This is a genomic window from Chromatiales bacterium 21-64-14 (assembly GCA_002255365.1).
Lineage (GTDB): Bacteria > Pseudomonadota > Gammaproteobacteria > 21-64-14 > 21-64-14 > 21-64-14.
In genome coordinates this window covers 56,475-171,817 of the sequence record NCBI01000001.1, presented here as the reverse complement: position 1 = coordinate 171,817, position 115,343 = coordinate 56,475, and the positions used below count along the sequence as shown (strand labels likewise).

The window sequence follows — 115,343 nt, the reverse complement described above, 5'->3', positions numbered from 1 at the left end:
CGGCATGTGCCGCAACACCGTCTTGCTGCCCTCGCGCACCGTGGAATAGAGCTTGCCGGACAGGATCCGGCCCAGATATTTTTGCAACCCCCCCACGTTGGGGGAGATGGACATGTCGTTGTCATTCAGTACTACCAGCAGGTCGGCGTGCAGGTCGCCGGCGTGGTTCAGCGCCTCGAAGGCAAGCCCGGCGGTCATGGCGCCGTCACCAATAATCGCCACTGCCTTGCGGCCGCTGCCGGTGCGCCGGGCGGCTAGGGCCATGCCCAGCGCGGCACTGATGGAGGTGCTGGAGTGACCGACGCCGAAGGTGTCGTACGGGCTTTCGGTGCGCTTGGGGAATCCCGACAGGCCACCCTCTTTGCGCAGCGTGCCCATAGCGTCACGGCGCCCGGTGAGGATCTTGTGCGGGTAACTCTGATGCCCAACGTCCCAGACTAAGCGGTCGTTGGGGGTGTCGAAGATATAGTGCAACGCGACGGCCAGTTCCACCGTGCCGAGCCCGGCGGCGAGATGCCCTCCGGTACGGGCCACGGAACGGATCAAGAAGTCGCGCAACTCACGGCCCACGGCCTCCAGCGCCTCTTCCGGTAGCGCGCGCAGGTCCACCGGGCTGTCTATCGCCATCAGGTGGGGATATTGGGGATCGTTGACCATTCAGTATGCACCGGTGAATTCACCATTATTCGCTACTGGGGCGCCCCGGGCAACCAAGTTTTGTCGGGGGCGGTCAGTGATTGCGTTCCACGGTATAGGAAGCGATCCAGCGCAAGGGGTCGGCGCGCCGGTCCAGCGGTGCGAGGGTATCCATGGTCTCGGTAAACAGCTCCTGGGCGCGCTGCTTGGCGGACTCCAGTCCGATTACCGCCGGGTAGGTGGGTTTGGAGCGGGCGGCGTCTGCGCCCTGGGTCTTGCCCAGGATGCCGGTTTCCCCCTCCACATCCAGGATGTCGTCACGAATCTGAAACGCCAGCCCGATACACTTTCCATAATGATCGATTCGTTCCAGCAGCTCGGGGTTGGCCACCGCGGCGCTATGGGCGCCCAGCAGCACGCTGGCACGGATCAGCGCACCGGTCTTGTGGATGTGCATGTCTTCCAGTTGCGCCAGATCGAGAACCCTCCCTTCCGCCGCGAGATCAATGGCTTGTCCTCCCGCCATGCCGCGGGAGCCGGAGGCGGTGGCGAGGGTATCCACCATCTTGAGCCGAGCGTCGCTGGACACCTGCAGCGCGGGGTCATGGCCCAGGACTTGGAAGGCGAGAGACTGGAGGGCATCGCCGGCCAGCAGCGCCGTGGCCTCCCCGAACGCCCGATGGCAGGTGGGTTTGCCGCGGCGCAGGTCGTCGTTGTCCATGGCCGGCAGGTCGTCATGGACCAGGGAATACGCATGGATCAATTCCACTGCACAGGCCGGTCCGTCCAAGACCGCGGCGGGGACATCCAGGGCCGCCCCTGCCGCATACACCAGGGCCGGGCGGATCCGTTTGCCGCTGCCCAGCACCGAATAACGCATGGCTTCGTGGAGATGCGTGGGGTGGGTGTCGGCGGAGGGCAACCAACGCTCCAGGGACCGCTCGACGCGGGCCTGATGGAAGCGCAGCCACTCCTGGAAGGGGTTAGGCTTACTCTTCACTGGAGAACGGGACCACCTCGGAATGGCCCTCTGCCTGGACCAGTTGCTCCACCTTTTGGTCGGCCTCTTTGAGGGCCCGCTGGCAGGCGCGGGTCAATTCGATGCCCCGCTCGAAGTACTTCAGGGACTGTTCCAGGGTAAGTTCACCCTGTTCCATCTGTAGTACCAGTGCCTCCAGTTCCTTGAGGGCATGTTCGAAGTCCAGGGGCACAGCGCTTTTTTTGACCACGGTTGAAACTCCGCGAAACCGGCCCTAAGTTACCCTAGCGTTCCCGCACCGGTCAAATCATGACCCGGGGTCCCGGCCGCCTCTGCCAAGGTTGACAAATATTCTTGATCAGTATACCGTTCTCACACGATTTAGAATCTGTCTAAATCTCATAGACTGCATGGCTTCCGATGCCATGCATCCGTAACGGAGGAAATCCCCGATGAACCTAAAAGGCAGCAAGACCCAAGACAACCTCAAGGCCGCGTTTTCGGGCGAGTCCCAGGCCAACCGCCGTTACCTGTACTTCGCCTCCAAGGCCGACGTGGAAGGCTACAATGACGTGGCGGCCGTGTTCCGCTCCACGGCGGAGGGCGAGACCGGCCACGCGCATGGCCACCTGGAGTATCTCGAACAAGTGGGTGATCCCGCCACCGGTCTGCCCATCGGCGCCACTTCGGCCAATCTGAAGGCGGCCATCGCCGGCGAGACCCATGAGTACACCGATATGTATCCGGGCATGGCCAAAGCCGCCCGGGACGAGGGATTCGACGAGATCGCCGATTGGTTCGAGACCCTGGCGAAGGCGGAGCGCTCCCACGCCAACCGCTTCCAGAAGGCCCTGGACGCCCTGGAGGATTGAGCCATCGTTGCTGCGCGGTGCGGGGTCGGGGAATCCGGCCCCGCACCCCCAGTTGTTGAAGTGATGGGCTGAGCACGCAACAGCGTAGCGCCGTTCCACCGGGCGGCGCGCACGGGAGTCCCTATGTCCAGTACCGAAGGCGTCCGCGAAGGCAGCCTGCAGATGCCACAGCGCCACCCGGTGCCGTGGCACGAACCCGATTTTTATGACGAGCAGTCGCTGCTGGCGGAGATGGAACGTCAGTTCCATATCTGTCACGGTTGCCGGCGTTGTGTGAATCTCTGCCACGCGTTCCCCACTTTGTTCGACCTGGTGGACAACTCCGATACCCTAGAAGTGGACGGCGTTGCCAAATCGGACTACTGGGGCGTGGTGGATCACTGCTATCTGTGCGATCTGTGCTTCATGACCAAGTGTCCCTATGTGCCGCCGCACGAATGGAACATGGACTTTCCGCACCTGATGCTGCGCGCCAAGGCGTTTCGCTTCCAGCGCGGGGAGACGCGGATCCGGGACCGGTTGCTGACCTCCACCGACATGGTGGGCCGTCTGGCCGGCATCCCGGTGGTGGCGCAGACGGTGAACGCGCTCAACCGCAACCGCCCGGCCCGCAAGCTGCTGGAGAAGACCTTGGGCGTGGATGCCGAGGCGCCGTTGCCCCGTTATCAGCCGCATCCGTTCCGCCGCGATGCCGTCCACCGGCCCGTGCTGGAGGCCGCGCCGGAGCCCGCGGGGCCCACCCGCGGACGGGTCGCGTTGTATGTGACCTGCTACGGCAACTACAACGAACCGGGTCTGGCCCAGGACCTGATGGCGGTGTTCGAGCACAACGAAATCCCGGTCCGGGTCGTCGAGCGCGAACGCTGCTGTGGCATGCCGAAACTGGAACTCGGGGACCTGGCGGCGGTGGAACGGCTCAAAGAGGCCAATATTCCGGTGCTCGCCCGGCTCGTCGACGAGGGCTGGGACCTGGTGGCGCCGATGCCCTCCTGTGTCCTGATGTACAAACAGGAACTGCCCCTGTTGTTCCCGGATGACCCTGAGGTCCACAAGGTCCGCGCGGCGATCTTCGATCCGTTCGAGTACCTGGTGTTGCGTCATCGGCATGGCAAGCTCAAAACCGATTTCCGCAACCCCCTGGGGAGCATCGTCTATCACGCCGCGTGCCACGTGCGGGTGCAGAACGTGGGGCTCAAGACCCGCGAAGTCCTGTCCCTGGTTCCGGACACCCGCATCGAAGTCGTTGAACGGTGCTCGGGCCACGATGGCACCTACGCGGTCAAGCGGGAGACCCGCGCGATGGCGGTGAAGATCGGCCTCCCGGTGGTCAAGCGCGTGCAGCAGGCCGCGCCGGACCACTATTCCAGCGACTGCGCCCTGGCCGGGCACCATATCGGGGATGGTCTCGGCAACGGCCGCGCCCCCGAGCACCCCTTGCGCCTGCTCCGGCTGGCGTACGGCATCTGAACCGATGGGCCGCGGCGCGCCGTGCGCAGCGGCGGCCGGTCTACGCAGCGCGCCGGGCCCCTTTGGGAGACTACTTATGCAAAAGCTGACCCGTGAAGATCTGTACGCGCTGGAACGTTATGCGGAATTACGTCCCGGATTCCGCGCCCAGGTGATCGAACACAAACGCCACCGTCAGGTCGCACTGGGACCCAGCTTGGCCCTGCTGTTCGAAGACCGTTTGACGATCCAGTATCAGATCCAGGAAATGCTCCGGGTGGAACGGATCTTCGAGGTGGCGGGGATCCAGGATGAGCTGGACGCGTATAACCCACTGATTCCGGACGGGGCCAACTGGAAGGCCACCATGATGGTGGAATTTCCCGACGAGGACGAGCGCAGACGCCAACTGGCGCGTCTAGTCGGCATCGAGGACCGGGTCTGGGTGCGCGTATCGGGGTTCGAACCGGTCTACGCCGTCGCCGACGAGGACATGGAGCGGGCTACCGAGGAGAAGACCTCCGCGGTACATTTCCTGCGCTTTGAACTGGATGCGCCCATGGTCGCCGCGATCAAGGGGGGGGCCGCCCTGGCGATCGGAGTGGCGCATGAACACTACGACCATACCGTGGACCCGGTCCCGGGGTCGGTTCACGCGGCGCTGGTGCGGGATCTCGCTTGACGCGCGGGCCGTGCCGCGCCGGCCTTGAGTTCCGGGCGCTGGTTCGCGGACAATGGCGCGCGTGAAGCACTACACTTGTCTCAAGATTACCCGCTGGACGACCCCGTGTCTGCTGGCCGTTGCCCTGCTGGGGACCGGCTGTTCCGGCGTGCAAGTGGGCGCACCATTCCTGGCGCCGGTGCCGTTCAAGGAACAACCGGTGGTTTTACCTCCGTATCCCGCCGCCGCGGCGTTCCTGCCGGTGCCGGTACGATCGGTTGGCACCGGCTTCGGCTATGCCCTGGACCCCGGGTCCGTCTCCCGCGGCACGGACGGGGTCATGCGTTACATCGTGGCGCTGACCTCCGCCAGCGGCGTGCGCAATGTGTTCTATGAGGGACTGCGTTGTGACACGGCGCAGTATCGGACCTACGCCTTCGGGAGCAGCACGGGCCGGTTCCGCCGTATCGGCCATTCCCGCTGGCGCTCGGTGACCCGGGATGGCACGGGGGCGTATCGCTGGGTCCTGTACCGGGAGTATCTGTGTGACTCTTATGGCCTGCCGCGGAATCCGGACGCGGTCCGTCAACGGCTGCGCTACCCGGGGTCCGCATCCGTCTCCGACGTGCCCTGACCCAGGTCCATACAAGGTTTTTCCCGCATGAGCAGTGTGTACGACGCGTCCGCCATCGAGGTGCTGAGCGGCCTGGATCCGGTCCGCCGGCGTCCGGGTATGTTCACCGAGACCAGCCGCCCGAACCATCTCGCCCAGGAGGTCATCGACAACAGTGTTGATGAGGCGATCGCGGGACACGCCCGTGAGATCGCGGTGATCCTGCACGAGGACGGCTCTCTGGAGGCGCGCGATGACGGGCGCGGCATGCCCGTGGACCTGCATCCGGTGGAAAAACTCCCGGGCGTTGAGGTTATCCTCACTAAGTTGCACGCCGGCGGAAAATTTTCCAACAAAAATTACCAGTTTTCCGGGGGCCTGCACGGCGTGGGCGTGTCCGTCGTTAACGCGCTCTCCAAGCGCCTGGAGGTCTGGGTGCGGCGCGGCGGCGCCGAATATCATATGGCGTTTGCCGGCGGCAACAAGACCTCCGAGCTGACCGAGATCGGCAAGGTTGGCCGCAACAGCACCGGAACCACCGTGCGTTTCTGGCCGGATCCGTCCTACTTCGACTCCGTCAAGTTCTCGATGCCGCGCCTCAAGCATGTGTTGCGGGCGAAGGCGGTGCTGTGTCCCGGCCTGCGGGTCCAGTTTCGCGACGCGACGAGTGGCGAGCAGATCGAATGGTGTTACGAGGACGGGTTGCGCCAATACTTGGCGGACGCCCTGGAGGGTGCCGAGCGGCTGCCGGAGGAACCGTTCACCGGCAGCTTGGCGGCGGAGCGGGAGGCGGCGGAGTGGGCCGTAGTCTGGTTGCCGGAAGACGGCGAGCCGGTGACGGAGAGTTACGTGAATCTGATTCCCACCGTCCAGGGGGGCACCCACGTCAACGGTCTGCGCACCGGTCTGACGGAGGCGATCCGCGAGTTCTGCGAGTTCCGCAACCTGCTGCCACGCGGGGTGCGGGTGACCCCGGAGGACGCCTGGGAGCGGGTCAGCTATATCCTTTCGGTGAAGCTTCAGGAGCCGCAATTCACCGGCCAGACCAAGGAGCGTCTCTCGTCCCGGGAATGCGCGGCGTTCGTCTCGGGGGTAGTAAAGGATGCCTTCAGCCTGTGGTTAAACCAGCATACCGACGCCGGCGAGCGTATCGCGCAACTGGTCATCCAGAATGCGCAGGCGCGTTTGCGCGCCGGAAAGAAGGTGCTGCGCAAGAAGATTACCAGCGGACCGGCGTTGCCCGGAAAGCTGGCGGACTGCACCGCCCAGGACCCGAACCGCACGGAACTGTTTCTGGTGGAAGGGGACTCAGCGGGCGGCTCCGCCAAGCAGGCGCGGGACAAGGAGTTCCAGGCGGTGATGCCGCTGCGGGGCAAGATTCTCAATACCTGGGAGGTGGCGTCGGATCAGGTGTTGGCGTCGCAGGAGGTGCACGATATCTCCCAGGCGATCGGCGTGGAGCCGGGCTCCGGGGACCTCAGTGGTTTGCGCTACGGGAAAATCTGTATCCTGGCGGACGCCGACTCCGACGGCAAACACATCGCCACGCTCCTATGCGCGCTCTACGTACGGCATTTCCGCACGCTGGTGGAGACGGGCCACGTGTTCGTGGCGATGCCGCCCTTATATCGCATCGACGTCGGCAAGGAAATCTTCTATGCCCTGGACGATGCCGAGCGCCAGGGAATCCTGGATCGCATTGCCGCCGAGAAGCTCAAGGGCAAGGTCAGTGTCACGCGCTTCAAGGGCCTGGGCGAGATGAACCCCATGCAGTTGCGGGAGACCACCATCGCGCCGGATACCCGTCGTCTGGTGCAGCTGACCCTGGAAGCAGGAGACGAGACCGATCCGCTCCTGGACATGTTGTTGGCCAAGCGCCGGGCCGCAGACCGCAGGGCTTGGCTGGAGCAGAAAGGGGATCTGGCGCAGGCCGAGTAAACCCGGCGCAGTCCGCGGCGGACTCCGGGGTCCATGGCGGCGCCCGCGGTCCGCGCTGGCCGGCCAGCGCCGCCGATCCGTGTACCATCGAGCACCCGTAGCCACAGGAACCCGCTGACTCATGCCGAATACTCATCAGCCCTACGCACCGGAGGGGGTGGAGCGCATCCCGCTGCGGCTCTTCACCGAGAGCGCTTACCTGGACTATTCCATGTACGTGGTGCTGGACCGTGCGCTGCCTTTCGTTGGCGACGGGCTCAAGCCCGTGCAACGACGCATCATTTATGCGATGTCGGAACTCGGCCTCGCCGCGGGGGCAAAGCACAAGAAGTCGGCCCGCACCGTCGGAGATGTGATCGGAAAATTCCATCCCCACGGGGATAGCGCGTGCTACGAGGCCATGGTACTCATGGCCCAACCGTTCACTTATCGTTATCCCTTGGTAGACGGTCAGGGAAACTGGGGCTCTCCGGACGATCCGAAGTCCTTCGCGGCCATGCGTTACACGGAGGCGCGGCTGACGCTGTTCTCCGAGTTGCTGCTCCAGGAACTTGGGCAGGGGACGGTGGATTGGACGCCCAATTTCGATGGGACCCTGGACGAGCCGGTCACCCTGCCGGCGCGTCTGCCCAATGTGCTTCTCAATGGCGCTACTGGCATCGCGGTGGGCATGGCCACCGATATTCCCCCCCACAACCTACGCGAGGTGGCGAGCGCCTGCGTGCGCCTGCTCGACGACGCCAAGGCGGACGTGGATCAATTGTGTGAGCACATCGCGGGGCCCGATTTCCCCACCGAGGCGGAGATCATCACCGGGTCCGAGGAGATCCGGCAGATGTACCGAACCGGCACCGGCAGCGTGCGGGCGCGCGCCCGCTACGAGGTCGAGGGCGGCGAGATCGTAGTCACGGCGTTGCCGTTCCAGGTATCCGGCAACCGTGTGCTGGAGCAGATCGCCGGGCAGATGCAGGCGCGTAAACTGCCCATGGTGGAGGACCTGCGCGACGAGTCCGATCACGAAAATCCGACCCGGCTGGTGATCGTGCCCCGCTCCAGCCGTGTGGACGTGGAGCCGTTGATGGCGCATTTGTTCGCCACCACCGACCTGGAACGCAGCTACCGGGTGCAGTTCAACGTGATCGGGTTGGACGGGCGACCCCACACCCGCGACCTGCGCGGCCTGCTGTTGGAGTGGCTCGAATTCCGTACCGCCACGGTGCGCCGACGTCTGGAGTACCGACTCGACAAGGTTCGGCAGCGCCTGCATCTGCTGGACGGACTGTTGATCGCCTATCTCAACATCGACGAGGTGATCGCCATCGTGCGCAACGAGGACCACCCCAAGGCGGCGCTGATGGCGCGCTTTGGGCTGTCGGATCTCCAGGCCGAGGCGATTCTGGACCTCAAACTACGCCATCTGGCGCGGCTCGAAGAGCAGAAGATCCGCGGCGAACAGGACGAGTTGGCGCGGGAGCGGGACGGTTTGGAGCAGATCCTGGGCTCGAAGCGGCGTCTGAAGACGTTGATCCGAGCAGAGCTCATCGAGGATGCGGAGCGTTTCGGGGACCCGCGCCGTTCCCCCGTGGTGATCCGCCGCTCTGCCCAGGCCTTTGACGAGACCGCTTTGATACCCAGCGAGCCGGTGACCGTGGTGCTTTCCAAGCGCGGCTGGGTGCGGGCCGCACGGGGCCACGACGTGGACCCGGCGACCCTGGGCTACAAGGCGGGCGACGGATTCTGCGCCGCCGCCCAGGGCCGTACCCATCAGCTCGCGGTGTTCCTGGGATCCACGGGGCGCAGTTTTGCCCTGCCCGTCCATGGCCTGCCCTCGGCGCGGGGGCAGGGCGAACCCTTGAGCGGGCGGCTGAACCCCCCGGATGGGAGCACCTTCGCGGGGCTCCTGTTGGGCGATGCTGACAGCCATTATGTGTTGTCCACCAGCGCCGGATACGGTTTCGTGGCGCGCTTCGCGGACCTGGTGACCCGCAACAAGTCCGGCAAGGTGGTGCTGTCAGTGCCCGAAGGGGCCGATGTCCTGGTGCCGTATCCGGTGACCGATCTGGCGGCGGATCTCATCGCCGCGGTTTCCAACAGCGGCCACCTGCTGGTGTTTCCCGCCGCCGACCTTCCGCAGATGGCGAAAGGCAAGGGCAATCGGATCCTGGACATTCCAGCGCAGAAACGACGAAGCGGGGAGGAGCGGATGGTGGCGGCGGCCAGCGTTCCTGTCGGCGGTAGTCTAGTGCTGGTCTGCGGCAAACGTCAGCTCACCCTCAAACCCGCCGATTTGAAACACTATCAGGGCGAGCGCGGCCGTCGGGGTCGCATGCTGCCCCGGGGGTTCCAGCGGGTGGACACGGTGGTGGTGGATGTCTAGGCACGATTCGCTGCAGCTCAAATTCTTCACCGGGCTCCCGTGGTTACTGCCGCCCGCGCTGGGTCGGCGCCGGTCAATGGACCGGCGGGGGTGCCGATGACGGGGTTGGCGGGGCTGGCTTCGCACTCTGTTCCTGGAGCTCGCGCAATTTGTTCAGTACCCGTTGTGCCCGCTGCACATTGGCGCGCGCCTGCTGCTGTTCGGGATCCAGCGCCAGCACCGCATCCCACACGTCCTTTGCCTTCTGGATCTTTCCCTCCCGGTACAGCATATTGCCCTGATCCAGCAGTTGTTGGATCCGGACCGCTACCGCCTCGTCCAGGGCACGCTTGAGCCGCGCGAGCTCCTGGTTACCCTTATCCAGCGCCATCAGTTTCGTGAGACTAACGCGTGCTTGTTGCCACTCCCCGTTGGCGATCGCGTCCTGGACCAGGTTTCTGAGGTCGGCTTGGCGTCGACGTAGAGCCTCTTCCAGACTGCGCTGCTTTTCCAGCGCCTCCTGGCGGGCGCGATCCGCGGATTTCTCCGCGAGTTGCCCCAACGCCTGGCGCACCGCGGGCGTATCCTGAAGTTGCTGGGCGAGAGTCAGGCAGCGGCTGGCCTCGCTCAGATGATCCGCGCGCAGGGCATCACGCCCGCATGCCGTGAGGCCTTCCGCGGCATTTTGGCGTTCGAACTCCAGCTGTTTAATCCGCAACTGGTCCAACAGGCTGAACGGCGCGATCCGTTTCAGTTCTTCGCGGGCGGGCAGGGCCGTGTTGAGCCACTGCCCCCAGGCGACGAGCAGATCGCGGTCGATCTCCTGGATGCGGCGCACACGGCGTTCGTGCAGGGTATCCAGGGCGCTGCGCAGCGGCGCACCCGGGTAACGGCCGAGGGCATCGCGAAGGGTCTTCTCGGCGTGGCGCCAGTTACCCGCCCGCTCCTCCCGGTGCGCTGCTTCGAGCTGTTGTTGTTCATAGCGCTCCGCCTGTGCCTGCGCCTGCAGGCGCATGACCCGCAACGTCGCGGCGTCAGGTGTTCCGGCTGGGATGTTCTGGAGCGCGGCGAGGGCCTGACCGTACTGCTGATGGGCGAGTAGGTGCGCGATGTGTTGCGGTGTCGGGCGCTGGGCGGTGAGGGTGCCGAACTGCGCGCAACCGGCGAGCAGGACCAGGATCAGCACGGAACCGGACCGGCATATCCAGCGGATCATGCCTGGGCCTCCGTCGCCTCCGCGTCAGCATTCTCCCGCAGCAGCGACTCGATACGCCGGCCCATGGCCTTGCGGTAGCGCGGGGTGACGTCCCGCACCAGGTAGGTGTTCACCGGCCGCGAGATGCCACGTAGGTGTATCGAGCGGTGTTCGCGTACCCGCACGCGATTTGCGACCTCCGGCTGCGCCAGCACCTCGCCGCTGATGGCGATCGTGCCGGGCTCTGCCACCGAGCACAGGCGTGAGGCCAGATTCACTGCATCGCCGACGACCGTGTACTGCATCCGTTCCCGGGTCCCGATATTGCCGGCCAGCATGTCGCCGGTGTTCACGCCTATGCGAAGTCGTACGGGCGGAATGCCGGCCGCGGAACGCCGCTGATTGAGCCGCTCCATCAGGCGCTGCAGGAGCACGGCGCAACACAGCGCACGAAACCCGTGACGGTCGTCCTGTTCCTGGACCCCGAAAATCAGCATCGCGCAATCGCCGATGTATTTATCCACCATGCCGCCGTAGATTTCCGCGATTCGGCTGGTATAGGAATAGAACTCGTTCAGCAGGTCTGCCACATGCGTGGGGTTCATTCGCTCCGACAGGGCGGTGAAGCCCACAATGTCGGCGAACACGACGCTTGCGTGCACGTGCTGACCGCCGAGTTTGACCTGTTCCAGGTCCGATAGCACCGCCTGTGCTACGGAGCGTGATACATAGCGGCGGAACACGCTCTCCACCTGAGCCTTTTGCAGCAGGCCTTCAGCCATCTTGCTGAAGGAGTTCATGAGATAACCGATTTCATCGTGTCGCCGCTCCAGAAAGCGAAAATCGTAGTGGCCCTGCCCGAAGGCGCGGCTCGCGTCCATCAGGTTGATGATGGGGCGGGAAAGCTTGCGCCCCATGACATAAGACATGGCCAGACCCAGCAGTATCATAAATACGGTGGCGGTAACGATGGCGCGCACGGACTCGCCGACGGCCTGGGTCATGGCCTCGCGGCTGAAGCTGATGAGCACGTAGCCCGCCACGACGTTCTTGAATCGCACCGGGCTCAGAAAGGATACCGCGTCCACCCGGGTGCCGGCCGGACGTGCCCAGCGCCAGTCGAGTTCGTGGGGTTTCCCGTCCAGGAAATTTACGACACGGCCCGCGAAGGGCGCGTCGGTCGTGAACGGGGTCACGCCGGCGTGGGCCATCACGGTTCCGCCGTTGGAGAAGATCGCGGTCCCGAGGACATTGGCTCCGTTGGACAGGTTGGTGGCCAGGACCTCCAGCCCCAGTGTATCGTTGGCCAGTAAGGGTTCCTTGGCGGATTCCGCCATCTGCTGTACCACGGTGCGGCCGAAGGTGTCGATCTGGGCCCGTAACAGGCGCGTCTGGTTGCTGATGATGATAGATCCGAGCAGGGCCATGCCAAGGGTGATCAGCAGGGCAATGACGAACGCCAGCTTGTAGGCAATCGGCGCGTGACTGGGCCGCAGTTTTCGGACCTGCGCCAGCAGCTTTGTGATCCAGGGGCGCCGTGCAGGTTCGCACGGCACCGGCGACGGCGGGTCGGTCCCGGCGTCGGGTGATCGTTCCAGCTTTGGTGGACCAAGCATACGGTTGCCCTACCCCCTGGGGCGGAAGGTGGATGGCCCCCGCTCGCGGGCTAGAGCATACCATGGGCATGGTGATCCACGGCGCAGACGACGCCCTTGAAGGGGCGCCGTGCGTCCCAATATCACAATGTGTTGGTGGTTGCGTCCGGGGAGACATAAGCCTGTGAAACGAATATGGTTATTTCTGGCTACCAACCTGGCCATCGTGATCCTGCTGGGTGTTACTCTGCAGGTGCTCGGGGTCGACGAACTGCTGGCGCGCCACGGCGTTGGGGGGCACTACAACGGACTGTTGGTGTTCGCCGCGCTGTTTGGGATCGGCGGCGCATTCGTGTCTCTGGCGCTGTCGAAATGGACCGCTATACGGACGACCGGCGCGCGGGTGATCGGGCCGCCTCAAAACCCGGCCGAGGCTTGGTTGGTCGACACGGTGCGCAGGCTGGCGCGGGAAGCGGGCATCGGCATGCCCGCGGTGGCGGTGTTCGACTCCGCGGAGATGAACGCGTTCGCCACCGGCATGCGCCGAGACCATGCGTTGGTCGCGGTGAGTGCGGGGCTGCTGATCGGTATGGAGCGGGACGAAATCGAGGGCGTACTCGGGCACGAGGTGAGTCATATCGCCAATGGGGACATGATCACGTTGGCGCTGATCCAAGGGGTGGTCAATACCTTCGTGATCTTCCTCTCTCGGGTGGTCGGTCAGGTAGTGGACCGGGTGGTGTTCCGGGTCGAGCGCGGCTACGGGCCGGCGTATCTGTTTACGGTGATTGCCGCCGAGCTGGTACTCGGGTTTCTGGCGAGTCTTATCGTATTCTGGTTTTCACGCCACCGTGAATTCCGTGCCGACGCCGGCGGCGCCCGGCTCGCGGGACGGGAGAAGATGATCGCGGCGCTGCTGCGTCTGCAGTCCGGCGCACATCATGGGCGCCTGCCTGATCGGATGGCCGCGTTCGGTATCTCCGGCCGGGTCGGTAGCGGATTCGCGCGGTTGTTCATGACCCATCCTCCCCTCGAAGAGCGGATCGCAGCTTTGCGGGCCGGGCGGACAACGGAGACCTGAGCAGGTACAATCTTGGACCCCGTTTCCCCAGGCAAGGAAGATCCTCTGTGTCTCTGATCCGACCGTTACGCGGACTGCGCCCGGCACCGGGCCGCGCGCCCGACGTGCTCGCGCCACCCTATGACGTGGTTAGTTCCACGGAGGCTCGCCGCATGGCCGATGGGCATCCGTGGAGCTTCCTGCATATCTCCAAGGCCGAGATCGACCTGCCGGAGAGCCAGGACCCGCATTCCCCCGAGGTCTACGCCAAGGCTGCGGAGAACTTCGACGCGTTGTTGAGCGCCGGCGTGCTGACTCGTGATCCGGAACCCGCCTACTATGTCTACCGCCTGCGGATGGGCGACCATGAACAGACCGGCGTGGTCGTGGCGGCGGCGGTGGCGGCGTATCGGGAAAACCGCATCCGGCGCCACGAGTTCACACGCCCGGACAAGGAAGACGACCGGGTCCGGCAGATCGAGGCCCTGAACGCCCAGACCGGCCCGGTCCTGTTGGCCTACCCCCGGGCGCCGGAAGTGGATGACCTGCTGCAACAGGTGACCTTAGGTGCCCCTGAGGTCGATCTGGAAGCCGCGGATGGGGTGCGCCACATCCTGTGGCCCATGGCAGAGGCGGGTTGGTGCGCGCAGATTACCCGCTGCTTTGAGGCGATGCGAGTCCTCTACATCGCCGATGGTCACCATCGATCGGCGGCCGCGGAGCGCGTCGCGCGGACGCGGGCCGCCGCCGATCCCGGTCACTGCGGGCAAGCGAGCTACGACGCCTTTCTGGCAGTGGCGTTTCCCGCCCACCGCATGCGGATTCTCGACTACAACCGGGTCGTCAAGGATCTCAATGGACTGGCGCCGGACGACTTTCTGGCGCGGCTCTCAGAGCGTTTCTCGGTGGCGCCGGCGCCGGACGCGGTTGCGCCGCGCCGGTCCGCGGTCTCCAGGAACTGGAACGGCGCGTGAATAGCGGGGGCATGGCCGCCGCCTTTGCGCTGCGCCCCACCCCCATGGAGGCACTGATGGCGGTGGCGGACGCCGGGGAAGTCATGCCGCCCAAGTCCACCTGGTTCGAGCCCAAGCTGGCCGATGGGCTGGTCTCCCACGTTTTGGATTGACGCGCATGCTCGAGCACCGGCACAACCACGCGACGTAGCGTTAGTCCGCACCACGCGCGGGGCGGCGGCGGGTCGCCTCGCAGCAAGCCCCTGCACATCCAGGCGGTGCTGGACTGAACGACGGGCGGTGCTGGATGTGGCCCGCGGATCCAGTTCGCCTGGGAGAGCGCCCGGCCCGCGGGGGTGCGACCCTTAACCGCGCCGGGGGTCCTGCGAGTAGCGCGGGTAGACCGGAGGCTGAAAACCGCCCGCTAGAGCACGCCTTCGCTGAAGTCATAGCCCAGGGTGGTATCGGGCTCCTGCAGGAAGTAGCCTTGGATATAGTTCACCCCGCATTGCCACAGTACCGCCAGCGTGCCGGCGTCCTCCACCCACTCGGCTATCGTCAGCTTGCCCATGGAATGCGCCATGTCGGTAATGGACTTCACCGTGTCCTGGGTTTCTGTATTTTCCGCCAGGTCGCGCATGAAAGTGCCGTCGATCTTGAGATAGTCCGCCGGCAGGTGTTTTACCAGGTTGAACGAATTCAGCCCGCTGCCGAAGTGTTCCAGGGCCAGACCGCAATGCAGCTCCCGGGTGCGTTTGACCAGCGTTTTGGCAGCCTTGAGATGGGTGAAGGCCACCGACTCGGATAGCTCCAGGACCAGGCCGTCGCCGGGCAACCGGTGCTCTTTCAGGAGATCGCTGAGCCACGGAACGAGGGTCTCGTCTGTGATGGATGCCGCCGCGAGCTTGACAAAGAACCGGGTGTGGATGCCGGCCTGCAAACGTTGGGCGAGTACCTCGACAGCATGGCTGAAAACCCAGCGATCGACGGTGGTCATCAGCCCGGCCTGTTCGGTCGGTGCCAGGAAATCGTTGGGCGGAATTTCCTGCCCGTTCTCGTCCACCATGCGCAGCAAGACTTCGTACATCTCGTTCGCGTCCCCGTGCAGACTGACGATCGGCTGATAGACGAGTCGGAACCGGCCGTTGTCCAGGGCGGCCTGGATGCGTTCGGTCCACTGCTGCTGCTTTTCCTTGCCGGAGCGTTGTTCGGCCGCTGCGTTGAATATTTCGATGCAGTTGCCGTTTGCGGCCTGGGCCTTCGCGCAGGCCAAGTCGGCTTGTCCGAGGACCTCCTGAGTGCCGCCAGTCTCATCGTTAATCCGGCTGATGCCGATGCTGCAAGTGGTGGTCACCGAACTGGTGCCCACCTCGGAGATATGATCGGAGACCGCGCTGCGGATCGATTCCGCCAGCGCATGGATTCCATCGGGGTCGGCCTGGCCGGTGAGCAGCGCGAAGGTGTTGTCGCCGAAGCGCGCGAGGACGTCGCCCTCGGGAACCCGCGATTGGAGTAGTTTGGCCAAATCGCCCACCACCAGGTCGCTTGCGGCAATGCCCACCTGCTCCTTAATGGCCCTGAAGTCATCCAGCACGATCTGCAGCAGTGCACTGGCGGTGCCCTTGGTCCCAGCGCGGGATACCGCTTCGTCCAAGGTATCCATGAAGAACTGCCGGTTGTACAGTCCGGTCACCAGATCCTTCATGCTCAGTTGTTTGATTTTCTGTTCCAGTTCCTTCTGATCCAACTGGCTGCGGATGATGATCTGCGTGCAGGCCTCGCCTTCGACGCTCGCCGCTGCCAGCTCCAACAGCGCATCGAAGGTGTTTCCGTCCGGCAGCAGGCCGTGCAATTCGATCTGGCCAGCGACGTCGCCCGTTCCGTGATTGCGCAGAAACTCCTTGAAGCGGCTGTGATCGTCGGGGGCCACCATGTCCATGATCGGCGTACCTTCCAGCTCCTCGAAGGCGTTGTAGCCGAACAGCTCCAGGTACGCACGGTTGGCGTAGACGTGCATGCCTTCATGGACATAGGCGATAGCATCCCGGGAACTCTCGAGCAACGCGTGGCAGCGCTTCTCGCTCTCACGCAGGGAAGCATCGTTGCGGCGTAGCGCGCGCTGCGCATGTATGAATTCCAATTCCCGGTTTACCACGAGCTGAAGATGTTCGGGCTGCTCCTTGGAGACCAGATCCCGGGCGCCGGCACGCAGGGCTTCCACGACGGCGCCCTCGTCGCCCCATCGGGCGGCACTTGCGATTACGGGTATGGTCTTACCGGTCTCAGCCAGGAATTCCATGACTTCGTTGAGTCCGAAGTCCGGGAGTTCCGTGGAGCAGATCACCAAGTCGGGGATCTGGTCTTTGAGGGCTGCCTGCAGGTCCTCGGCGTCCTCAACGCTGCTGGCGCGCACCGCATGCCCTGCGTTGCGCAAGACGCTGGTGATGATCTCGGCATCGTTGAGGGAGGTTTCGACGATCAGCAGGCGAAGTACGTTTTCCTTATCCACCATAGGCTCCTGACGACCCTGCCGCACGCGCCGCCGGCCGTGATCGCCGCCCCCCACAGGGGCAGGCGGGCCGCGGTCTCCCATCGTGGCGCCGCTCATCTATATTCGGCCGCCTGGGAGCTTACTTGAACCATGAGACGGGGCGACGGCCGGCATCGGCGCGTGGCCCGGGCGGTTCCCCGCACCGCCCATTCCTGCTAGGATGGAATTGGCTTTTCCCAAAGGATTTTCTGTAGGGGATTGCCGGGAATTGTTGGACCGGGTTCGTGGTATTTCCGCAGGCCCTGAAGGGGGCGCCGCAGGTGATGTGAGCGCAGCCGTGAAGACCCAGGACATTATCGTCAGGCCGGAGACCGGGGGCGACGTCAAGGCGATCGACGTGGTCAATTTGAGCGCGTTTGAAGGGGAAAAGGAAGCCCAACTCGTTACCCTCATGCGCCAATTGCCGGGCTTTGTCCCGGCGCTGTCGCTGGTGGCGGAGTTGCATGGCCGCATCGTGGGCCACGTACTCCTCACCAAGGTTCCGCTGCAAAAGGACGGGGGCCGCGCATCGAAGGCACTCGCCCTGGGCCCCATGTCGGTGGTGCCGTCCCAGTCCCACCGCGGCATTGGTTCCGTGCTGATCAAGGCCGCGGTGGAACAAGCCCGCGGGCTCGGTTTCGACGCCATCGTGGTCGTCGGCCATCCCGAATACTACCGGCGTCTGGGATTCGAGCCGGCGCAGAAATGGGGCCTGTCCTGCAATCTGCGTGTTCCGGAGGATGCGGTCATGGCCCTGGAACTGCAGGCGGGCACCCTTCAGGACGGTGGCCGCGCCGTCTACCCGGATCCCTTCTCGAAGATCTTCTGATCGACAGCCTTGCTGTGCCCATTCACAGAATCGGCCAAAGGGACTCGAAGTCCGTGTCGGAACCGGTGCGATCCCGGGGTACTCCGGTCTCTTCCGGGTCGAATAGAAATTGGGCGAACAGGCCGGTATCTTCCAGCAGTCCGGTGAGCCGGATGCGCGCCTCTCCGGTGGCGGTGACCAGGGTAAGGGTGTCTTCGATGGCGTGGACACCGGGCGCAGTGATCAGGCTGGGCGGTTGCCGGACCGGCTGGATCCCCGGCAGGTACAGGGCCCGATGATGAGGCTGGGCCGTGCGCGGGTGGGCCGTGACACGCAGGGCCCCGGCTTGGGCCCCGGGGGACAGCAACTGGATCCCGATCTCCAGGCCATCGGGTCCTTGGGCCAGCATCCAACGGATTACCCCTACGTTCCAGCGCAGGGCACACCCGGGGCTTTGATGTCCCACCGCGACCAATTCCCCCACCAGCACCTGGGAGGGGCCGTGGCCCCATAGCAGGCAGCAGCCGCCGGCGCTGAGGTTTTTCATGCGCCATACCGGGGTCGTGCGTTCCAGCTCATCGGGACTCGGGGTCAGCATGACGGTGACCGCGGCCGAACCGCGCTTGGGATCCACCCGTTCGTACACCATGTCCCACACGTCCGGGGTCTCACCGACCCGGTCCGGCAGGACCTTGCTGGTGAACCGGGCGCGGGTATCGACGATCGCCCCTGGTGCCAGACCGCAGCGCGGTACCGCTCCTGTCACATCGTGCCCGCCGGTCTTGCATAGACCGTGATGAACCGCGTGCAGACCGATAATGACCGGGGCATCACTGGCCTGGGTCGTGCGGGTGAAGCTGCGCTTGGAGATCAGGCCCCATACCGGTGCCAACCGGCGCAGCATCCCGAGGTCGAGAGGATCCCGGCGCGCGGGTTGCGCCGGCTGTTCCTGGAGGCGTTCCATTTCGTGCTGCAGCTGTGTCACCAACGCGCGGGTGTCCAGTGCCCGGCAGGTATCCAGGTCGCCAGCGGGGACCGCCCGGAGATAAGTGGGCGGCTGGTCCGCATCGGGGTCCACCACGAACCCGCTGCCCCCCGCCGCGCGGGCGCTGCCCACAGCCCCGAGCCGCGCACTGCCGGCCCAGCCTTCGAGGAGCGTATCGAGGCGCGCGTGTTCCCCCTGGCGCAGGCGGTAGGGACAGGCAGCCGCCAGTAGCAGAACCCGCTGGTAGGCATCCCGCGGAGTCCCCGTGGACACTGCGTGGTACTCCGAATCGGGCACGGAAGTCCCCTGAACCCCATGGACTTCCGCCAGTTCATGCAATGCGTGGATCTCGCGCCATACGCCTATAGGGGCCGGTGTATAGGCCCGGTAGGATCGGAGCAGCACCCCCGTCAGGTAGCGCAGCGCGCGTTGAACGGCGGTGGCCAGTAGTTGGGGATCGGGGTTCGGAGTCCCGGCGCTGTCCAGGGTCACGATCTTGTAGCCGGTGGCCATCTCCAATTGCAGGGCCCGGCAAAGCTCGGCGATCTTCCGCTGTTTGGGGGACAGGGGGTGACTCTGGTGGGCATAGTGTCTGGACAGTGCGTCGTCCGCAAAGCGTAGAGGTTCACGAAACTGTTCCAGGGCGCCGAACCGCTCTGTGGGCCGCGCCTCCAAACGGTTGATGTCCTGCAGTGCATGGAACACGCGCCGTGCGGTCTCGCCGACGCTAGCCAGGGGCAGCGCCTGGATCCATTCGGCAACTTGGCGCGGGCGCAGATCGAAGGCGCCGGAGGCCGGTGGTGTGCGATCGGGTACGCGCAGTACCGTCAGAGGTGGTACATGGGCCATGCGGGCGCCTTTCTCTCGGTGGCTTGGTGACAGCGGCGGGGCCAACGGGGTTATCGGACCCGCGGCGGTAGGCTTAAGGGTGCGGGAGGGTGGGGCGTCTAACGGCTTGTAGGATTTGAGTTTGCTCGACTGCGGCAGATGCACACCGGTGAGCAATGCGGGTTAGAGGGGGATGGGCAGTTTGGCGGGGGCGCCGGGGAGTTCTCGGACCAGACGGGGGACCAGATAACCGGGCAGGCGGGCAGTTATTTCCCGGTGGATGCCCTGGGCGACGGGGTCCGGTACGGCGAAGTGGGCGGCACCGGCCACCGGATCCAGGGCGTGCAGGTAATAGGGGAGGGTGCCGGCATCGAACAGGGCTTCGCTGAGGGAGATCAGGGTGGTGGCGTCATCGTTGACGCCCCGCAGCAGGACCGATTGGTTTAGGAGGGTGACCCCAAAATCGGTCATCCGTCGCAGGGAGTCGCGCACCGCGGCGTCGATTTCGTTGGGGTGATTGACGTGTACCACCACCACGGTGCGCAGTGGGCTGTGCGCCAACCATCCCCCCAGGGCGTCGTTGACCCGTTCCGGTACCACGATGGGCAGTCGTGTATGGATCCGCAGGCGCCGCAGATGGGGGATGGCGGCGAGCGCGGCGGCCAGTTCCGCCAGGGGCTCGTCCCCAAGGCTGAGGGGGTCGCCGCCGCTTAGGATGACCTCCCGTAGACTGTCGTCGGCACGGACCTGCGCCAGTGCTGCTTCCCAGTGCCGTCCGGAATGATGCTCCCCATAGGGGAAGTGGCGCCGGAAACAGTAGCGGCAGTGCACCGCGCAGGCGCCGGTGGCGATCAACAGGGCGCGACCCTGATATTTTTGCAGCAAGCCCGGTGCGATGGCCGCCGCTGCCTCCTGGAGGGGGTCCGCCTGGTAACCCGGGGTGGGCACGGTCTCGTCGTCCAGGGGCAATACCTGACGCAACAGCGGGTCGCGGGGATCCCCGTGCCGGATCCGGCGCAGGTACGGGTGCGGAACGCGCAGGGGGAAGAGGCGCGCCGCGGCCTGCGCGCCGGGCAACCAAGCCGGATCCAGGCCGAGCAGTTGCAGCAGTTCGCCGGGATCGCGCACAGCGCGCGCCAACTCCCGTTGCCACGGGGGTGTCTGCCCGGGGACCCTGGTTCGCGTTATGATGTGCACCCGCATACTCCAATGACAATCGATACTACGGCTTGGAACGGAGACGTAATGGCCACCTATATCACCAATGAGTTCAAGTCCGGGCTCAAGGTCATTCTTGACGGCGATCCTTTCGCGATCATTGAAAACGAGTTTGTCAAACCCGGCAAGGGGCAGGCATTCAGCCGGGTGAAGCTGCGCAACCTGAAGACCGGGCGCGTGGTGGACCGGACCTTCAAATCCGGGGATACGGTCGAGGCCGCCGATGTCGTGGAAGTAGGCATGCAGTACCTCTATAACGACGGCGAATTCTGGCATTTCATGAAGTCGGACACCTTCGAGCAGTACGCGGCGGATGCGACCGCGATCGGCGATGGGGCCAAGTGGTTCAAGGAACAAGACCTCTGCACCCTGACGCTGTGGAACGATACGCCCTTGACGGTCACGCCGCCCAATTTCGTAGCGCTCCAGGTGACCGACACCGACCCCGGAGTGCGCGGGGATACCTCCGGGGGCGGCGGAAAACCCGCGACCCTGGAGACCGGCGCGGTGGTCCGTGTGCCCCTGTTCATCGACGTGGGCGAGACCATCCGGGTGGACACCCGCACCGGCGAGTACGTGGCCCGGGTCAAGGGATGAGGGACGGCGGTGTGCCGCGCCGCGATCACACCCCGGGCCGCCAGAGGCTGCGGGGGTGAGCGAGACCGGCGCGGCCGATTGGCGGCCGAGTGCCTCCTTGGAGGTGTTGCGGCTGCGTGCCGACTTGCTGGCCCGTATCCGGGATTGGTTCGCCGAGCGGGGCGTTTGGGAGGTGGAAACCCCGGCCCTGTCCGCCGCCGCAACCACGGACCCCCAGATTCACAGCTTCGCGACCCGCTATGCCGGACCCGGGGCGGGGCGGGCCGGTCGCACTCTATATCTGCACACCTCCCCCGAGTTTGCCATGAAACGCCTGCTGGCTGCGGGTAGCGGTTCCATTTATCAGGTCTGCAAGGTGTTTCGTGCCGCGGAGGCGGGATCCCGCCATAACCCCGAGTTCACGCTGGTGGAATGGTATCGGGTGGGATGGGACCACCTGCGCCTCATGGAGGAGGTGGCGGCGCTGGTGGCGGCGCTGGTGGGGCCGCGGTGTCTCCTGGGTCCCAGCGAGCGCCTCACTTACCGGGAGGCGTTCCAGCGTCACGCCGGGATCGATCCCGACCAGGCCACAGTGCCCGAGTGGCGGGCCTGCGCGGCGCGCCACGGTATCCAGTTCAGCGCCGCGGAACCGGCGCGCGAGGCGGAGTCCTGGGCGGATCTGCTGCTCAGCCAAGTCGTGACACCCGGCCTGGGCCAGGGCCGGATCAGCTTCGTCCACGACTTCCCCGCCGCGCAGGCGAGTCTCGCCCGGGTGCGTCCGGACACCCCACCGGTAGCCGAGCGTTTTGAGGCCTTTTTGGACGGCATGGAACTGGCCAACGGGTTCCACGAACTCACCGACCCCGTGGAGCAGCGTCGGCGTTTCGTCCGCGACCAGCAGCATCGGGCCGCCGCTGGAGACTTGGCGATTCCAACGGACGAACGCCTGTTGGCGGCCCTGGAGGCGGGATTGCCGGCTTGCGCCGGGGTGGCACTGGGGTTCGACCGCTTGGTCATGGTGGCGGCCGGGGTCCGGCGGATCGCCGCGGTGTTGGCGTTTCCGGTGGACCGCGCCTGACGCGGGTGCCGGTTGGTGTAGGCGTGTGCGAGCGCGGCGTTCCCGGTTTCAGGCCGCGGACCCCTGGGCGCCGCCCACGCGCCGTCCGACGGGCTCGCCGACCCGCACCGGTGCCCCGGTCTCCAGGGCCGGGGCCCATTCTACCCGGCCCCGGGGAAACAGCAGGATTACCGTGGAACCCATGCCGAAGTGGCCCATCTGCGCCCCGCGCGCCAGGGTGGGTGCCTGGGCGTTCGTGTCCGGGTAGCGCCGAACCCGGGGCTGCCGGCCGTAGGGATAGCTGGCGGGTCCGCCCCACACGGTGTCGATGAATCCCACCAGCATGGCCCCCACTAGCACGATGGCCATGGGGCCGGCGGGAGTGTCGAACAGACTGGCCACGCGCTCGTTGCGGGCAAACAGCCGGGGGATGCTGCGGGAGCTGGCGTCCGAGACACTGAACAAGCGCCCGGGGAGGTACACGCTTTCCCGCAGGGTGCCGAGCTGCGGCATATGGACCCGGTGGTAGTCGCACGGCGCCAAGTAGATGGTCAGGAATGCGCCGCCCCGGAACGGTGCCGCACGTTGTTCCGACCCACCCAGGAGATCCACTGCCGAATAGGCGCGGCCCTTGGCCTGGAGCAGCCGCTCCCCGTCCAGAGTGCCGAATTCGCTGACGCGCCCGTCCGCGGGGCTCACCAGGGTCTCGGGGTCCGCCGCCAGGGGCCGCACGCCGGGGCGCAGCGCCCGGGTGAAGAAGCTGTTGAAGTCCAGGTAGGCCGCGGGGTCCCGATCCCGCGCTTCCCCCAGATCCACCCGGTAGTGACGCACGAACCAGCGGATCAGGCGGTCCTTCACGAACCGGTTGCGGCTGCGGGTGATGCGGTACACCAGCCGGCTCAGGGTGTGTTGCGGCAGCAGGAATTGATGCGCCACCCGCAGCGTGGAGACGGCTGGAATCCCGCTCACCGGGGACCAGACCCGCGGCGGGCGTGCGGTGGATGCCCCAGTGGGGAACCTCCCGGAGAGGAGGTGATCGGGGTCCGCCGGCGGCCGGAATCCCGGGTATAGTAGTTCTGGCCCGGGATCGAAGGGCACCGGACCCTGGTGGTGGCGGTCGAGGATGCATGCCGGCGCGGGCGGGTGCTGGGTCGGAGGACCATGGACATGTCAGGATTATGCCACAGGGCTGGGGGTTGGGCGGGGAACCTGGTGTGGCACGGCCGCGCGCCGCGGCGTGGGATGCTCATGAGGTGTGCATGACGGACGAAGATATCATCGGTTTGCGTACCCTGCGCGATTTTATCCGCTGGGGTGCGAGCCGTTTCAACGCTGCGGGGTTGGTGTTCGGGCACGGCACCGACAATGCCCTGGATGAGGCGGCGCTATTGGTGTTGCATGCCCTGCACCTGCCACCGGATCTGCCGTCCGATTACCGGGACACCGCGCTTACCGACACCGAGCGCCGCGCAGTGGCGGTGGTTCTCGAACGCCGGATCCGCGAGCGCGCGCCCGCCGCCTACTTGACCGGCGAGGCGTGGTTCGCCGGGTTGTGCTTCGAAGTGGACGAACGGGTGCTGGTTCCGCGCTCGCCCATTGCCGAGCTGATCGAGCAGGGATTCGAGCCCTGGTTGGCGCAGATCCACGTGCGCCGCATCCTGGACCTGGGTACCGGCAGCGGCTGTATCGGCATTGCGTGCGCCCTGGCTTTCCCAGAGGCGGAGGTGGATCTGGCGGACGTTTCGCAAGATGCCCTCACTGTGGCTCAACACAACGTACTCCGCCACGGCCTGGAGGGTCGGGTGCGCACCGTGCACTCCGATCTGTTTTCCGCGTTGCGCGGGCGCTATGACCTGATCGTGAGCAATCCCCCGTACGTGAGCGCGGCGGAAATGGACACCTTGCCGGAGGAGTACCGTCGCGAGCCCGCCCTGGGGTTGGCCGCGGGCCCCGCGGGGCTCGATTTCGCCCTGCGCATCATGAGGGAGGCGCCCCGCCACCTGGAGGAGCCGGGGCTGCTGGTGGTGGAGGTGGGCGGTGCCGCTGCGGCATTGGAAGCGCAGCTGCCCGAGCTTCCGTTCCTGTGGCCGGAATTCCAACGCGGTGGCGATGGGGTGTTTGTGCTGGGCTCCGCCCAGTTGCGAGAATATTCCAGCCGGGTCCAGCCCGGGGCCGGCGACGCCGCGTGAGCCCCGGGGCCCGAGTGCAACAACGGTAGCGGAGGGGTTATGCAGCGGCCGAGGACAGCCAAGGAATACTTTGAACTGGTGGACCAGACCCTGTTCGAGATCGAGGAGTTGCGCTGGTCCGCGGAGTACGACGCGGAAGATCTGGGAGGCGCGCTGAAGTTCCTGGACCCGCTGGAGGCGGAGGTGCGCAAGCTGCGCGCCCAGATGCTGGACGGCACCTATCATTTTGGAAACGCCGATCTGCAGTTCATGGAGATCGTCGCGCAACAGAATACCGCGCTGCTCCCGTTCAAGTCCCTGCTGCAGAGCATCAATCAGACGCACAAGCATGGGCTGCTGGTGGACGAGGAATAGTCGGTCCCGTTGACCTCCATCAAGGCCCCGGGGTACGCCACCGGCTAGGATTCCAGGCCATGGAAGGCCTATCCCAGCGGGTGGTTTTCGATCCGGAGCGCATCCGTCGCTATGACTTGGCGGGTCCTCGCTACACGTCTTATCCCACTGCGCCCCAGTTCGATCCAGAGTATGGCGAGGCCCAGTATCGGGAGTGGGCGCGGCGCAGCAACCTATCCGCCCCGCAGCGGCCCCTTTCGCTCTATGTCCACATCCCGTTTTGCGACACGGTCTGTTTCTATTGCGCCTGCAACAAGGTGGTGACCGGGAACCACTCCCGCGCCGGCCCGTATATGGAGCGGTTGTTGCGGGAGGTGGAACTGCAAGGCGCGCTGTTCGACCGGGAACGGAGCGTAGATCAGTTGGCGTGGGGCGGAGGCACCCCGACCTTTCTGAGCGATGCCCAGATCCAGGAGCTGATGGCGGCCATAGGCCGGCATTTCCGCCTGCGCGACGATGACTGGGGCGAGTACTCCATCGAGGTGGATCCGCGGCGGATCCGGGGGCAGACCCTCACTGTGCTGCGCGCGTTGGGGTTCAACCGCATCAGTCTCGGCATCCAGGATTTCGACCCCCAGGTCCAGCGCGCCGTCAACCGGATCCAGGGTGAGGCGCAGACCTTCGCGGTCCTGGAGTCCGCGCGCCGCGCGGGGTTTCACTCGGTCAGTGTGGACTTGATGTACGGCTTGCCGTTCCAGAATGTGGAGCGTTTCGCGCGCACCCTGGACAAGGTGATCGACGCTGCGCCCGATCGCCTGTCGGTGTTCAACTATGCCCATCTGCCCGAGCGGTTCAAACCCCAGCGGCGCATCCGCCTTGATGACCTGCCGCCACCTGCGGAGAAGCTGGCGATCCTGCGCCACACTGTTGAACGGCTCGAAGCGGCGGGCTATGTCTATATCGGCATGGACCACTTCGCCCGCCCGGGGGACGAGCTGGCGCGGGCGCAGCGCGCGGGCACTCTGTACCGGAATTTTCAGGGTTATTCCACCCACGCGGATTGCGACTTGGTGGGGCTCGGTGTCAGCGCGATCAGCCAAGTGGCCGAGAGCTACAGCCAGAACGCGCGCGATCTGCCCGCGTACTACGAACGTTTGGACGCCGGCCGCCTGGCGGTGGTGCGCGGTGTTGGGCTGAGCCCGGACGACCGGCTGCGGCGCGCGGTAATCATGGGCCTGTTATGCCATGCCCAAGTGTCCTACGCCGCGATCGAGGCGCGCTACGGAATCGTATTTCCGGAATACTTCCGCGCTGAACTGGAACGGCTCGCGGTAATGGAGGCGGATGGTTTGGTCGAGGTAACGCAGGAGCGGATCCGGGTGACACCAGTGGGACGGCTGCTGGCCCGCAACGTGGCCATGATCTTCGACGGCTATTTGCGCTCGCCGCCGTCCCGGGACCGGGACCCGGTGCGCTATTCGCGCGTGATCTGAGGACTGCCGGTGTCTCGAGGATCCGCGCCATCGCGGGGCCTGTTCCCGGTGTCCGTTTTGACTTAGCGCTGGCTACGCGGCCGACCCTTACGGTGCTCGCACGGCGAATATTGGCGGGACATCCGGTTAGAGCTGTTTGTAGATCAGTCCGGGAGGTAAGAGCATCTCGCCCTTATCCAGTTGATCCAACGGGCAGCCTTCCACGTCGCATTGGGCGATCCGGTCGAATATGTAGGTTTCGTCCTGGTCCTGGAACTTCTCGAAGATGGGTTGCCCGAGATAGGAACCGATTCTCGGACCGTATTGTCGTTGACTCCGTTCCATTTCAGCCTCGCCGTCAACTAGATCCGTTGCCGCAACCGGGGCCCAGGTGGCGCCGGCTCAGGTGCCTCGACGGTGGTGGCCGGGCTGGTAGCTCCGGCGCATCACCTTCAGTGGATGGAATCGACCCGGAACGCGGAAACTTTAGGCGAGACGTCCGGGAGGCGAGCCGCTACAATGCCTACTCATGTCCGGGAACACCATAGGCAGGCTGTTCAGCGTCACCACCTTCGGCGAAAGTCACGGCGCGGCCATTGGTTGCGTGGTGGACGGCTGCCCGCCGGGCCTGGCGCTTTCGGAGGCAGACCTGCAGCCGGATCTGGACCGTCGCAAACCCGGCAAGAGCCGCCATACCTCCCAGCGCCGCGAGGCGGACGCGGTGGCGATCCTGTCCGGGGTGTTCGAGGGGCGTACCACCGGCACGCCTATCGGGCTGCTGATCCACAACACCGACGCGCGTTCCCGGGACTACACGGAGATCCAGGACCGATTCCGGCCCGGCCACGCGGACTACACCTACGTACAGAAGTACGGATTTCGGGACTACCGCGGCGGCGGGCGTTCCTCGGCCCGCGAGACCACGATGCGGGTGGCGGCGGGTGCGATTGCGAAGAAGTATCTGGCAGAGCGCTACGGCGTCGTGATCCGGGGTTATCTGGCGCAGCTCGGGCCGATCCGCGCAGAGGCGTTCGTCTGGGACGAGGTGGAACGCAACCCGTTCTTTTGTCCAGATGCGGCCAAGGTGCCGGAGCTCGAGGCGTACATGGACGCGTTGCGCAAGGAGGGCGATTCCATCGGTGCGCGGATCAACGTGGTGGCCCAGGGGGTGCCCCCGGGGCTTGGGGAGCCGGTGTTCGACCGCCTGGACGCCGATCTCGCCCATGCGCTCATGAGTATCAATGCCGTGAAGGGGGTGGAGATCGGCGCCGGGTTCGCCAGTGTTACCCAGAAGGGGACCGAGCACCGGGATGAGCTGACCCCGGATGGGTTTCTGAGCAACCGCTCGGGCGGGATCCTGGGCGGGATCTCCACCGGCCAGGATCTGCTGGCCTCTATCGCCCTTAAGCCCACCTCCAGCATCCGGCTACCAGGTCGCAGCGTGAATCTTGAGGGGGCGCCGGTGGAAGTGGTCACCAAGGGGCGTCACGATCCGTGCGTGGGGATCCGCGCCACCCCCATTGCCGAGGCCATGGTGGCGATTGTGTTGATGGACCATGTACTACGCCATCGTGCCCAGAATCTCGACGTGATACCCCCCCTGCCGCCAGTTCCCCCGGCTCCTGGTCCCTGACAGCCGCCCGCCGCCGGTGGGGCTTGAGTCTTCCGCGCGGTTCTGACAGGGTGGCCGCGCGTCTCCCCCGGACCGGGTGGGGACGGGCCCACGGCCCTCCAGGTCCCGCTATGATCTACTGGCGACTCTCCGGTTTTTATTGGTTCTATTTCGCGGCCCTCGGGGCTTTGGTTCCCTATTGGAGCCTGTACCTGAAGTCCGTCGGATTCGGACCGGTGGCCATCGGAGAACTGATGGCCATCATGATGGCCACCCGAATCGTCGCGCCCAATCTGGCCGGCTGGCTGGCGGATCACACCGGCCGGCGCATGGCGGTGGTGCGTTGCGCGTCGTTTCTGGCACCCGTGGCGTTCGCTGGCGTGCTGTTGGGACATGGGTTCGGATGGTTGGCCCTGGTGGTCGCCCTGTTCAGCTTCTTCTGGAACGCGGCCCTGCCCCAGTTCGAGGCCATCACCCTCAACCATCTGGGCCCGCGGGTACACCGCTACAGCCGGGTACGCCTCTGGGGTTCCATCGGTTTCATCCTGAGCGTCTCCGGACTCGGGTTCCTGTTCCAGCGCTACGCCGCCGGTTTGCTTCCACTGGTGGTGCTGGCGCTGCTGTTCGGTATCGGCGTTACCAGTCTCCTGGTGCCGGACGGGGCTGCGCCGCCCCGGAAGGGCGCGCCGCGTCCGCTGCTCGAAGTACTGGGCCGGCGGGAGGTGGCGGCGCTGCTGGTGGTGTGTTTTCTCATGCAGGTCAGCCATGGCCCCTACTATGCGTTCTTCACCCTCTATCTGGAGGACCATGGATACCGCGCGGGGCTCATTGGCCTGTTGTGGGCGCTGGGTGTGCTGGCGGAGATCGGCGTGTTCCTGGTCATGCACCGTCTGTTGCCCCGGTTCGGTGCCCGGTCTTTGCTGCTGGCGAGCCTGGCCCTGGCGGCCCTGCGCTGGCTGCTGATCGGGGCATTCCCGCGCCATCTGTTGTTGATCGTATTTGCGCAGACCCTGCATGCCGCGAGTTTCGGTGTCTACCATGCGGTGGCGATCCATCTGGTGCATGGTTTGTTCACTGGCCGTCATCAGGGGCGCGGCCAAGCCCTCTACAGCAGCGTAAGCTTCGGTGCTGGAGCGGCCTTGGGGAGTCTGGCCAGCGGCTACCTGTGGGCCGGGCTGGGTCCCAGTGCCGCTTTCTACGGCGCCGCCCTGGTGGCGGGCGTCGCGTGGCTCGTGGCCTGGCGCTGGATACCTGCCGGCGGTGTGCCGGGGGCCTAATGCAGCCCGGTATCGCACGGGCTGCACCTGCTTTCCGCCCTCGCATCCGATATAATGAACGGCTTATCCTGACCTGCTGGCAGGCCGGTAACAGCGATGGAATCGTGCGGGATGGTTGGTCAAACCCTCTACGACAAGCTATGGGACGCCCATGTGGTGCACGTGGACCCCGACGGGGTCACGCTGCTCTACATCGACCGGCACTTGGTGCATGAGGTGACGTCGCCCCAGGCCTTCGAGGGCCTGCGCGTCGCCGGGCGGCGCCCGTGGCGCGCCGGTTCTGTAGTGGCGGTGCCGGATCACAATGTGCCCACCACCGCACGCGGGGACGGGATCACTGATCCCGTCTCGCGCATCCAGGTACGGACCCTGGACGCCAACTGCGTGGAGTTCGGTATCACCGAATTCGGCATGGACGATCCGCGTCAGGGGGTGGTCCACGTCATCGGACCCGAGCAGGGCCTCACCCTGCCCGGAATGACGGTGGTGTGCGGCGATTCCCACACCTCCACCCACGGCGCGTTCGCAGCGCTCGCCTTCGGTATCGGGACCTCCGAGGTTGAGCATGCGCTGGCCACCCAGTGCCTGATATTGCAGAAGTCCCGTAACCTGCTGGTGCAGGTGGACGGGGTGCTGGGACGCGGCGTTACCGCCAAGGACATTGCCCTGGCGGTGATCGGCGAAATCGGCACCGCGGGCGGTACCGGTTACACCATCGAGTTCGCCGGGGAGGCAATCCGCGCCTTGTCCATGGAAGCCCGCATGACGCTGTGCAACATGGCAATTGAGGCGGGCGCCCGCGCCGGCCTCGTGGCCGTGGACGCGCGCACCATCGAGTATCTCCGGGGCCGCCCCTACGCGCCCGCGGGCGACCTTTGGGATCTAGCGGTGCAGGCGTGGTCCGCGTTGCACAGCGATCCCGGCGCGGTGTTCGACCGGGTGGTGCGCGTGGACGCGGCCGCCATCCGGCCCCAGGTGACCTGGGGTACCTCGCCAGAGATGGTGGTGCCGGTGGACGGGCGCGTGCCCAAACCGCAGGATGAACCCGATCCCGTGAAGCGGGAGGGGATGGAGCACGCCTTGCAGTACATGGGACTGGTGCCTGGAACCCCGGTCACCGAGATCCGTCCCGACAAGGTCTTCATCGGCTCCTGCACCAACTCCCGGATCGAGGATCTGCGCGCCGCCGCCGCGGTGCTGCGGGGCCGCAAGGTGGCCGCCAGCATCAAGCAGGCCTTGGTGGTGCCGGGGTCCGGACTGGTGAAGCAGCAGGCGGAGGCCGAGGGGCTCGATCGGGTGTTCATCGCCGCGGGCTTTGAGTGGCGCACGCCCGGCTGTTCCATGTGCCTGGGGATGAATCCGGACCGGCTCGCCCCCGGCGAGCGCTGCGCCTCCACCTCGAACCGCAACTTCGAGGGCCGCCAGGGGCCCGGTGGGCGTACCCATCTGGTGAGCCCGGCCATGGCGGCGGCGGCGGCGGTCCATGGTCATTTCGTGGACGTAAGAGAACTGGATTGATGGCCTACCCAAGGGGCTACCGTCGGGTGCTTCGCTCCAGCGGGTGGACGCGGTGCCCGCGGCAGTCACACGTGGGCGCGGGTGAGTAGTCCGCGGCTACCCGGCGTACGGACGGAACATAACACCCATGAAAAAATTCGAGACCCACACGGGACTGGTGGCCGTTCTGGATCGTGCCAACGTGGATACCGATGCCATCATCCCGAAGCAGTTTCTGAAATCGATCCACCGTACCGGTTTTGGGCGGTATTTGTTCGACGAATGGCGCTATCTCGACCATGGCGAGCCGGGGATGGACTGTACCCATCGGCCGCGCAATCCCGATTTCGTGTTGAACCTGCCCCGCTATCAAGGTGCGGAGGTGCTGCTGGCGCGGACCAATTTCGGTTGTGGCTCGTCGCGCGAGCACGCGGTGTGGGCGCTTTCGGATTATGGCTTCCGGGCCGTCATCGCGCCGAGCTTCGCGGATATATTTTTCAACAACTGCTTTAAGAATGGGGTGCTGCCCTTGGTGCTGGACGACGCCACCGTGGATCGCCTGTTCCGCGAAACCGGCGCCCGGGAGGGTTACCGGCTCACCATCGACCTCCCAGGCCAGTCGGTGACCACGCCGGACGGCGCGTCGTTCGGCTTCGACGTGGATCCGTTTCGCAAGCACTGCCTGTTGGAGGGCCTGGACGAGATCGGTCTCAGCCTGCAGCGTGCGGAGGCGATCCGGGACTACGAACGGCGCCGTCGTACCGATGCCCCCTGGCTGTTTCCGGAGGCCAGCGCTGAACGCTGAGCGCGGCTCCCACGCATCGGGCCGCCGGCCCTTCTTGGCCTATCCCCGACTACGCCCGGATACAGGATCCCTATGACACACAAGATTCTCGTGTTGCCCGGTGACGGCATTGGTCCCGAGATCGTTCATGAAGCGCGCAAGGTCATTGAGGTCCTGACCGCGGACTTCGGGCTTGGTGTGGAGTTGGAGGAGGCCCTGGTGGGCGGCGCGGCCTATGAGGTTACCGGCAGTCCGCTTCCGGATTCCACCTTGCGTCTGGCGCGGGATGCGGACGCGGTGTTGCTGGGCGCGGTGGGCGGGCCGCGCTGGGATGGACTGGATCGGGATCTGCGCCCGGAGCGGGGTCTGCTGGGATTGCGGGCCGGACTGGGCCTGTTTGCAAACCTGCGTCCGGCGCTGCTCTATCCGCAATTGGCCGACGCCTCCACGCTCAAGCCGGAGGTGGTGGCCGGTCTGGACCTGATGATCGTGCGTGAGCTGACCGGGGGAATTTATTTCGGCGCGCCGCGCGGGATACGGGATGCGGATGGTGGTGGGCGGCAGGCCTACAACACCATGGTGTACGGCGAGGCGGAGATCGAGCGCATCGGACGGGTCGCCTTCGAGGTGGCGCGCAAGCGCGCCCGGCGGGTGTGCTCCGTGGACAAGGCCAATGTGTTGGAGGTCTCCGAGCTGTGGCGTGAAGTCATCACCCGCGTGGCTGCCGACTATCCGGATGTCACCCTGTCCCACCTGTACGTGGACAACGCGGCCATGCAGCTGGTCCGAGCTCCGAAACAGTTCGACGTGATCGTGACCGGGAATCTGTTCGGGGATATCCTGTCGGATCAGGCGGCGATGCTTACCGGGTCCATCGGCATGCTGCCGTCCGCGTCCCTGGATCAGGGTGCCAAGGGCATGTACGAGCCCATCCACGGTTCTGCCCCGGATATCGCGGGGCGTGGCGTCGCCAATCCGTTGGCCACCATCCTGTCCGTGGCCATGCTGTTGCGCTATTCCCTGGGGGAAGCGGCGTATGCGGAGCGGGTGGAGCGCGCCGTGACACGGGTTTTGGATCAGGGCCTGCGCACGCCGGATATCCAGGCCGCGGGGACGCGCACAGTGGGTACCCGCGAGATCGGTGACGCGGTGGCGGTGGCACTGCGTGCTCCATAACGGGGTGATGCGCCGACGTGGCAGGACCTGTGTAGATCGGGAAGTGCAGCGGATTCACTAACGAGGTCGTGGCGCGGATATGAGCAGATGTTTCGATGTGGCGGTAGTGGGTGCGACAGGCGCGGTCGGCGAGGCGATGCTCTCGATCCTTGAACAGCGCAAGTTCCCGGTAGGCACGGTCTACGCGCTGGCGAGCAGCCGCTCGGCGGGCAGCCGCGTGGGGTTCAAGCACCAGCAGTTGAAGGTGCAGGATTTGGCGGAATTCGATTTCTCCCAGGTACAGATCGGCTTGTTCTCGGCGGGGGCGTCGGTTTCCGAGGTGTATGCGCCCAAGGCCGCGGCCGCGGGGTGTGTGGTGGTGGACAATACCTCCCAGTTCCGTTACGACGCGGATATCCCACTGGTGGTGACGGAGGTCAACCCCCATGCCATAGCCGCTTATCCCGGGCACGGTATCATCGCCAACCCGAACTGTTCGACCATCCAGATGCTGGTGGCCCTCAAACCGATCTACGATGCGGTGGGCATCGAGCGCATCAACGTGGCCACCTATCAGGCGGTGTCCGGGACCGGCAAGGAGGCCATCGAGGAGTTGGCGACGCAGACCGCGCAGTTGCTCAACGGCAAGTCGATCAAGGCACAGGTCTATCCCAAGCAGATCGCGTTCAACGTGTTACCGCAGATCGACGTCTTCATGGAGAACGGCTATACCAAGGAAGAGATGAAGATGGTTTGGGAGACCCGCAAGATTCTGGAGGACGATGCCATCCAGGTGAACCCGACCGCGGTGCGTGTGCCGGTCTTCTACGGACATTCAGAGGCGGTGCATATTGAGACCCGGGACAAGATCAGCGCCGAACAGGCGCGTGCGCTGTTAGCCAAGGCCCCAGGGGTGACCGTGATGGATGAGCGTCGTGCGGGGGGGTATCCCACTGCGGTGACCGAGGCGGCGCGGCACGATGCGGTGTTCGTGGGTCGTATCCGCGAGGACATCTCCCACCCCCGGGGGCTGGACCTGTGGGTGGTCTCGGATAACGTGCGCAAGGGGGCGGCCTTGAACAGTGTTCAGATCGCGGAGGTTTTGATCGCTAAGTACTTGTAAGCTATATTGACGCGGGATGCCAGCGGGGTGGATGGTGTCTCCCGGGGGGCCCAGTTAAGTAATCCGAGCGGACTTCCGATATAGCGACACATATGGAGGTCCGGCAGGGCCTCGCCCGTGGGATGAGCCAAAAGTAAGGGAGCGTCGTCAATGAATCGGAAGCTGGCCGTGGCGGTGGCCTCGGTGTGCATGCTGGCGCCTATGCCGCTGTATGCCCTGGGGTTGGGCGATATCACCCTGCATTCCCACCTGGATGAGAAGCTGACCGCTGACATCCAGCTCTACTCCGACAATCCGGCGGAGTTGGAAGGGGCCCTGGTGAGTCTCGCCAGCCCGGGTGTCTTTTCCCGTGCCGGGATCGACCGGCCCTTTGTCCTGAGTGAGCTGCATTTCAAGGTGCTGCGGGACGCCAAGGGTCAGCCCTACATCCAAGTTACCAGTGACCAGCCGATCCGGGAGCCGTTCCTGGACTTCATCGTGGAGGTGGATTGGCGCAAGGGTCGGATTCTGCGCCAATACACGGTGTTGCTGAATCCCCCGACCTTGACCAGCGCCCGCCCCACCGGCGTGCAGCCTGCTGCCGCGGTGCCAGCTGGTCCGGTTACGGCGCCGGTCCCGAAGCCTGCCGCGCCAGCGGCGGGCGCCATGACCATGGCCCCACCGCCGGGGCGCCAGCGGGCCGTCGAACGCGGACATACCGCCGCGCCGACGTCCGCCGCCGCGCCAGGGACGCTGCGTACGGTGCGCAATGACACCCTTTGGGCCATTGCACAGCGGATCCGCGCGGGAGACGATTCGGTAACCGTCGAGCAGATGATGTTGGCCTTGCTCAACGCCAATCCCGATGCGTTCTACGACCACAATATCAACCGCCTGAAGGCCGGCTACGTGCTGCGGATCCCGGATGTGTCCGCGGCTCTGGGCATCGACCGGCACGGGGCCCTGGCGCAGGTTCGCCGCCAGACCCAGCTCTGGGAGGCCTACCGACGCCGGCTTGCTGAGAGCGCGTCTGGCGCCGCCCCGGTGGCTACGCGCGCGGCTCCCGCTCCGACCCCCGCGGCGGTGCCGAAGGAACAGGACCGGTTGCGGTTACTGGCACCCAGTTCCGCCGCGGGAGGTGCGTCCGCCGCGGGTGTGCCCGGGACCGCTGGGACGCCGACCCGCGCCGCGCTCAAACACCTTCAGAACCAGCTCGCCCTGGCCACCGAGTCCGCGGCGGTCGGGAATCAGCAGAGCAAGGAACTCCAGGGTCGGGTTACCGCCCTGCAGGGGCAGGTCGACCAGCTGAAGCGGCTCCTGAGCCTCAAAGACCAACAACTTGCGGATTTGCAGAATCGGATTCAGCCGGCGCAGGGTCCGCAGGCCGCCGTCCCGGCGGCGCCCGTGGTCGAGACGCCCAACAAGGCGCAGGCCACTGGTGGCACGGAGCCGTCGGTGAAACCGGGCGCGGCGGCGGTGGAAAAACCGGCAGCGCCTGCCGTCACATCTCCGGCAAGGCGGTCCACACCGTTACCCCCCAAGATGCGGCCGGTTTCCCCCGCTCCGGTTCCGGCGAAGGCCCCTCCGACCGGTGGGCTGCGGGCCCTGCTGAACGACCGGGGACTGCTGGCCATGGTGGGGGGCGTGGCGCTCGCCTTGTTGGCCTTGGTGTGGCTGGTGCTCCGGCGCCGCAACCGGCCCGCGTCGTTCCCCCTGGATGAGCCTGGGTTTCCTGCGCCGGCCGATGACATGGACGATAGCGTCGCGGGCCGCGTTCCGGAAGCGCCGGGCCCGGAAGCGGAATCCGCGGTGGCGGAGGCAGGCGGGGATCCGATGGCGGAGGCCGAGATCTATATCGCCTACGGGCGCTACGCTCAGGCGGCGGAACAGCTTTCCCGCGCCCTGGAAGCGGATCCCGATCGTTCGGATCTGAAGGCCAAGCTACTGGAGGTGTACCACGCCAGTGGCGATCGGGAGGCCTTCGAGTCCGGGGCAGAATCCCTGTATGCCGACCTGGGGGGCAGCCATCATCCGCTGTGGGAGAAGGTCGCGGCCCTCGGTGCCGAGTTGTGCCCGGACCATCCCCTGTTCCGGGGTGATGAGCCGGACGATGGGTCTTTATCCACAGGACCGGAAACCGGCGCGTCCGGTGCTGAGTTGGGTGAGCGGCGCGCTCCGACCGAGGGGGAGGAACTGGACCGACTGTTGGATGAAATGGATTCTACCGAGTCTGCCGCCGATGGTGCGGCGGGCCATCCGGCCGCCCGTGCCCCCGCGTTCCAGGAAGAATCCGACACCCATTTTGTGGTGCCGGAAATCCGCACGGACGAACCCGGCTTGGCGGCAGAACCTGCCAAGCACGACACGGCACCGTCGCAGGAGACCGCGGCGGAGGCGGATGATCCGGGTTTCGTGTTCCCCGCGGGATTCCCGGAGACCACGGAGGATGCCCCGTCCAACGTGATCGAATGGGACGGGGATCTGGCGGATTCCGGTGCGCAGTCGGCTGAAGACGCGGACTCGGGGGCCGAAGACGCCGCCCTTGGCGAGCCCGACGAGGTGGGTACCAAGCTCGACTTGGCCCGCGCCTATCTCGATATGGGAGACCAGGAGGGCGCACGGGAGTTGTTGGAGGAAGTACTGGAGGAAGGCAGCGATCCGCAACGTGAAGAGGCCCACGGACTCATGGCCCAGTTGAGCGCCTGAGGTCCCCCTGGTATGAGGGGCGGCACGGATCACCCGCCGCCAGGTACCTGGCTGCAGGCGCGTCCCACCGCGGTCCGTGCGGTGCCCGTGCCTGGGGGCCGGCGCAGCCGGAACCAATCGAAACCCGATGATGCGCATCGCCCTGGGTCTGGAGTATGACGGAGCCCGCTACGCCGGCTGGCAGATCCAGACCGGCGCTCTGACGGTCCAGGGCCACCTGGAACAATCGCTCTCCCGGGTTGCGGACCGCCCCGTCGGGGTGGTGTGCGCGGGCCGCACCGATGCCGGCGTACATGCCACTGGCCAGGTGGTCCACTTCGACACCGAAGCGGTACGTGCTCCGCGCGCATGGGTTCTGGGCACCAACGCCCATCTTCCTGCGGACATCAGCGTGTGTTGGGCGCGGGAGGTGGACCCTGGCTTCCATGCGCGCTTCGCCGCCACCGAGCGCCGCTATCGCTATGTCATCCTCAACCGCGAGAGTCGTCCGGCGCTGCTGCGTAACCGGGTCTGGTGGGTCCACCGTTCGCTGGACGCGGGGCGCGCCGCCGAGGCCACCCGCTACCTAATCGGGGAGCACGATTTCTCCTCGTTTCGCGCGGTGGCTTGTCAGGCCAAACATCCGGTGCGCATCGTCCATCGCCTGGAGGTGACGCGGCATGGGGAGTTCCTGTATATCGACGTGGTGGCGAATGGCTTCCTGCACCACATGGTGCGCAACCTTGCCGGCGTGCTGATGGACATTGCCCGCGGCGTCCATGCGCCGGAGTGGGCCCGCGCGGTGCTGGCGGCCCGCGACCGGGCCCTGGGCGGCGTGACAGCACCTCCCGACGGGCTCTATCTTGTCGGCGTACGCTATCCGGAGCGTTACGCCCTGCCGGATAGCGTGCGGTTGCCGCAATTCCACTGATCTGTTGTGGCACCCGATGGGGTGGGGACCGGAATTCTGGTAACCTTCCAACCGGGAAACAGCGCTGTGGTGGTGGGGATATGCGTACCCGGGTCAAGATCTGTGGAATCACCCGCCCCGAAGACGCGGTGTGCGCCGCGCAGCTCGGGGCGGACGCCATCGGGCTGGTGTTCTTTCCCCGCAGCCCCCGTGCGGTGGACATCCACCGGGCGGTTGAGATTGCGGGTTGCCTTCCGCCGTTCGTGACGGTGGTGGGCTTGTTTGTGGATGCGCCGGACTCGCGAGTGGAGGCGGTGCTGGAGGCGGTGCCGGTGTCCCTCCTGCAGTTTCACGGTCGCGAGAGTGCCGCGTACTGTCGCCGTTTTGGACAGCCCTACGTGAAGGCATTCGCGATGGATGGGGAGACGGACGTGCAGCAGCGGGCCGTTGCCTACCCGGACGCCTCCGGGTTTTTGCTGGACGCCTACGCCAAGGGACTCGCGGGCGGCACGGGTACCACCTTCGATTGGTCGCGGACCCCCACCGGCCTGGGCGTGCCCATCATCCTGGCCGGTGGCCTTACGCCCGAAAATATCGGGGGCGCCATTCAGGCGGTCCATCCCTATGGGGTGGACGTGAGCAGCGGGGTGGAGTCCGCCAAGGGGATCAAGGACGCGCGGCGCATGGCCGCGTTCCTGCAAGAGGTACATCGTGTTGACGCAGATCAGAGCCGTGGATCTTGACCAGCCCCCCCTGCCGGACGCGGAGGGCCACTTCGGCCCCTACGGGGGGCGGTTCGTGTCCGAGACCCTCATGGAGCCCCTGGAGGCGTTGCGCAGCGCCTATGAGCGGTTGCGGGGCGATCCGGATTTTCTGGCGGAACTGGATCGGGATCTGGCCCAGTATGTAGGACGTCCATCGCCGTTGTATCTCGCACGCCGGTGGAGCGACGCCCTCGGGGGGGCGCGCATATTTCTCAAGCGCGAGGACCTCAATCACACCGGCGCCCACAAGATCAACAACACGGTGGGCCAAGCGCTACTTGCACGTCACATGGGCAAGACCCGGGTGATTGCGGAGACCGGCGCCGGCCAGCACGGCGTAGCTACCGCCACGGTGGCCGCGCGTTTCGGTCTTGAATGCGTGGTGTACATGGGCGCCGAGGACATTCGCCGCCAGACCGTTAACGTCTACCGCATGCGCCTGTTGGGGGCGCAGGTGGTGGCGGTGAACTCGGGCTCACGCACCCTCAAGGACGCCATGAACGAGGCGATGCGTGACTGGGTCACCCACGTGGACGACACCTTCTACATCATCGGGACCGTGGCCGGGCCGCATCCGTATCCGGCGATGGTGCGTGACTTCCAAACCGTGATTGGCCGCGAGGCCCGCGCGCAGGTCCTGAACCAGGCGGGGCGATTGCCCGACGCGCTGGTCGCATGCGTGGGGGGTGGGTCCAACGCCATAGGCTTGTTTGCCCCGTTTCTGGCCGACTCCGGGGTCGCACTCTACGGCGTCGAGGCGGCTGGCGCGGGCCTGGATACCGGGCGCCACGCGGCGCCCCTCAACCGCGGGCGTGTGGGCGTGCTGCACGGCAACCGCACCTATCTCATGGAAGACGCCGACGGACAGATCCTCGCCACCCATTCTATCTCTGCGGGCCTGGACTATCCCGGTGTGGGTCCTGAGCATGCCTGGCTCAAGGACAGCGGGCGCGCGCGCTACGTGGCGGTCACCGACGACGAGGCCGTGTCCGCATTCCACACCCTCACGCGCACCGAAGGCATCATGCCAGCGCTGGAGTCTAGTCACGCCCTGGCCTATGCCGCGCGCCTCGCGATGCAACTGGGGCCCGAGGGAATCCTGATCGTCAACCTGTCCGGGCGTGGCGACAAGGACATCCACACCGTGGCAACCCTGGAGGGGATCCAGGTATGAGTCGCATCGACGCGATGTTTGCGACGCTGCGCAGTGCGGGGCGCAGCGCCCTGATTCCCTATATCACGGCAGGCGATCCGGATCCCTCCGCGACCGTACCGCTGTTGCACGCCATGGTGGCGGCTGGCGCAGACTTGGTCGAACTGGGGGTGCCGTTCTCCGATCCCATGGCCGACGGGCCGGTGATCCAGGCGGCCTGCGAGCGTGCCTTGGGCCACCATGTGACCTTGTCCGGGGTGTTGGAAATGGTGGCGGAGTTCCGGCGCGACGATGCGCGCACGCCGGTGGTTCTCATGGGTTACCTTAATCCGGTGGAGGCCATGGGCTATGAACGTTTTGTCCGCGCCGCGGTGCAGGCCGGCGTGGACGGTGTACTGACCGTGGATCTGCCACCGGAAGAGGCGGGCGGTCTGGTACGTGCGTGTACCGAGGGTGGCCTGGATCCGATTTTTCTGGTGGCGCCCACCACGTCGCGGGAACGGATCGCCCGCATCTGCGCGGTGGCGCGGGGCTTCGTATACTACGTCTCGTTGAAGGGCGTGACCGGCGCCGCCCACCTGGATGTGCAGTCGGTGACCGACAAGGTTCGGGAGATTCGGACGATTACGAGCCTGCCGGTGGGCGTCGGGTTCGGGATCCAAGACGCCGCGTCTGCCGCCCGCGTCGCGGCGGTGGCGGACGCGGTGGTAGTGGGCAGCGCCCTGGTGCAGCGCATAGCCAAGTCGGCCCACCATCCAGACCACGCGGCACGGGAGGTGGCGCTGCTGCTCGGCACCATGCGCGCCGCCATGGACGCGGAACGGCTGCCGGTTGCTGCCGGTAAGTCATGAAGGGCCCGGCGGGGTGCGGGACCGGTATCGGATGCGGCGCCATGTGTCGGCGGACCGCTGCCGGTTGATTCATACGCGGCACGTTGAGGATCTATGAGCTGGTTCAAGAAATTGGTATCCACCCGGATACGGACAGAAGGGGGCTCTAAGCGGACCGTGCCAGAGGGCCTATGGACCAAGTGCGAGGCGTGTAACGCCATCCTGTACCGGGCGGAACTGGAGCGGGAGCTGGATGTGTGTCCCAAGTGTCACCACCACCTGCGGATCGGCGCCCGGCGGCGTTTGGACAGCTTTCTCGATCCGGACCCACGGCGCGAGGTAGGCGCCGAACTGGAGCCGGTTGATGTGCTCAGGTTCAGGGACAGCCGCAAATATCGGGACCGGATCGCGCAGGCCCAAAAGGATACCGGCGAAACCGATGCGCTGGTGGTGATGGAGGGGCACCTCAAGGGTGCGCCGGTGGTGGCTGCCGCGTTCGAGTTCAGTTTTATGGGGGGCTCCATGGGTTCCGTGGTCGGGGAGCGGTTTGTGCGCGGGGCCGACATCTGCGTAGAACGGGGTGTCCCCATGGTGTGTTTCTCCGCGAGTGGCGGCGCGCGCATGCAGGAGGCCCTTTTCTCGCTCATGCAGATGTCCAAGACGGCGGCGGCGTTGACCCGTTTGGCACGCCGCGGTATCCCCTATATCTCGGTGCTTACGGATCCGACCATGGGCGGTGTATCCGCCAGCCTCGCCACCCTCGGCGACGTGTTGATCGCGGAGCCCCAGGCCCTGATCGGTTTCGCCGGCCCCCGGGTCATCGAGCAGACGGTTCGGGAGACCCTCCCCGAGGGGTTCCAGCGCAGCGAGTTCTTGTTGGAACACGGTGCCGTCGACATGATCGTAGGACGCCACGAGTTGCGGGATACGGTGGCGTCCCTGCTTGCCCAGATGACCCATCACCCCGAACGTTAGTGTAGTGGTTAACGCTTGGAGGCCAGGTCAGCGTTCGCCCAAAGCGTCCGGCCAAGGCGCGGGCCGCAGGCCATGGCCGTGGTCCTTGGCGAGCGCCGCACCGTGGGGCGCGGTGTCCCCTGCGGGTGTGTCACAGACCGGCCATCTAGCGAATTTGATGGCGGTGGTCATGGTGTGAGTGTTGGGCACGTGAGCCCGCCAGCGTGGGGATAGTCTGACGGCGTGTTGCGTCGCTACCGCAAAGCGCGCCGGGCGGATTCCACCGCGTGATCCCCCGTCCGCCACTGGAGCAGTCAGCCGCCTTCATGAATAATGTCGGCTCCAGCCGACGATCTCCGGTCACGGAGCACGGAATGACGATGGGTTTCCAGACGCTCGACGAGTGGCTCGCATGGCAGGAGGGCCTCCATGCGCGCAGGGTTGATCTGGGGCTGGAGCGGGTCGGCTGGGTGGCAGAGGCCATGGGCCTGGACCATCCGTCCTACCGGGTGGTGACGGTGGCAGGTACCAACGGCAAGGGGTCTTGCGTCGCCCTGCTGCATTCCACGTTGAGCGCCGCCGGCTACCGGGTGGGGGCCTACACCTCTCCTCACCTGTTGCGCTACAACGAGCGGGTGCGCGTTGGCGGGGCGGTGGCAAGCGACGCTCAGTTGTGTCGCGCGTTTGCCCGCATCGACGACGCGCGTCGCGACGTGGCGTTGACCTACTTCGAATACGGTACCCTTGCTGCCCTCGACGTGTTCCGGGAGGCACAGGTGGACATCGCCCTCCTGGAGGTGGGGATGGGCGGGCGGTTGGACGCCACCAACGTCGTGGACGCGGATGTGGCGGTGGTGGCGGCGCTGGCCGTGGACCATGTGGATTGGCTCGGCCCGGACCGGGAGACCATCGCGCGGGAGAAGGCGGGTATCTTCCGACCGCGGCGCCCGGCAGTGTGTGGCGACCCGGATCCACCCCGTTCCCTGCTCGCCCACGCCGCGGGCCTGTCCACGCCGTTATACCGCGTGGGCGTGGATTTCGACTACCGCAGCGCGCCGGAGTCCTGGGAGTGGCATTGCGGGAGCCGGCGCCGCGGCGCCCTGCCGTTTCCCGCGTTGACGGGCGAGTTCCAGCTACGCAACGCCGCCGCGGTCCTGATGGCATTGGAGCTGCTAGCGGATCACTTCCCAGTGAGTCAGGACGACGTCCGCCGTGGCCTGCAGGAGGTCCAACTCGCTGGGCGCTTCCAGGTGATCCCGGGTCCGGTGGAGCGGATCCTGGACGTAGCTCACAACCCCCAGGCGGCCGAGGCCCTGGCGGCCAATCTCGCGCGGCGGCCCTGCGGCGGGCGTACCTTGGCGGTGGTGGCCCTGCTGGGGGACAAGGACATCGAAGGTGTGGTGGTGGCACTGGACCTCATGGTCCACCGCTGGTTGGTGGCGGACCTGCCGGGACCGCGCGCGGTCCCGGTGGCAGAACTCGCTAGCCGCATCCGGCGCGCCGGGGTTCGGGGCGGGGTATCCACGCATCCGGGAGTCGAGGACGCCCTGGAGCGGGCGCAGGTGGAGGCCCAGCCTGGGGATCGGATCGTGATCTTCGGGTCATTTCGCACCGTGGAGGAGGCGTTGCGGGTGGATGAGCGCGCGGCCCGTGCGCGAGACGGGTAGGCCGGTGCCTTGGTGACGCGGGGTTTTCAGTGTAATGTGGAGGCCCGCGTGGGCGTGGGCGCCCGCGGTCCTAGTCGAGCCGGCACACCGATCACAGAAGCCGAATCCTCTTAGTCCATGGAACGAGTCCTCAAGCAGCGCTTGGTGGGGGCCGCCGTCGTGGTGGCCCTGGTGGTCATCTTTGTCCCCATGCTGTTGCATAATCCGCACGGCCGGGGCCGATGGTTTGGGTCCCCGCGCGTTCCCCCCAGGCCGGCGTGGGATCTCAAGGCACCCGCGGATCTGGCTCAGGCCCCGCAGATGGCCCCGTCAGTCTCCACGCCTCCCGCGCGGTTGATTGTCAGCGGCACGGCTGGTGGTGTGCCACCGGCCTCATCTGCCACCGCAGCGCCGGCGCACCCGGCGCCGAGCCCCGCCGCGGCTCCCGTTCCTGCCCAGGTCCCGTCCCCGCCGCCAGCGTCGGCCACAGGTGGAGCCCAGCCAACCGTGCTTCCTACCCCTGCCACCGCGGCTCCTACCGGGTTGCATTCCTGGGTCGTGCAGTTGGCGAGTCTCACCAGCGAGGCGAACGCCCTTGCCCTGCGTGACCGCCTGCGTAAGCGCGGCTACACCACGTTTGTGGAACGGGTGCGGATCGGGCGCCAATCGGTTTATCGTGTGCGCGTTGGCCCGGAATTGGATCGTGCCCGGGCCGAGGCCTTGCGGCAGCGGCTGCAGACGCAACAGAAGCTGTCGGGGATAGTCCTGAGCTACCCGTAGGATGCGGGCACAAACTTCTTCCCCGGGGCCTGCTCTGGTATGATGCGCCCATGACACCGCGTGTCGCCGACCCCGACGCCAGTACCAGACCGGGCCTGGAAGCGCGCTGCGGGTGGCGCGGTCCGTGACGTGGGCCGATTACGCGATCATCGCGGTAATCGCGGTGTCGGTGGCGCTCAGCGTGGTACGCGGTTTCATGCGCGAGGCACTTGCGCTCGCGGCCTGGATCGCCGCGTTCTGGGTCGCCCTGGTTTTTTCCGACAAGCTGGCCGGGCTCTTCGCCCGCTTTATCTCCACCCCGTCCGTTCGAGTCGCCGTGGCGTTTGCGGTCTTGTTCGTGCTGACGCTGCTGGTGGGCGCGCTCCTGAACTACGCGGCGGTACAGGTGGTGAAGAAGAGCGGACTGACCGGAACGGACCGGCTGGTAGGCGCCCTGTTCGGCTTGGCCCGCGGAGTCGCCCTGGTGGCCTTGCTGGTGTTGCTCGCCGGGCTGACGCCGGCACCGAAGGACCCATGGTGGCGGGAATCACTGCTTTTGGGCCACTTTCAGTCCTTGGCTGTGTGGTTGCGGGGTTGGCTCCCGCCGGGGATCGCGGCCAATTTCGTGTTCAAATGAACTCCCGGGGGTACGGGCGCAGCGCGCCCCCGCATGATGTGTTTCTCGTGAGGTGACGGTTTCATGTGTGGCATCGTTGGAATTGTAGCCCGGGGGCCGGTGAATCAGGCCCTGTTCGACGCGCTGACGGTACTGCAGCATCGGGGCCAGGATGCGGCGGGAATCATGACCTGTGACCAGGGTCGGCTGTTTTTGCGCAAAGACAACGGGCTGGTCCGGGACATCTTCCACACACGGCACATGATCCGGCTACCCGGCAAGATGGGAATCGGCCATGTGCGCTATCCGACGGCGGGCTGCGAGAGCTCTGCCGAGGCACAGCCGTTCTACGTCAACTCTCCCTACGGCATTACGCTCGCCCACAACGGTAACCTGACCAACGCGGAGGAGCTCAAGCGCGATCTATTCCGCGAGGACCTGCGCCACATCAACACGGATTCCGATTCTGAGATTCTCCTGAATGTATTTGCCCACGAGTTACAGCGCCAGGGCAAACTGCGTATCGACGAAGAGGACATCTTCCAGGCTGTCGCCGGGCTGCATCGCCGCTGCCGCGGCGCCTACGCCGCGGTGGCGATGATCCCGGACTACGGGATCATCGGGTTCCGCGATCCGTTCGGGATCCGGCCGATCGTGTTCGGCAAGCGTCAGAGCGCGCACGGGATCGAGTACATGATCGCTTCCGAGAGCGTCGCGCTGGATATGCTTGGCTTCGAACTGGTTCGTGACCTGGAACCCGGCGAGGCGGTGTATATCACGCCTGACGGACGGTTCTTCAGCCGCCAGTGCGCCGAGAATCCGGTCTATTCCCCGTGCATCTTCGAATATGTCTATCTGGCGCGTCCCGACTCGATCATCGACGATGTCTCGGTCTATAAGGCACGCCTGCGGATGGGGGAGAAGCTGGCGGAAAAGATCCTGCGTGAACGCCCGGATCACGACATCGATGTGGTGATCCCGATCCCCGATACCAGCCGCACGGCGGCATTGCCACTCGCTTACCACCTCGGTGTGAAGTACCGGGAAGGGATGGTCAAGAACCGCTACATCCCGCGTACCTTTATCATGCCGGGCCAGCAGCAGCGCAAGCGGTCGGTGCGCCAGAAGCTGAACGCGATCGGACTCGAGTTTGAGGGCAAGAATGTCCTGCTGGTGGACGACTCCATCGTGCGTGGCACCACTTCCCGGCAGATCATCCAGATGGCCCGGGAAGCCGGTGCCCGCAAGGTCTATTTCGCGTCCGCGGCACCACCAGTCCGGTATCCAAATGTCTACGGCATCGATATGCCGGCGGCGGGAGAACTGGTCGCCCATGGTCGCAACGAGGCGGAACTCGCTGCGGAGATCGGCGCCGACTGGCTGATTTACCAGGATTTGCCAGACCTCATTGACGCCGTGCGGCGTGGCAACCGGCGCCTGGAGAGTTTCGACACCTCGATTTTTACGGGGGAGTACGTGACCGGTGACGTGAGCAAGAGCTACCTGAGCCGACTAGAACGGCTGCGCAGCGATTCGGCCAAGGAGCGCTCCCGGGGTTCGGTAGCGCCGGAGCAGGATTCCGGCGACAACCCGGTGATCGAACTGCACAATGCCTCTTGACCAAGGGGGTGACTGCGCCGCATCCGTGGGCACGCGTGCCGCCTCTCGGCGCAATGGGTGGAATAGCCGTTGGTTGCCTGGCGCCGTGCTGTTGACAAACTTGCCGGGGCGGGACTAATCTGCGGGTGGATCGCGCCGATTTGACTACAGCTTGCGGGCGCGTAATAAATGCAGCTAAAGCGGGCCGACCTGCTTTCGCTGCCGTGGAAAGCGGGTTTTTTTGCGTCCTTCTGGCCGCGTACCCGCCGTTTCGCGAGATGGGTGGTGTCGCCCGGTACGACGAGGAGCGATGGGATGGACGCAGAGCAGCCGGACGACTACCGGTTTGAGACCCTGGCGGTGCGCGCCGGACAAGTGCGCACGAGCGAGGCCGAGCACTCCGAACCAATCTTTCCCACCTCCAGCTTCGTATTCCGCAGCGCAGCCGAGGCCGCAGCGCGCTTTTCGGGGGCGGAGCCGGGCAACATCTATTCCCGCTTCACGAATCCGACGGTGCGGACCTTCGAACGCCGATTGGCGGCACTGGAGGGCGGGGCATGCTGCGTGGCGACCGCGTCGGGTATGGCGGCGATCCTCTCGACCTGCATGGCCCTGCTCAAGGCCGGGGATCACATCGTTTCTTCGCGCAGCATCTTCGGCAGTACCACGAGTCTCTTCAACACCTATCTGGCCCGGTTCGGTGTGGGGGCGGGCTATGTGCCCCTGTCCGACCTCGACGCTTGGGCACGGGCCATCCAGCCGCAGACCCGGTTGCTGTTCCTGGAAACGCCCTCCAATCCGCTGACGGAGGTGGCGGACATCGCGTCCCTGGCGGATATTGCCCATGGACGCGGGTGTTTGCTGGTTGTTGATAACTGCTTCTGCACCCCGGCGCTGCAGAAACCCCTGCGCCTCGGCGCTGATATCGTGATCCACTCCGCCACCAAGTATCTGGATGGACAGGGCCGCTGTATCGGCGGTGCGGTCATCGGCAGCGAGGAACTGGTAGGCAAGGAGGTGTTCGGGTTTTTGCGCACCGCCGGTCCGAGCATGAGCCCCTTCAATGCGTGGGTATTCCTGAAGGGGCTGGAGACACTGGCCCTGCGGATGCGAGCCCACAGCGCCGCTGCCCTCGAACTCGCGCGTTGGCTGGAGGCTCAGCCGCAGGTGCTGCGGGTGCACTACCCGGGCCTGCCGTCCCACCCTCAGCACCGCCTCGCGGCGCGCCAGCAATCGGCCTTCGGTGGCATCGTTGCCTTCGAGGTAGATGGCGGACAACCCGGGGCGTGGACGGTGGTGGACCACACCCGGTTGCTATCCATCACTGCCAATCTAGGCGATACCAAGACCACGATTACCCACCCCGCTACCACCACCCACGCCCGGATAACGCCGGAGGCACGGGGCGCGGCCGGGATCGCTGATGGGTTGCTGAGGGTGGCCGTGGGTCTCGAGGACGTCGAGGACCTGAAGGTCGATCTGGCACGGGGTCTGGCGGCCCTGCAGGGTTAGCCCAGGTTTCGCGCCGGCGATCGTGACCGGGGTGCTGAGATGTCGCCGGTTGATTGCCGTATGCCGGCAGTAGTGGGGCCAATACACCGTGGCGGCGGGCGCAAGCAACGCACCCGGTCCTTGCGCATGCGGCGGCCACCGCAACGGAGCGGTGTGAATGCGGGAGGGGGGCTGGCGGTGTTCCCCGATCGCTCCCGGCCTGCGGAGGGGATGGGTGTCCATAGATGAGCATCGGCACCGGCTGCTCGTAGTGCTGCAGGCGGCCCTGGGGGCGGTGGACGGCGCCACCTGTGTGGGCCGCGCGTTGCAAGGCGAGTTGCCGGGCGGCACGCTGCACTTGGTGGCGGTGGGCAAGGCGGCCTGCGCCATGACCCGCGGCGCTCTGGGAGCGGTCGCCGGGCGCGTGTGCCGTGGGCTGGTGATCACCAAATCCGGCCATGTTGATTCGGGCCTCTGCGCTCAACAGGGGATCCATTGCCGGGAGGCGGGGCATCCAGTCCCCGACCGGGCGAGCCTCGCGGCGGGCGCGGCGCTGCTGCAGTTTATTCAGCAGACCCCGATGAACGATCCCCTATGGTTTCTGATCTCAGGGGGCGCCTCCAGTCTGGTGGAGGTGCTGCCGGACGGGCTGTCCCTGGAAGACTTGGCGGGGGTCAACCGATGGCTGCTGGCCAGTGGGCTGGACATCCGGCAGATGAACCGGATACGGAGCTCCCTGTCCGCCATCAAGGCCGGCCGCTTGCTACGGTGGTTGCAGGGGCGACGCGTGCTGGCCCTCCTGGTCTCCGATGTGCGTGGCGACGATCCCGCCGTCATTGGCTCCGGGCTGCTGGTCCCCGGTAGTGCCGGATCCCGCGATATGCCGGAGGTGCCCCCGTGGCTGCGGACGCTGACGGAACGGCAACCCCCGGTTCCGGCGCCTGGGGCTCCCGGCTTGGGGGTGGCCGAGATCCGGGTGGTGGCGCGTCTCGAAGATGCCAAGCAAACGGCTGCGGATTGCGCCCGGCGTCTGGGTGGACCGGTGACTCTGTATTCCGACTTCGTGGACGGTGCAGCGGCAGTGGCCGGTCGCTGGCTAGCGCGGCGGATCATGGAGGGGCCACCGGGGTTTTCCATCTGGGGCGGGGAGACCACGGTGTGTTTGCCCGCCGCGCCTGGGTGCGGCGGGCGTTGCCAGTCTCTGGCCCTGGCGGCGGCCCTGGAGTTTCGAAATCAGCCCGGTGTGGCGCTGCTGGCGGTGGGCACCGACGGCGGCGATGGGTCTACCGAGGACGCGGGTGCCCTGGTGGACGGTGCCAGTGTGGGTCGTGGAGAGTCCCATGGACTGGACGGCGCCGACTGCCTTGCCCGGGCCGATGCCGGTACCTTCCTCGCGGCCAGCGGCGATTTGATTCAGACCGGTCCGACCGGCACCAACGTCATGGATCTCATGATCGGCTGGAGGTCGCCGTCAGCAATCGCGGTCTTATAGCTGGGACTGCAGGTGGCTGGGTAGCCCGAGCCGGTCTACCAGGTCGATCTGGGTTTCGAGCCAGCCGATATGCGCTTCCTCCCGTGCCAGGATTTCCTGGAACAGGGCCTTGCTCCCCCCGTCGCCTGTTCCCAGCAATCGGCGGCGGCTTTGTGCAGCACCGTAGTGGTGTGCAGTTCCCGTTCGAGGTCCGCGCGCGGCTGTTCCGGCACCGATTCGCTCACTTGGATCTTGCCCAAGGTCTGCTGAGAATGATTTGCAATAATGACAATCTCATTACCTGGAGGACCTAGTGGGCGATCTCTTTGAAGCGGCGTGGGGGTGCCTACGGGCCGACCGCGTGGAGGAGAAGATCGCTTTGGGTCGTGCGGCGGCCCATGGCTGGCGTATTGGACACCTGAACGTGCAGTCCGCTGCCGCGCCGGAGCCGCTGGACGCGCCGGGCCGTCCCCCCAGACCACCATTGGTGGTGCCCCGGGAACTGGCGCCGCGCCATTTGTCCTCCCCCGAGGGACGGGCCGCCTTGCTCCATGCCTTAGCGCATATCGAGTTTAATGCCATCAACTTGGCCTGGGACGCGGTATATCGCTTCCGCGGGCTGCCGGTGGCTTACTACGCAGACTGGGTGCGGGTCGCGGAAGAAGAGGCTACCCACTTCCGGCTCCTGCAACGCCGGCTTCGGGAACTGGGCCACGCCTATGGGGATTTTCCAGGTCACGATGGCCTGTGGGACATGGCGCGCCAGACCGCCCACGATCCCTTGGTGCGCATGGCGCTGGTGCCGCGGGTATTGGAAGCCCGCGGACTTGACGTGACTCCTGGCATCTTGGCACGGCTGGAGGCGGTGGGGGATAGGGCGAGCGCGGCGATCCTCAGGGTGATCCAGCGCGACGAGATCGGCCATGTGGCGGTAGGCACGCGTTGGTTCCGTTACCTCTGCAGTCAGCGCGGGTTGGATACGGAGGTGGTCTACGGTGAACTACTGTTGCGGTTCGCTGCCGGCCGGATCCGCGGCCCGTTTCAGCGCGGGGCACGTCATCGCGCCGGCTTCACCGATGGGGAAATGGACCTGCTGGAGCGACTATGGGCCACCCGAGCGGAGCGGCGTTGAGCGCCGGTCACGTGCATCCCAATGACAATCGGACGGATGCCACGCCCGCTTCTTCATGACGGCTGCTAACCACTACAGTGGCGGACTGGGACCGTGCGGTGGAATCCGCCCGGTTGCGGATCACACCATCTTCCGCGGTCCTTCGGCATCATGCGGGTTACCGGCGCATGGTGCTTACTTGAGTTGCCATTCGGCCTAGCCGGGCAATGGCAGCATTTCGGCCGAACCGCCCGCGTCGGTCCATGCGAGCAGGCTTCCCTCCCGGTACCAGTCGCCCAGAACGATGCGGGTGGCCGGTTGTCCGTGCAGATCGAAATGGTGGAAAGCGGGTCGATGGGTATGGCCGTGGATCAACCAATGGACCCGGTGGGCATCCATCACTTGTACTACCGCACCCTGATTGACATCCATGATCTCCTCGGGTTTATTGCGGGTCGCGGTGCGGCTGCGTTCACGCGCCATGCGTACCAGGGAGCGGCGCTCGTCCAAGGGGCGGGTCAGGAATTCGCGGATCCAACGGTCGTTGCGCACGGTGGCGCGCCACGCCATGTAGTCCTCGTCATCGATGCACAAGGTGTCGCCGTGCATCAACAGCACCCGCTTGTCCTGGAGCTCCACCACCGTCGGATCCGGGATGATCCGGCATCCGGTGAGGGCCTCGAAGTCGGCCCCGATCAGAAAGTCCCGGTTGCCGTGCATCAGAAACACCGGGGTTCCACCCACCGTGAGTTGCTGGAGTCCATCCAGGACGTCACGGATTTGCGGGGTCAGGTCGTCGTCGCCGGCCCACGCCTCGAACAGGTCACCGAGGATGTAGAGGCCCGCGCAGCGCGCCGCCCGGCCGCCCAGCAATTCCAGGAACAGCTCCGTGATCGCCGGGCGCTCCGGGTCCAAGTGCAGGTCCGAAATGAACAGCGTCTCCGTCATGTATCACCGGTCACGGGGCCGCGCCGGTTTCCGGTTCGTCGATCACTTCCACCCGTTCGATGATCACGTCCTCGGTGGGCACGTCCTGATGCCCGGACCGGGAGCCGGTGCCTCCCGTTTCCACTTCGCGCACCACGTCCATGCCGTCCGCCACCCGGCCGAAGACGCAGTAGCCCCAGCCGGCGGGGGTGGCGGCCGTATGATCCAGGAAGGCGTTGTCGGCTACGTTGATGAAGAACTGGGCCGTGGCGGAATGGGGATCCTGAGTGCGTGCCATTGCCACCGTCCCGGTGCGGTTGTGCAGACCGTTGTCCGCCTCGTTTTGAATCGGGGGCTGGGTCTGTTTGGTGCGCATATCGGGGTCCAGTCCTCCGCCCTGAATCATGAACCCGCGGATCACCCGATGGAACAACGTGCCCTCGTAGAAGCCGTCTCGTGCGTAGCGTAGGAAATTTGCGGCGGTCTGCGGGGCGTGCTCGTGATCCAGCTCGATCCCGATGGTCCCGCGGTTGGTGTGCAGCTTGATCATAGACGCTTCTCCTGAGGGCGGTCAGCGGCCATGATAAAGGCTCCCGGCGCGTTGCAAAAGCCGCATTTGGCCGCGTTCCGGGTTTCGGCTACCATGTGGGCCCTGTGTGCCATGGCCCCGGAAGGCGCGTCAGGCGTGCAGGAGGCCGCGCCCCGGGTTGCCCGCGTTCCGGGTGCCCGGTGTCGCGGGAACCCCGGAGCCACGATCAATTCGGATGACCCCGCCCCTGTGAAGACCCGCTTCGCGCCGAGTCCCTCCGGTTTCCTGCACCTGGGCAACGCCCGCACCGCCCTGTTCAATGCGCTGTGGGCGCGTCGGGCCGGCGGGGTGTTTCTGCTGCGGATCGAGGATAGCGACCCCGAACGCAGTGGCGAGGAATACGACCAGGCCCTGCGGGAGGACCTCGAATGGCTGGGCCTCGGGTGGCAAGAGGGCCCCGGGCGCAGCGCGTCGCGCGGACCCTATCGCCAGTCCGAGCGTGGCGAGGTGTACCGGCATTATTATCATCGACTGGAGGAGCTGGGCCACGCCTACCCGTGTTTCTGCACGCCGGATGTGCTGGAACAGGCGCGCGCCGCCCAACTGCGTGCCGGGCGCCCGCCGCGCTATCCGGGCACCTGTGCCCGGCTCAGCGCGGATCAGGTGCGGGAACGACATGCCAGCGGTCTGGGCGCCAGCCTCCGGTTCCGGGTGCCACCGGATCGGAACGTGGAATTCGAAGACCTGATGCGGGGTCCGCAGCGCTTCGTTACTTCGGATCTGGGGGATTTCATCATACGGCGCGCGGATGGGACACCGGCATTCTTCTTCTGCAACGCGCTGGACGATGCACTGATGGAGGTGAGCGACGTGTTGCGCGGCGAGGATCACTTGACCAATACGCCGCGTCAGCTGTTGCTCCTGCAAGCGCTGGGTCTGCCGGCGCCACGCTATGGCCATCTCTCCCTGATCACCGGGGATGACGGCACGCCCTTGTCCAAGCGCCATGGGGCGCGCAGCGTTCGGGAGCTGCGCGAGTCCGGATATCGGCCAGAGGCCCTGGTGAATTATCTGGCGCGGGTCGGCCACACTTATGCCGAGGACCGCCTCGTGGACCTGGAGGAACTGGCCCGGGGTTTCGATGTGGCGCGACTGGGCCATGCCCCGGCCCGCTACGACGCAGCTCAGCTGCGGCACTGGCAGAGGCTGGCGCTGGACCGTCTCGCGGACGCCGATCTGTGGGACTGGATCTGCGCCCGCGGGCCCGCGGAACCGGCATCCCTGCGGGGTCTCGTGCCCGCCGACAAGTACGTTGCATTCACCGCCACGGTGCGCGCGAATATCGAGTTTCCGGAGGACGCGCTGCGGTGGGCCCGGTGCCTGTTTGGTGAACCGCCAAGCTATGGCGAAGAGGCGTGTGCTGAGTTGTGCGTCGCGGGGATACCGTTCTTCCAGGCCGCGCTCGCGGCACTCGCCCAAGGGCCGATATCGTTCGAGGCGTTGCGCGCCGCACTGACGCGGGAGCTGGGGGTGAAGGGCCGGGCACTGTTTATGCCGTTGCGCGTGGCGCTCACCACCGAGACCCACGGTCCGGAGCTGGCACGGGTGTGGGACCTGATGGGTGCGGAGCGGGTACGCCGGCGTTTGGCGGCCGCGCTCGCGCAGAGCGGTGGCTGAGGAGCATGGAGACGATGCTGCAGATCTACAACAGCCTGACTCGGAAGAAGGAACCGTTCCGGCCGATTGAGCCCGGGCGGGTGCGGATGTACGTCTGCGGCATGACGGTCTATGACTATAGCCATATCGGGCATGCCCGGGTTTTGGTGGTGTTCGATGTGGTGGTGCGCTATCTGCGTGCCAGCGGGTATCAGGTCACTTATGTGCGCAACATCACTGATATCGACGACAAGATCCTCAGCCGTGCCCGGGAGGCCGGGGTTGAGTATACGGAACTCACGCGCCGCTATATCGAGGCGATGCGCGAGGATGCCGCTGCGCTCGGCGTACTGCGCCCGGATCATGAACCCTGCGCCACTGAGCATATCGATGGCATCGAATCCATGATTGGCGTCCTGTTGGAGAAGGGGCATGCCTACCGTGCGGAAAACCACGACGTCTATTTCGATGTCAGCCGTTTTCCCGCCTACGGCCGACTGTCCGGTGAGCGTCTCGAGGGCCTGCGCGCTGGAGCGAGGGTGGAGATCGGCGAGGCCAAGGACGACCCTCTGGACTTCGTGCTGTGGAAGGCAGCCAAGCCCGGCGAACCCAATTGGAATACGCCTTGGGGGTGCGGTCGGCCCGGTTGGCATATCGAATGCTCGGCCATGTCTACGGCGCATCTGGGGCCCCACTTCGATATCCATGGCGGCGGGCAGGACCTGCGCTTTCCTCACCACGAGAACGAAATTGCCCAGTCGGAGGCCGCGACCGGGCAGCCCTTCGTTAACTACTGGATGCATGCCGGGTTCGTGCGGGTAAACGACGAGAAGATGTCCAAGTCCCTTGGGAATTTCTTCACTATCCGTGAAGTCCTCGCCAGGTTTCCGGCCGAGGTTATCCGGTTTTTCCTGCTGTCGAGCCACTACCGCAGCCCGGTCCACTACGGTGAGGACCAGCTGCAGACCGCCCGGCTGGCCTTGGGCCGGCTGTATACCGCGCTGCGTGGTCTGCCCTCTGCCTACAGCGCCGGTTGTGACGAGTTCGAGGCGCGCTTCCGCGCCGCCATGGACGACGACTTCAACACCCCGGAGGCCATTGCGGTGCTTTTTGAGTTGGCCCGCGAGATCAACCGGGTGCGGGACGCATCCCCGCAGCAGGCAGCAGGGCTGAGCGCCGGCCTGCGTGCCCTGGGTGCCGGGCTTGGCCTGTTGCACCAGGACCCCGACCGGTTCCTTCAGGGGGTGGCGCCTGCCGCCGACACAGCGCTGAGTGAGACGGAGATCGAAAGCTTGATCGAGGAACGCGCCCAGGCGCGCGGCCGGCACGATTGGGCCGCCGCCGACCGGGTGCGGGATCGTCTCGCTGCTGCGGCGATCCTGCTGGAAGACGGCCCCCAGGGTACCACCTGGCGTCGGGGCTGACCTGGGCGCGCGCCCGCGCGCCGGTTCAAGTTTATTCAGTCCGTGCCGATAAAGGGCTTACGACCGGTTTCTCGGCCGCGATTTCCGCGTGCCCACCAGGACCGGCCAAGGTGCATGCGCGATGACTGATCGCAACTTCCGGTCCCTGTTTGGATTCCTGCTGCTGGTGGCGTTGTATCTGGAGTCCCAAGCCGGGTTGCTGGGCTTGGTTACACTGCTGTTCCTGGAGGGGGTTACCGGCCGGCGTCTGTCCTGGCTGGCGATCCATCCGCGCAGTGGTGGACGTGCGCCACCGGGTGCGGGGTGCGGGGCCTTGGTTTCCGCCATCGGACCCCCGATCTCCTTCGACGCGGAACGCGCGTGGCGGATCGTGGCCAGCATCATGCTGGTGCTGACCGTCCAGGTGTTCCCGACCCAGCTCTGGTTCTTTCCCTGGTTCATGGGCTTTACCATCCTAGGCGCCGGTGTCAGTGGGGTGTGTCCGGTGCTGATACTGCTCCAGTTGATCGGGTTCAGGTAGAGGCCCTCGGGATGAAGTTCGAGACGCGCGATCGCGGTGGCCGCGGCGTGACCTGGGCGGCCAGCCTGACCTTGAAGATCTCGGGCATCGTGTTCTGGGGCAACCTGCTGGTCGGTTTGCTCATCGCCCTGGTGTTGCTGCACGGCCTGGAAGCCCAGATCATCGAGCAGTACCAGACTGAGGCGGACAGCTTCGCCTACCGGATGGACACCTATGTGCATGGGCATCCAGAGGCATCCTTCGATCAGGTGGCCGCCGAGGCCCGACGGTTGCGCCACCGGTTCCGCGTTCCGGCGGTGGAACTCCAGGCCGGCACCCGGCAGGTCCACGTCGGTGCCGGAGCCGCGGGGCTTACGGCCTACCTGCGCGTGGTGCCTTACCGGTTTGCAACCGGGTCTGGGGTGCCGCCGTTTATGACACTGCGGATCTATCGGACCGATCTGCGCGACGCGATCGCCGCACAGCGCAAGCGGGTCTTGATCTCGGTCGCACTCGCATTCCTGCTGCTGGGATTCGTCCTGCAATGGATTCTCCAACGCGTGTTGACCCGCCCGTTTCTGCGCATGGTCGGGACCGCGCAGGGTTTCTCGCGCGGGGATACAGACCTGCGCTTCGATGAACAACGGGATGACGAATTCGGATACCTGGCGCGTTTTATCAACAAGGCGCTGGACTTCCTGATCCTGCAGCAGGAAGACCTGCGTGACGCCCTCAAGCGGGTACGCCAGTCCGAGGCCGCGTTGTTCCGTGAGAAGGAGCGGGCCGAAGTGACGCTGCATTCCATCGGAGACGCGGTGGTCACCACGGATGCCCATGGGTCCATCGACTATCTGAACCCGGTGGCGCAGAAGCTTACGGGTTGGTCGGTGGGCGAGGTGCGCGGGCAGCCGATCAGCGAGCTCATGCGGGTGGTCAACGAGCACTCCGGCGTGGAATTGCGCAACCCGGTGGAGCACTGTCTTGCGGAAGGGCGGATCGTTGAACTGCCGCCCCATTGCGTATTGCTGTGTGCGAACGGGCGGTCCATGCCCATCGCCGATTCCGCCGCGCCGATCCATGACCGCCAGGGGCACACATTGGGTGCAGTTATGGTATTCCATGACGTGAGCCATGCGCGCCAGCTGGAGCGCGAATTGTCCTATCATGCAAGCTATGATTCGCTTACCGGGCTGTGCAACCGACGCCAGTTCGAGGTGGAGCTCCATCGCGCCTTGGAGACTGCCGCAGCGGACGGATCCGCTCACGCCCTGTGTTATCTAGACCTGGACCAGTTCAAGGTAGTCAACGATACTTGCGGGCATGTCGCCGGCGATGAACTACTGCGCCAGCTGGCCGCGCAGCTCGCCCGCAAGGTGCGTGATACCGACATCCTGTCACGGCTCGGCGGTGACGAGTTCGGATTGCTCCTCTACGGGTGCAATATGGAGAGGGCCCATGCCATCGCCGATGGTCTCCGGGCGGTCGTCCAGGACTTCCGATTCAGTTGGGAGGACCACAGTTTCCAGGTGGGGGCGAGCATCGGCGTGGCCACGATCAGTTCCGAAAGCCACGGCGTGGCAGAGATCATGAGCGCGGCGGATGTCGCCTGCTATGCCGCCAAGGAGCACGGCCGCAACCGGGTGCATCTCTACCAGCCGGGGGACCTGGAGCTCCAACAACGCCGTGGCGAGATGCGGCTGGTCGCGCGGATCAACCAGGCGTTGGACGACGACCGCCTGCGTTTGTACTGCCAGGAGATCGTACCGGTGGGGTCGCGCAGAACCGTGGTACACCGCGAACTGCTGGTCCGTATGGTGGACAAGGATGGCACGATCCTGCCGCCCATGTCATTCATCCCCGCGGCCGAACGCTACAATCTCATGCAACCCTTGGACCGGTGGGTGGTGAAGGCGGCGTGCCGTCGGATTGCGCAGGAGCCTAATGGGGGCAATGGCGGGATCTGGGCGATCAACCTCTCCGGTCAATCGATCTGCGATGAAGCATTCCTTGAGTTCATCATGGGCACGGTAGACGACTATGGCATTGCGCCTGAACAGCTGTGCTTCGAGATTACCGAGACCGCTGCCATTGCAAACCTCAGCCGCGCCACGCGATTTATGAACGTCCTGCACGGCATGGGCTGCCGCTTCGCCCTCGACGATTTCGGCAGTGGCCTGAGTTCCTTCGCGTATCTCAAACAGCTTCCGGTGGACTACCTGAAGATCGACGGCGGTTTCGTGCGTGACATGACGGAAGACCCCATCGATCACGCTATGGTAGAGGCCATTAACCACATCGGCCATGTGATGGGCATTCAGACCATTGCGGAATTCGTGGAGGATGCGGCGATCCTGGAGGCGCTGCGCGCCCTTCAGGTGGACTTTGCCCAAGGGTACTGGATCGCCAAGCCGCTGCCCCTGGAAGATGCGGACCTTGGCCCCGTGCCCGGTACGGTACTGTTGCCGGGGGCTGGTTAGGCGCGTGCGGGCGCGCCGCCGTGGAGGGCCTCCGCGGCGTGTAGGGTATTTTGGAGCAGTACCGCCACCGTCATGGGCCCAACGCCTCCGGGGACCGGCGTGATCCAGCCAGCGCGCTGCCGGGCGGCCTCGAATTCCACGTCGCCCACCAAGTGCCCGTCGGGCCGGCGGTTCATTCCCACATCAATTACCGTGGCGCCGGGCTTTACCCACTCTCCCGGCACCAGTCCGGGCTTCCCGGCGGCTACCACCAGGATGTCGGCGCCAGCCACGTGGGCGGCGAGGTCTCGGGTGAAGCGATGGCAAGTCGTCACCGTGGCCCCGGCCAGCAGCAACTCCAGGGTCATCGGGCGGCCGACGATGTTAGAGGCCCCTACCACCACGGCGTGGCGGCCCTTGAATACCTCGCCGGTGTTTTCCAGCAGCACCATGATGCCGCGCGGGGTGCAGGGTCGCAGGAGTGGTAGCCGCAGGGCCAGGCGCCCGATGTTGTAGGGATGAAAGCCGTCCACGTCCTTGTCGGGCCGGATGCGCTCGATAATGGTCTCGGTCTCGATGTGGGGGGGTAGGGGTAGTTGGACCAGGATGCCGTCGATGCGTGGATTCGCGTTGAGTTGGTCCACCAAGTCCCGGAGTTGGCTCTCGGGTACGTCCGCCGGCAGGACGTGGGCGTCGGACGTGATGCCGGCTTCATGGCAGGCGCGCCGTTTATTGCGCACATATATCTGGGAGGCCGGATCGGTTCCCACCAGGACCACCGCCAGCCCCGGCGCCGGGCGCCCCGCGTCCAGGTGGGCCCGGACCCGACCCTGTACCACGCGCCGGATCCCGGCTGCGATGGTCTTCCCGTCGAGGATATCTGCCGTCATGGGCTGGTTGTTGGGTCGCGCGGGCGGGTGAGAGGCGCGGATTCTCGCATGGCGGCCGGGGTGGGGACAAGGGACTGCGCTCGCGCGCCTATCCCCGTCGCGGTGCGCGGGCGGGTCTGGTACGATTCAGTGGGCGGTTTGACGTCCCATAGGGGGGCGCGTATGATCCGGCCGCGATCCCTGGGCCGTCCCCGCCTGTGGGCGGGGGACCGTCCAACGGGGTATAGCGCAGTCTGGTAGCGCGCCTGCTTTGGGAGCAGGAAGTCGGGGGTTCGAATCCCTCTACCCCGACCAGTTGTTGGCCACCGCCGGGGGCCGCGCGTGTCGATCTCCGCGGGCGTCAGAGTGGGCCCTGAGCGGCGGGTCCGCGCCACGGTGCCGGATGCCGTCCCTGCGCCCGTAGCTCAACCGGATAGAGCATCGGCCTTCTAAGCCGACGGTTGCAGGTTCGAGTCCTGCCGGGCGCGCCACACAATGGGGATCAGGGGCGCGCCGCACGCTGGTGCGAATGTCAAGATCAATGGTGGGCGTAGCTCAGCAGGTTAGAGCACCTGGTTGTGGCCCAGGAGGTCGTGGGTTCGATTCCCATCGCTCACCCCAGGTTGGTCCCCTTGCCCCGTGCAGGTCCCTATGGTTGACTAGTGCGTTTCCGGGCCGTTAGCTCAATTGGTAGAGCAGCTGACTCTTAATCAGTAGGTTGTAGGTTCGATTCCTACACGGCCCACCATACGCTTCCCCCCTAGATCTGTGCCGGTTCCGAGTCCGTCTTGAACCCAGGGGTACGCCGGGCGCGGGCGAGCCGGTATACTTTCATCCGGCCGGGGCGGGTGCGCCCAGGGCCCCGATCGCGAAGGAACTTTATATATACTATAAATACAAGCAGTTATCATCCGGAGTCCCTACATGCAAGTGTCTCTTGAAACTACTGGCGAATTACAACGCCGGCTGAAGGTGGAAGTCCCGGCGGATCGAGTGGAACAAGAAGTGGCCACGCGTTTGCGTTCTCTAGCGCAACGGGTACGTCTAGACGGCTTTCGCCCCGGGAAGGTGCCGCTCAAGGTTGTGGAGCGCAAGTACGGGGCCCGGGTACTGGATGAAGTGGTGGATGAGGTGGTGCAGAAGACCCTGGACGACGCCTTGCGCCAGGAAAACTTACGCCCCGCCGGAGGGCCGCGAATCGAGTCCCGGCAGCTGACCCCGGGGGCCTCTCTGCAGTTCACCGCCACCTTCGAAATCTTCCCCGAGGTGGTGCTGGCGTCCCTGGACGACCTGGAGTTGGAGCGGCCGGTTGCGGAGGTTACCGATCAGGACGTGGACCACCTGATCGAGGTGTTGCAACGCCAGCGGCAGGCCTGGGAGCCGGTCGAGCGGGCCGCCCGGGCCGGGGACCGCTTGGTCATCGATTACATTGGTACAATCGATGGGGACGATTTCCCCGGGGGCTCGGCCCAGCATGTCGCGGTGGAGCTTGGGGAGGGTCGGCTGCACGATGCCTTCGAGGAGCACCTGTCCGGGTTGCAGCCGGGGGGCACCGCGAGCTTCGACGTCACCTATCAGGAGGATTATCCCAAGCCGGATGTCGCCGGGAAACACGTGCATTACGAGGTCAGCGTGCGGACCGTCTCAGAGCCGCGTGCGCCGGAACTCGACGCGGCCTTCGCGCAGTCCTTTGGGGTCCAGGACGGGGGCATGGATGCGTTGCGCGTCGAGGTTCGCGCCAACATGGGCCGGGAGCTGCGCCGCGCCATCCGCAGTCGCGTCAAGGGCCAAGTGATGGATGCCCTGCTGACGCGGCATCCGGTGAAGGCCCCCGAGGGCCTGGTGGAAGAAGAGGTGGCCCGTCTCCAAAAACAGTTGGCAGAAACCTCCAGCTCGGATCGACCCGGGCCGCTGGATGCGTTGCGATCGACAGCGGAACGCCGCGTCACCCTTGGGCTGATCCTCACGGAACTGGTACGGGTCCATGGGATCCCCGTCGACCCGGTTCAGGTCCGGGCCGCCGTCGAGGAGATCGCCGCCAGCTATGAGAATCCGGACGAGGTGGTGAAATGGTACTATGGAAACCACGATCTCCTGAGCGGTGTGGAGTCCATGGTCCTGGAGGACTGCGTGGTGGATTGGATCTCCGAGCGGGTCCGGGTCAAGGATGTTCCCAGCACTTTTGATGCACTTACCAACCCAACCGGTCGCTGAACCCTCCTCTGGGCCTCCACCTTTCCCCGTTGGGCGCGGGGTGAGATGAGACTGAGGTATACGTCCGAACGTGCCGATATAGTGGTGGCACGCCTCGGTCGCGCTGGGTTCGCGCTTGAAGACCTTGTAAAATAGGCAATTTCGTTATTTTAAAGGAACCAACGCCATGACCGATATGAAGGCGATGAGCGGAGCGGAACCGATCACGGCCCTGAACTTGGTGCCGATCGTGGTGGAGCAGACGGCGCGCGGTGAGCGGGCCTACGACATCTACTCCCGTCTCCTGAAGGAGCGGCTGATCTTTTTGGTGGGCCCGGTGGAGGATTACGCCGCGAACGTGGTGGTGGCCCAGTTGCTCTTCCTGGAGTCCGAGAACCCGGACAAGGATATCCACCTCTACATCAATTCTCCGGGAGGTTCGGTGAGTGCCGGACTTGCGATCTACGACACCATGCAATTTATCAAGCCGGACGTTAGCACCATGTGTATCGGTCAGGCGGCAAGCATGGGCGCGGTGTTGTTGGCGGCCGGGGCGGCCGGCAAGCGCTACTGTCTTCCCAATTCACGGATCATGATCCACCAACCGTCCGGTGGCATGCAGGGCCAGGCCGCGGATATCGACATCCATGCCAAGGAGATCCTTCGGGTGCGGGAGCGGCTCAACGAGATCCTCTCCCACCATACCGGCCAATCTCTGGAACGAATCGAGCAGGATACCGACCGTGACCGGTTCCTCGGTGGCGAGGAGGCGCGGGAGTATGGGCTGATCGACATGGTGATGTCCCAGCGTCTCGCGTCGGTGGCAGACAAAAAACCCACCTGAGCGTGCCCGGTGGGCGGGAGTAACCATATGAAATACACGGCGTTAGCGGGGTATCACAACGTCGCTGTGCTGCGGAGCGATACTTGCGCGACGATCCGGGAAGTAGTTGAATAGGAAGTTGGGGGCAGGCTTTGCGGACCGGTTGGAGCGGCGCCTGGGATGGCTTTTCCGAACGAGGCTGGGACATGAGTAACGAACGAAACGGCAGGGGAAACGACGGCGGCAAGCTGCTCTACTGCTCGTTCTGCGGCAAGAGCCAGCACGAGGTGCGCAAACTGATCGCAGGACCCTCGGTCTTCGTGTGCGATGAGTGCGTGGAGCTGTGCAACGATATCATCCGCGAAGAGATCCAGGAAAAGTCTGCGGTCAGCGGTTCGAAGCTCCCCAAGCCCCACGAGATCAACCGGGTCCTGGACGATTATGTGATTGGTCAGGAGCGCGCCAAGAAGGTCCTGGCAGTCGCCGTCTATAACCATTACAAGCGGTTGGAATCCAGGCGGAGGAAGGACGAGGTCGAGCTCTCGAAGAGCAATATTCTGTTGATTGGGCCTACCGGCTCGGGTAAGACCCTGCTTGCGGAGACCCTGGCCAAGCTTCTGAACGTCCCCTTCACCATTGCCGACGCCACCACCTTGACCGAGGCGGGCTACGTGGGTGAGGACGTGGAGAACATCATCCAGAAATTGCTTCAGAAGTGCGACTACGATGTCGAGAAGGCCCAGACCGGCATCGTTTATATCGACGAGATCGATAAGATTTCCCGCAAGTCGGAGAACCCGTCCATCACTCGGGATGTCTCCGGTGAAGGTGTGCAGCAGGCGCTCCTGAAGTTGATCGAGGGCACGATCGCATCGGTCCCCCCGCAGGGCGGGCGCAAGCACCCCCAGCAGGAATTCCTGCAGGTCGATACCACCAACATCCTGTTTATCTGTGGTGGGGCGTTTGCGGGGTTGGAGAAGATCATCCAGAGCCGATCCCAGAAGAGTGGCATCGGTTTCTCCGCGGAGGTGAAAGGCAAGGATGAGACCAAATCGGTGGGCGAACTGCTCCATGACGTGGAGCCGGAAGACCTGATCCGCTTCGGGCTGATCCCGGAATTCGTGGGTCGTATGCCGGTGGTGGCGACCCTGGAGGAACTGGATGAAGAAGCCCTGGTTCAGATCCTGACTGAACCCAAGAACGCGGTCACTAAGCAGTACGCCAAGCTGTTTGATATGGAAGGCGCCGAACTGGAGTTCCGGGATGACGCGCTGCGCTCGGTGGCCCGGCGGGCCATGGAACGAAAGACCGGCGCCCGGGGTCTGCGCACTATTTTAGAACACGTTTTGCTGGATACGATGTACGAACTCCCATCCCTGGAAGGGGTTACCAAGGTGGTCATCGACGAATCGGTCGTTTCCGGTGAATCAAAGCCTTACCTGATCTTCGAGTCTGCGGACCAACAGCGGGCCGCGTCTGATTGACCCACTGCCGGTCGTTGGCCGGCGGTGGTGGATGTCCTCCCTGAGTGGCACGGATATTGCTGGTATTCTTCCTGACCAGGGTATCAAGCCCCATCCACCAATTGAATCCGGGCCCCGGCGCCCACATATATCAGGCGCATGCCCATCCATCCGGCCCGCCGGGGGCCCCAAGGGGCCCGTCCCCGCGCCGACGGTAATTCGACGGCCTAACCGACCTTGAGCGCATTGCGAGGAGCCCATGGCGAAAGACAAGCCTTCAGAAGTGATCGAAGACCCGATCCTCACGACGCCAGTGCTACCGCTGCGAGACGTGGTGGTCTATCCGCACATGGTCATACCGCTGTTCGTGGGCCGTGAGAAGTCCATCCACGCGTTGGACGCTGCCATGCAGGCCGACAAGCAGATTCTGCTGGTGGCCCAGAAAAGCGCGGAGGTGGACGACCCGCAGGTGGACGAGTTCCATCATTTTGGGACCTTGTCGACGATCCTTCAGCTGCTGAAGCTTCCCGATGGGACCGTGAAGGTTCTGGTGGAAGGCGCGCGGCGCGCGAGCGTAGTGCATTTTCTAAACACCGAGGACTACTTTTCCGCACAGGTCGCGGTCAAGGAGCCGTCCGCACCCGCCGACGAGCGTGAGATCGAGGTGCTGGTGCGCTCGGTAATGGGCCAGTTTGATCATTACGTCAAGTTGAACAAGAAGATCCCGCCGGAGATCCTCACCTCACTGGCGGGCATCGACGACCCCGGCCGCTTGGCAGATACGATCGCCGCACACATGGCGCTGAAGCTGGAGGAAAAGCAGCGGATCCTCGAGATCAATGGTGTGCGTGAGCGTCTGGAGCACCTGATGGGTTTGGTCGAGGCGGAGATCGACATCCTGCAGGTGGAGAAGCGTATCCGAACGCGCGTGAAGCAGCAGATGGAAAAGAGCCAGCGCGAGTATTACCTGAACGAGCAGATGAAAGCGATCCAAAAGGAGCTCGGCGAACTCGAGGACGCACCCAACGAGCTGGAAGACCTCGCCCAGAAGATCGAGAAGGCGGGGATGCCCAAGGACGTCAAGGCCAAGGCTACGGGCGAACTTAACAAGCTGCGGCTGATGTCGCCGATGTCGGCGGAAGCTACGGTGGTACGTAACTATATCGAATGGCTGGTTAATGTTCCCTGGAAGAAACGCACGAAGATCCGCAATGATCTCGGCGAGGCCGAAGAGGTTCTGGAGGAGGACCACTTCGGTCTGGAGAAAGTGAAAGAACGGATCGTGGAATACTTGGCCGTTCAGCAGCGGGTGCGCAAGCTCAAGGGACCGATCCTGTGCCTGGTAGGTCCTCCGGGGGTAGGTAAGACATCCCTGGGCCGTTCCATCGCGCGCGCGACCAACCGGGAGTTCGTCCGCATGTCTTTAGGTGGGGTGCGTGACGAGGCAGAGATCCGCGGGCATCGGCGGACCTATATCGGTTCGCTGCCTGGGAAGATCGTACAGAATCTGGCGAAGGCCGGGGTGCGGAACCCACTGTTTCTCCTCGACGAGATAGATAAGATGGCGATGGATTTCCGCGGCGATCCTTCGTCCGCGCTCCTTGAGGTGTTGGATCCGGAGCAGAACCATACCTTCAATGATCATTACCTGGAGGTGGATTTTGATCTATCTGATGTGATGTTCGTGGCGACCGCGAATACGCTCAATATTCCGCCTGCCCTGCTCGATCGCATGGAAGTTATCCGCCTTCCTGGATATACGGAAGACGAGAAGATCAACATCGCGGAACGTTATCTAGTTCCCAAGCAGATGAAGGCGAACGGCCTCAAGGGCAACGAGCTCGGGATTTCCAAGACTGCGATCCGTGACATCGTTCGCTTCTACACGCGCGAGGCCGGCGTGCGAAATCTGGAGCGGGAGATTGCCAAGGTCTGTCGCAAGGTGGTTAAGAACGTACAGATGAATCCCCGCAGCCGCCAGATCACCGTTACGCCGCGGGCCCTCGAACCCTATCTGGGGGTGCGCCGGTTTCGGTACGGGCGCGCGGAAGAGCATGACCAGGTCGGGCAGGTTACCGGCTTGGCTTGGACCGAGGTGGGCGGTGAGTTGTTGACTATCGAGGCGGCGGTGGTTCCCGGCAAAGGCAAGCTGATTCATACCGGCCAGCTCGGCGACGTGATGCAGGAGTCGATCCAGGCTGCCGTGACGGTAGTGCGGAGCCGGGCGGCACTTTTGGGGGTGGATCCGGAATTCCACCAGAAATTTGATCTGCATATCCATGTTCCTGAGGGAGCCACACCGAAGGATGGGCCGAGCGCTGGCGTAGGGATGTGCACTGCCATGGTTTCGGCGCTGACTAAGATTCCGGTCCGTTCCAATGTGGCCATGACTGGCGAGATTACGCTGCGAGGCGAGGTGTTACCCATCGGCGGGCTCAAGGAGAAGTTGCTCGCAGCTCACCGCGGCGGTGTAGAGATTGTGTTGATTCCGGAAGAGAACCGGAAAGATCTCACGGAGATACCTCAGAACATTAAGAACCGGCTCGACATTCGGCCAGTGCGTTGGATCGACGACGTGTTGGGCGTGGCGCTTCAACACATGCCATTGCCCTTGCAGGGTGGGGGCGAAGGGGACGAAAAGCCCAAACACGTTGCGAAAACGGAAGAGGGAAAGGCCAAGAAGGGAAGTCGGATCAGACCCCATTGATGTAGCCTGCACAGCGGCGCCGTTACGCGGCGCCGCTGTGGTTGACAGTTCTCCGAGGCGCTTGGTATAAAGGCCTGCGCCGCAAGGTCTTCGCTGTAATTCACCGCCTGGCGGTGGTCCCCGAGTCGCGGGTTTTCCCCGATACCTGGAGGAGAATAATTACATGAATAAGGCAGATCTGATTGAGGTGGTTGCTAAATCGGCTGACCTTCCGAAGACTTCCGCTGCGCGCGCAGTGGGGGCACTTTTGGGTGCTGTGACCAAGGCACTCAAGAAAGGGGATTCCGTAACGCTGGTCGGTTTTGGGAGTTTCCAGTTGCGCAAACGCAAGGCACGTAATGGCCGTAACCCGCAGACTGGAGAGGCGATCAAGATCAAGGCCGCGAAGATCCCGAGTTTCAAGGCTGGCAAGGCCTTAAAGGATGCCGTAAACTAAGGGATTACGGGTGCTTAGCTCAGCTGGGAGAGCGTCGCCCTTACAAGGCGAAGGGCGGGGGTTCGAACCCCTCAGCACCCACCAGGTCGTATGTCGGAGTGGTAGTTCAGCTGGTTAGAATACCGGCCTGTCACGCCGGGGGTCGCGGGTTCGAGTCCCGTCCACTCCGCCAACCCGCAAAAGAAAAGGGCGCCTTTGGGCGCCCTTTTCTTTTGCGGCAGATCACCAAGGGGGTATCGCCCCTCCCAAGGCTGCGCCGCTCGGCGTCGTCTGGAGGTGCGGGAGGTGGGTAACCCCGGCAGAGCCGGAAACTTGGCTTTTCATGGCCACGGCCCTGGGTTAACGTAAACAGTCGATCCCTGTAATCTCGATTCCATACGGAGCCAGACGGTATGTTGCAGACCATTCGTGATCGCGCCACGGGCTGGATCGCCTGGATCGTGGTGATCCTGATATCGGTCCCCTTCGCACTGTGGGGTATCAACCAGTATTTCAGTGGTCATGTCGAAGCGGACGTGGCGAAGGTCAACGGCACCGAGATCACCCTGCGGGCGTTCCAGGAACGCTATCAGCAGGAGCGCAACCGTCTGGAGGAACAACTCGGTCCCCGCTATACGGAATTGGTGAATGAATCCCGTTTGCGGAAGCGGGTCCTGCAGCAGATGGTGAATGAGGAGGTACTTGCGCAGTCGGCCGATGCCGCTGGATTTCGCATCAGCAACAGCCTGCTGGCCGCAGAGATCCACGGCATTCCGGCATTCCAGGAAAAGGGACAGTTTTCCGACCAGCGCTATGCGCAGGTGTTGAGCGCGCAGGGGATGACCCCGTTGCGTTTCGAGCCGATGTTCCGCCGGGAACTGCTTATCGGGCAGTTGCAGGATGGAGTGATTCGCACTGGGCTGGCGACTCCCTGGGAGGTGGATCAATTTATCCGATTGCGCGACCAGACCCGCGATTTCTTTTACCTATCCATACCGATTTCGCGTTACGAGCGCGATGCGAAGGTTTCTGAGGGTCAGATACAACAGTACTACGATGCCCACAAGGATAAGTTCATGAGACCCGAGGAGGTCAGTATCGACTATCTGGATCTCGATGTGAGCAAGCTCGCCAGCAGCATTCCGGTTAGTGACGAGGACTTGCGCGCCCTTTATAAGCAGCAAGCGGGGAATTTCGTCACGCCGGAGCAGCGTCGTGTGCGTCACATCCTGATCCGGGTTCCGAAAGATGCCGACCAGCAGACGGTGGCTGCGGCGCGCAGCCGTGCCGAGGCGCTGTTGAAGCGCCTGCACGATGGCGCTTCGTTCGCGAAGCTCGCGAAGGAGTATTCCCAGGATCCCGGGAGCGCCGCGCAGGGGGGCGATCTCGGTTTCTTTGCCAAGGGCACGATGACACCCGCCTTCGACAAGGCGGTGTTCGCTATCCAGAAGAAGGGTGAGATCGTGGGGCCCATCCGGACGGCGTTTGGTTTCCATATTATCCAGTTGGAAGACGTCAAACCGTCCCGAGAGATGTCCTTCGACGAGGTGAAGACGCAACTCGCAGCCGATTACCGCAAACGCAAGGCCGAAGATCGCTATTATGCTTTGGCGGACCGCCTTACCAATCTGACCTACGAGCATCCAGCCACCCTGCAGATCGCGGCGCAGAAGCTCGGGCTCCAGGTGCAGCGCACCGGCTTGTTCTCCCGCCAGGGGGGTACGGGACTCGCGTCCAACACGAAAGTGGTTGCTGCTGCGTTCAGCTCCGACGTACTCAATGGGAACAACAGCGACCCCATCGAGATCAGCCCAACTCAGACGATAGTCATTCGGGTGCACGATCACAAGCCCGCTGCGCTGAGACCTCTCGCAGAGGTGCATCAGCAGGTGGAGGACGATCTTCGGGATCAGTACGGCCGGGCGCAGGCAAAGAAGCTCGCGGAGCAACTACTCGCGGAATTGCGTGCCGGACGTGATCCGCAGCGCCTCGCGAAGGCCGATGACCTGGGATTCAAGCAGCTGAAGGCGGTTGGGCGCGGGGACACGGCTGTGGATGCCAAGATCCTACGATTGGTCTTTGGCTCTGGGAGACCACAAAAGGGCCATGCCGACTACGGAGACGTTGAGCTTGACTCGGGCGCATACGCGATCGTTGGGGTGACGCAGGTTTCCGACGGCGACCCCAGCGGGATACCGAAAGACAAACGTCTGGTAGATGAACAGGCGCTGGCACAGGTGGCCGGCACGCAGGAATTTACCGGGCTTCTTGCCGATCTGAAACAGCATGCCAAGGTCGAAATGGAAGAACAATCACTTACACAGCCATGATGGTTGCCCGTGCCCGTGCCCGTGCCCGTGCCCGGGGTGAGGGTACGGCGTCGTGGATGTGTCCGCGGATTCCGGTCGGCCGGCTTTGCGGATGCGCCTGAAACTCCATTGGCAGATTCTTGGGGCCATGGCGCTCGCCGTAGCGGTCGGAAGCTGGAGCGGGACCCAGAGAGGCGTCTTCGGTGTCCCGCTCTATCCGGCCTACGACTTCCTCGGAACCTTATTTCTCAACTCCCTGAAGATGTTGGTTGTTCCGTTGATCGTCTCCTCCATCGTGGTGGGGATCGCCGGCATTGGCTCCGGTAGCGCGCTCGGGCGGCTCGGCGGAAAAACACTCTTGTACTACGCGACCACCAGTCTCCTCGCGATACTCGTTGGTCTGGCGATGGTCAATCTGATCTCGCCCGGGCTGGTGGACGGCAACCCCGCGCAGACATCCATCGGCCTGCACGCCATCCCGGCAGAAGTGGTCCGGCAGGTGGAAGGAAAAGGGTCTGCGGATGTGGCGACGGTGTTTCTACGGCTGGTACCCGCGAATGTATTTCGTGCGGCAGCCAATGGCCAGATGCTGGGCCTGATATTTTTCAGCCTGCTGTTCGGCTACTTCATGACGAAGATCGACCATCGTCATGCGGATACGTTGCTTAGTTTCTGGCAGGGCGTGCTCGATGTCATGATGGGGATCACCAACCTCGTAATGAGGTTCGCCCCCTTGGGTGTGTTCGCTCTGGTGGCCAAGGTCGTTTCGGGAACTGATCTTAACGCGTTGGGGGATCTTCTTTCGGTGCTGCTGCGCTTCACGTTCACGGTGCTCGCGGCACTGGCCATCCATGCCTTCGTCGTTCTGCCACTGCTGCTGCGCTTGGTGGCGGGTGTCAACCCGTTGCGTCACTACCGGGCCATGGCCCCGGCGCTGTTAACGGCGTTCTCCACCGCATCCTCTTCGGCCACTTTGCCGCTCACCATGGAGTGCGTCGAGAAGAATGCCGGCGTATCGAACCGGGTAACCAGCTTCGTGCTTCCGCTCGGCGCGACCATGAATATGGACGGGACCGCCTTGTACGAGTGTGTGGCCGCGCTGTTTATCGCCCAGGCCTACGGGGTGGATTTGGGCTTTGGGGCTCAGTTTACTGTGGTTGTGACCGCACTGCTTACGTCGGTAGGCGTCGCCGGGATTCCGGCGGCTAGTCTGGTCGCGATTACCATCATACTGGCGGCGGTGGGGTTGCCGGTCGAGGGGATCGGCTTGATCCTGGCCGTCGATCGCATATTAGACATGTTCCGCACCAGTGTGAACGTATTTAGCGACTCATGCGGGGCGGTGATCATCGGACGCTTGGAGGGTGAGCGTGGCTTGCTGGCGGGTGGTTCCCCAGAGGCTCGTGGTCGGGCGTGATCGACGCCATGCGCCCCGATCTCAGTCGGTTTCCAGACCTGCACCGACGCCGATCATGTGATATCCGGCATCCACGTAGAGTACGTCGCCGGTGATTCCGGCCGCCATATCGGAGCAGAGGAACGCTGCGGCGTTACCGACGTCCTCGATGGTGACATTGCGTCTCAGCGGAGAGCTGCGCTCGGCGTAATCCAGCAGGCGCCGGAAGTCCCCGATTCCCGCCGCTGCCAGGGTCTTGATGGGGCCCGCGGACACGGCGTTGACGCGAATGCCCTCGGGGCCCAGGCAGTTGGCCATGTAGCGGACGTTGGCCTCCAGGCTCGCCTTGGCCAGCCCCATGACGTTGTAATTGGGCATGGCGCGTTGGGAGCCCAGGTAGCTCATGGTCAGCAGTGCGCCGTTGCGTCCCTGCATCATGTTGCGTCCGGCCTTCGCAAAGGCCGCGAAACTATAGGAACTGATGTCGTGTGCGATGCGGAAACCGTCCCGCGTGACACCATCGAGATAGTCCCCCTGCAGTTGTTCACGGGGGGCAAAGGCGACCGAGTGAACAATGATGTCTAGATGTTCCCAGTAGTCATCGAGCCGTTCGAAGACTGCCTCGATCTCCGCATCGCTACCCACGTCGCAGGGCAACACGATCTCAGAGCCACACTCCCCGGCCAGCTTTTCAGCGCGGCCCTGGAGTTTCTCCCCCTGATAGGTGAAAGCCAGTTCCGCGCCTTCCCGTTGCATCGCCTGCGCAATACCCCACGCGATCGACCGGTTGCTTGCGAGACCCGCGATCAGTGCACGTTTTCCAGACAGTAATCCCATTTTACGCTCCGGTGCGCGTATGCAGGTCGGCGTAGGTTAGGTGACCGGACTCGGTATTGGATGTCGAACCCATGGTGGGGTAAGGTACCGGAAATTCCCATGATGGGGAAGAGGTGACGCGATGCGCTACCCGATAGGTCCGTGGACGGCCATGGCGAACGGGCACCCCGCTGTTACAGTGCCGCTACTGGGGCTCGACGGCGTGGGTCCCGAGGTGCGGCGGTGTCTGCGCGGATTGCCCCGCAGACGGTCATGAACCCGACACTGTCCGGTACCCGCTGGCACTGGCCGATGGCAGTTCGTGGCATGGCTCTGGCCATGGTGGTCCTTGGATCAGTGTGTTTGGGGGGGTGTAGCAAGGCCCCCTGGAACGATCCGTATCCCGCGGCGGATGCACGGGCCAACGTGCTCTACAGTGCGTTCTCGGAGCGCCCGAAACACCTGGATCCGGCGCGGGCATACAACGCCAACGAATATGAGTTCATTTCGCAGATTTACGAACCACCGTTGCAATATCAATATCTGAAACGTCCTTATCAGCTTGTCCCCCTAACCGCCACACGGATGCCACGGGCGGTATATCTGGATCACGCGGGCCGGCCATTGCCCGCGGATACGCCGCCTGACCAGATTGCCTATACGGTATATGAGATCCATATCAAGCCCGGGATACTCTACCAGCCGCATCCCGCCTTCGCCCGGGACGCCAGCGGCCGGTGGGTCTACCGGCACCTGACGCCGGGCGAAGTGAGTGAGATCGACACCCTTTCGGATTTTCACGCGACCGGCACCCGGGAGCTGGTGGCGGCGGACTACGTATACGAGATCAAGCGGCTGGCGGATCCCGAACTGCATTCGCCGATCTATGGCCTGATGAGTGGATACATCGTCGGCTTGCGGCGCCTCGCGGCCGCACTCCAGAAAGCCCGGAACAGTCAGCCGAAGGGCTACCTGGATCTGAATCGCTACCCCCTGGAGGGTGCACAGGTGGTGAATCGCTACACCTATCGCATCAAGATCCGCGGCAAGTACCCCCAGTTTCTCTACTGGCTGGCGATGCCCTTCTTTGCACCGGTACCGCCGGAGGTGGTGCGGTTCTACGCGCAGCCGGGACTGGCCGAACGCAATATTTCGCTGGACTGGTATCCGGTAGGTACCGGCCCGTACATGCTGACTGAAAACAATCCCAACCGGCGTATGGTGCTCAGCCGGAACCCGAATTTTCACCATGAGACCTACCCGCGGGAAGGCGCCCCGGGGGATCGGGAACAAGGGCTGCTCGCGGATGCCGGGCGACCGCTTCCGTTTGTGAATCGCGTGGTGTTCAGTCTGGAGAAGGAGAGTATCCCATACTGGACCAAGTTTCTGCAGGGATACTATGACGTGTCCGGGATCTCCTCGGACAGTTTCGATCAGGCGGTGCAGATCGGGGGCCAGGGGCAGGTGAGCCTGACGCCGGCCATGAAGGCCAAAGGCATTGCGCTACGCACCAGCGTGGCGCCGGCGATCTACTACATGGGCTTCAATATGCTGGATCCCACCGTGGGCGGTTACTCCGAGGCGGCACGTAAGCTGCGCCAGGCAATCTCCATTGCCGTCAATTACGAGGAATACGTGGCGATATTCCGCAACGGACGCGGGATCGCCGCCCAGGGTCCGTTGCCCCCCGGCATTTTCGGTTACCGCCAGGGGCCGCAGGGGATTGATCGCTACGTCTATGATTGGAAGGACGGTCGGCCCCAGCGCAAGACCGTGGCCGATGCACGCAACCTCCTTGCTCAAGCCGGTTACCCCGGCGGCGTGGACCGCAAGACCGGTGTTCCGCTGATCCTGTACCTGGATATCGCCTCCAACTCCGGGCCGGACGAAAAGGCGCTGCTGGATTGGTATCGGAAGCAGTTCGCGAAACTTGGCATACAACTCGTGGTCCGGAGCACTTTCTACAATCGTTTCCAGGACAAGATGCAGAAGGGGACGGAGCAGATATTCCTGTGGGGTTGGACTGCCGACTATCCGGACCCGGAGAACTTCCTGTTTCTGCTCTATGGGCCTAACGGCAAGGTCGAGCACGGCGGGGAGAATGCGGCCAATTACCAAAATCCCGCATTCGACCGTTTGTTCGACCAGATGAAGAATATGGATAATGGTCCGGGACGCCAGGCCGTTATCGACCGGATGGTGCGTATCGCGGACCGCGACGCGCCGTGGGTCTGGGGTTTTCATCCCAAGGAGTTTCGCCTTTATCATGCCTGGGACCACAACGTGAAGCCGAACCTGATGGCAAACAACACATTAAAATACATACGGATCGACCCAGACTTGCGTGCCAAGCTGCGGCGTCGCTGGAACCGGCCGGTACTGTGGCCGTTGCTGGCCTTGGTGGCGCTGTTCACGCTCCCGGCACTCGCGACCTATTTGTACCGGGAACACCGCCGCCCCGGTGGCTCCGCGGCCGACTGACGAGAATGGAACAACGACTCCGTAGAGCCGATCCGAGGTAGAGAGGTTCCCGCGATGTTGGCCTATGTGATACGGCGCGTACTGTATGCAATTCCGATTCTGATCGGTGTAAACCTAATTACTTTCGTGTTGTTTTTTTCCGTGAATTCCCCGGACGATATTGCCCGTATGCAGCTCGGTGTCAAGCGCGTGACACCCGAGGCGATCCAGATATGGAAGCACGAGCGTGGCTACGATCTCCCCATGCTCTACAATTCCACCCAGTCCGGGTTGGAGAGGTTTACGGATACTATATTTTTCCAGAAATCGATTCGCCTCTTTCTGTTTCACTTCGGACGTTCGGACAGCGGACGGGATATCGGCTACGATATCCGCCAGCGCATGTGGCCAAGCTTGGCGATTGCCGTCCCGGTATTCATCGTCGGCCTGTTGACCAACATCACGTTTGCCCTGCTGATTGTGTTCTTCCGTTCCACTTACGTAGAACTGTCGGCGGTGGTTCTGACAGTGGTGTTGATGTCTATTTCGAGCCTGTTTTACATCATCGCCGGGCAGTATCTTGTCGGGAAACTAATGCACTTGGTCCCGATTTCCGGCTATGCGGGCGGTTTTAGCGCCTTCAAGTTCTTGGTGCTGCCGGTGGCGGTGGGCGTGGCATCCGGGATCGGATCAGGAACACGCTGGTACCGCACCTTGTTCCTGGAAGAATACGGAAAGGATTACGTGCGCACGGCGCGTGCCAAGGGTTTGTCCGAGATCCAGGTGCTGTTTCGCCATGTGCTCAAAAATGGCATGGTCCCGATTCTCACTGGTGCGGTAGTTATTCTGCCCCTGCTGTTCACCGGAAATCTGATTCTGGAATCCTTCTTTGGCATACCCGGACTGGGGAGCTATACCATCGACGCGATACAGAGCCAGGACTTTGCGATCGTTCGCACGATGGTGTTCTTGGGCTCGGTGCTCTACATCCTGGGGCTGTTGCTGACCGATATCTCCTATACCCTGGTAGATCCGCGGATCCGGCTGACATGAAGCGGATCGGCCAAGTTGTAGGGACCAAACCGCGGGGAGCGCGCGGGTCATGGTAAAGCCGGTATTCCTGTGGACGGATCTGCTGCTCTATGTGCTGGTCGCGGCCGTAGTGGCCCTGGCTCTGTATGCACGCCAGCGCGAGCACCTGCGGGCGCCGTGGCGCCGGGTCCTGCAGGATCGGCTAGGGGTGGCGGCGCTGGTGATTTTGAGCGCCTACCTCGCGGTGGGGATGCTGGACTCGGTGCACTTCCGCCTTGCGGTGGAGCCCGCATCATCGGGGTCCGCCGGTCGCTACTCCGGTCAGGTACTGAGTCTGCTTGACGTGATGCTCACGGACCTGCGCACCCACGACGAGCGTACCTATTCTGCGCCACTGGCGACGCACCTGTTCAGCCGGGAGACCGTGGAGCGTCCGGATGGGCGCGAGGTCCGGATCTACCCGCGGTTGCGTTACGGCGGGGCACAACTTGCGGATCCGGCCCGCGATAAGTGGCCGGACATCGAGTGGACCGCGCTACGTGGTGCGGCAGCCGCGGCCTTGTGGTGGATGGGTGTGACCGGCCTGCTCGTGGTGGTCATGGCGTTCCGCAGGGGTCGCGCTTTCATTTCCATGCTGAAGGCAGTGCTGGGCGGTGATACAGAATTGCCTTGGAACGTGGCACTCTACACCCTCGGCATACTGATGCTCTTCGCTTCCGTTACCGGTCATCTGGCGGTGCACTATCACGTGTTTGGTACCGACAAGGTCGGCGAGGACGTGCTTTATCAGACCATCAAGAGCATTCGGACCGGGTTGATGATCGGCACATTGACCACCCTGGTGATGTTGCCCTTCGCGCTTGTGCTGGGGATTGCAGCAGGCTATTTTCGCGGTTGGGTTGATGACGTGATTCAGTATCTCTATACGACCCTCAATTCGATACCCGGCGTACTGTTGATTGCGGCCGCGATTCTTATGCTGGAGGTCTACATGGCGAATCATCCAACCATGTTTGAGACAGTGATCGCGCGCGCCGATCTGCGCCTGCTGTTCCTGTGCATTATCCTGGGAGTTACGAGCTGGACGGGACTGTGCCGGCTGCTGCGCGGCGAGGCCCTCAAACTGCGTGAGCTGGACTACGTGCAGGCGGCGCAGGCATTTGGCGTGAGTCATCCGCGGGTGCTGGTGCGCCACATCCTGCCCAATGTGATGCACATCGTGCTGATCTCGGTGGTCCTGGATTTCAGTGGTTTGGTGCTTGCGGAGGCGGTACTGTCCTATGTCGGCGTCGGGGTGGATCCCAGCACTTACAGTTGGGGCAATATGATCAACCGCGCACGGCTGGAGCTGGCGCGGGAGCCGGTTGTGTGGTGGTCCTTGTTGGCGGCTTTCCTGTTCATGTTTGTTCTGGTACTGTCGGCAAACTTGTTCGCCGACGCGGTGCGCGACGCCTTTGACCCCCGGCTGCGTAAAGGTTGATGGTTCCCGTTAGTGCATCAGCGTGATGACCGGTGCGTGGCGTTGGGAGTTGGATACCGAGATGACGGAAGTCCTGCTGAGTATCGAGGGCCTGGAGACCCGGATCGGCGACGGTGCAACGGCCGTACGTGCGGTGGATGGGCTGAATCTCGCGATCCGTCGTGGCGAAACCTTCGCGCTGCTCGGCGAATCCGGTTGCGGCAAGTCCATGACCGCGCTGTCGATCCTGCGGTTGGTGCCGCAGCCCGCGGGGCGGATTGTCGCCGGGCGCGTGATGCTCAGGGACCGGAATCTGCTGGAGTTGTCGGAAGCGGAAATGCGCCGCGTACGTGGCGGACAGATCGGTATGATTTTTCAGGAGCCGATGACGTCGCTTAATCCGGTGCTTACCGTGGGGCGGCAGATCGGCGAGGCGGTGCAGGTTCATCAGGGCTTGCGCGGTGCGATTTTACGCCGTCGCACCCTGGAATTGTTGGACGCGGTCGGGCTTCCGGATCCGCCGCGGCGTATCGGCGAATATCCGCACCAGCTATCGGGCGGTATGAAACAGCGGGTGATGATTGCGATCGCGCTGGCGGGAGAGCCGCAGCTGTTGATTGCCGACGAGCCTACCACCGCCTTGGACGTGACGATTCAGGCGCAGGTGCTGGAACTCCTGCGTGGCCTGCAGCGCGACACCGGCATGGCCTTGCTGCTGATTACTCATGATCTGGGGGTGGTGGCGCAGACGGCGGACCGGGTGGGCGTGATGTACGCGGGCCATGTGGTAGAGGAGGCCCCGCGGGCGCAGTTCTTCGCGGCTCCGCGCCATCCCTACAGTCGCAAGCTGTTCGAGTCGTTGCCCGGCATGGAGAAGCGCGAGCACGCATTGGCAGTGATTCCCGGGTCGGTGCCGTCCTTGGCCCAGATATTCCCGGGTTGCCGGTTTGCCGAGCGCTGTGGCTTCGCGTGGGACACCTGCCGTGCAACGGTCCCGGTGTGGTCGATCCTTCCGGACGGGCACGGTGTGCGCTGCCACCGTTACGATCCGCGTTTCGCGGCGGAGGGGCCCCGGGAGGGGTCGGAGCCTGCGGCGCCGGTTACCGGGGTGACGCGCGCCGCCGCGCAGCGGGACGGTGAACTGCTGCAGGTGGACGGCCTCAAGGTGTACTTCCCGATCCACACGGGGTTGTTCCAGCGTGCGAGCGGATGGGTGCATGCAGTTGACGGGGTATCTCTGGAGGTGCGTGGTGGGCGAACGCTTGCGCTGGTAGGTGAATCCGGCTGCGGCAAGACCACAGTGGCCAAGGGTATTCTGCAGCTGATCCGTCCCACTGCGGGCCATGTGCGGTTCGCGGGGGCGGAGCTGACGGAGCTGCGCGGTGCGGCGCTGCGCCGGCGGCGAGCGGACCTGCAGATCATCTTTCAGGACCCCTATTCCTCCATGAACCCGCGCATGATGGTAGGGGACATCGTGGAGGAGGGGATGACGGCCCTCGGAGTGGGAGCGGACCGCGCCGCGCGCCGCGCCCGGGTGGCGCAGTTGTTGGAGCAAGTAGGTTTGACAGCTGCGGCGCGGGAACGCTATCCGCACGAGTTTTCCGGGGGGCAGCGCCAGCGCATCTGTATCGCACGTGCCCTGGCGGTCAGTCCGAAACTCATCGTCTGCGACGAGCCCACCAGCGCGTTGGATGTGTCGGTCCAGGCCCAGATCCTGAACCTACTCAATCGTCTGCAGGCCGAACTCGGCCTGTCCTTTCTGTTCATTACCCATAATCTCGCGGTGGTGTCCTATCTCGCCCATGAGGTGGCGGTGATGTACCTGGGCCGGATCGTGGAACGAGGCACCGTGGAGGAGGTCCTGCGCGGTCCCCTGCATCCTTACACCCAGGCCTTGCTGTCGGCGGTACCGGTCATCGAACCGGAGTCCCGCCGGGAGGTGATCCGACTGGAGGGGGATCCGCCGTCGCCGGTGCATCCGCCCCTGGGTTGCCACTTCCACGCACGCTGTCCCCAGACAATGCCGATATGCCGCGAGCGCTATCCCGAAGAGACCCGAGTCAGCGCCACGCACCGTGTTCTTTGCCACCTGCATGGGCCCTAGCCTGAATGGCGTTTACTTAAGCTCCGCTGTTGGAGCCGGACTAGCCGGTGGGGTGCGCCGCGGAAACCACGGAACGTTCGCAAGAGTTACGTCTTTGCCCGCGGGTTCCGACGTTTTCGTTCAATCCGGCGGCGGTTCGTTTCCCGCGACCAAAACGGCGTCTTCTATCCCTCGAGCATCTAAGTCCGAACAGCGCCTCGGGGACCGATCCGAGTCTTCATGTCGGTATTGCGGAGGCGCTTGCCCGGGTGGGATGCACTCCGCGCGCGCATTGTTAAGGAGTGTCGGCTATGCCCCCGGCACTCTGCGGCTGGTGCGCCACGTCGGCGGGCTGATGGCCCGGAGGTGTGCACCGGCAAAAGGTTCGAGCCTAGCGCGTCCCGGTACCCATTGTGTTCCGGCCCGTCTACCGATTCCGGTATACTCTCGCCCTACAGGTGGATGTAAACCGTTCGTTTTATAATGGAAAATCCTGCTGCGGAGATCCCAGTCATGACCGTGTCGTCTTTTCATCCTCCCCAACGGACCCTGATGGGTCCCGGCCCCTCGGATGTGCCTCCGCGTATCCTGGAGGCCATGGCGCGTCCCACGATCGGGCATCTGGACCCGGCATTCGTGGAGATGATGGACGAGGTCAAGGAGCTACTGCGCTATGCGTTCCAGACCCGCAACGCCCTGACGATGCCGGTCTCTGCACCCGGGTCCGCGGGTATGGAGACCTGCTTCGTGAACCTAGTGGAGCCCGGCGACGAGGTGGTGGTGTGCCGCAACGGGGTATTCGGCGGACGCATGAAGGAGAACGTGGAACGGGCGGGGGGTGTGCCGGTGCTGGTGGATGATCCTTGGGCAAGTCCGGTGGACCCGGACAAGCTCGAAGATGCCCTGAAGACCCACCCCAAGGCCCGCGTGGTGGCCTTTGTCCATGCGGAGACTTCCACGGGAGCCCAGTCCGATGCCAAGACCCTGGTGGACATCGCCCACCGTCATGATTGCCTGGCGATCGTGGATGCGGTGACCTCTCTCGGGGGTACGCCGGTACGGGTGGACGAATGGGGTGTGGATGCCATCTATTCGGGGACCCAGAAGTGCCTGTCCTGTACCCCGGGACTGTCCCCCATCAGCTTCAGTGAGCGGGCCATGGAGGTGGTGAAACACCGCAAGACCCGGGCCCAGAGTTGGTTCCTGGATCTGGGCCTGGTGTTGGGCTACTGGGGTGCGGGGGCGCGGCGCACCTATCACCATACCGCCCCCGTCAACGCCCTGTACGGGCTCCACGAGGCCCTGGTGCTGCTCCAGGAAGAAGGGCTTGAGGCGGCATGGGCACGCCACGCCCGCAACCACCAGGCCCTGCGGGCCGGTCTGGAGGCCATGGGGATGCGCTTCGTGGTGCGGGAGGACGCCCGCCTCCCCCAGTTGAACGCCGTCACTATCCCCCCGGGGGTGGACGACGGGCTGGTACGTCAACGCCTGTTGCGGGATTACAGTCTGGAAATCGGGGCTGGGCTGGGGGATCTCGCGGGGAAGGTCTGGCGTATCGGTCTGATGGGCCACAGCAGCCGGCCGCGTAACGTCTTGCTACTGCTGGGTGCCCTGGATGGGGTGCTGGGAGACTTGGGGGCGCCCATCCAGCGGGGCGTTGCGGTGGATGCCGCCCTCGGCAGCTACCGCGCGGGCTAGCCCGCGCGGCCCGGGTTTAGATACTGTCCGCCTGCCGCATCACGTTTACATGCAGGGTGAGGCGTTGGCCGGGGTGCAGGATCCCGCGGGCGGACAGCTCGTTCCAGTGGCAGAGCTGCGCCACACTCACCTTGAAGCGCTGGGAGATCCGTGCCAGGGAGTCCCCGCGACGCACGGTGTAACGGATGGTCTGCACCACGCCCAAGCGGGCGGGTGGGCCGGCGGGGGCCCGATAGGCCACCGTGGTGGTGAGGCCGCGTTTCCAGATGACCAGCTTGCGGCCGGGTTTCAGGACATCCCCCGGTGCGATCCCGTTCCAGCGGGCCAGGGTGTGGACCGGGACCCCGAAGCTACGGGCGATATTCCACAGGGTGTCCCCGGGGCGCACGGTGTGCACCATCTTCTCGCCGACCCGTGGCGTGTGCAAGAGCGCGAGCCGGCGCTGGTCCGCACTCAAACGGTAGTGGGCCAGGGATTCCTGGGCCACCGGGATGACGAGGTGACTACCGGCCCGGATCTCGATTCCCCGCAGATGATTGACTTGCTGCAGCAGGGCCACGGTAGTGTGGTAGTGGCGCGCGATCTGCGAGAGGGTTTCTCCGGGACGGATCTGATGGCGCGTCCAACTGACGTGTTCGTCTTCGGGAAGCACGGCGAGTTTTCTCAGAAACGTCACCGCGTCCGCTTTTGGGAGCAGCAGGCGATGGGGACCATGCGGATCCGTGGCCCAGCGGTTGAAGCCCGGGTTCAGTTTGTACACCTGATCCAGGGGTAGGCCTGATAGCTCCGCCACGCGCGCCAAGTCGATTTGGGAGCGGATCTGGACCACCGCAAAATACGGCTTATCGGGGACCGTGGGCAACGTAAGGTCATACCGCTTCGGGTTGGCGACCAACTCGCCCAGTGCCAGCAATTTGGGCACGTAGGCCTGGGTTTCACTGGGCAGATCCAGGTGCCAGAAATCCGTCGGGCGGCCGAGACGCTGGTTGCGTTGTATAGCGGCCTGTACGGTGCCCGCTCCGGAGTTGTAGGCCGCCAAGGCGAGCAGCCAGTCGCCGTTGAACTGATCCTTGAGTTGTTCCAGATAGTCCAGGGCCGCACGCGTGGACGCGTAGATATCCCGGCGCCCGTCGTACCACCAGTTTTGCTTCAGGCCGAAACGACGCCCGGTGGAGGGAATGAACTGCCAGAGTCCGGCGGCGCGGCCGTGCGAGTAGGCGAAGGGCTGGAATGCGCTCTCCACCACCGGCAGCAGCGCGATCTCGCTGGGCATATGGCGTACTTCAACCTGCTGCTGGATGAAATACAGAAACGGCTCGCTGCGTATGAAGGCGCGGTCAAGGTACTTAGGATGGCGTGCGTACCAGTCCCGTTCCGCGATGACACGGGCGTTGTCCGGATGCGGCAAGCCGAAGCCTGCCCGGAGCCGACTCCATAGGTTGGGTGGTTCCGCGTTGGCTTGGTCCATCTGGTCCGCGGGAGCGGTTTGGGTGGGTACCGCGACGGTTGCCTGTGGCGCCGCGGCCGTGGCGGACGCTGGCGCGATGGCGTTCGTGCCTTCCCCGATGGGCGGGCGCAATCCACTGCAGCCGCTCACCCCCAACAGGGCCAGCAACCCGACGAATAACGTACATTCCTTGAGGCGGGCGCAGGTCATCATCACATCCCTCTTGGCGGCCGCTAGTTCCCTGAACTTTATAGGCATCTGTTTGATAGGCCCGGAAGGGGGCGGGGGTTCCGGCCGGGGCCCGTGGGAGAGCGTAGCGGGTCAGGGGGGGGGATTTCTGTGCCCTCAGTCACATCCATTAAAGAGGCATTGGGCTGCGGGCGCGGCCTACGGATGGCGCGGATAATGCGAGTGATCGGATTGGGCGCCTGGTGCGGCGTGGTGTTCTTGGTTGTTCTTTTGCCCGCGCTCAGTCCACTCCCGTGGCTACTGCGGACGTAAACCGGGATAAGTCTGTCCATGGAGGCGCATCGTGCCAGGGTTTTCGACGTGAATCAACTTTACTGGGGGCCCATGAACCCGGGTAGGGTTCTGTGGGACAATAGGCCATCGGGAGCGGTCACCGGCCCCCAGTAGTGATGCGCAGGGGTACACACATGGAGTGGTTCGGCTTTCGGGCTGCCGCGCCACCGGCGCGGCAGCGGCTTCGGGACTGGTACGGCGGGCCCCTGGGCGCGATGCTCTGGGAGACGGAGTGCCGCCAACTGGAGGCGCTGTTACCTACCCTGTTCGGGTACCATGCCCTCCAGTTGGGGTCTCTGGGGCCGGATCGGGACCAAGGGCTGCTGCGTGCCTGCCGCATTTCGCACCGGGTCGTGCTGGACCCCGAAGGCGGCGGGAACGGGTGTCTCCGGGCCAGCGCTGGTGCCTTGCCCATTGCGTCCGACAGCGTGGATGTGGTCGTTCTGCCTCACACCCTGGAGTTCGTGGCCGACCCCCACCAAGTGCTTCGTGAGGTCAGTCGGGTGCTGGTGGCCGAAGGTCATGTGGTAATCCTGGGCTTCAATCCCTGGGGCCCCTGGGGGTGGTGGCGCCTTGTCCGTGCCCGGACCCGGGCCATGCCCTGGTGCGGGCGGTTCTTTAGCCAGACCCGGATTCGGGACTGGTTGGCGCTGTTGGGTCTCGACCCGGTGGTGGCGCGCGGCTATTTTTTTCGCCCACCCCTCGAGTATGCGGGCCTGATGCGCCGCATGGGTTTCCTGGAACGGGCCGGTGGTTGCGGGTGGTTCTCGGTCGCGGCCGGTGCGTACGTCGTGATGGCCCGCAAACGGGTGATCGCCCTGACCCCGGTACGCCCGCGTTGGCAGGCGCGCCGCCGCCTGGTTGCCACGAGTCTAGCCGAACCCTCCGCACGGGTGGCCAAGCACGGTGGATGAGGTGGAGATCTACACCGACGGGGCGTGCCGCGGCAATCCCGGTCCCGGCGGCTGGGGCGCACTGCTGCGGTTCCGCGGTACCGAGAAGAGCCTCCATGGCGGGGAGGCGCAGACCACTAACAACCGTATGGAGCTGATGGCGGCGATCCAGGCACTGGAGGCACTGAAGCGGCCGTGCCAGGTACGGGTTACCACCGATTCCGAGTATGTCCGCAAGGGTGTGACCGAGTGGCTGCCCCAGTGGAAGCGCCGCGACTGGAAGACCGCCGGGCGCAAGCCAGTCAAGAACGCCGATCTATGGCGCAGGCTGGATGCTGCCGCTGCCGCCCACCAGGTGAGCTGGTGCTGGGTAAAGGGGCACAGCGGGCATCCGGAGAACGAGCGCGCCGACGCCCTGGCGAACCGCGGGATTGACGAACTAGGCTACCGCGCGGCAGGCGAATAACGCCCTCCGACCCGGTGGCCACGTATCCGTCGACGATCCCGGAACTCACCGATCTCAAGGAACCGCGACCATGCGCCAGATCATCCTGGATACCGAGACTACCGGCCTGGAGCCGGAACACGGGCACCGTATCATCGAGATCGGGTGTGTCGAGTTGGTAGGCCGCCGGCCTACGGGGCACGACTATCACCAGTATCTACAGCCGGATCGAGACATCGACGAGGCCGCCTTGGAAGTCCATGGCATCACCCGGGAGTCCTTGGCCGACAAGCCGCGTTTCGGAGATATCGCACAGGACCTGCTGGACTATCTGCGCGGCGCCGAGCTGATCATTCACAACGCGCCGTTCGATGTCGGCTTCCTCAACGCAGAGTTCGGACTTCTTGGGAAGCAATGGGGCCGGATCGAAGACCACTGCGCGGTGCTGGACACCCTGGCAATGGCCCGCCAGCTGCATCCCGGCCAGCGCAATACGTTGGACGCGCTGTGTAAACGCTATGGCGTGGACAGTTCCCAGCGCACCCTGCATGGCGCCTTGCTGGATGCGGAGATCCTGGTTGACGTCTATCTCGCGATGACCGGTGGCCAGGTCTACCTCTCTCTGGGTGACGAGCCGCAGGGAGCGCAGCACGCCGAGTCTCCCGCGATCCGGCCAGTGGACGGCGCTCGTCGCCCCCTGCCGGTGGTCTTTGCCGACCCCGAGGAGCGTGCCGCCCATGAGCGCTATCTGGAGTTACTGGACGCGGCCGCGGGCGCTCCCTGCTTATGGCGGTCCCTGGACCCGCCAGAGCGATGAGCGTACGCGCGACCAGCGCGCCGGGGCGGCCTTACATCAGGTAACGTGCGTAGACATAGGCGCTGGCGATGGCGACGCTCAGCAGCATCAACGGGAAGGCCTGCAGCAGGAACGGAATAAATCGAATCGGGTAGCCGGCGCGTTCCGAAAATCCGGCCACGATCAGATTCGCGCTGGCGCCGATGATCGACCCATTGCCCCCAAGGCAGGCGCCCAGCGCCAGCGACCACCACAGGGGCAGCAATTGATGTGTCCCCCCGAAACTTGGCGCCATGCTCTTGATGAGAGGGATCATCGTGGCTACGAACGGAATGTTGTCGACGATGGAAGACGCGACGGCGGATACCCACATTACCGTCATGGCGGTCACCGCCATGCTGCCGCCGGTAAGGGCCAGCACTTCATGCGCCATGATCGTCAGTACGCCCGCCCGGTCTATGCCGTGCACCACGATGAACAGTCCGACGAAGAAGAAAATGGTGACCCATTCCACTTCACTGAAGGCGTGATGCACGTTTCGGGACTGGTCTTCTGATTTTCGTGTCCAGTTGTCCAGCAGCAGGAGCAACGCCGCGCCGAACATGGCGACGGTCGCGGGCTCGACATGCAGGATATGCGCGAGAACAAAGCCCAGGATCACCAGCGACAACACCGCCAAAGACTGCTTTAGGAGCCGGGGGTCGGTGATCGCTTCGCGCTCATCGAACTTCAGGACGCGTTGGCGCGCCTCCTCGGTGGCGCGCAATTTCCGGCCGTAGAACAGGTAGATCGGCACCAGGGTCGCAGCCATGATGATTAACACGACCGGCGTTAGATTCAACAGGAAATCGACGAAGCTCAGGTGCGCGGCGGATCCAATCATGATATTCGGCGGGTCACCGATCAGTGTCGCGGTGCCTCCTATGTTCGAGAACAGGATCTCGCTGAACAGGAACGGGTAGGGGTGTACCCCCAGTTCCTCGGTGATGAGTAGTGTTACGGGGGCAATCAGGAGCACCGTCGTGACATTGTCCAGGAACGATGAAAACAAGGCGGTGACCATCGACAGCATCAGCAATATGCCCCAGGGGCGCGCGTCGACCTTCTTGGCTGACCAGATCGCAACGTACTGAAAGACGCCACAACGCCGCGTGACCGCGACGATCACCATCATCCCGGTAAGCAGGCCCAGGGTATTGAAGTCGATCCCCCGGATTGCCGTCTGCTGGTTGAGAATGCCGGCGAAGATCATCGCGCCGGCGCCCAGCAGCGATACGATGGCACGGTTGACGCGTTCGGTGATGATCACCACATAGGTGGCAACAAACAGGATGCTGGATACCCACAGAGGGTCCCAACCGAAGATCACCTTGGGGAGCCACGTCCCTGCGGCCTCACCATGCATGATCAGTCCTTGTACGCCAGCTTTTGGACTACATCCGAGTAGGAAACGATTCCCAGCAGGCGTCCGGATTCCTCGTCGACCACCGGCAGGTTGTCATGGGTGTGATAGAGGATAAGCAAGGTTTCCATCAGCGGCGTGGCCGGGTGTACGACGGTGACCGTATCGTCCGACTGTCCGCCCACCGCAAGTTCCCCTACCTCCTGTATGCGCTGTTGTATGGAGTCCCCGACCGCGCGCGTGTTGATCTCCTGCAAGCGTGCGCGCAGGTCGTCGATGGCGTCGTGCACATAGGTGAGGTTGGTGAGGCCGCCGCGCACGGTGGCGGCCTTGGGCAGGAGTAGTTGGAGCAGACGGGTGATGCTGAAGATGCCGACGAAGTGTCCGTCGTCCCCGACCACCGGCAGTGCCTGGAGGCGATGGCGCAGCAGCAGGTCCGTGGCGTGGCCCACGGTGTCGGTGGCGTTCAGGGTGACCGGCTGCCGGTTCATGATGAATTCAGCGTTCATTGCGGTTCCCCTGCGCAGTGCGGCGGCTCCGACCGGGGAATTCTTGCACGGATGTGCCTATGGGTCCACTGCGCGCGCGTATCCGGCAGCAACGGTTTGCCCGTCCGGCAGATGTCCTGGATAATGCTGCTCCGGTCGCGAGCCTGGTCCGGGCCCGCTGATCGGGCCGGAGCGCGCGGCCGCGCCGGTGATACAGGAGGGTCGTAACGATGCCGGAAGTCGTGATGTATTGCACCGCGCGATGCGGTTACTGTCGTTTTGCCGACGCCTTGTTGAGTGCCAAGGGGGTCAGTGCGACCAAGATATGGGTGGACCGGGAGCCGGAACGCTATGATGAGATGGTGCAGCGCGCCCGGCGCAGTACCGTACCGCAGATCTTCATCGGAGAACGACACATCGGCGGCTATACGGATCTCGCCGCGCTGGAGTCCGCCGGCGAGTTGGATGTGCTGCTCGCCGGGAGTGGACCTGCCCCCGTGTAACGACGTGGCGGGTTGAATGGGCCGAGGGGCGGCCTTCCCGCGATCCCGTCAGACCTTGTAAAAGGATCGATACCAGTCGACGAAGCGGGCCACCCCCACCTCGACCGGTGTGCCCGGGCGGTAGCCTACGTCGCGTTCCAGATCCTCCACGTCGGCGTAGGTATCCGGGACGTCCCCCGGCTGCAAGGGCAGCAGGTTCTTCTCCGCGGTTCGGCCCAGACACTGCTCGAGGACCCCGATGTAGCGCATGAGTTCAACGGTCTGATTGTTGCCGATGTTGTAGAGCCGGTAGGGGCCCATACTGCTGGCGGAGTCGGGCTCGTCCCCGGACCAGTCCGGGTTTGCCGAGGGGATCCGGTCCAATACCCGTATGACGCCCTCGACGATATCGTCGATATATGTGAAGTCCCGGCGATGTTTGCCGTAATTGAATACGTCGATGGGTTCCCCGGCCAGGATGTGCCGCGTGAAGAGGAACAACGCCATATCGGGTCGTCCCCAAGGTCCGTAGACCGTGAAAAAGCGCAGGCCGGTGGTGGGCGTCCCGTACAGGTGGCTGTAGGTGTGCGCCATCAGTTCGTTGGCCTTCTTGGTCGCCGCGTACAGGCTCACCGGGTGGTCCACGTTATGGTGGACCGAGAACGGCATCCGGGTGTTGGCGCCGTAGACCGAACTGCTGGATGCGTAGACCAGGTGCTCGACGTCGTGGTGCCGGCAACCCTCCAATATATTCGTGAACCCCACCACATTCGTTTCTATGTAGGAGTGCGGGTTGGTGATGGAATAACGCACGCCGGCCTGCGCGGCCAAATTGACCACACGATCCGGCTTGTGACGCGCGAAGGCTTCCGCGACGTCGGCCCGGTTTGCAAGATCTATCTTGAGTTCCGTATAACCGGAATGTGCCTTGTTGCGTGCCAGCCGGGCCAGCTTCAGGTTTACGTCGTAGTAGTCGTTGAGGTTATCGAGCCCAATGACCTCGTCGCCGCGTTCCAACAGGCGCAGGGAGAGGGACGAGCCGATGAAGCCTGCCGAACCGGTTACGAGTACTTTCATTTCAACTCCAGGATGATTTTCGTATGGGTCCAGGCGCTAGCCCAAGGTGCCGGTCGTTGCTTGCGTCCCGCGCTTTGGCCGGGCGATGGGAGCGTTGATCGGCCTGCAAGCGTGAAACACCAGCCTAGAGGCGTGCGTCGACTGCATCCCGCGGGAGCATGCCTTTCACGTCGAACAGAACCATGTCCGGCTTACCGAATTGGCGCAGCCGTTCCACACCCATTTCCAGGAACTGCCGGTGCCCCACGGCGAGAATGACGGCGTCGTACTTGCCGGGAGTCGGCGCCGTCACAAGATCGATGGCGTATTCGTGCCGGGCCTCGGCCGCATCCACCCAGGGATCGTATACGTCCAGGTTGGCATGGTAGCTGCGGAATTCCTCCAGCATGTCGGTCACGCGCGTATTGCGCAGATCGGGGCAGTTCTCCTTGAAGGCGAGCCCCAACACCAGGATGTTGGCGCCGACCACGTGGATCCGCCGGTGCGTCAGCAGTTTCACCACACGCTCCGCCACGTGGGCCCCCATCCCGTCGTTGATACGCCGGCCGGCCAGGATGATTTCCGGGTGATACCCCAGTTCCTGCGCCTTGTGGGTGAGGTAATAGGGGTCCACGCCGATACAGTGCCCGCCTACCAAGCCGGGGCGGAAGGGCAGAAAATTCCACTTGGTGCCCGCGGCCTCCAGTACTTCCAGTGTATCGATGCCGAGCCGGTGGCAGATCAGTGCAAGCTCGTTAATGAGCGCGATATTCACGTCGCGTTGGGTGTTCTCAATTACCTTGGCGGCCTCTGCCACGCGGATGCTGCTGGCGCGGTGGGTTCCGGCGGGAATGATTCGGCGGTATAGCGCGTCTATAAAGTCGGCGGCCTGCGGGGTGGAGCCGGAAGTGACCTTCAGGATTGACGTGACCCGGTGCTCCTTGTCGCCTGGATTGATCCGCTCGGGGCTGTAGCCGACGAAGAAATCCCGGTTATAAACTAGGCCGGATTCAGCTTCCATGATCGGGACGCACACCTCCTCGGTAGCGCCCGGATATACCGTGGACTCAAAGACGACCACGTCGCCTTGGGCAAGCACTAGGCCGATGGTGCGGCTGGCGGCTTCCAAGGGGCTGAGATCGGGGCGTTTGTGCCGGTCGATGGGGGTCGGGACAGTGACGATATAGACGTTGCAGGAGACGAGATCCTTGCCCAGGGAGGTGAAGGTAAGGTGGCGTGCGGACGCCAGTTCCTCGGCATTTGCCTCCAGGGTGCGGTCTCGGCCGGCCTTCAGCTCTTCCACCCGGTCGGGTTTGATATCAAAGCCCACCGTGGGGAACTGTTTCCCGAACTCCACGGCCAGCGGCAGTCCGACATATCCCAATCCGATTACAGCGATACGACTGTTTTCAAGGTCAAACATAGTGGTTCTCACCGTGGTGTGGATGCACCGGCCAAGGCGCCCGAGGACCCCCGGTCGGGGCTCTCCATGCGGTCGGCGGCCGCAGGCCGCCGAGTTGCGCCGCCTGTCGCGGGACCCGGGTAGTCTACCGGAGTCGCGAGGCCGGGGCGATAGTCGCCCCCTGCCGGGTAACGTTGTCACACTCGTTTCGCCGGCCTATAGTAGGCTTCCCGGCGGGTCGAAAGAACCAGAATCCCGGCCCCTGGCGTTCCCGGAGACCACCTCAAACGCAATCTATACTGCGCTGCGTGGGGCGAGCTCGGTCGTTCCGTATTGACCATGACGCCGTGAACAACCCAATTCAACCAAGATGTTTCCGACCGTCGCCTAACGCGGGGATGGGCTGATCCGGGGGGCTCGTGGGCTCAATCCGTTTGTTCAGACACTACGTACGGGTGCCGCTCATACTGTTGGGCGTGGTGGAGGCCGTGGTCTTCGCGACGTCGGTCTATGTCGGCGCCTATATCCGTTTCTTCCCGAACCTGAACGAAATCGATGCCAGCATTGGCTCGTTGATCCCCCGCTCGGTGATCTATGCGGCGGTCATGGTGTTGAGCCTCTCGGCGGTGGGCCTGTATCACGGCCGTTTCCGCGAGGGGCTGCTGGGTGTCCTACTGCGCATTCTCGTCGGCTTCGCGCTTGGGCTGGTGCTCCTGATCCTGCTCTTCTATGTGTTTCCGGACCGGTTCTTTCTCGGTCGCGGCGCGCTTGGGTTGAGTACCGTCATCGCCCTGGCGGGGATCATCGTCACCCGGGGGCTCTTCTTTACCACGGTGATGGACCAGGGCGCTCTCAAGCGCCAGGTGCTGGTGCTGGGGGCGGGGTCCAAGGCCGCTTCCATCACGCGACTGCGCCGTCGGGTCGACAAACGCGGCTTCAACCTGGTGGGCTTCGTCCATGTCGAGGGCGAACAGGATGTAGTGCCTCCGGACCAAGTGGTCCGGCCGGATGTGCCGCTGGTGGAGTTTGCCACGCAACACCAGGTGGATGAGATCGTCGTGGCGGTGGACGACCGGCGTAGAGGTTTTCCACTCCACGAACTGCTGGATTGTCGGCTCAGCGGTCTCGACGTGGTCGACATCCTCACGTTTTTTGAGCGCGAGACGGGCAAGGTACGCATCGATCTGCTCAATCCGAGCTGGCTGGTATTCTCCGATGGCTTCCAGCAAAGCGCGATCCGCGAGATATCCAAGCGGCTATTCGACATTGTGGCGAGCGCTTCCATATTTGCGATCACTTGGCCGGTGATGGCCTTTGCGGCTGCCGTCATTCTTATCGAGAGTCGGGGTCGTGGCACGGTACTCTATCGGCAGGCGCGCGTTGGCCAGGACGGGAGGTCGTTTCAGGTACTGAAGTTCCGCAGCATGCGTATGGATGCGGAGGCGGATGGGCGAGCCCGCTGGGCGCAGACCAACGACGCTCGCGTCACGCGTGTGGGAACCATCCTGAGGCACTATCGTATCGACGAACTTCCTCAGATCCTCAACGTCCTGCGTGGCGATATGAGCTTTGTGGGGCCGCGGCCTGAACGCCCGCAGTTCGTGACGGAGTTTACCGAAAAGCTGCCATATTATTCGGAACGACACCGTGTGAAGCCGGGGATCACCGGATGGGCCCAGCTCTGCTATCCCTATGGGGCATCGGAACGGGCCGCGACCGAGAAGTTGCAGTACGACCTGTATTACGTGAAGAACCACAGCTTGCTGCTGGATTTGGTAATTCTGCTGCAGACCGCGGAGGTGGTGCTGTTCGGGAAGGGTGCCCGGTAGGCCCGCTGGGGCCGCGCTCGGTATCTGTCCGTCCGCGTCGGGGGCTACGACGGGGGAAGGTGGTGGGCGATGTAGGGGTTGAGTCTGCGACCCCTGCCGTGTGAAACACCATATCGCTCGATGCACCGTCAGAATCCAATCTCAATGTCCGAAAATTGTCCCTAAAGTTTGTTGACGCGGCTCTGCGCTGTTCTTTCCGGAGACCAAGAGGCGCATCGCGGCGTCCTTCAATTTCGACCCGGCGCAGGCGCTGTGCCTGAGGGACCCGCATTAAACAAGCGACCCGGTCGAACGGGATCACCTCATCGAGGTTGGGTCGGACTGACGTCTCCCTTCGTTCCTCAACGTCTGTGTGGAGAGATTCTTCACCCGCTTGAGCGATGAGCTGATGCATGACGCCGATTCTTCCGACCGGGAGGCGGCAAGATCGGCGGCATTTTTTTGACTACATCGAGCTGTCTTGCCACCGACAGCGCATCCATCAGACCCAGGACTATGCCGCTCCGGTACGCCATGAAGAGCAGGCTCGCGTGCCTTAACCAGCTATCCGCGGAGGAGGTGCCCATCGTTGACGATCGCCACGATCGCCACGATCGCCACGATCGCCGATAGCTTTGTGATGACCTGGATGACCAGGGGAATCGCTAAAATGAGATCCACGCGGCGATTTTCCGGCTGCCGGATCGTGGGCCATTCCATGCTCCGTGGGCGACGGACAACCCCTTTTTTTTGCAAGACAATGCCGGGACATCATCGGGCAGGCCCCGTCGGATCTGACTGCGATGTTACCGAACATTTTTGTCGAGATGACCTATCTACCTGTCAAAACAGCGTAAGATCATTGTGATCGACAGCTAACGGCTCGATAGTCGGAAGGGGTGAAGTATGTGTTTGCGCTCAATACCGTTCAGGATGCTGGCGCCGCGCGGGCCACCCCGAGTTCCTGCGAGGAAAGTGTCATAGGAATCAGAGAGTTCGCATTTTCGGCGCGCGCGCGGAATGCACCGCGTACCGACCGGGATACGGAGTTGCTGCGCTCGGAGCTGTTCAGCATCGAGCAATTGAAGCGTCACGCGGTAACGCTGGCCGGCCAGCATAGAATCGATCCACGTCCGGGGCCGGACCGGTTGCTGCCACGACTGGCAGACAATGCGCGCGTGTTGCTGACAGCGTATAACGTCGTGACGGCTGCCGCGACGCCGGGGCAACGGATCGTACCGGCAGAGGCTTGGTTGCTCGATAATTTCTATCTGATCGAGCAGCAGATCAGTCTGGCGCGTCGACATCTGCCGCGTGGGTACAGTCGCCAGCTACCGCGACTGGCGGATGGCCCGTCCGCCGGGTTCCCCCGTATCTACGACCTGGCGTTGGAATCGATCTCCCATATGGACGGTCGTGTCGACAGCGATAACGCCACCCAATTCGTCGCCGCCTACCAGACCGTTGAACCGCTGAAACTCGGGGAATTGTGGGCATTCCCGATCATGCTGCAGTTAGCGTTGCTGGAGAATCTGCGCCGCGTGGGCTTGCGTATCGCCCATCGGCGCGAGGAGCGCGACACGGCCATTATCTGGGCAGACCGCATGCTCGCGACGGCCGAACGGGAACCGAAACAGCTAATCCGCCTGCTGGCCGAGTTCGCCAACGCCGACGTTCCGCTGACCGCGCCGTTTGTGGAGGAATTTTACACAAGACTCCAGACGCAGGGGTCCGCCCTGGCGTTCGTGCAAACCTGGGTCGAACAAAAACTGCTCGAGCAAGGGGTGACCGCAACGCAGTTGTCGGAGGCGGCCGGTCGCACGGCCGCGACTAACCAGATCTCCATCGCGAACAGTATCGGGAGTCTGCGTTTCATCGGCGCAATGGATTGGAGGATTTACGTCGAGTCGCTCAGTGTCGTCGAACAGGTGTTGCGCAAAGACCCGATGGGGATGCACTCCGGTCAGGATTTCGCTACCCGCGACCGCTACCGGCATGTAATCGAAGACGTGGCGCGGCGTAGTTCCTGCAGTGAGTTGGCGGTGGCGCACGCAGCCATTGCGCTCGCGCAGACTGCTGCAGAACGATTGAGTACCAGCGACCGGACCGCGCACGTTGGATATTTCCTGATCGATCGCGGACGCCACCTGCTGGAGCGTGCGGTCGGCTGCCGTTTGTCGTGGAAATCGCTAGTCACTAGGGCGAGCCGGCATTTCCGCTTGTTACTTTACGTCGGCCCCATCCTGTTGCTCGCCGCATTAGCGACAGCGGTCGTGCTTTCCCCTTTCGGCGGATTCGCCCCGAATGACTGGCGGTACTGGTTTTTCGCGGTCACCGGCACAATCGCCGTATCGGCACTGGCCGTCTCGCTAGTGAACTTGGGGGTCACGCTGGTCTTGGCGCCGCGCGCGTTACCACGATTGGATTTTTCGCAGGGCATTCCATTCGTTCACCGCACCATGGTGATTGTCCCGACCCTGCTGAGCGGGCCGCAAGAGATCGAGGACCTTTTCGAAGCCCTGGAGATCCGCTATCTCGGGAATCGAGATCCCAATCTGTTCTTCGCTTTGCTAACGGATTTCGGTGACGCGAGCGAGCAAACCCTACCGAACGATGACGCGTTGCTTGCCCGCGCGCGCACAGCGGTCCATGCGCTCAACGAGACCTACCGTGATGACCGCCCGTGCATTTTCTACCTGTTTCATAGGCCACGGGTGTGGAATCCAGTCGAACGGGTGTGGATGGGTTATGAACGCAAGCGCGGCAAACTGGAGCAGTTCAATGCCTTGTTGCGGGGCGCGGGGCGAACGGCATTCTCGGATATCGTCGGTGATGTGTCCATCCTCGGTTCGATCCAGTACGCCATCACCCTGGATACCGACACGCAACTGCCGCGCGACACCGCACGTACACTGATAGGTAACCTCGCGCACCCGCTCAATCGGCCGGTATACGATTCCAACCAGGGGCGCATCGTCGAAGGTTATGCGATCCTGCAACCACGCGCGTCGATCAGCCTAACCAGCGCAGGCCAGTCACGGTTTACTCAATTGTTTGCAGGCGAGTCGGGCATCGATCCGTACACGCGCGAAATATCGGATGTTTACCAGGACGTTTTCGGGGAGGGTTCGTTTATCGGCAAGGGCATCTACGATGTGGACGCCTTTCGTCAGGCCGTCGATGGACGCTTTCCGGAGAATCTCATTCTCAGTCACGATCTACTGGAAAGCGGGTATGCGCGTGCGGCGTTGGTGACTGATGTCGACGTCATTGAAGAATATCCGGCTAGTTATGCCATGGAAGCGAGCCGGCGACACCGGTGGATACGCGGCGATTGGCAGCTTTCCGGCTGGCTGCTCCCGCGCGTCCCCGGACCGGCCGCACCAACGCGAGCAAATGGGCCCAACGGACGGAAGGCGCGGCGCCAACAGAACCCACTCAGCGCCTTGTCGGTGTGGAAGATCTTCGACAACCTTCGGCGCAGCCTCGTGCCGCCGTCGCTGCTGGCTGTGCTCGTGGGTGGTTGGCTGCTGGGTCCGGGACCGGGGTGGTTCTGGTCCCTGCTGGTCGCGGGTGTGGTGTTCCTGCCCACCCTGCTGGGAACCTTGATCAGTCTTGTCTGCAAGCCCCAAGAACGCGATTGGATCGTGCACCTGATCCAGACCGGAAAATCCGCGAGCCGTGCAACCCCGGTCGCTTTTTTGACATTGGTCATGTTGCCGTATGACACCCTGATCTGCCTGGATGCGATCCTGCGCTCGGGCGTTCGGATGCTGTTCACGCGACGCGGATTATTACTCTGGCAGCTGCGCGCCTATGCGCGTCGCAACGCGCGCCGTACGCTGCCCGATTTTTGGCGGGAGATGTGGATCGCTCCGGTGCTGGCGGTTGTGCTGGCCATTGCTCTGGAGCAAACCCGCGCAGCGGGCTGGTTCTTCTGGGCGCCGGTTCTGTTGCTGTGGCTGCTGTCGCCCGTCGTGGGCTGGTGGATCAGTACGCCACTACGGCCGCCCGTTGCGGATTTGAATGTCGAGCAACGAACATTCCTGCGGATGTCGGCCAGGCGCACGTGGCGTTTCTTCGTGGATTTCGTGAGTCCCCAGGATAATTGGTTGCCCCCCGATAACTTCCAGGAATACCCGGCTCCGGTCATCGCCTCGCGCACCTCACCCACCAACATAGGCATGGCGCTGTTGGCGGACTTGGCTGCCTACGATTTCGGGTACATTTGCGCCGGTGAATTCCTGCAGCTGATTGGCAACACCGTGGTTACGATGGAAAAGCTGGAGCGCTATCGTGGCCATTTTTACAATTGGTACGACACCCGCACGCTGCAACCGCTGCACCCCCAATATGTCTCTTCGGTGGATAGTGGCAACCTGGCCGGCAGCTTGCTCACCTTGCAGGCCGGCCTGGTCGAGTTGAAAGATCAGCCGGTGCTGTCCGCGTGTGCGTTTCAGGGGTTGCAGGACACCTTGCAGGTGCTTGCTGACCACATGCCCGCGTTACCCGTCCCTGATCTTGCGGGCAAGATCAGACTTCTGCAGGACACCCTACGTCCACTGACACTGAACGGGCAGCCACCGGCACTAGTGACAGCGAAAAACCTGCTGGAGGGGATCCACCGTACTGGCGGGGGATTGGTTGCATGGCTGCCGGCGGATATCGGTATCGACGGCGAACTGTATTACTGGGCGCAGGCATTCGACCGGCAATCCCGTGCGTTGCGTGACGACCTTGAATTCCTGGTGCCTGGATCCGATCCGGGGGTGTGGCATTTCAACAGCATCCCGACACTGGCGGAATTGGCCAGAGATGGCGCAGTTGACTCGCGAGCGCGGTCGTCAGTCGGGGCGGCCGCGGTGGTGGGGCCACGGTATAAGGGCGCGGTGGAGCGGATCAGGATCATTGACGATCTGGTGGATCGTTGCCGCGAACTTGCGGTGATGGATTTCGAGTTCCTCTACGATACATCGCGTGGATTACTGAGAATCGGCTACGATGTGGGCGAACGTCGGCGTGATCCGTCGTGCTACGACCTGCTTGCATCCGAAGCCCGCCTAGCCAGCTTTCTGCTCATCGCGCAGGGCCAGATACCGCAGAAGCATTGGTTTGCACTTGGCCGCCTGTTGACCAGTCATGGCGGTCACGTGAGCTTGATTTCGTGGAGCGGTTCGATGTTCGAGTACCTCATGCCAAGGCTGATCATGCCGAGTTACGCGAATACCCTGTTGGAGCAGACCTGTATGGCTGCGGTGTCCCGCCAGATCGAGTACGGCCGGCAACGCGCAGTGCCCTGGGGCATTTCCGAGTCCTGTTATAACGCAATCGATATGCATCAGGTCTATCAATATCGGGCGTTCGGTGTGCCCGGACTGGGCCTCAAGCGCGGGTTGGGAGATGACCTGGTTGTCGCCCCGTACGCCAGCGCATTGGCGCTTACGGCGATGCCACTGGAGGCGTGTCGCAACCTGCAAACGTTGGCTGCCGATGGTTTTCTTGGCAGGTATGGCTTTTACGAGGCAGTCGATTATACGCCATCGCGTGTGCCACGGGGCAAGAGTCATTCTATCGTGCGTGCGTTCATGGCGCATCATCAGGGCATGAGTCTGTTGGCCTTCGCACATGTATTGCTCAACTGCCCGATGCAACGTCGATTCATGTCCGACCCACTCGCACGCGCGACGGAATTGTTGCTGCAGGAACGGGTGCCAAAGATGGGCGCAACGCTACATCCGCACGCCGCAGAAGTGAACGCCGCCGCGCGCCCTCCCGTCGCAGAGGCAGGTGCGGTCATGCGCGTGTTTACCGACCCGAGCACGCCGATGCCGGAAGTTCATCTGTTGTCCAACGGCAGGTATCACGTCATGGTGACGAGCGCCGGTGGCGGTTACAGTCGCTGGCGCGACTTGGCCGTGACGCGCTGGCGCGAGGATGCCACTTCCGATAGCTCGGGCACATTCATTTACTTGCGCGACCGCGACACAGGGCGGGTTTGGTCAACCGCGTATCAGCCGACACTGCGCAAGGCCGATCACTACGAGGCGATTTTCGTGCAGGGGCGCGCCGAATACCGGCGACGTGATTGGGCGATCGAAGCGCACACCGAGATCAGCGTTTCACCCGAAGACGACGTCGAGACCCGCCGTGTAACGCTAACCAACCTGTCGCCCAATATACGTCATATCGAAGTAATCAGTTATGCGGAGGTGGTGTTGGCGCCGTTGAATGCGGACCTGGCCCATCGTGCGTTCAGCAACCTGTTCGTGCAAACTGAAATCCTGCCCGATCGGCAGGCGATCCTCTGTACGCGGCGCCGCCGCACACCGGGAGAGCTGGTGCCGTGGATGTTTCACCTGTTGGCGGCGCCTGGGGCTACCGCCGACGAGCCGACTTATGAAACCGATCGCGCAAAATTCATCGGGCGGGGCCGAACGGCGGCCAACCCGCTGGTGCTGGATAACGGTGACCGCCCCCGTAAGTCATCGGTGCAGTTATCAAACACCGATGGTCCGGTGCTTGATCCCATCGTGGCAATCCGGCGCACCATCAGCTTGTCACCAGACGAATCGGCGACCGTGCAGATCATCTCCGGTGTCGCAGATACGCGTGACGCAGCGTTGGCTGTGCTGGAGAAGTATTGTGACCGGCACTTCGTTGAACGTGCCTTCGAAATGGCTTTGTTCCAAAGTCAGGAGGTGCTACGCCACCTCAACGCAACCGAAGCCGATGCACAGGTCTATGGTCGCCTAGCCACCTCGGTCGTGTACGCCAGCGCCTTGCGTCGTGCCGCGCCCAGCGTCATTGCCCGCAACCAGCTCGGTCCGCCCGGGTTATGGCGCTTTGCCATCTCGGGCGATCTGCCGATTGTTTTGATACGCATCGGAGATCTGACCCGCATCGACCTGGTAAGGCAGGCGCTGCAAGCCCATGCCTATTGGCGCGTGAAGGGTCTGGCTGCGGATCTGGTGATCCTGAACGAGGATTTCTCCGGTTATCGGGCACTTTTACAAGACCAGATCATGGGGCTGATCAACGCCGGCCCTGCAGCGCAATTTATCGACAAACCGGGTGGGGTCTTCGTGCGCCGCGCTGAAGAGCTTTCCGAGGAGGATCGGGTCCTGTTCCAGACGGTCGCCCGCGTTGTGCTCACCGATACGGCCGAGACCTTGACCGAGCAGGTAGAGCGCCGGGTGCCGGTGGAGCGTCTACCGGGCCGTCTGGAGCCATCGCTGCAACCGGCAGCGGAGCCGGCGCATCCCTTGCCGGGGCGCGAACGCATTTTCACTAACGGAATGGGCGGCTTCACGCCCGACGGTCGCGAATACATCATCACTCTCGAGCCGGGGCAGACAACGCCGGCGCCGTGGGCCAATGTCATCGCCAGCCCGCACATCGGCACCGTCATAAGCGAAAGCGGCGGTGCCTATACCTGGGTGGAGAACGCGCATGAGTTCCGCCTGACCACTTGGCACAATGACCCGCTGAGCGATAGCACCGGCGAAGCACTCTATATCCGTGACGAGGAAACGGGCGCATTCTGGTCGCCGACACCGTTGCCGGCCCGCGGCCAATCAGGCTACGTGTGCCGGCACGGGTTCGGATACAGCGTGTTCGAACATTATCAATCCGACATTTCCTCGGAAATGCACACCTACGTCGCGATGGACGCACCGGTGAAGTTCGTGGTTGTAAAGCTGCGCAATCATTCCAGGCGTCCGCGTCGATTATCGGTGACCGGGTATTGGGAGTTGGTGCTCGGTGAATGGCGACACGCCAATCTGATGCATATCGTTACCGAAACGGATCCGCACAGCGGGGCGCTGTATGCGCGCAATGCTTACGGGCGTGAATGCGCCAATCGGGTCGTCTTTGTGCAGGTCAGCGAGCGCGAGCGTACGGTGACCGGAAGCCGCACAGAGTTCATTGGCCGTAACGGCGCGTTGGCCGACCCCGCGGCCATGCACCGAACGCGTTTGTCGGGAAGGACCGGTGCGGGCCTTGATCCGTGCGCCGCGCTACAGACCCGGATCGAACTGGCCGACGGACAAGAACGCGAGATCGTGTTTGTACTCGGCGCGGGTCGTAATCGCGACGAAGCGCAGCATTTCATTCAACGCTTCGGCGAACCGGCTCGCGCGCGGCAGGCATTGGACGCAGTGTGGGAGCACTGGAACCGTACCCTGGGCACGGTACATGTGGAGACGCCCGATCCCGCTTTGGATGTGTTGGTCAACGGCTGGTTGGTCTATCAGACGCTATCGTGCCGGCTGTGGGGACGCAGCGGCTATTACCAGTCCGGCGGCGCCTACGGTTTCCGTGACCAATTGCAGGACACCATGGCCCTAATACATGCGACGCCGTGGCTGGCCCGCGAGCAGTTGATTCGTTGCGCTGAACGCCAGTTCCTCCAGGGCGACGTGCAGCACTGGTGGCATCCACCCAATGGACAAGGCGTGCGTACCCATTTCTCCGATGACTATCTGTGGCTGCCATATGCGACCCTTCGTTATGTGCTGGCGACTGGCGATACGGGCATACTCGACGAGGTGATCCATTTCCTGGAGGGCCGCGAGCTGAATTCGGAAGAGGAGGCGTACTACGACCTGCCGCAACGTTCAACCGAAGCGGCAAGCCTCTACGAACATTGTGTGCGCGCCATCAAACATGGCCTACGCTTTGGCGTGCATCAGTTGCCACTGATGGGTTGCGGAGACTGGAACGATGGCATGAATCTCGTAGGCCGTCATGGCAAGGGCGAGAGCGTTTGGCTGGCGTGGTTCCTGTGCCAGAACCTTCAACAATTTGCGGGACTGGCGCGCGGCCGGGACGATGAGGCCTTTGCCGAACTCTGCACGGCTCAAGCCGCGCTGCTGCACGACAACATCGAGGCCAATGCCTGGGATGGCGGCTGGTATCGGCGGGCGTATTTTGATGATGGCACGCCCTTGGGTTCATCCGCCAATGACGAATGCAAAATCGATTCGCTCAGCCAGAGTTGGGCGGTCATTTCGGGATGTGGCGATCCCGTACGAGCCCGCCACGCGATGGAGGCGGTGGACAAACACCTGGTGCGACGCGATGCGCAGTTGGTCCAACTGCTTGCTCCGCCATTCGATACATCAGACCTCGAGCCAGGTTATATCAAGGGCTACGTGCCCGGTGTGCGTGAGAACGGCGGACAATATACCCACGCGGCGATCTGGGCCGCGATGGCATATGCGATGATGGGTGATAGCGAACGAGCGTGGGAACTGTTCGCCATGCTCAATCCCATCCATCACGGTAGTGGGTCAGCGGAGATAGAGCACTACAAGGTCGAGCCCTACGTCATGTGCGCGGATATCTACGGTGCGCCGCCACACACCAGCCGCGGCGGTTGGACTTGGTACACCGGGGCGGCAGGCTGGATGTACCGGTTGACCATGGAAACACTGCTGGGTCTGCAGCTGGAGGTGGACCATCTGCGCATTACACCGCGCATACCGGCCCATTGGGCGACGTATATGATTCACTACAGATATCGCGAGACGGTCTACCATATCACAGTCAAGCGCGTCGGTGAAAATCCGGAGCAGTTAATCGGTGTGACAGTAGATGGAATCGAACACCCCGGCGAGAGGATTCCGCTGACCGACGACCGCCGGGATCACGTGGTTGAAGTGAGAATAACGGCGCTTCCCGCAGTCCCCTGAGTTCCAAGGAGATAAACATGAACATGACCTTAAGCATCGCCCCGCTGGCTTCGTTGATCGCTGGCGTGCTCATTCTGACGGTGCCGCGCCTGCTGAACTACATCGTCGCAATATATTTGATTGTTATCGGCTTGGTCGGCCTGTTCGGAGCGGGGGGTTTTCACATCCGGGGAGTGGGCGGTCATTTTACCGGGTCGCGGACATCCAACTATAGGCGACGGGGTGCCGTCGTTGCCGGGGTCAGTTTGATCTGCCTCAGTCTCACTGCTTTGACGAGGCTGGAGACCCACTCAAGGTGCGAGTCAGGGAGCCTAAAAGCGGTGACGCGAGCGCGCGCAGGCGTTCCCAGCCGAGTTCTGCGGCGTTGGCGGTGGGCGGATGGAAGACCCCATGGCGCGTCTCCGGGACGACGACGGATCCCATCGAGGGCAGGTTGGTTAACGCCCGGCGCAATTCCCTACAGGGAATATCTGCGTTGCCTGTGACCAGGCATATTCATGCATTTGTGGTTGGTGCCCCGTGACATTTCCGCGCGCCCTGGGCGTTTGTTGAAAACAACCCGACGAAGTACCCTAATATTGCTTTCTTGGCATAGCGTCGGATGAGAGATTTCATCTCGCCATTGAGCGCCCCGGGTAGATGGCAAACCAGAACGGACCCCTCATGCTGGCTGCCGAGGCCGCATTGATGCTCTGGCGTTGTCCGGATACATAGACCACCGGCGTCTGGCCCACCGGCGCCCAGGCCGTGCCTTGCACGCGGTCGGCGCGTAAGCGGGATTCGTCCAGAAATGGATCTCCGTGCCCTCGCGTCTGGCCCGGGCAACCAGCGCCGGATAGGTCTCGCGATACCAGCGTTCGATCGCTTGCGGGTCGCCAGCGCTTTGATGCCACGGACGCGGCCGCGTGCCGCCTTCAACCAGCGATAGATCCCGCAACGATGAAACCCATAGCTGGCAATGACCGCGCTCCACCGCCATCTTCCGGGTCTTTTCCAGCGTGCGTGCGTCCGTCTCGCTTCATGCAAGGTTCGGTCAGCATCACACCAGCAAGCTCACAGAATGTTGTCTATATTACTGATCTCTGAGTAAGTAAATGCCATTCGGGTCAGACCCAGTTTATTTGAGCCCTGGGGCCCACCTCTTACCTTCTTGTTTTATCTCAACCCTGCAGACGTCGACTAAATACGAGTCCGACGAATCCGATTCCCAGAAGACCCAATGTGGGGGGCTCGGGAACGGTCGGAACACTACCACTACCACTACCACTACCATTACCATTACCATTACCACTGTAACCGCTGAAGCCGCCGCTGCCGAAATCGGTGTGCCCAGTGCCGATACTGCCGGCGCCGGTGCAATTGTTGGAGATGGTGTTGGTATCCATTGTAACCGCGGCATTTAGCGCTATGGCCCTACCGCACGGAATTTCTGCGGTGGTATTCAGGGTGATGCTCTGATCCGCGAGGATATTACCCGCGAACAGCGTGCTGGTACCCAGAGTCGCGGAACTGCCAATCTGCCAAAACACACCGTTATTTGCAGCGCCATTGATCACGTTGACAACCGAGCTGCTTGCAGTCGTGAGCGCGCTCCCTACTTGAAACACGAAGAGTGCGTCTGGATTATTTTGGGCGTTGAGTGTGAGCGTGCCAGTCAGTTGAGCCGACGAATCAAACTTATAGACGCCTGGCACGAGCGTACCCACCGTGCCCAGATCCTGGCCAGTCAAATTGCTAGTGAACGGCAGACTAGAAAGGGTGTTATACGCAGTGAGTGCATCAATCTGCGCCTGCTGTGCGACCGCATCAGTTTGGTGTACCGCACCTGTGAGCGTGATGCTCCCTGGACCAGTGATCGAAGTACCCGGGTAGAGACCGAGATCTCCATTGATGGTGGTCGAGCCGGTATTGGTAACCGTCGAGGCGCCCAGTACCGCGAAACTTTGTGCCGACCCCAGTATTGGCGTCGCCAATGCAGGGGGAGCGCCGCAAAGCATTCCGATCGCTGCCAATGGCAGGACCGGCAAGTATTTAAGTGTTTTCATTTTATTTGCTCCTAAAGGAAGTGGCTGAAACCTTTGATATGGGCTGGGGCTCGGTATTCCGTCCGGTAGGGTAGAGATGGAAGTCGACTGGGGTCGGGCACATCAAGATCTTTCGGGTAGCTGTGCCATCGAGTGGATGAAATCGCCTAGCAGGGCGGCTACCTGTATTTGACGCTGGCAGCAGTAACGGCACACGCTGTACTCGCCATTGGGTCCCGGGTGGAAGGTAATTCCGTTCGGGGGCATCATGGCCTTATCTCTCGGCCACTCATTCATTGCGCTTATGTGGCAGAGCTTTTCTGATTGCTATGTTACGATGAAGAAAGTAACGTTTTCTGTTCGGTACCGTACATCCCGGAAAAGGCCGGGCGATAGACTGATAAGTGAGGAAGAATACGGATGTTTCCCACGAAAAGCTGTTTCGTGCGCGGCTATCTGGCCATCCCGCCAGTCGAACTGCCCAGAAATCCTGCCCTGCTGGCCGGCTGTCAGCGTAGGATTGGGTTCAAGAATCATTGCCCCTGTATTGAAGAAGTTCTGCGCGGCTAGACAGGATGGTGGCACGCGCTACCGCTGCACCCAACGCGTGACCGGCTTCCTCGGAGCATACCGTGGCATCGATTAGGCGGAACGGCGAATCCCATCGGTAAGCATGAAGCCCACCATTCAGCACCAGGGCGACGGCGGTCACAATGGTCTCAGCGACATGGGTGCCGGCCAGAGCGGTGTTCAGAAGGGCCGGTGCGCAGTATGGGTTGGGGGGATGGCACCAAATACCTGGTTGAATAGAGCTATCAGGGCGTTGGGTGGATAGCACCGGTGCTGGGCGTCGAGGCCGTGCCAGGCTTTGAGGAGTTGCAGGTATTCCAAGTGCCGGACGGCGCCGGTGATGCCGACGTCCCCATTGACTTCCTCCCGTAATCTTGTCCAGCACCCATCGAGGCGATGGAATCGCGTTGGCCTTAAAATGGTGAATCAGGAAGCCATCGAGTGTTTCGTTACCTCCAGCTCGTCGCTCACCTCACGCGTGATCCACCTCCTGCGCCAGGCGGTCATAGTGGGCGGTGTCGGTCGTCGGGGCCTCATTGAGGGTCCGGGACGTCTCCACCCGCGGCGGGCCACTGCCCTGGGTCAGGCGCGCCAGCACCTCTTCAGCACCCGCTCGACGCTGGGAGTCCCGGACTCCATCACCAGCTCGACGGCTACCAGTACCGCTTCCAGACCGAATGCCGGTACAGCCGGCCAGCACCCCCGCACCATCACCCGGTCACCGCCCTCACGGCGCAGCAGGGTGCGTTGCAGCTGGCGTAGCGGCGTCGGTAGATCGGCAAACGGGGCGCCGTTGCGCAGTACCCCGGGCTTGCGCTCGGCCAACAGGATATAATGGCGCCAGTCGCAGTGGGTCTGATCGCGCCCGAACAGCTGCGGGTGGCTCGCCACGACGGCGTCCCCGCACACCACATCGATACGCTCTGATGAGTAAGACCTATCTTCCAAGATCACGCAAGGTCGAAGCGATCCAGGTTCATCACCTTGTTCCAGGCCGCCACAAAGTCACACACGAACGCGTATTGAGAGTCGCTACACGCGTAGGTTTCCGCAATGGCTCGAAGTTGGGAGTTCGAGCCGAAGATCAGATCGACGCGGGTGCCGGTCCATTTGACTTCGCCAGTCTCGCGGTCGCGCCCTTCGAACACGTCCTCGGCGTCAGAAGCGGGTTCCCACGCCGTACCCATATCGAGCAGGTTGACGAAGAAGTCGTTGGTGAGTGTCCCCGGCCGCGTGGTGAAGACCCCGTGTCTGGACTGACCGAGATTCGCATTCAGCGCGCGCATACCGCCGACCAGCACCGTCATCTCGGGCGCGGTGAGCGTGAGCAGCTGCGCCTTGTCGAGCAGCAGCTCCTCGGCCGACACGGAGTACTTGCCCTTCTGGTAGTTGCGGAAGCCATCGGCGATAGGTTCGAGCACGGTGAAGGAGTCCACGTCGGTCCGTTTCTGCGCGGCATCCATGCGGCCCGGCGTAAACGGTACCGTCATGGCGTAGTCCGCTTTCTTTGCCGCCTCTTCGACACCGGCGCAGCCGGCCAGCACGATTAGATCGGCCATTGAGACCTTCTTGCCGCCAGCGTTGAACTTACTCTGGATGGCTTCGAGCCTTCCAAGCACGTTGGTCAGTAACTTGGGCTGGTTGGCTTCCCAGTCCTTCTGCGGCGCAAGGCGAATTCGCGCGCCGTTGGCGCCGCCACGCTTGTCGGTGCCGCGGAACGTGGACGCCGAGGCCCAGGCGGTGGAGACCAGTTCCGAAACCGTCAGTCCGGATGCCAATACTTTAGCCTTGAGCGCGGCGACGTCCTGGTCGTCTATCAAGGGATGATCGACGGCGGGGATAGGGTCCTGCCAGAGGAAGTCTTCCATGGGCACTTCCGCACCGAGGTAGCGCGATTTAGGACCCATGTCGCGGTGGGTCAGCTTGAACCAGGCGCGGGCGAAGGCGTCGGCGAATTCGTCTGGGTTCTGGTGGAAGCGCCGTGCGATCGGTTCATAGATCGGATCCATGCGCATCGCCATGTCCGCTTCGGTCATGATGATAGGCACTTTTTTCGAGGCGTCGTGCGCGGCCGGGGCCGTGTTGTCGTCGGTCGCCTGTTTCGGCGTCCACTGATGCGCGCCCGCGGGGCTCTTGGAGAGCACCCAGTCGTAGCCGAACAGCATGTCGAGATAGCTCATGTCCCACTTCGCCGGCGTCGGCGTCCACGAGCCTTCGAGGCCGCTGCCGATCTGATCGTTGCCCTTGCCCGTGCCGAAGCTACTCTTCCAGCCCAAGCCCTGCTGCTCGATCGGGGCGGCTTCGGGTTCGAGCCCCACGTGGGTCGTAGGCCCAGCACCGTGGCATTTCCCAAAGGTATGACCGCCGCAGGTGAGCGCAACCGTCTCTTCGTCGTTCATCGCCATACGCGCGAAGGTCTCTCGCACCAGGCGGCCGGTTTCGAGCGTATCGGGTTGGCCGCCGGGGCCTTCCGGGTTGACGTAGATCAGACCCATCTGCACGGCGGCAAGTGGATTTTCGAGGTCGCGTTCGCCGGAAAAGCGCGCCTTGTCGTCCAGCCATTTCTTCTCGTTGCCCCAGTAGACGTCGATCTCCGGTGCCCAGATGTCCTCGCGTCCGCCGGCGAAACCAAAGGTCTTGAAGCCCATGGATTCCATCGCGACGTTGCCCGCGAGAATGATGAGGTCGGCCCAGGAAATTTTCTTGCCGTATTTTTGTTTGATCGGCCACAGCAGCCGGCGGGCCTTGTCGAGGTTGACGTTATCGGGCCAACTGTTGATGGGGGCGAAACGCTGATTGCCGTGGCCTGCGCCGCCGCGGCCGTCACCGGTGCGGTAGGTGCCTGCGCTGTGCCAAGCCATGCGGATGAAGAAGGGTCCATAATGACCGTAGTCCGCCGGCCACCACTCTTGCGAGTCGGTCATCACGGCGGTGAGGTCCTTCTTCACCGCAGCGAGGTCGAGGGTCTTGAATTCCTCGGCGTAGTTGAAGTCTTTGTCCATCGGGCTGCACTCGGGGGTATGCTGATGCAGGATTTCAAGGCGCAACTGGTTCGGCCACCAATCGTGGTTTGATGTCCCGCTCCCGGCTTTGTGTACAAACGGGCATTTGTTGTCAGACATGGTTATCTCCCCTGGTTAATTGAATGCACGGTCGAGTTTGAAGTCTCGCAACTGATGAGCAGATCGAATGTGTTTTAGCAACCTGACCAAACGTTTAGTGCTATTTGTGTGCCAGATCGGATTGATTGGACACGGTTTTACACCTCAGGCCGCCTTAAGCATGACATACGCCTTACGGGCTTCGACGCGTGACAGGAAGCCCAGTGTCTAACGACGCCGATGGCGATTGTAGCGATCCTTAGAACGCGGTGACCGCGGCCCATACTTCCTCAACGTTCTGGAAGACGCGACCGTGAATGGCCTGTTCCTTCAGGGTCCGGTTGAAGCGCTCAGCGACGCTGTTGCCAACCTACAACCCTTGACACCGCAGGAAGCCCGTTGGCGTGCGCAGGCCCTGGGCTGCAAGGCCGCAAAGCGGTTACCGATCTTCACTGCATGGATGCCGATGCGGCAGGCATCGAAATGATTCATGGCCGGAAACACCCATGACCCAGCCCTTGCTCGCTGATCTCGATGCGGATGCCGTCGGTGCCCCGCATGGCGTTAGGGCGATCCGTGGTGCTCGTGCCGTCGAGCCGCGTTGGGCTGCCCTGCGGCCGGCGATGCGCCGAAAGCAGGGGTTCTCGCGCATCAGCCGCAGCACGCGGCTGGGTCCAACGCGAAGGTCGTGCGGCATGGGCAGTCGCGCCCAGACCTTGCAGTGCCCCTCGCAGGCGAACGGCGAGGGGCCAGCTCGCCCCGGATGGCACCTAGGACAGCGCCATCCGAGGTCTTGGGCTTGGGCCCGCGCTGGGGCGGCAAGAACGGCACGACCCGGGCCGCCGCCTCCCGCGACCGCTGACCGTAGAGCGTCGAACGGGGCAGGTCGAGCGCCCTGCAGACCCGCTCCAGGCCGTAGAGCTTGCCCGTGCCTGGGGAGGTCTTGCGGCCCATCGCGACGACCTCCAGCGGGCCAAACGGCGTTTAGCCCAACGTAACTTTTGCAGAGCCTCGACATCCGTGTCCAGTTCACCGAAGCGCCGTTTGGTGTCGTCGAGCTGGCGCTCGATCGGATCGTTCTCGCGTTCCTTGAGGCCCGCGTCGATGCCCGCCAGCGCCCGGTCGCGTCAGCGCTCGAGCTTGAATACCGACACCGACAGACACCTCAAGCGAGATGGCGTCGACCGGTTCCCCGTGAAGCAGGCGAAGCACCACCTCTCGCTTGCGTTCCGCCGACCACCACTTCACATCGGCGGTTGCGCCAGGTTCGCCTTCCGGGGACTACCCGCCTCGTAGTTTGCACTTCGCTGGAGGCCAGCGTGGGTGCGAACCGCGCCACCAGGATTCTGGGTCGCGCCCGACCTAACTTGTGGCCCGGCCAGCGAGGTCAGAAAACCGACGCGATTGCTCACCGGCGCAGCTTCACCGTGGAGGTCCTATTTGTCCCTGCTGATGGTGAACTTGCTAACGCTGATGCCAAGGTCAATACCTTTCCCTGAACCTGCCAGCGCCAGCGAGACCGTGCCCTTGGTCAGGACTTGTGCGGAGCCTGATTCCATTAGTCCGGCGTTGGCCTCCCCTTGTATGTACGAGCCCAATACGTCGTTAATGTTATGAACGTCGGTGAAGGTTCCAACGCCATTATTGATGCGTGACTTGCCAGCGGTGAGGCCCACGCCTTGCGAGGTGATCTTCACATTCATGGAAGTTCCGTTGGCGCAAGTCACCAAGCCGGTGCCCACCATGTGCTTGTAGATGGCCGACCAACTAGTGGTGTTGAAGTGCATTTTGCAGTCGATCTTGGCCTCGGAGGCCGATGCGTACTGAGGAATCATCGCGCTGGCAGCAAACACGGTCAGCAGGCCCAGTATCGGTAGGTGACGCTTTTCCATGGTGTTATCTCCTTGGTAGTGACGGTGGACTTCTTAGGTTCGCTATGGCTTGAATGTTAATTGCGTTGACTCCATTAGGGTGGCCCTCAGTTGAGAGGATTTAAAAAGTCACGATGCTCACAGCAGAGCGTTGGCGCCCTTGTGCGCCCACTGTTCTCTGGATTGGGAGGAGCGTTGGATTTGAACTGTCGGAGCGCATTCATCCCAGACCTGCTCCGACACGCGAATGCTGCTGACTTCCTGCGTCGCCCCTGCACTGCAGGAAGTCTGGTCGTATGTCCATGACGACTGTTTGGAGCGCGTTCCCCGTGCCGATAGTCACGAAGTCGCCTGCTTCCTGACGCACACGCAATCCGTCACCGTGGAGCAATCCGGATCGCCGCGAGTCATTACGTCGGTGCTAACGCGTCGCTAAAATCTTTGGTGGAGAATACGCTTGCCGCGATGGCGTGTCTGTGCGCTGACGCACCAAGACTGCGCCTAGCGGGATCGCAGCAGCGAACCTGCAATCAGGTCGCGCCGATGGTCCCACCATGCAGTCAGCGTTCAAAGGTGTATTGCGGGAGCCATGCTCCTGTTAGGGGAATGAGCGTCGAGTGGGCTTTCCCAGCGCTGGCGACAACACAGCAGGCGCGCAAGAACTTAACTGTCAATGTATTCAACGGTCAAATTTATTAACCAGTTAAAAACCAGGAATGTGTATATGCCCGCAGTGTCCGCGCTGAAAAGGAATCCGATTCGTGCGATGCTGCCTGAACCAGAATTGGCGCGCTAGAATACCGTGCCTGAAGCCGGTCGAGATGCTTCTGGGCCGAGTGCCCTACGAACCCGGCAGTTACGTGACCCACGTCTATCCGCCGGCCACCTGGCTTGGCTCGCTGCTGTATGTTAAGGAGAACGGCGCCGCAGCGGGGAGATCACCGTGGTGGGCGACGACGGCGTCGTCGGAATCTCGTCGTTCATTGGTGGCAATTCGACTGCCGTCCTGGGGTCTCGACTGCCGTCCTGGGGTCGTGCAAAGCGCTGGCGTGGGCTTCCGAATCAACGCCCTTGTTGGTACTGGAGGTCAGCCGTGGTGGTCCCACCGTGCGTCACTGCTGCTGCGTTACACGCAGGCGCTGATCACCCAAATGGGGCAGACAGCTGTATGCAGCCGACACCACTCGCTGGATCAGCAGTTATGCCGTTAGCTGTTGTTGGGCCTTGATCGGCTGCAGTCCAACAACTTGGTGATGACCCAGGAATTGATCACTGACATACTCGGTGTGCGTCGCGAGGCGGTGACCGAACCTGCGCGCGTATCGCGGCTGATTGGGTTGATCAAATACCAGAATGACCACATCACCGTAGTGGGTCGGTCCGGACTTAATCGGCGCGTATGCGAGTGCTACGCGGCATTCCTGCGACCAATGCAGCACAGCATCGACTCAGATGCGGCCCATGAGCAGCAGGATGATTACGATGATCAAAACAATGCCCAATCCACCGCTGGGACCATAGCCCCAGCTTCTGCTGTGTGGCCAGCTCGGAATTGAACCGATCAAAAATATAATCAAAACAATCAGTAATATCATGCCTAGCATTGGTTTCCTCCATGCGCAATGGGCGGTGACGCAGGTGGACTGCCGCTATGCGCGGATCGATTGACGGGAATTCAACGGGGTCGCTGCAGTGTGCGCGGATCAGGCATGCAGAGCGCCCGTGCCAAAGATTCCGATGAGCCCAATGGTGATCAGATAGATCGCGACGATGTAATTGAGCAGTCGCGGCATGAGCAGAATCAGTACACCAGCAATCAGTGAAACCAGTGGCCCAATGCTCAGATGCAGGTTCATGATTGTGTTTCCCTTTGATCACGCGATGGTGAATCTCGCCAGTTCGCGGGTCTGTAATCGACCCGCCTTGCGTCTGTTCACCGCAGCGAGCGCTCGAATGCGGCAACCTGGGCGTCGGCCATCTCCTTGGCGATCCCATAGCGCTCTTGCACTTTGCCCACCAAATATTCACGATGGCCGTCCTTCTGGCTAAGGTCGTCGTCGGTGAGCTTGCTCCACTGCGTCTTTAGCTTGCCGTGCAGTTGTAACCACTTGCCTTTGATGATGTCGTTATTCATTTGTGCTCCTCCAAATTGGGCGGTACGGGGAAGAGCCGGACTTCATCTGCACGCAGCCTATCTTGCCGAACATAAATAGCGTTTGCGTCAAGCTCGCCAGCGTCAATTTCGACCGGTCCGGCTGTAAATTAACGAGACGAAAAACAGCACCAGAAACACGACGAATAGGATCTTGGCAATTCCAACTGCAGCACCGGCGACACCAGTAAAGCCAAGAATCCCGGCGGCCAGCGCGATGACCAGAAATATTACTGCGTAATTCAACATGGGGTCGCTCCTGTAACGGTGATCGCATGGCACCAGGCAGCCATGGTGGCGGGGTGGACAGATCATGCCATACCACGGCCAGCGTTGAACCGGTCGAATATGCATCAGCCGGAAGAATTCTGTGGCTGACTCATGCGCCGCCAGATTAGATGCCACGATCGGCTAAGTTTGAGGGGATTTTATCCATCCGATAGCGTGCAGTCGGTGCGCTGACGTACAAAGCAACCGCGTGCTCTCGGTGACACGAGAGGCGATGCACCCGTGGTTTTTCTGATTGTGATCCGGGGGTACCGCTGAGTCATACAGCGGGGCGTCTTTGACTGTTTGGTGCGCCACGTTTACGTAGGCGGGTTGTGGACGTGGACACCCCATTCCTTTCGGGCCACTTCGAATACATGGCCAAGAATCATCAGATCTCTTTTGACGGTTGCTGAAGAGACCTGCTGCAGCCGTTTGTCCCGATAGCGGGCCATGATGTCGATCCCGCGAATGCCGGCGACAATTCGCTGGGCAAGGGGATGTCTCATGTGGGTGCGCAGGCAGTTTGTTTCGGGTACGACACCTTTCTTCAAAGGCGTGACTTCCGCCAGGTAGCGTTCCAGCAGTTCCTTGAGTGTGGTGGACTCGGCCTCGGCGCGGGAGATGGACGCGCCTTTGTCCATCTCGACGTCAATGGCGCGTGCCCACCGCTCGGCCAGGGTACGGGTTTCAAAGGCCTTGGTCCGCAGTGGCTGGCCCTTTTTCCTGACCTGTGCCTGCCACTGGAAAGCGCCGCGTTTTCGGAAGGTTGCCACTGCCACACCCCGTTCATTCGCGAACGAGTGTGACAACAGTGTGACAAATAATCAGTTAGTAACCCATACAGAGGGTGTAGTGGTCTCCAACTGCTTGATTTGTTTGGTGGGCGATGCAGGGTTCGAACCTGCGACCCCTGCCGTGTGAAGGCAGTGCTCTCCCGCTGAGCTAATCGCCCGTGCCAGGGCGTGATTGTAGGGCCCTGGCACGGGCCCGGTCAATTTCGCCCGCGGTGCTTCAGACTCTGATACAATTGCGCGCCAGCCAAATCGCCCATGACCCCGACCCGACTATCCTCATGATTCCCCGGACCCGTTTCGCGCCCAGTCCCACGGGCTACCTGCACGTTGGCGGGGCGCGTACCGCTCTGTTTTCCTGGCTGCATGCGCGTCGGCACGACGGCGCGTTCGTACTCCGTATCGAAGATACCGACCGCGAGCGTTCCACGGAGGAATCCGTCAACGCCATTCTGGAGGGTATGCAGTGGTTGGGGCTGAGTTGGGACGAAGGACCCTACCGCCAGACTCAGCGCTTTGACCGTTACCGTTCCGTGCTTGAACAGCTGCTGGCGGAGGGTAAGGCCTACCACTGCTATTGTTCCAAGGAACGCCTGGAGACCCTGCGCGCAGGGCAGTTGGAGCGCAAGGAAAAGCCTCGCTATGACGGGCTGTGCCGCGAGCGCAGCGGCCCGCCACAGGAGGGGGTCTCCCCCGTGGTGCGGTTCCGGAATCCGGCGGATGGCGTGGTGGTGGTAGAGGATCTGATCCGCGGACCGGTGACATTTCAGAACCGGGAGATGGACGATCTCATCATCGCCCGCTCCGACGGCACACCCACCTACAACTTCTCGGTGGTCGTGGATGACTGGGATATGAAGATCAGCCATGTGATCCGCGGTGACGACCACCTGAACAATACCCCGCGACAGATGAATATCTTCCGCGCGCTGGGGGCGGAGCCGCCCCGCTACGCGCATGTGCCGATGATCCTAGGTGCGGACGGCAAGCGCTTGTCGAAGCGTCACGGCGCGGTGAGCGTCCTCCAGTATCGAGAGGATGGCTATCTTCCAGAAGCACTGTTGAATTACCTGGTGCGGCTCGGCTGGTCCCATGGTGACCAAGAGGTCTTCTCCCTGGAGGAATTGATCCGGTTGTTTGATGTCCACGCGGTGAACAAGGCCGCTTCGACCTTCAATCCGGACAAGCTCCTTTGGTTGAACCAGCATTACCTCAAGACCCTGGACCCGGCCTATGTCGCGGGTCACCTAGCCTGGCATCTCGAACGGATCGGGGTAGACGCGTCGGACGGCCCGGCCCTGGAGGCGGTGGTCCGCGCCCAGCGGGACCGCGCCAAGACGCTGCAGGAAATGGCCCAGGGCAGCGTGTTCTTCTATCAGGAGTTCGAATCCTTCGATGAACAGGCGGCCGCCAAGAACCTGACAGACGAACAGCGCCCGCTCCTGGCGGCATTGCGGGAGGCCCTGGCGGCGCTGGAGTCCTGGGAGCCGCCGGCGGTACACGCCGTGATCACCGCTCTGGCGGAGGCCCGAGGCCTGAAATTGGGCAAAGTGGCCCAGCCGCTGAGGGTGGCGGTTACGGGAGGCACGGTATCGCCCCCAATTGACCTTACGGTATACTTGCTGGGCCGTGACCGGAGCCTGCGGCGCATCGATCGGGCGTTGCGCCAGATCGATGCCCAGAATAGGGGTGGCTCCGGGTAAGTCCTTGACAGGGAAAGACTCCTGTCGTAAAGTGCGCGCCTTGTTTTCGACGGGGCCATAGCTCAGCTGGGAGAGCGCTTGCATGGCATGCAAGAGGTCGGCGGTTCGATCCCGCCTGGCTCCACCAGACATCCGGGGCTGGATTCCCAGTCCGTTTTTTTGGCAGTAGTGGTTTTCGTCCCCATCGTCTAGCTGGCCCAGGACACCGCCCTTTCACGGCGGCGACAGGGGTTCAAATCCCCTTGGGGACGCCATTCCCAATAAGCGGGTAAGCGGGGCCCACGAGGGCCCCAACAGTGGTCTCACCTTCGAACCCGTAGCCCTTCCGTCTCTGAACCACGGTGGGTGTGAATCGAAACGGCACCGCCGCGGGTGGGAGTCCGCGGCACGGGTCGGTACTACGCCGCTCCGTCAGCCCGCTGCCTAGAGTCAAGTTGGTATGCGGATTACTTGATCGGCACGATGACCTTCCCAAACGGGAAGAAGGAGAGCGCTGCCAGTTTGACGTGCTGGAGCGCGAACGGGATGCCGATGATCGTCATGGCGCACAGCAGCGCTGACACCAGATGCCCCAGTGCGAGCCACCAGCCTGCGAGGAGCGCCCAGACTAGGTTACCAATCGCGCTCAGGCTCGCGCCAGCAGTACCCCGGTGGCGTTCGACGATCGCGCGTCCGAACGGCCAGAAGGTGAAACTCCCGATGCGGAAGGCGGCAATGCCCCATGGAATTCCAACAATCGTGACGGCGGCCAACAGGGCCGTGGCCCACCAAGCCAGACCCATAACGGCTCCGCCGAGCACGAACCAGATGATATTGCCGATTAGTCTCATGCGGGGTCATCGCCTGGGATGGATATGGGCATTACCGGTTTGCAGTCCGCGGCTAGTAGAGGTAATCCCGGCCCGAGTCTTTCTGCCACGAGTTTCTGCCCGGACGGGTCCGAGAGCCACCCGCTGACAGGGCTGCCGCAGGGTCTATAGCGATGCGGGGTGTCGGGCCATCCCCTGCTCCAAGTCCAATGCCTTGACGGGTCCGCGGTGTGGTGAACGAGGTTGGAGCGCGGGCGGCTGTGGAACGTCCACGGCCGGAACGCCGGATTTCGTAGCTGGTCCATGTGGTTTTTCCTCGCGCTCCACCCTTCGGTTTGAAACTGCGCGGCGACGCGCGGCACGCCGGCACGGCCTTGGTGTTTTTCATGCACCCGCCGGATGTCGTCCGTCAGCCCTTGATTGGCCTGCGCCCGTGCCGAAGGCAGGCCGTCTCTCCAGTCGTGGTAACCGCTGCGTGAGACATCCAAACGCCGGCACATCAGCGCTATCGCACGCATTCTTTCGTGGCGCTCGATCATGGCGCACCCCTCTTCGACTGCTTTGCGCTGTACGCGGACGCCGTTTGTAGGAAGCTGCATTTCTCCTCCAGCCGCGCCACTTCCCGCTTCAAGCGGTCCGGCTCGGCCTGAGGGCGCTTTTGTTCCTCCATCGTCATCGCCCCCACATGCCGCTTCCGCCGCCAGCTATAAATCTGGCCTCGACCAACCCCATATCACGGGTTGCCACCACTACGCCGTCCTCCTCCGCACGTCTTAGTGCCTGTTCCTCGAATCCCGTGCTGTAACGCCTCCGGCCCACTTCCCAACCTACTGCTTTGCCTTCATTTGTTCACCTCGCGTCAAGATTTTATTCTTTTAACGAGGTTTCGAGAACATGGCGCACGATCCTACATGCCGGCAGCACTTTAACTATTTTTCTGAATTAATAACGTTTATGCTCTATCCAGATCCGCAACGCGAGATATGAATGATCAAATTAGTAGTTATGCCATAGCGTCACATCAGGAGGAGGCCGACTTTATGATCACCCATAATCCCGTCGCGGACCTTTCCGCTTTCATTCCACCCATCGCGATGCAGTTGTATGTCATTGCAATGGCCATCCTGGTTGTGGGCGGAACAATACTCGATACCCTCCACAAGAGGAGTGCCAAGTATTTTTTTGCTGCCGCGAAAGATTCGAAGGCAATGGCAAAGCGTCAAGTCGGCGGTGGGGAAAAGATATCGATCGCTGTGAAAACCGCCGTGGTGGATGTCATGGCATCTGGTGAGTTTTGCAATGCGCGGCGCCGCGTTGCCCATCTGCTCACGATGTACGGTTTCATCATTTTCCTGGTCACCACCGTGATCCTGGTGTTTGGCTACCCAACCCCAGTTACCATCGCGCCTGATTACTTGCCTCTGTTGTGGCACCTGGGTGCCCTGCTGGTTTGCATAGGTGGTTACTGGTTTTGGTTTTTTATCCGAGTGGACGTGGCCGCAGAAGGCTATCCTTGGTACCGCCTGGTGCGAGCGGATCTGTTCATCCTCTCGCTTGTGGCGACTACAAGCTTCGCGTTGATTTGGTCATTCCTGCAGTCGGCTGATGCCGGCGCATGGGCGACATTGTTCTTCGCGTTGTTCGTCCTATCCAGCACGGTATTGTTCGGAACCGTGCTCTGGTCGAAATTCGCCCATATGTTCTTCAAGCCCGCCGCGGCTTTTCAGCGACGTGTGGCGGAGGCGGAAGGTTCGTTGGATAACCTGCCGCCGCCGGCCGACGCACCCAAACAGTTCGGCCTGGGGATCAACCGCGAACTACCTCGGCACTATTAGTACATAGATTTCGATAGCCGAATTATCCGAGTACGGGACATAACGATCACCGGTTCCGAACCACGGGAGATAATAACATGCCTACATTTGTGTATATGACTCGTTGCGACGGCTGCGGACATTGCGTGGATATTTGTCCGTCCGACATTATGCACATCGACCCAACGTACCGGCGCGCTGTCAATATAGAACCCAACATGTGCTGGGAATGTTATTCCTGTGTCAAGGCCTGTCCGCAAAACGCCATCGACTGTCGCGGCTATGCGGATTTCGCGCCGCTGGGACATAGCGTTCGCGTCCGCCGGGAAGAAGAGAAGGGCACCATCTCGTGGCGAATCAAATTTCGCGACGGGCGCGAAAAGAATTTCGTTTCGCCGATTACGACCAAGCCTTGGGGGGAGGCAATCCCAAGGCTTGCGGACCTTCCGGTTCCGGACGGCAACGCGATGAACTCCCAGTTGCTTTGCCACGAACCGGACGCGCTTAACATCAATACGGGTCTGCCAGTCATGGCAAAAAATAAGTTCAAACAGGGAGTGTACTACTAATGGCATATAAAACCGTATTCGAAGATTGCGACATCCTGGTTGTCGGCGGCGGCATGGGTGGTTGCGGCGCCGCCTATGAGGCGCGCTATTGGGGGCGCGACATGAAAATCGTCATTGCGGAGAAAGCCAATATCGACCGCAGTGGCGCCGTTGCACAGGGCCTGTACGCGATCAACTGTTATATGGGTATGCAGTGGGGCGAGAATCAACCCGAAGACCATGTACGTTATGCGCGCAACGACCTGATGGGCATGGTCCGCGAAGACCTCGCGTACGATATGGCGCGCCATGTGGATTCCGCGG

88 protein-coding genes, 9 tRNA genes and 3 pseudogenes (2 of these 100 cut by a window edge) are annotated in these 115,343 nt (G+C 63.4%); 69 read left to right on the top strand and 31 right to left on the bottom strand.

The features are described 5' to 3' along the window. The 3 genes from B7Z66_00765 to B7Z66_00755 all read right to left on the bottom strand — a co-directional run. Positions 1–657: the beginning of a 1-deoxy-D-xylulose-5-phosphate synthase gene (locus tag B7Z66_00765; protein ID OYV78123.1), read on the bottom strand. It extends 1,245 nt beyond the left edge of the window; the window shows 657 of its 1,902 coding nt (coding positions 1–657); its start codon is at positions 655–657; the stop codon falls past the left edge of the window. Positions 658–730: 73 nt separating this feature from the next. Continuing rightward, complete coding sequence (locus B7Z66_00760; protein OYV78122.1) at positions 731–1,636, bottom strand: (2E,6E)-farnesyl diphosphate synthase; 906 nt, start codon at positions 1,634–1,636, stop codon at positions 731–733. Then, a complete protein-coding gene (locus tag B7Z66_00755; protein OYV78121.1) occupies positions 1,626–1,865 on the bottom strand; it encodes an exodeoxyribonuclease VII small subunit in 240 nt (79 codons plus the stop codon). The genes B7Z66_00760 and B7Z66_00755 overlap by 11 nt, the downstream gene beginning before the upstream one ends. A gap of 202 nt (positions 1,866–2,067) precedes the next feature. Here B7Z66_00755 and B7Z66_00750 point away from each other — a divergent pair, with 202 nt between their 5' ends. The 6 genes from B7Z66_00750 to B7Z66_00725 all read left to right on the top strand — a co-directional run bounded on the left by B7Z66_00750 (position 2,068) and on the right by B7Z66_00725 (position 9,522). After that, positions 2,068–2,487 carry a rubrerythrin gene (locus B7Z66_00750; protein OYV78120.1) on the top strand — a complete coding sequence of 140 codons (420 nt, stop codon included), beginning with the start codon at positions 2,068–2,070 and terminating at the stop codon, positions 2,485–2,487. Positions 2,488–2,610: 123 nt separating this feature from the next. After that, positions 2,611–3,954 (top strand): Fe-S oxidoreductase, encoded by a 1,344-nt coding sequence (locus B7Z66_00745; protein ID OYV78119.1) that lies wholly within the window; start codon positions 2,611–2,613, stop codon positions 3,952–3,954. Between the two features lie 76 nt (positions 3,955–4,030). Beyond that, the gene (locus B7Z66_00740) at positions 4,031–4,615 is read left to right on the top strand and encodes a hypothetical protein (protein ID OYV78118.1); all 585 of its coding nucleotides are present in this window, start codon (positions 4,031–4,033) and stop codon (positions 4,613–4,615) included. Positions 4,616–4,667: 52 nt separating this feature from the next. Next, positions 4,668–5,228: a hypothetical protein gene (locus tag B7Z66_00735; GenBank protein OYV78117.1), complete on the top strand. Its 561-nt coding sequence runs from the start codon at positions 4,668–4,670 to the stop codon at positions 5,226–5,228. A 27-nt stretch (positions 5,229–5,255) separates the two neighbouring features. Continuing rightward, on the top strand, positions 5,256–7,145 hold the full coding sequence (locus B7Z66_00730) for a DNA topoisomerase IV subunit B (GenBank protein OYV78116.1): 1,890 nt from the start codon (positions 5,256–5,258) through the stop codon (positions 7,143–7,145). 121 nt (positions 7,146–7,266) lie between these two features. After that, complete coding sequence (locus tag B7Z66_00725; protein OYV78115.1) at positions 7,267–9,522, top strand: DNA topoisomerase IV subunit A; 2,256 nt, start codon at positions 7,267–7,269, stop codon at positions 9,520–9,522. A 73-nt stretch (positions 9,523–9,595) separates the two neighbouring features. Here B7Z66_00725 and B7Z66_00720 read toward each other — a convergent pair whose 3' ends face one another. Both B7Z66_00720 and B7Z66_00715 read right to left on the bottom strand, forming a co-directional pair. Then, entirely contained in the window at positions 9,596–10,717 is a 1,122-nt protein-coding gene (locus tag B7Z66_00720) for a hypothetical protein (protein ID OYV78114.1), read from the bottom strand. Further along, positions 10,714–12,312, bottom strand: a complete 1,599-nt coding sequence (locus tag B7Z66_00715; protein OYV78113.1) for a hypothetical protein — start codon at positions 12,310–12,312, stop codon at positions 10,714–10,716. Before B7Z66_00715 ends, B7Z66_00720 begins: the two co-directional genes overlap by 4 nt. 163 nt (positions 12,313–12,475) lie before the next feature. Between B7Z66_00715 and B7Z66_00710 the strand changes: the two genes are divergently transcribed. After that, on the top strand, positions 12,476–13,372 hold the full coding sequence (locus B7Z66_00710; GenBank protein ID OYV78112.1) for a zinc metalloprotease HtpX: 897 nt from the start codon (positions 12,476–12,478) through the stop codon (positions 13,370–13,372). Between the two features lie 47 nt (positions 13,373–13,419). Further along, positions 13,420–14,477: pseudogene (locus B7Z66_00705) on the top strand (hypothetical protein). A gap of 251 nt (positions 14,478–14,728) precedes the next feature. Here B7Z66_00705 and B7Z66_00700 read toward each other — a convergent pair. Then, positions 14,729–16,912, bottom strand: a complete 2,184-nt coding sequence (locus B7Z66_00700; GenBank protein OYV78111.1) for a hypothetical protein — start codon at positions 16,910–16,912, stop codon at positions 14,729–14,731. A 103-nt stretch (positions 16,913–17,015) separates the two neighbouring features. On the opposite strand from B7Z66_00700, the gene B7Z66_00695 reads away from it, so the two are divergent. Further along, a complete protein-coding gene (locus B7Z66_00695) occupies positions 17,016–17,663 on the top strand; it encodes a hypothetical protein (protein OYV78110.1) in 648 nt (215 codons plus the stop codon). Positions 17,664–17,685: 22 nt separating this feature from the next. Here B7Z66_00695 and B7Z66_00690 read toward each other — a convergent pair whose 3' ends face one another. Then, complete coding sequence (locus tag B7Z66_00690) at positions 17,686–19,476, bottom strand: hypothetical protein (protein ID OYV78109.1); 1,791 nt, start codon at positions 19,474–19,476, stop codon at positions 17,686–17,688. Positions 19,477–19,638: 162 nt separating this feature from the next. Beyond that, positions 19,639–20,658, bottom strand: a complete 1,020-nt coding sequence (locus B7Z66_00685; protein ID OYV78108.1) for an EF-P beta-lysylation protein EpmB — start codon at positions 20,656–20,658, stop codon at positions 19,639–19,641. Positions 20,659–20,700: 42 nt separating this feature from the next. Between B7Z66_00685 and B7Z66_00680 the strand changes: the two genes are divergently transcribed. Together B7Z66_00680 and B7Z66_00675 are read left to right on the top strand one after the other, a co-directional pair. Then, positions 20,701–21,270 carry an elongation factor P gene (locus B7Z66_00680; protein ID OYV78107.1) on the top strand — a complete coding sequence of 190 codons (570 nt, stop codon included), beginning with the start codon at positions 20,701–20,703 and terminating at the stop codon, positions 21,268–21,270. 55 nt (positions 21,271–21,325) lie between these two features. After that, positions 21,326–22,327 (top strand): hypothetical protein, encoded by a 1,002-nt coding sequence (locus B7Z66_00675; GenBank protein ID OYV78106.1) that lies wholly within the window; start codon positions 21,326–21,328, stop codon positions 22,325–22,327. A 48-nt stretch (positions 22,328–22,375) separates the two neighbouring features. Here the strand turns inward: B7Z66_00675 and B7Z66_00670 are convergent, their stop codons facing one another. Next, positions 22,376–23,266, bottom strand: coding sequence for a phosphatidylserine decarboxylase (locus tag B7Z66_00670; protein ID OYV78377.1), 891 nt, complete (start codon positions 23,264–23,266; stop codon positions 22,376–22,378). A gap of 299 nt (positions 23,267–23,565) precedes the next feature. On the opposite strand from B7Z66_00670, the gene B7Z66_00665 reads away from it, so the two are divergent. From B7Z66_00665 to B7Z66_00655, 3 genes are read left to right on the top strand one after another with little or no spacing between them, the layout of a single operon-like run. Further along, positions 23,566–24,495, top strand: a complete 930-nt coding sequence (locus tag B7Z66_00665) for a ribosomal protein L3 N(5)-glutamine methyltransferase (protein ID OYV78376.1) — start codon at positions 23,566–23,568, stop codon at positions 24,493–24,495. Positions 24,496–24,534: 39 nt separating this feature from the next. Next, positions 24,535–24,849 carry a hypothetical protein gene (locus B7Z66_00660; GenBank protein OYV78105.1) on the top strand — a complete coding sequence of 105 codons (315 nt, stop codon included), beginning with the start codon at positions 24,535–24,537 and terminating at the stop codon, positions 24,847–24,849. A gap of 59 nt (positions 24,850–24,908) precedes the next feature. Further along, entirely contained in the window at positions 24,909–26,321 is a 1,413-nt protein-coding gene (locus tag B7Z66_00655) for an oxygen-independent coproporphyrinogen III oxidase (GenBank protein ID OYV78104.1), read from the top strand. Positions 26,322–26,447: 126 nt separating this feature from the next. On the opposite strand, the gene B7Z66_00650 is transcribed toward B7Z66_00655, so the two are convergent. Beyond that, positions 26,448–26,645 carry a hypothetical protein gene (locus B7Z66_00650; GenBank protein OYV78103.1) on the bottom strand — a complete coding sequence of 66 codons (198 nt, stop codon included), beginning with the start codon at positions 26,643–26,645 and terminating at the stop codon, positions 26,448–26,450. A gap of 184 nt (positions 26,646–26,829) precedes the next feature. On the opposite strand from B7Z66_00650, the gene B7Z66_00645 reads away from it, so the two are divergent. The 19 genes from B7Z66_00645 to B7Z66_00555 all read left to right on the top strand — a co-directional run bounded on the left by B7Z66_00645 (position 26,830) and on the right by B7Z66_00555 (position 49,737). Further along, positions 26,830–27,933 (top strand): chorismate synthase, encoded by a 1,104-nt coding sequence (locus B7Z66_00645; GenBank protein OYV78102.1) that lies wholly within the window; start codon positions 26,830–26,832, stop codon positions 27,931–27,933. A gap of 110 nt (positions 27,934–28,043) precedes the next feature. Next, the gene (locus tag B7Z66_00640; protein OYV78101.1) at positions 28,044–29,189 is read left to right on the top strand and encodes an MFS transporter; all 1,146 of its coding nucleotides are present in this window, start codon (positions 28,044–28,046) and stop codon (positions 29,187–29,189) included. A gap of 111 nt (positions 29,190–29,300) precedes the next feature. Then, on the top strand, positions 29,301–30,707 hold the full coding sequence (locus B7Z66_00635; GenBank protein ID OYV78100.1) for a 3-isopropylmalate dehydratase large subunit: 1,407 nt from the start codon (positions 29,301–29,303) through the stop codon (positions 30,705–30,707). A gap of 127 nt (positions 30,708–30,834) precedes the next feature. Then, positions 30,835–31,491, top strand: a complete 657-nt coding sequence (locus tag B7Z66_00630) for a 3-isopropylmalate dehydratase small subunit (protein ID OYV78099.1) — start codon at positions 30,835–30,837, stop codon at positions 31,489–31,491. Positions 31,492–31,563: 72 nt separating this feature from the next. Beyond that, positions 31,564–32,646, top strand: coding sequence for a 3-isopropylmalate dehydrogenase (locus B7Z66_00625; GenBank protein OYV78098.1), 1,083 nt, complete (start codon positions 31,564–31,566; stop codon positions 32,644–32,646). A 79-nt stretch (positions 32,647–32,725) separates the two neighbouring features. Beyond that, a complete protein-coding gene (locus B7Z66_00620; protein ID OYV78097.1) occupies positions 32,726–33,748 on the top strand; it encodes an aspartate-semialdehyde dehydrogenase in 1,023 nt (340 codons plus the stop codon). A 150-nt stretch (positions 33,749–33,898) separates the two neighbouring features. Next, positions 33,899–36,433, top strand: a complete 2,535-nt coding sequence (locus B7Z66_00615; protein ID OYV78096.1) for a hypothetical protein — start codon at positions 33,899–33,901, stop codon at positions 36,431–36,433. 127 nt (positions 36,434–36,560) lie between these two features. Then, entirely contained in the window at positions 36,561–37,343 is a 783-nt protein-coding gene (locus B7Z66_00610; GenBank protein ID OYV78095.1) for a tRNA pseudouridine(38-40) synthase TruA, read from the top strand. A gap of 80 nt (positions 37,344–37,423) precedes the next feature. Next, the gene (locus tag B7Z66_00605) at positions 37,424–38,065 is read left to right on the top strand and encodes an N-(5'-phosphoribosyl)anthranilate isomerase (protein OYV78094.1); all 642 of its coding nucleotides are present in this window, start codon (positions 37,424–37,426) and stop codon (positions 38,063–38,065) included. Between the two features lie 70 nt (positions 38,066–38,135). Then, positions 38,136–39,260 (top strand): tryptophan synthase subunit beta, encoded by a 1,125-nt coding sequence (locus tag B7Z66_00600; protein ID OYV78375.1) that lies wholly within the window; start codon positions 38,136–38,138, stop codon positions 39,258–39,260. After that, positions 39,257–40,090, top strand: coding sequence for a tryptophan synthase subunit alpha (locus B7Z66_00595; protein OYV78093.1), 834 nt, complete (start codon positions 39,257–39,259; stop codon positions 40,088–40,090). The genes B7Z66_00600 and B7Z66_00595 overlap by 4 nt, the downstream gene beginning before the upstream one ends. A gap of 93 nt (positions 40,091–40,183) precedes the next feature. Next, complete coding sequence (locus B7Z66_00590) at positions 40,184–41,044, top strand: acetyl-CoA carboxylase carboxyl transferase subunit beta (protein OYV78092.1); 861 nt, start codon at positions 40,184–40,186, stop codon at positions 41,042–41,044. 359 nt (positions 41,045–41,403) lie between these two features. Continuing rightward, entirely contained in the window at positions 41,404–42,690 is a 1,287-nt protein-coding gene (locus B7Z66_00585; GenBank protein OYV78374.1) for a bifunctional tetrahydrofolate synthase/dihydrofolate synthase, read from the top strand. 117 nt (positions 42,691–42,807) lie between these two features. Next, entirely contained in the window at positions 42,808–43,449 is a 642-nt protein-coding gene (locus tag B7Z66_00580) for a hypothetical protein (GenBank protein OYV78091.1), read from the top strand. A 124-nt stretch (positions 43,450–43,573) separates the two neighbouring features. Further along, positions 43,574–44,065, top strand: coding sequence for a colicin V production CvpA (locus tag B7Z66_00575; protein ID OYV78373.1), 492 nt, complete (start codon positions 43,574–43,576; stop codon positions 44,063–44,065). Positions 44,066–44,128: 63 nt separating this feature from the next. Then, positions 44,129–45,664 (top strand): amidophosphoribosyltransferase, encoded by a 1,536-nt coding sequence (locus tag B7Z66_00570; GenBank protein OYV78090.1) that lies wholly within the window; start codon positions 44,129–44,131, stop codon positions 45,662–45,664. A gap of 294 nt (positions 45,665–45,958) precedes the next feature. Further along, a complete protein-coding gene (locus B7Z66_00565) occupies positions 45,959–47,155 on the top strand; it encodes an O-succinylhomoserine sulfhydrylase (protein OYV78089.1) in 1,197 nt (398 codons plus the stop codon). 157 nt (positions 47,156–47,312) lie between these two features. Beyond that, positions 47,313–48,626 carry a hypothetical protein gene (locus tag B7Z66_00560; GenBank protein ID OYV78088.1) on the top strand — a complete coding sequence of 438 codons (1,314 nt, stop codon included), beginning with the start codon at positions 47,313–47,315 and terminating at the stop codon, positions 48,624–48,626. A gap of 292 nt (positions 48,627–48,918) precedes the next feature. Further along, positions 48,919–49,737: a hypothetical protein gene (locus B7Z66_00555; GenBank protein ID OYV78087.1), complete on the top strand. Its 819-nt coding sequence runs from the start codon at positions 48,919–48,921 to the stop codon at positions 49,735–49,737. A 195-nt stretch (positions 49,738–49,932) separates the two neighbouring features. Here the strand turns inward: B7Z66_00555 and B7Z66_00550 are convergent, their stop codons facing one another. Further along, positions 49,933–50,664: a UDP-2,3-diacylglucosamine diphosphatase gene (locus tag B7Z66_00550; protein OYV78086.1), complete on the bottom strand. Its 732-nt coding sequence runs from the start codon at positions 50,662–50,664 to the stop codon at positions 49,933–49,935. A 10-nt stretch (positions 50,665–50,674) separates the two neighbouring features. Beyond that, positions 50,675–51,193, bottom strand: a complete 519-nt coding sequence (locus B7Z66_00545) for a hypothetical protein (protein ID OYV78085.1) — start codon at positions 51,191–51,193, stop codon at positions 50,675–50,677. Positions 51,194–51,304: 111 nt separating this feature from the next. On the opposite strand from B7Z66_00545, the gene B7Z66_00540 reads away from it, so the two are divergent. The 4 genes from B7Z66_00540 to B7Z66_00525 all read left to right on the top strand — a co-directional run bounded on the left by B7Z66_00540 (position 51,305) and on the right by B7Z66_00525 (position 57,228). After that, a complete protein-coding gene (locus B7Z66_00540) occupies positions 51,305–52,849 on the top strand; it encodes a glutamate--tRNA ligase (GenBank protein OYV78372.1) in 1,545 nt (514 codons plus the stop codon). Between the two features lie 14 nt (positions 52,850–52,863). Continuing rightward, positions 52,864–54,252, top strand: coding sequence for a cysteine--tRNA ligase (locus B7Z66_00535; protein OYV78371.1), 1,389 nt, complete (start codon positions 52,864–52,866; stop codon positions 54,250–54,252). Positions 54,253–54,373: 121 nt separating this feature from the next. Further along, positions 54,374–54,772 (top strand): hypothetical protein, encoded by a 399-nt coding sequence (locus B7Z66_00530; GenBank protein OYV78084.1) that lies wholly within the window; start codon positions 54,374–54,376, stop codon positions 54,770–54,772. Positions 54,773–54,783: 11 nt separating this feature from the next. Then, the gene (locus tag B7Z66_00525) at positions 54,784–57,228 is read left to right on the top strand and encodes a hypothetical protein (GenBank protein ID OYV78083.1); all 2,445 of its coding nucleotides are present in this window, start codon (positions 54,784–54,786) and stop codon (positions 57,226–57,228) included. Here B7Z66_00525 and B7Z66_00520 read toward each other — a convergent pair. Next, the gene (locus B7Z66_00520; protein OYV78082.1) at positions 57,225–58,097 is read right to left on the bottom strand and encodes a bifunctional methylenetetrahydrofolate dehydrogenase/methenyltetrahydrofolate cyclohydrolase; all 873 of its coding nucleotides are present in this window, start codon (positions 58,095–58,097) and stop codon (positions 57,225–57,227) included. The genes B7Z66_00525 and B7Z66_00520 overlap by 4 nt on opposite strands. Positions 58,098–58,314: 217 nt before the next feature. Between B7Z66_00520 and B7Z66_00515 the strand changes: the two genes are divergently transcribed. The 13 genes from B7Z66_00515 (at position 58,315) to B7Z66_00455 (ending at position 69,403) form a co-directional block, all read left to right on the top strand. After that, positions 58,315–58,391 (top strand) — tRNA-Pro (locus B7Z66_00515). A 99-nt stretch (positions 58,392–58,490) separates the two neighbouring features. Continuing rightward, positions 58,491–58,567 (top strand) — tRNA-Arg (locus B7Z66_00510). 53 nt (positions 58,568–58,620) lie between these two features. Next, a tRNA-His gene (locus B7Z66_00505) sits at positions 58,621–58,697 on the top strand. 51 nt (positions 58,698–58,748) lie between these two features. Then, positions 58,749–58,824: transfer RNA gene (locus B7Z66_00500), tRNA-Lys, on the top strand. A gap of 176 nt (positions 58,825–59,000) precedes the next feature. Further along, the gene (locus tag B7Z66_00495) at positions 59,001–60,290 is read left to right on the top strand and encodes a trigger factor (GenBank protein ID OYV78081.1); all 1,290 of its coding nucleotides are present in this window, start codon (positions 59,001–59,003) and stop codon (positions 60,288–60,290) included. Between the two features lie 166 nt (positions 60,291–60,456). Further along, positions 60,457–61,113 (top strand): ATP-dependent Clp endopeptidase, proteolytic subunit ClpP, encoded by a 657-nt coding sequence (locus tag B7Z66_00490; GenBank protein OYV78080.1) that lies wholly within the window; start codon positions 60,457–60,459, stop codon positions 61,111–61,113. A gap of 185 nt (positions 61,114–61,298) precedes the next feature. Beyond that, a complete protein-coding gene (locus B7Z66_00485) occupies positions 61,299–62,576 on the top strand; it encodes an ATP-dependent protease ATP-binding subunit ClpX (protein ID OYV78079.1) in 1,278 nt (425 codons plus the stop codon). 238 nt (positions 62,577–62,814) lie between these two features. Then, the gene (locus B7Z66_00480) at positions 62,815–65,262 is read left to right on the top strand and encodes an endopeptidase La (GenBank protein OYV78078.1); all 2,448 of its coding nucleotides are present in this window, start codon (positions 62,815–62,817) and stop codon (positions 65,260–65,262) included. A gap of 163 nt (positions 65,263–65,425) precedes the next feature. Next, complete coding sequence (locus B7Z66_00475) at positions 65,426–65,698, top strand: DNA-binding protein HU (GenBank protein OYV78077.1); 273 nt, start codon at positions 65,426–65,428, stop codon at positions 65,696–65,698. Between the two features lie 8 nt (positions 65,699–65,706). Further along, positions 65,707–65,782 (top strand) — tRNA-Val (locus B7Z66_00470). 11 nt (positions 65,783–65,793) lie between these two features. Next, positions 65,794–65,870 (top strand) — tRNA-Asp (locus B7Z66_00465). A gap of 220 nt (positions 65,871–66,090) precedes the next feature. Next, positions 66,091–68,007, top strand: coding sequence for a hypothetical protein (locus tag B7Z66_00460; GenBank protein OYV78076.1), 1,917 nt, complete (start codon positions 66,091–66,093; stop codon positions 68,005–68,007). A 97-nt stretch (positions 68,008–68,104) separates the two neighbouring features. Then, on the top strand, positions 68,105–69,403 hold the full coding sequence (locus tag B7Z66_00455; GenBank protein OYV78370.1) for a dicarboxylate/amino acid:cation symporter: 1,299 nt from the start codon (positions 68,105–68,107) through the stop codon (positions 69,401–69,403). Positions 69,404–69,424: 21 nt separating this feature from the next. Here B7Z66_00455 and B7Z66_00450 read toward each other — a convergent pair whose 3' ends face one another. Continuing rightward, a complete protein-coding gene (locus tag B7Z66_00450; GenBank protein ID OYV78075.1) occupies positions 69,425–70,219 on the bottom strand; it encodes an enoyl-[acyl-carrier-protein] reductase in 795 nt (264 codons plus the stop codon). 306 nt (positions 70,220–70,525) lie between these two features. Between B7Z66_00450 and B7Z66_00445 the strand changes: the two genes are divergently transcribed. From B7Z66_00445 to B7Z66_00425, 5 genes are all read left to right on the top strand, one after another. Beyond that, entirely contained in the window at positions 70,526–72,679 is a 2,154-nt protein-coding gene (locus B7Z66_00445) for a peptide ABC transporter substrate-binding protein (GenBank protein OYV78074.1), read from the top strand. 54 nt (positions 72,680–72,733) lie between these two features. After that, positions 72,734–73,711 (top strand): peptide ABC transporter permease, encoded by a 978-nt coding sequence (locus B7Z66_00440; GenBank protein ID OYV78073.1) that lies wholly within the window; start codon positions 72,734–72,736, stop codon positions 73,709–73,711. Between the two features lie 49 nt (positions 73,712–73,760). Then, the gene (locus B7Z66_00435; protein OYV78072.1) at positions 73,761–75,170 is read left to right on the top strand and encodes a peptide ABC transporter permease; all 1,410 of its coding nucleotides are present in this window, start codon (positions 73,761–73,763) and stop codon (positions 75,168–75,170) included. Between the two features lie 61 nt (positions 75,171–75,231). Beyond that, entirely contained in the window at positions 75,232–77,253 is a 2,022-nt protein-coding gene (locus B7Z66_00430) for an ABC transporter ATP-binding protein (GenBank protein OYV78369.1), read from the top strand. A gap of 492 nt (positions 77,254–77,745) precedes the next feature. Then, positions 77,746–78,930 (top strand): alanine--glyoxylate aminotransferase, encoded by a 1,185-nt coding sequence (locus B7Z66_00425; GenBank protein OYV78368.1) that lies wholly within the window; start codon positions 77,746–77,748, stop codon positions 78,928–78,930. 16 nt (positions 78,931–78,946) lie between these two features. On the opposite strand, the gene B7Z66_00420 is transcribed toward B7Z66_00425, so the two are convergent. Then, positions 78,947–80,587 carry a hypothetical protein gene (locus B7Z66_00420; protein ID OYV78071.1) on the bottom strand — a complete coding sequence of 547 codons (1,641 nt, stop codon included), beginning with the start codon at positions 80,585–80,587 and terminating at the stop codon, positions 78,947–78,949. Positions 80,588–81,033: 446 nt separating this feature from the next. On the opposite strand from B7Z66_00420, the gene B7Z66_00415 reads away from it, so the two are divergent. The 3 genes from B7Z66_00415 to B7Z66_00405 all read left to right on the top strand — a co-directional run bounded on the left by B7Z66_00415 (position 81,034) and on the right by B7Z66_00405 (position 83,054). Then, complete coding sequence (locus B7Z66_00415; GenBank protein ID OYV78070.1) at positions 81,034–81,813, top strand: hypothetical protein; 780 nt, start codon at positions 81,034–81,036, stop codon at positions 81,811–81,813. Continuing rightward, positions 81,806–82,258: a ribonuclease HI gene (locus B7Z66_00410; protein OYV78069.1), complete on the top strand. Its 453-nt coding sequence runs from the start codon at positions 81,806–81,808 to the stop codon at positions 82,256–82,258. The genes B7Z66_00415 and B7Z66_00410 overlap by 8 nt, the downstream gene beginning before the upstream one ends. Positions 82,259–82,328: 70 nt before the next feature. Next, positions 82,329–83,054, top strand: coding sequence for a DNA polymerase III subunit epsilon (locus B7Z66_00405; protein ID OYV78068.1), 726 nt, complete (start codon positions 82,329–82,331; stop codon positions 83,052–83,054). 31 nt (positions 83,055–83,085) lie between these two features. On the opposite strand, the gene B7Z66_00400 is transcribed toward B7Z66_00405, so the two are convergent. Together B7Z66_00400 and B7Z66_00395 are read right to left on the bottom strand one after the other, a co-directional pair. Next, the gene (locus tag B7Z66_00400; protein OYV78067.1) at positions 83,086–84,438 is read right to left on the bottom strand and encodes a hypothetical protein; all 1,353 of its coding nucleotides are present in this window, start codon (positions 84,436–84,438) and stop codon (positions 83,086–83,088) included. Positions 84,439–84,440: 2 nt separating this feature from the next. Further along, a complete protein-coding gene (locus tag B7Z66_00395; protein ID OYV78066.1) occupies positions 84,441–84,944 on the bottom strand; it encodes a hypothetical protein in 504 nt (167 codons plus the stop codon). A 209-nt stretch (positions 84,945–85,153) separates the two neighbouring features. Between B7Z66_00395 and B7Z66_00390 the strand changes: the two genes are divergently transcribed. After that, positions 85,154–85,426, top strand: coding sequence for a glutaredoxin 3 (locus B7Z66_00390; protein OYV78065.1), 273 nt, complete (start codon positions 85,154–85,156; stop codon positions 85,424–85,426). Between the two features lie 48 nt (positions 85,427–85,474). Here B7Z66_00390 and B7Z66_00385 read toward each other — a convergent pair whose 3' ends face one another. Both B7Z66_00385 and B7Z66_00380 read right to left on the bottom strand, forming a co-directional pair. Next, positions 85,475–86,482, bottom strand: coding sequence for a capsular biosynthesis protein CpsI (locus B7Z66_00385; GenBank protein OYV78064.1), 1,008 nt, complete (start codon positions 86,480–86,482; stop codon positions 85,475–85,477). A 124-nt stretch (positions 86,483–86,606) separates the two neighbouring features. After that, entirely contained in the window at positions 86,607–87,884 is a 1,278-nt protein-coding gene (locus tag B7Z66_00380; GenBank protein ID OYV78063.1) for a Vi polysaccharide biosynthesis protein VipA/TviB, read from the bottom strand. A gap of 398 nt (positions 87,885–88,282) precedes the next feature. On the opposite strand from B7Z66_00380, the gene B7Z66_00375 reads away from it, so the two are divergent. The 3 genes and pseudogenes from B7Z66_00375 to B7Z66_00365 all read left to right on the top strand — a co-directional run bounded on the left by B7Z66_00375 (position 88,283) and on the right by B7Z66_00365 (position 99,533). Next, a complete protein-coding gene (locus tag B7Z66_00375) occupies positions 88,283–89,692 on the top strand; it encodes a hypothetical protein (protein OYV78062.1) in 1,410 nt (469 codons plus the stop codon). Between the two features lie 1,028 nt (positions 89,693–90,720). Continuing rightward, positions 90,721–99,366: a cyclic beta 1-2 glucan synthetase gene (locus tag B7Z66_00370; GenBank protein ID OYV78367.1), complete on the top strand. Its 8,646-nt coding sequence runs from the start codon at positions 90,721–90,723 to the stop codon at positions 99,364–99,366. Between the two features lie 17 nt (positions 99,367–99,383). Further along, positions 99,384–99,533: pseudogene (locus B7Z66_00365) on the top strand (hypothetical protein). A 993-nt stretch (positions 99,534–100,526) separates the two neighbouring features. On the opposite strand, the gene B7Z66_00360 reads toward B7Z66_00365, so the two are convergent. From B7Z66_00360 to B7Z66_00340, 5 genes are all read right to left on the bottom strand, one after another. Then, the gene (locus B7Z66_00360; GenBank protein OYV78061.1) at positions 100,527–101,411 is read right to left on the bottom strand and encodes a hypothetical protein; all 885 of its coding nucleotides are present in this window, start codon (positions 101,409–101,411) and stop codon (positions 100,527–100,529) included. A gap of 1,131 nt (positions 101,412–102,542) precedes the next feature. Next, positions 102,543–102,914: a hypothetical protein gene (locus B7Z66_00355; GenBank protein ID OYV78060.1), complete on the bottom strand. Its 372-nt coding sequence runs from the start codon at positions 102,912–102,914 to the stop codon at positions 102,543–102,545. Beyond that, entirely contained in the window at positions 102,911–105,082 is a 2,172-nt protein-coding gene (locus B7Z66_00350) for a catalase/peroxidase HPI (protein OYV78059.1), read from the bottom strand. The genes B7Z66_00355 and B7Z66_00350 overlap by 4 nt, the downstream gene beginning before the upstream one ends. Positions 105,083–105,712: 630 nt before the next feature. Then, on the bottom strand, positions 105,713–106,015 hold the full coding sequence (locus B7Z66_00345) for a hypothetical protein (protein OYV78058.1): 303 nt from the start codon (positions 106,013–106,015) through the stop codon (positions 105,713–105,715). A 482-nt stretch (positions 106,016–106,497) separates the two neighbouring features. Continuing rightward, the gene (locus B7Z66_00340; protein OYV78057.1) at positions 106,498–106,953 is read right to left on the bottom strand and encodes a hypothetical protein; all 456 of its coding nucleotides are present in this window, start codon (positions 106,951–106,953) and stop codon (positions 106,498–106,500) included. Between the two features lie 731 nt (positions 106,954–107,684). Between B7Z66_00340 and B7Z66_00335 the strand changes: the two are divergent. Further along, positions 107,685–108,344, top strand: a pseudogene (locus B7Z66_00335) (hypothetical protein). Between the two features lie 36 nt (positions 108,345–108,380). Here the strand turns inward: B7Z66_00335 and B7Z66_00330 are convergent. From B7Z66_00330 to B7Z66_00305, 6 genes are all read right to left on the bottom strand, one after another. Continuing rightward, the gene (locus B7Z66_00330; protein ID OYV78056.1) at positions 108,381–108,536 is read right to left on the bottom strand and encodes a DUF3309 domain-containing protein; all 156 of its coding nucleotides are present in this window, start codon (positions 108,534–108,536) and stop codon (positions 108,381–108,383) included. A 99-nt stretch (positions 108,537–108,635) separates the two neighbouring features. Further along, a complete protein-coding gene (locus B7Z66_00325) occupies positions 108,636–108,788 on the bottom strand; it encodes a hypothetical protein (GenBank protein OYV78055.1) in 153 nt (50 codons plus the stop codon). 77 nt (positions 108,789–108,865) lie between these two features. Further along, positions 108,866–109,066 (bottom strand): hypothetical protein, encoded by a 201-nt coding sequence (locus B7Z66_00320; GenBank protein OYV78054.1) that lies wholly within the window; start codon positions 109,064–109,066, stop codon positions 108,866–108,868. 102 nt (positions 109,067–109,168) lie between these two features. Next, a complete protein-coding gene (locus B7Z66_00315; GenBank protein OYV78053.1) occupies positions 109,169–109,333 on the bottom strand; it encodes a DUF1328 domain-containing protein in 165 nt (54 codons plus the stop codon). 338 nt (positions 109,334–109,671) lie between these two features. Continuing rightward, positions 109,672–110,133 carry a hypothetical protein gene (locus B7Z66_00310; GenBank protein OYV78052.1) on the bottom strand — a complete coding sequence of 154 codons (462 nt, stop codon included), beginning with the start codon at positions 110,131–110,133 and terminating at the stop codon, positions 109,672–109,674. A 98-nt stretch (positions 110,134–110,231) separates the two neighbouring features. Further along, a tRNA-Val gene (locus B7Z66_00305) sits at positions 110,232–110,306 on the bottom strand. 120 nt (positions 110,307–110,426) lie between these two features. Here B7Z66_00305 and B7Z66_00300 point away from each other — a divergent pair. The 3 genes from B7Z66_00300 to B7Z66_00290 all read left to right on the top strand — a co-directional run bounded on the left by B7Z66_00300 (position 110,427) and on the right by B7Z66_00290 (position 112,102). Continuing rightward, positions 110,427–111,848 (top strand): glutamate--tRNA ligase, encoded by a 1,422-nt coding sequence (locus B7Z66_00300; GenBank protein ID OYV78366.1) that lies wholly within the window; start codon positions 110,427–110,429, stop codon positions 111,846–111,848. 51 nt (positions 111,849–111,899) lie between these two features. After that, positions 111,900–111,975: transfer RNA gene (locus B7Z66_00295), tRNA-Ala, on the top strand. Positions 111,976–112,025: 50 nt separating this feature from the next. Then, positions 112,026–112,102 (top strand) — tRNA-Glu (locus B7Z66_00290). A 192-nt stretch (positions 112,103–112,294) separates the two neighbouring features. On the opposite strand, the gene B7Z66_00285 is transcribed toward B7Z66_00290, so the two are convergent. Next, positions 112,295–112,678 (bottom strand): hypothetical protein, encoded by a 384-nt coding sequence (locus B7Z66_00285; GenBank protein OYV78051.1) that lies wholly within the window; start codon positions 112,676–112,678, stop codon positions 112,295–112,297. 1,019 nt (positions 112,679–113,697) lie between these two features. Here B7Z66_00285 and B7Z66_00280 point away from each other — a divergent pair. The 3 genes from B7Z66_00280 to B7Z66_00270 all read left to right on the top strand — a co-directional run. Beyond that, the gene (locus B7Z66_00280) at positions 113,698–114,492 is read left to right on the top strand and encodes an adenylyl-sulfate reductase (GenBank protein ID OYV78050.1); all 795 of its coding nucleotides are present in this window, start codon (positions 113,698–113,700) and stop codon (positions 114,490–114,492) included. A 77-nt stretch (positions 114,493–114,569) separates the two neighbouring features. Continuing rightward, positions 114,570–115,040 (top strand): adenylyl-sulfate reductase subunit beta, encoded by a 471-nt coding sequence (locus B7Z66_00275; protein OYV78049.1) that lies wholly within the window; start codon positions 114,570–114,572, stop codon positions 115,038–115,040. Then, positions 115,040–115,343 carry the beginning of an adenylyl-sulfate reductase subunit alpha gene (locus B7Z66_00270; protein OYV78048.1) on the top strand. Its footprint extends 1,529 nt past the window's final position, so the window shows 304 of its 1,833 coding nt (coding positions 1–304); its start codon is at positions 115,040–115,042; the stop codon falls past the right edge of the window. Before B7Z66_00275 ends, B7Z66_00270 begins: the two co-directional genes overlap by 1 nt.

Excerpts from the sequence above, each read along its gene's own strand:
- B7Z66_00725 (OYV78115.1), top strand. The coding sequence starts at position 7,267 with ATGCCGAATACTCATCAGCCCTACGCACCGGAGGGGGTGGAGCGCATC.
- B7Z66_00320 (OYV78054.1), bottom strand. The coding sequence starts at position 109,066 with ATGAATAACGACATCATCAAAGGCAAGTGGTTACAACTGCACGGCAAG.
- B7Z66_00610 (OYV78095.1), top strand. The coding sequence starts at position 36,561 with ATGATGCGCATCGCCCTGGGTCTGGAGTATGACGGAGCCCGCTACGCC.
- B7Z66_00660 (OYV78105.1), top strand. The coding sequence starts at position 24,535 with ATGCAGCGGCCGAGGACAGCCAAGGAATACTTTGAACTGGTGGACCAG.
- B7Z66_00425 (OYV78368.1), top strand. The coding sequence starts at position 77,746 with ATGACCGTGTCGTCTTTTCATCCTCCCCAACGGACCCTGATGGGTCCC.
- B7Z66_00390 (OYV78065.1), top strand. The coding sequence starts at position 85,154 with ATGCCGGAAGTCGTGATGTATTGCACCGCGCGATGCGGTTACTGTCGT.
- B7Z66_00550 (OYV78086.1), bottom strand. The coding sequence starts at position 50,664 with ATGACGGAGACGCTGTTCATTTCGGACCTGCACTTGGACCCGGAGCGC.
- B7Z66_00720 (OYV78114.1), bottom strand. The coding sequence starts at position 10,717 with ATGATCCGCTGGATATGCCGGTCCGGTTCCGTGCTGATCCTGGTCCTG.
- B7Z66_00345 (OYV78058.1), bottom strand. The coding sequence starts at position 106,015 with ATGGGCCGCAAGACCTCCCCAGGCACGGGCAAGCTCTACGGCCTGGAG.
- B7Z66_00280 (OYV78050.1), top strand. The coding sequence starts at position 113,698 with ATGATCACCCATAATCCCGTCGCGGACCTTTCCGCTTTCATTCCACCC.
- B7Z66_00490 (OYV78080.1), top strand. The coding sequence starts at position 60,457 with ATGACCGATATGAAGGCGATGAGCGGAGCGGAACCGATCACGGCCCTG.
- B7Z66_00650 (OYV78103.1), bottom strand. The coding sequence starts at position 26,645 with ATGGAACGGAGTCAACGACAATACGGTCCGAGAATCGGTTCCTATCTC.
- B7Z66_00445 (OYV78074.1), top strand. The coding sequence starts at position 70,526 with ATGGCTCTGGCCATGGTGGTCCTTGGATCAGTGTGTTTGGGGGGGTGT.
- B7Z66_00405 (OYV78068.1), top strand. The coding sequence starts at position 82,329 with ATGCGCCAGATCATCCTGGATACCGAGACTACCGGCCTGGAGCCGGAA.
- B7Z66_00730 (OYV78116.1), top strand. The coding sequence starts at position 5,256 with ATGAGCAGTGTGTACGACGCGTCCGCCATCGAGGTGCTGAGCGGCCTG.
- B7Z66_00640 (OYV78101.1), top strand. The coding sequence starts at position 28,044 with ATGATCTACTGGCGACTCTCCGGTTTTTATTGGTTCTATTTCGCGGCC.
- B7Z66_00690 (OYV78109.1), bottom strand. The coding sequence starts at position 19,476 with ATGGCCCATGTACCACCTCTGACGGTACTGCGCGTACCCGATCGCACA.
- B7Z66_00475 (OYV78077.1), top strand. The coding sequence starts at position 65,426 with ATGAATAAGGCAGATCTGATTGAGGTGGTTGCTAAATCGGCTGACCTT.
- B7Z66_00745 (OYV78119.1), top strand. The coding sequence starts at position 2,611 with ATGTCCAGTACCGAAGGCGTCCGCGAAGGCAGCCTGCAGATGCCACAG.
- B7Z66_00590 (OYV78092.1), top strand. The coding sequence starts at position 40,184 with ATGAGCTGGTTCAAGAAATTGGTATCCACCCGGATACGGACAGAAGGG.
- B7Z66_00380 (OYV78063.1), bottom strand. The coding sequence starts at position 87,884 with ATGTTTGACCTTGAAAACAGTCGTATCGCTGTAATCGGATTGGGATAT.
- B7Z66_00655 (OYV78104.1), top strand. The coding sequence starts at position 24,909 with ATGGAAGGCCTATCCCAGCGGGTGGTTTTCGATCCGGAGCGCATCCGT.
- B7Z66_00545 (OYV78085.1), bottom strand. The coding sequence starts at position 51,193 with ATGATCAAGCTGCACACCAACCGCGGGACCATCGGGATCGAGCTGGAT.
- B7Z66_00625 (OYV78098.1), top strand. The coding sequence starts at position 31,564 with ATGACACACAAGATTCTCGTGTTGCCCGGTGACGGCATTGGTCCCGAG.
- B7Z66_00570 (OYV78090.1), top strand. The coding sequence starts at position 44,129 with ATGTGTGGCATCGTTGGAATTGTAGCCCGGGGGCCGGTGAATCAGGCC.
- B7Z66_00525 (OYV78083.1), top strand. The coding sequence starts at position 54,784 with ATGAAGTTCGAGACGCGCGATCGCGGTGGCCGCGGCGTGACCTGGGCG.
- B7Z66_00440 (OYV78073.1), top strand. The coding sequence starts at position 72,734 with ATGTTGGCCTATGTGATACGGCGCGTACTGTATGCAATTCCGATTCTG.
- B7Z66_00685 (OYV78108.1), bottom strand. The coding sequence starts at position 20,658 with ATGCGGGTGCACATCATAACGCGAACCAGGGTCCCCGGGCAGACACCC.
- B7Z66_00400 (OYV78067.1), bottom strand. The coding sequence starts at position 84,438 with ATGCATGGTGAGGCCGCAGGGACGTGGCTCCCCAAGGTGATCTTCGGT.
- B7Z66_00430 (OYV78369.1), top strand. The coding sequence starts at position 75,232 with ATGACGGAAGTCCTGCTGAGTATCGAGGGCCTGGAGACCCGGATCGGC.
- B7Z66_00560 (OYV78088.1), top strand. The coding sequence starts at position 47,313 with ATGCGGGAGGGGGGCTGGCGGTGTTCCCCGATCGCTCCCGGCCTGCGG.
- B7Z66_00680 (OYV78107.1), top strand. The coding sequence starts at position 20,701 with ATGGCCACCTATATCACCAATGAGTTCAAGTCCGGGCTCAAGGTCATT.
- B7Z66_00300 (OYV78366.1), top strand. The coding sequence starts at position 110,427 with ATGATTCCCCGGACCCGTTTCGCGCCCAGTCCCACGGGCTACCTGCAC.
- B7Z66_00275 (OYV78049.1), top strand. The coding sequence starts at position 114,570 with ATGCCTACATTTGTGTATATGACTCGTTGCGACGGCTGCGGACATTGC.
- B7Z66_00480 (OYV78078.1), top strand. The coding sequence starts at position 62,815 with ATGGCGAAAGACAAGCCTTCAGAAGTGATCGAAGACCCGATCCTCACG.
- B7Z66_00740 (OYV78118.1), top strand. The coding sequence starts at position 4,031 with ATGCAAAAGCTGACCCGTGAAGATCTGTACGCGCTGGAACGTTATGCG.
- B7Z66_00595 (OYV78093.1), top strand. The coding sequence starts at position 39,257 with ATGAGTCGCATCGACGCGATGTTTGCGACGCTGCGCAGTGCGGGGCGC.
- B7Z66_00635 (OYV78100.1), top strand. The coding sequence starts at position 29,301 with ATGGTTGGTCAAACCCTCTACGACAAGCTATGGGACGCCCATGTGGTG.
- B7Z66_00630 (OYV78099.1), top strand. The coding sequence starts at position 30,835 with ATGAAAAAATTCGAGACCCACACGGGACTGGTGGCCGTTCTGGATCGT.
- B7Z66_00715 (OYV78113.1), bottom strand. The coding sequence starts at position 12,312 with ATGCTTGGTCCACCAAAGCTGGAACGATCACCCGACGCCGGGACCGAC.
- B7Z66_00450 (OYV78075.1), bottom strand. The coding sequence starts at position 70,219 with ATGGGATTACTGTCTGGAAAACGTGCACTGATCGCGGGTCTCGCAAGC.
- B7Z66_00700 (OYV78111.1), bottom strand. The coding sequence starts at position 16,912 with ATGAGCGGCGCCACGATGGGAGACCGCGGCCCGCCTGCCCCTGTGGGG.
- B7Z66_00285 (OYV78051.1), bottom strand. The coding sequence starts at position 112,678 with ATGAGACTAATCGGCAATATCATCTGGTTCGTGCTCGGCGGAGCCGTT.
- B7Z66_00585 (OYV78374.1), top strand. The coding sequence starts at position 41,404 with ATGGGTTTCCAGACGCTCGACGAGTGGCTCGCATGGCAGGAGGGCCTC.
- B7Z66_00325 (OYV78055.1), bottom strand. The coding sequence starts at position 108,788 with ATGAACCTGCATCTGAGCATTGGGCCACTGGTTTCACTGATTGCTGGT.
- B7Z66_00600 (OYV78375.1), top strand. The coding sequence starts at position 38,136 with ATGGAGCCCCTGGAGGCGTTGCGCAGCGCCTATGAGCGGTTGCGGGGC.
- B7Z66_00395 (OYV78066.1), bottom strand. The coding sequence starts at position 84,944 with ATGAACGCTGAATTCATCATGAACCGGCAGCCGGTCACCCTGAACGCC.
- B7Z66_00615 (OYV78096.1), top strand. The coding sequence starts at position 33,899 with ATGAATCGGAAGCTGGCCGTGGCGGTGGCCTCGGTGTGCATGCTGGCG.
- B7Z66_00315 (OYV78053.1), bottom strand. The coding sequence starts at position 109,333 with ATGTTGAATTACGCAGTAATATTTCTGGTCATCGCGCTGGCCGCCGGG.
- B7Z66_00415 (OYV78070.1), top strand. The coding sequence starts at position 81,034 with ATGGAGTGGTTCGGCTTTCGGGCTGCCGCGCCACCGGCGCGGCAGCGG.
- B7Z66_00520 (OYV78082.1), bottom strand. The coding sequence starts at position 58,097 with ATGACGGCAGATATCCTCGACGGGAAGACCATCGCAGCCGGGATCCGG.
- B7Z66_00565 (OYV78089.1), top strand. The coding sequence starts at position 45,959 with ATGGACGCAGAGCAGCCGGACGACTACCGGTTTGAGACCCTGGCGGTG.
- B7Z66_00735 (OYV78117.1), top strand. The coding sequence starts at position 4,668 with ATGGCGCGCGTGAAGCACTACACTTGTCTCAAGATTACCCGCTGGACG.
- B7Z66_00540 (OYV78372.1), top strand. The coding sequence starts at position 51,305 with ATGGCCCCGGAAGGCGCGTCAGGCGTGCAGGAGGCCGCGCCCCGGGTT.
- B7Z66_00695 (OYV78110.1), top strand. The coding sequence starts at position 17,016 with ATGGAATTGGCTTTTCCCAAAGGATTTTCTGTAGGGGATTGCCGGGAA.
- B7Z66_00435 (OYV78072.1), top strand. The coding sequence starts at position 73,761 with ATGGTAAAGCCGGTATTCCTGTGGACGGATCTGCTGCTCTATGTGCTG.
- B7Z66_00485 (OYV78079.1), top strand. The coding sequence starts at position 61,299 with ATGAGTAACGAACGAAACGGCAGGGGAAACGACGGCGGCAAGCTGCTC.
- B7Z66_00460 (OYV78076.1), top strand. The coding sequence starts at position 66,091 with ATGTTGCAGACCATTCGTGATCGCGCCACGGGCTGGATCGCCTGGATC.
- B7Z66_00420 (OYV78071.1), bottom strand. The coding sequence starts at position 80,587 with ATGACCTGCGCCCGCCTCAAGGAATGTACGTTATTCGTCGGGTTGCTG.
- B7Z66_00645 (OYV78102.1), top strand. The coding sequence starts at position 26,830 with ATGTCCGGGAACACCATAGGCAGGCTGTTCAGCGTCACCACCTTCGGC.
- B7Z66_00360 (OYV78061.1), bottom strand. The coding sequence starts at position 101,411 with ATGAAAACACTTAAATACTTGCCGGTCCTGCCATTGGCAGCGATCGGA.
- B7Z66_00535 (OYV78371.1), top strand. The coding sequence starts at position 52,864 with ATGCTGCAGATCTACAACAGCCTGACTCGGAAGAAGGAACCGTTCCGG.
- B7Z66_00580 (OYV78091.1), top strand. The coding sequence starts at position 42,808 with ATGGAACGAGTCCTCAAGCAGCGCTTGGTGGGGGCCGCCGTCGTGGTG.
- B7Z66_00750 (OYV78120.1), top strand. The coding sequence starts at position 2,068 with ATGAACCTAAAAGGCAGCAAGACCCAAGACAACCTCAAGGCCGCGTTT.
- B7Z66_00665 (OYV78376.1), top strand. The coding sequence starts at position 23,566 with ATGACGGACGAAGATATCATCGGTTTGCGTACCCTGCGCGATTTTATC.
- B7Z66_00530 (OYV78084.1), top strand. The coding sequence starts at position 54,374 with ATGACTGATCGCAACTTCCGGTCCCTGTTTGGATTCCTGCTGCTGGTG.
- B7Z66_00620 (OYV78097.1), top strand. The coding sequence starts at position 32,726 with ATGAGCAGATGTTTCGATGTGGCGGTAGTGGGTGCGACAGGCGCGGTC.
- B7Z66_00495 (OYV78081.1), top strand. The coding sequence starts at position 59,001 with ATGCAAGTGTCTCTTGAAACTACTGGCGAATTACAACGCCGGCTGAAG.
- B7Z66_00340 (OYV78057.1), bottom strand. The coding sequence starts at position 106,953 with ATGGAAAAGCGTCACCTACCGATACTGGGCCTGCTGACCGTGTTTGCT.
- B7Z66_00350 (OYV78059.1), bottom strand. The coding sequence starts at position 105,082 with ATGTCTGACAACAAATGCCCGTTTGTACACAAAGCCGGGAGCGGGACA.
- B7Z66_00385 (OYV78064.1), bottom strand. The coding sequence starts at position 86,482 with ATGAAAGTACTCGTAACCGGTTCGGCAGGCTTCATCGGCTCGTCCCTC.
- B7Z66_00605 (OYV78094.1), top strand. The coding sequence starts at position 37,424 with ATGCGTACCCGGGTCAAGATCTGTGGAATCACCCGCCCCGAAGACGCG.
- B7Z66_00330 (OYV78056.1), bottom strand. The coding sequence starts at position 108,536 with ATGCTAGGCATGATATTACTGATTGTTTTGATTATATTTTTGATCGGT.